The sequence below is a fragment of the Micromonospora sp. NPDC007230 genome (genome assembly GCF_042869115.1).
Lineage (GTDB): Bacteria > Actinomycetota > Actinomycetes > Mycobacteriales > Micromonosporaceae > Micromonospora.
The window spans coordinates 223,624-330,647 of sequence record NZ_JBIAFE010000005.1 but is presented as its reverse complement, the minus strand read 5'-3'; the positions used below and the strand labels follow the sequence as shown (position 1 = coordinate 330,647).

The window sequence follows — 107,024 nt, the reverse complement described above, 5'->3', positions numbered from 1 at the left end:
TGCGGACCCGGTGCGGGTGACCCGGTGTTGACGCCTTGAGCGGCTGCCGGTACCGGGTTGGACTCCCGGACCGGCACCGGCTCAAACCGCTGCGAAGACCCCGGATTGAACCGTGACGGCGCCGGTGGCGGACCGGCCGGGCCTGACCCGCCAGCGGCGGGAGTGCGTCTCAGGTGTGACGCGTCGACTCCATTCGGCAGGAGCGTGATCGGCACGAGCTGCCCCGTGCGGGACAGCTTGAACCGAGCACACGTCTGCCAACCCTCCGCACTGTCGCAGTAGTAGTTCCGCCAGTCGCGCAAGCTTGCGTTGAGCAGCGGGAAGAGGGGGCATTCCCGCACGTGTGAGCAGGCCATGTCGCTCCGATCTGGCCAGCGTCACCCGGGACGAATGGGCGGGTTGGCATGAGTTGGAGGGGTAGGTCTCGGTCAGCGAGCATACATACCGTATGGACAAACGGCGATCCGGGGGTGATCATGGCAAAACGCACCAACCCCCTGGACGTGGCCTTCCTCGGCCTCCGCCTTCGACACGTCGTCGCACCCGGAACATCCAATATCGACGGTCCTGCCGGGTGTGCGATCATGTGCCGTCCCCTCTACCACTTTCGGAGGATTCCTCATGCGACAGCGTCGGCGCGTGGCGCGCGCGGCCCTCACCGCAGCCGCCGCCACGGCCCTGCTCGGGATTGCCGCCCCGGCCTGGGCCACCGGCAACCCGCACAACCCGCCGGGCGACAACGGCACCGTGAAGATCGACGGGATGCCCTTCTCGGACAAGGTCGACAACGAGCCGCACGTCACCTGCGGGTTCGAGCTCGAGTTCTTCAACTTCGACGAGAACCAGAAGGCGAACCTCACCCTCTGGGCGCAGCCGCCGTCGAGCACGCCGAAGGACAAGATCGTCTGGTCTCGGCAGAACGTTCTGATCAGCAACGATCCGGCCTCCGGCGCGGAGAACGACCACGACGAGGTCATCCGGCTCTCCGCCAACGACCTCGACCTGTCCGGTCTCACGCAGAAGCAGCAGGGCTACCACATCAAGCTCGACGTGGAGCTGATCGGCGGCAAGTCGGCCGACGGCAAGCACAAGGTGTTCTGGCTGAAGCCATGCGCCTCCTCGGAGTCGCCGTCGCGGAACCCGTCGACCCCGGGCGGTTCGGAGAACCCCTCCGAGAATCCTTCCGGCACCCCGGGTGCCTCGGGTTCATCCGTGGCTGGCGGCACCGGTGGCGGCGGTAGCGAGGGCGGCCTGCCGATAACCGGTGTGGCTGCCACGAGCATCTCGCTCACCGGCCTTGCGCTGATCGGCGGCGGTGTCCTGCTGATGGCGCTGCGCCGTCGCCGGGACAAGATCCGCTTCACCAGCTGACTCCCCGCGCCACTCAGGAACCGGCCGTCGGACCTCGCGTCCGGCGGCCGGTTCCGTTCTCGGCCCGGCCGTTGCCGCGTGGGCGACGAAGAACGGGTGTGACGGAGAACGTGGCTATACAGCCGATGGAACATTCCACGTTGATCCTTGAACAGTCAACGAAGACTCGTAACTCAAGGGTTACCTCGTGCTACCGGAGCGACCTACTCTCCGCACCATGTCTGACATCTCCCGCCGCCGGCTTCTCGGCGCCGTCGCCGGTGGCGCCGCCCTTTCTTTTCTGCCCCCGTCACTGCTGAAGGCGATGGCCGCGCCGCTGCCACCCGGCGGTATGGATGCGATTGAACACGTCATCATCCTGATGCAGGAGAACCGTTCCTTCGACAACTACTACGGCACCCTCAAGGGTGTGCGCGGCTTCGGCGACCGTACGCCGCTGCGTCTGCCCACCGGGGCCACCGCCTTCGAGCAGCCGCGGTCCGGTGGCGGCAAGGTCCTGCCGTTCTCGGCCCGGCAGGCGGCGGTCGAGGCCGGCCGCCGCGAGAGCGACATCCAGTACCTCGGTGCGCTCCCGCACGGCTTCTCCGACGCCAACCAGGCCCGGGCGAACGGCTGGTGGAACGACTGGATCGCGGCCAAGGGCCAGAGCACCATGGCCTTCTACGACCGCCGCGACATCCCTCTCCAGTACGAACTGGCCGACCGTTTCACCATCTGCGACGCCTACTTCTGCTCGGTCTACGGCTCGACCAACCCCAACCGCAACTACCTGTGGACCGGCACGACCGGCTACGAGCCGGACGGCGTCAACCGGGCGGTCACCAACGCCGCCTACTCCTACACCCACGCGGGCTATGACTGGACGACGTACCCCGAGCGCCTGGAGGCCGCCGGCGTCTCCTGGCAGATCTACCAGGAGTGGGACAACTTCACCGACAACGCGGTGGAGTACTTCCGGCCCTGGAAGGAGATCGGCCGGAAGATCCTCGCCAAGGTCAGCGGCCAGTACTCGACCACCGAGCAGTTTTACGACGGCCTGTGGGGCAAGACCGCGGACCAGCGGAAGGCCGCACTGGCCCAGTTCCAGCAGGGTGTCGACGCGCTGACCAAGGCGGAACGCCGGCTGTTCATGCGGGGTGCCTACCGCTCCGAGCCGAACACCCTCGTCCAGCGGATCAGGACCGACATCAAGAACGGCACGCTGCCGAAGGTGAGTTGGCTGGTTCCGACGGCGGCGCTCTCCGAGCACCCCAGCTCCTCCACCCCGGTCGGCAGCGCCAACCTCATCTACGACGTTCTCGACGCCATCGCCAGCGACCCGAAGACCTGGTCGAAGACGGCCTTGTTCATCAACTTCGACGAGAACGACGGCTACTTCGACCACGTGCCGGCCCCGGTCGAGCCCCGGCCGGACTCCGGCAACAGCGACGACTGGTTCAACGGCCTCCCCGTCGGCCCCGGCCCACGGGTGCCGATGACGGTCGTCTCGCCGTGGACGGTGGGCGGTTTCGTCTGCTCGGAGGCGTTCGACCACACCTCGGTCATCCGGTTCCTGGAGAAGTGGACCGGTGTCCAGGAGCCCAACATCAGCGCCTGGCGCCGCGGCGTGTTCGGCGACCTGACCTCCGCCTTCGACTTCAACCGCGGATACGCGCAGCCCAAGTTGGAGCAGCCCGGCCCGGTGCCGTCGGCGGTCGGCCGCTGGAACCCCGTACCGCCGAAGAACCAGTCGCTCCCGGAGCAGGAGGCCGGCACCCGCCCGACGCGCCCCTCGCCGTACCGGCTGTCCCTGCGGGCCGACGTCACCGGCTCCGGCGTCCGCCTCCGGCTCGGCAACGCGGGCACCACCGCCGCAACGTTCACCGCCTACCCGGGTGACGGCACCGCCCCGCGCGGGTGGACCGTCGCCGCGGGCGGGACCGCCGACAACACCGTCGGGTACGACGCCGACGGCTACGACCTGCAGGTCACTGGCCCCGGCTGGTCCGTCTGGGAGCTGCGCGGCACCGGTGTTGGCGCCGAGGCGTACCTGATCGAGCAGGCCGTCCCCGGCCAGGTGAAGGTCCGGTGCGCCAACCCCTCCACCGCCACCCGCACGCTCCTCGTCGGCGAGTCGGTCTACCCGCGCAACCCCGGCGACCATGTCCAGAGCGTCACCCTCGCGCCCGGCGAGACCCAGACCGTGCCGATCCACCTCCCCGATCACGGCTGGTACGACGTCGTGGTCGTCGACCAGGGGGACCCGGCGTTCCTGCGCCGGATGACCGGCCGCCTGGCCGACGGCAGGCCCGGCGTCACCGACCCGGCGACCGGTACCGCCCCGGCGCTGGCCGCGGCGATCACCCTGCCGGAGCCGCTGCCCTCCCTGGACACGCCGTTCGCGCAGGGTAGCCCGGCCGATGTCGTCGTCACCGTGCGGAACCAGGCCGACGCCAAGCTCGACCGGCTCTCGGTCGCCCTGCTCGCCCCCTCCGGCTGGACGGTCGAACGGGCCGCCGCGGCGCCGACGGTGGTTGCCGCCGGGGACTCGGCCGATGTGCGCTTCACCGTCACGCCCGCCCCGAACGCCACCGCGGGCAGCCTGGTGGTCGCCGCCCACGGCGATGGCAACGGCCTGCTGAGGCTCGCCGACGCACGTGTCCGCTCCCGGGTCGCCCCGGCGATGAGCGTCTCGCTGACCGGTCCGGCGAGTTCGCCCGGCACCGACGGCACCGTGATCTCGCCGGGCAGGCCGGTCACTCTGACCGCCACCGTCACCAATGCCGGCGCCACCCCGCTTACCAACCTGGCCGCCACGCTGGCCCTCCCGACGGGCTGGACCGCCACCCCCAGGGGCGACGCGCCGACGGCCGTTCCGGCCCGCTCCTCCGCCCGGCTGGAGTGGGACGTCGTCGCGCCCGCCTCGGCGGCGCGCGTCTCCGGCAGCCTCAAGGCGACTGTCGCGGCGAACCTGAGCGGCAATGCCCAGCAGGCGACGGCGTCCCTGTCCGCCAAGACCGGGCCGGTCATGACCGGCTACCTGCTCGCGGAGGACTTCGAGTCCGTCGTCCCCGCGCTCGCCCCGGCGGCCGACCTCAGCCGGCCCGGCCTGCTCGGCTGGACCCGGACCACCCCCGAGGGCTGGATGGTCACCAACGCGCCGGCCATGCCGCAGGGCACCCGGGAGCTGCAGGGCTGGACCTTCCTGTCCAAGCAGTTCTGGTTCCCCGGCGGGCAGAACCGCCCCAACTTCAGCCGCTCTCTCGGCGTCGTCGCGGTCGCCGACCCCGACGACTGGGACGACACCGGCAGCCCGTCCGGCCGGGGCCGGTTCGACTCGACCCTGACCACCCCGGCGGTGGCCATCCCATCGGGCACCTCCACCCTCCACCTGGGCTTCGACTCCCACTACCGGCAGGAGAGCCCGCAGGAGGCCGAGGTCACCGTCCAGTTCGACACCGGCGACAAGGTCCAGCTGCTGCACTACAGCAGCGCCACCTCCGGGAACACCAACCAGGGCCAGGACCAGGAGAACCGGCTCGTCCGGCTCTCCTGTCCCGTCCCGGCCGGGGCCACGTCGGCGAAGGTCAACTTCCGGATCTTCAATGCTGGCAACAACTGGTACTGGGCGATCGACAACGTCCGCCTGGGCACCAGCCCGATCGCGGACGCCTGACCGGCCGGCGGCCTGACCGCCCCCGCGCGGGGACGCATGATCGTCCCCGCGCGGAGCCGCGGTGCAGGCCAGGAGACGGGCCCGCCGTGCCGGCCGGACCGTCTCCTGGCCTGAGCGCCGGCGGCATCTGTACGCGCCCGACGGTGTCGCCCTCGACACCGCCCCGGTCCGGCAATACCGTGCCGTAGTGGATCTCTTCTCACGCTCTTGGGCAGCGTTGCGCACGGCGGTCGCCGAACTCCCGGACGGGGACTTCGCACAGCCGTCCGGATGTACCGGCTGGCTCGTGCGGGACCTGGTCTGCCACCTGATCATCGACGCTCAGGACGTCCTGATCACCCTCGTGACCCCCGCCGAAACGGAACCGACCCGGAACGCGGTGTCCTACTGGGACGTAGCCGAAACGCCGCCGACCGGCGAGGACCCGCTCGACGCGCTGATCGTCCGGCTGGCCGCCGCCTACGAGGATCCGTGGCTGCTGAAGTTCCACCTCGACGACGTCGGCTCCGCCGCCGGACGCGCCGCCGAACTCGCCGACCCGGCGGTCCGGGTCGGCACGCGTGGCGAGGTCCTCACCGTGGACGACTACCTGTCCGCTTACGTCCTGGAGTGGACGCTGCACCACCTCGACCTGATCGCGCATCTCCCCGGCGCGGCGGACCCGCCGGCCGAGGGGCTCGCCTGGTCACGCGAGCTGCTGGAAAAGATCGCCGGGGCCTCGTTCCCCGCGTCGTTCTCCGACCGGGACGCGCTGCTCGTCGGCACCGGACGCCGCGCGCTGACCGACGCGGAAAAGGTCGAACTGGGCGAGCTGGTCGCCAAGCTCCCGTTCATCCTCGGCTGAGCCGGCCCCGGATGATTCCTCCCGCCGTAACTCGATCCAGAGCGGCCCCGGCACGGGTCGTCGCGGCGTGCCGCGGCTTGGCGGTCGAGGCGGTCTGGACGGCCAGGGCGTTGGCCGACACGACGATGGCTATGCCGAGCCACTCGTGCGGTTCCAGAACCTGGCCGAGGAGGGCGAGGCCGGCCAGCGCGGCCAGCACCGGGTGGACGCTCATGAACACGCCGAAGAAGCGGGCCGGCACGGTACGCAGCGCGACCAGGTCGGCGGCGTAGGGCACCACCGAGCTGAGGATGCCCGCACCGACGGCGTAGAAGATCGCGGTACCGGCCAGTCGTCCCTGCGCGAGCAGGATCGCCGCGACCGGCAGGTAGAGCAGCGCAGACACCAGGGTCGCCGCCGCAGGTGCCTGCAAGCCCGGCAGGCGGGCCCCGACGAGCCGGTTGAGCAGGATGTACGCCGCCCAACACGCCGCCGCGAGCAGGCCGAGCCCCACTCCGAGGTAGTCGCTGGCCGGACCCGGTAGGACCAGGACGTACACGCCGACGCAGGCGCCCGCCGCGCAGAGCAGGTCGAGCCGGGTTCGGGAACCGGCCAGGGCGACGGCGAGCGGGCCGAGGAACTCCAGGGTGACGGCCAGGCCGAGCCCGACCCGGTCGATCGCGGTGTAGAGACTGAGGTTCATCGTGGCGAAGACCAGCCCGAGCAGCAGGGTCGGCCACCGTTGCGCCCAGGTGAAGCGGCGCAGGTTCGGGCGTACGGCCGGCAGTAGCACGGCCGCCGCGACGAACTGCCGCACGGCGACGACCCCGGCGGGCCCGAGGGTGGCGAACGCGTGCGCAGCCAGGGCCGCCCCGACCTGGCTGCTCGCCGCACTTCCGGTCATCGTGGCGATCCCGCCCAGCAGCGGTCCACGGTCGGCTCCAGCCGGTTGGCAGAGCCCCTGAGCAGCAACTTCACCTGCCGTCTTCACGGTCATGAGGGCAGTGTCGACCCGCACCGACTGATACGAGAAATGCACTAGCCGCCGAAGTTATACGCTTGGCGTACGGATGTGCAGCTGCGTCAGCTCCGTACCCTCGTCGCGGTGGTCGACGTCGGCACCTTCACCGACGCGGCGGCGGTCCTGGGCGTCTCCCAGGCGGCGGTCTCACGCTCCGTCAGCGCCTTGGAGGCGACGCTCGGCGCTCGCCTGCTCCAGCGAACGACCCGGCACGTCTCGCTCACCCCCACCGGCACCCGCGTCGTCGCCGCCGCCCGCCGGGTACTCGACGAGGTCGCCCACCTGCAACGGATCGTCGAGGAGTCCCGCACCGAGCTGCGCGTCGGCTATGCCTGGGCGGCGCTGGGCAAACACACCAGACGGCTGCAGAAGACGTGGGCCGCCGCCCACCCCCAGGTGCCGCTGGTGTTCGTCCAGTCCAACACCCCGACCGCCGGGCTCAGCGAAGGCACCGCCGACGTCGCCGTGATCCGCCGGCACCTGGCCGATCCCCGTTTCGACACGGCGCTCCTCGGCGTGGAGGCCCGCTACGCCGCCGTGGCCACCGACAACCCGCTGGCCCGGCGACGATCGGTACGCACCGCCGACCTGGCCAGGTACACCGTCGCCATCGACAGCCGCACCGGCACCACCACAACCGCCCTGTTCCCGCCAGGTGCCGAACCCACGACCACCCGCACCACGCACGGCGTCGACGAGTGGCTCACCCTCATCGCCGCCGGCCAGGCGGTCGGCATCACCTCCGAGGCCACCACCAACCAGAACCCCAGACCCGGGGTGGCGTACCGCGCCGTCCGCGACGCCCAGCCGATACCGGTCTGGCTGGCGTGGTGGAAGGACGACCCACCCGCCCACCTCACCGAACTCGTCAACCTGGCCTGCGAAACCTACCGGACGGGCCAACCCCGGCAGGACCGCCCCGCGTAGCGGAGCGCGCCGCCGCCTTTGCCGAACGGCCCAATTGGTGGAACCTGCCTGGCACTGCGAGGTCTCGACCGATGATCAAATAGGTTGGCGAGACCGCTCACGCCGGGTTACCTGTACGGCGCGTACTGGACGCTGCGGGACCAACGCCGCCAGAAGGGTAGCGGTAGGCAGCCGGCAGGCGCTTCGCCTCCGATCTCGGTCTCCACTGATCCATCGGCGAGTGTGACCGAGACGGCCGAGCGGCCCGGAGCGAACACCTCCCGGACCCTGCCGGCGATCACTGAGCGGGCGATGTCCTCGAGCAGGGCGACGTCTTCAGGGCCGGCTTCCAGTTCCCATCGGCCGCCGTAGTCACCGACCCCGAGGATGAGTTCATCGGAGAAGTCCGTCCATCCGAAGGCACGAGCATCGGGGTTACGCGGTGTGACGGCCACCGATATCCTGCCCTCGATGGTGTCGACCTCCACGGTCGCCACCCCTGCCAACTCCTGTGCCAACTGCCTCGCGATTTTCAGAGTTGGTGTCCGGGGCAGCTGATTGGGGTCGGGTTCGTCATGGCCGTGCTCGTCTGTCACGCGGTCACTCTGCCAAGTCTCGGGGGTGCGGCGGACGCTGCGGTCATGTATGCCCGTCTCCTGACGGTGAGCGGTCCGCATCTGGTCCAGGTCAGCCCGGCCGTGGCGACGACCTCACCGAGCCACAGGTGGCCCGCAGCGCGGTCCTTGGGGGAGAAGTCAACGGCGGCGAGGTCGAACATCAGGTTCGCCAGCACCGATCCGGCGATCGCGCCGAGAACCTGGGCCGCGACGTAGCCGCCCAGGTCCCGGATGGTGAGTCGCTAGACTTCCATCGCGATTGGACTGGCCCAGTCCACTGTCTCCCAACACCTGAAGATCCGCACCGAGGTGCGGTTCGTGTTCATCCAGCCCGTCGGCACCGCCCGTCGCTACCGCATCAATGACACCTGCGTCGGCTGCTTCCCGTCGGCCGCCGACGTGGTGATGGGTCGCCCGGCTCCGCAGCCGGAGGGAGGCTGCTGATGGCCGACGTCACCGTCCGCCCCATGACGGCGGACGACGCCGACCGGGTCCTCGCCATCTACCAGGCCGGCCTCGACAGCGGCAACGCCAGCTTCGAGACCACCGCGCCGACCTGGGCGGCGTTCGACGCCGGCAAGCTGGCCGAACACCGGTTCGTAGCCATCGACGCAGACGGTGCCGTCGTCGGCTGGGTCGCCGTCTCGCCCACCTCGGCCCGCGCCGTCTACGCGGGCGTGGTCGAGCATTCCGTCTACATCGACCCCGCCGCCCAGGGGCGTGGCGCCGGCCGACTTCTCCTGGGTGCCCTGATCACGTCGACCGAGGCCGCCGGCATCTGGACCATCCAGTCCGGCGTCTTCCCCGAGAACGCCGCCAGCCTCGCCCTGCATCAGCGCGCCGGGTTCCGGGTCATCGGCACCCGCGAACGCGTCGGACGCCACCACGGCCACTGGCGCGACGTCATCCTCCTCGAACGCCGCAGCCCCACCATCACCTGACACTCGGCCGCCGCCGTGGACCGAGCACTCCTGCGGCACCTTCCCCCCGCACGGGGTCGGCGAGCTCGCCCACCCCGAGCCCGGCTACCACGCCGTCGGCATGAAGAGCTACGGCCGGCCGCCCACCTTCCGCATGGCCACCGGCTACGAGCAGGTCCGCTCCGCCGTCGCCGGCGACTGGACCGCCGCCGCAACGTCCAGCTCGAATTGCCCGAGACCGGAGTCTGCAACAGCAACTCCGCCGACTCCTCCGGCACCGACAGCTGCTGCGGCACCAGCCCCGAGCCGGTCGGCAAGGCCCTCGCCACCGCAAGCTCCGGCGGCCTGCTGTCCGCACCGCTGAACCTGATCAGCGTCGACCCCCTGACCAGCGGTTGCTGCGCCAGCTGATGACCACCTCCAGGATGGCGCCCGCGGACCCCACGGTCGGCGGGCACCACCGGTGGCGTACGCGAAAGGACACTGCGAGGCGAGGGGGGATGCATCCCGAATCATCCTGCCCGTCCGCGACGACGCGCGTGGTGCTCGACAGCGGCCCTCAGCGAGTCCTCTTCGTCGCCCGCTTGCGCGGTGGGGTCAACAGGTCGGCTATCGCCGCGATCGCGGACGGCACCACCCGGTAGTACGCCCAAACGCCGCGTTTCTCGCGTTCGAGCAGGCCGGCCTCGGTGAGGATCCGAAGGTGATGACTCACGGTCGGCTGGGAGAGTTCCAGCGGCGCGGTGAGGTCACTCACGGACGCCTCGCCCTCCGGGGCGGACTGGATCAGGCTGAGCAGCCGCAGTCGGGCCGGGTCGGCGAATGCCTTCAGCACTCCCGCGAGCCGCTCGGCATCGGCACGCTTGATCGGCTCGCCAGCCAGTGGCGAGATAGCAGGCATAGTTGTTTTGGCAGTTCCCACGTCTTCCATCGTTCCACGAACACCATCGATCCGCCGGTGGAACCGGGACCAGTACCCGATGGCGATCGCCGATGAGTCGCTTACTCCTTGGGTCACGACCTTGCGGACGGCCTCAGGCGCTGGTGGGCTGCCCTGCCATGGCTGCGCCCTCGCCGACGAGCGGGAACCGGGCGGTGCCGGCCGTGTGCGGCGGCGTACGCGGTTTGTCGCGGGCGATGACGAGGGCCACGATCGCTGCCATGACCGGGTCGCAGAGGTTCGCCAGAGCGTGGGGTTGTCGGTGACGGTACCGGACCCGGACAAAGCGGAACCGTGCCGGCCTGGTGCTGGTTACGCTGTCGCAGGAGGTGAGCCATCATGTTGACAGACGCACCGGTGCAGGCGGCCATTCCGGCGGGCGACATGGAACGGGCCAAGCGCTTCTATCGCGACACGCTGGGCCTGACGATTTCGCGGGAAGCCGAGGACGCCGTTCATTTCGAGTCCGGTGGAACGCAGTTCTTCATCTATCCCACCTCCAATGCCGGGCAGGCGCCCCACACGTTGGCGGCCTGGCTGGTCGCTGACCTCGACGCCGAAGTGGCGGACCTGCGAGGGCGCGGCGTGACGTTCGAGGAGTACGACATCCCTGGGCTCAAGACCGTCAACGGCGTTGCAGAGTTGCCGACGATGCGTGGCGCCTGGTTCAAGGACAGCGAAGGCAACATTCTCGCCGTGAGCCAGCCCCGCTGAGGGCAATGAGTTCTGCCTGCTGAAGGCCCGCCTCAACCCGCTCGCTGACGGCTCTGTGTCCCCGGTGCGGGCCTAGACCTGGCGGCCGTAGGTGACGGTTTCCCGGACGAGCTGCGGCGCCCTCTCGGCAAGCTGCGGATCAGGCCGTGCTCCGAGCGCGTCGTTGATGGTGGAGAACGCCAGCCGGAACGCGATCCAGGTCGTCGCCTCGAAGATCTCCTGGTCGTTGAGGCCCGCGTCGCGTAAACGCTCCACGTGGGCCTCGGTTGTGGCATTCGGATCCTGGACGACCTGGCGGGACCAACCGGCGAGTGCGGCCTCCCGCTCGGACAGGTCACCGTCCACGCCTTGCAGCACCCTTGCGGCGGTCGCCTCGTCAATGAGTTCGGCCAGCCTGGATCCCCACGCCAGTGCACAGTAAGCGTCGCCGCGGGCAGCGGCGGTGGCAGCAACCATCACGGCTACTTCCCTCGGCGACAGGGCTGAGCCGGCCAGGAGATCGGCACGCAGGGCCTGGAAGGATGCCAGCACGTCAGGACGCCAGCACCAAACCCGAGTGAGGTTGTTGACGTAGCCGTCGGAGGTGACATCGGCCTCGTAGGCGGCGGTCACCGCCGAACTCTTCGGCGGGTCAGTGAGGAACGCAGCCGGGCGGTTCATAGCGTTAGCGTGCTGCACTCAGCGACCACGCGAGGACCGATCAACGACAGCTCGGAAGTCACCTTCTTGTCCCAATGTCGCCGCAGCTGTTGAGGTGGGCTCGTAGTCGGTCATCGGTGGGCTCGACCAGGAAGCTGCCGTAAATCGTTGGCGGTCAGGTCGGTCTCCTCGTCGCCGGGACGGATTGCAGGCCGCATCCCCAGGGCGCCAGACGGCTCCACGGGGATGCGGGCGTGCCTGCGGGTCAGTCCGCGAGCGGGTAGCCGGCCCGCTGCACGGCGGCGCGGACCTCGGCGGTGTCCAGCGGGTTTTCGCTGAGGACGGTGATGGTGCCCGCGGCCACGTCGGCCTGCACATCGGTCACGCCCGTGATCTCGGAGACGCGCCCGGTCACCTTCTTGGCGCAGCCGCCGCAGGTCATGCCCGACACCTGATAGGTGCTCCGCGGGCTGACCACCCGTACGGGAACCATGGCCGGCATGGAACGCCGGTGGGTCAGCCAGATCCTGGCTCGCCCACCGGCGTCGACCACGCGACCGGTCCCCGTATGTCCGAGGTCTTCGAGGTCCTCCGGCGACCCTGCTAACCCGATCCCTTGGCAAAGACAAGACTTGTTCACGGCGGTGAGGCCGGGATACGAAGGCGTCAAGTCACCAGCCACTGTGACTCGCCTCCAACCGATCGCAAGGAGCATCGATGCGTAGAAGCCTCGCCGCGCTCGCCACGGCCGGTCTGCTAGCCACCGTCCTGACCGGCGCCCCGCCGGCCTCCGCCAACCCGACACATCTGCCAGGCGGTCCATGCCTGCAGCCCAGCCAGAATGTGAGCCTGTCCAGCGTCGCCGGTTACGACGATGTCCGTCAGGTGCTCGATCGGATCGAGCGGACCAGCCGGGGACTGGTCAGGGTCGACTCGGCGGGGACCTCCGGCGAGGGGCGGGAGTTGCTGTACGCGACGGTCGGCAGCGGTCCGATGACCTTCTGGCTGCAGGCGCGGATCCACGGCAATGAGCTGCACAGCACCGAGGCGGTGCTCCAGATCCTCGATCACCTCGCCAGTGGGTCCCCGGAGGCACGCCTGATCCGCGAGAAGCTCACCGTCGTGGTGATCCCGATGTACAACCCCGACGGCTCCGAGGCGAACATCCGGCAGAGCACGACCCCCAACCGCGTCGACCTCAACCGCGACTGGGAGAACTTCGCCCAGCCGGAGTCCGCCGCCTTCTGGCGGCTGTGGCGCCAGAAGGCCCCGCAGTTGGCGCTCGATCTGCACCACATGGGCCAGGCTCCCGTGATCAACGGCACTGACCAGCTCAACCAGTTTCAGATCGGCGCCCGATCCATCGACCCGTCACGGATGACGGCCGAGCAGTGGCTCACGAACCGCCAGATGGCCATGGTGAGCGTCGACGCACTCAGCCGCTACGGACTCGCCAACGTCGCGCACTACCCGCTGATCGACATCACCAACGCCGTGCTCAGCCGCATGCTCATGGGCGGGACGGCTCCCGCGGGGGAGCAGCCCGTGGCGCAGGCACCCACCCTGGGTGCCATCTTCTACGAGGTCCGCTCGGTCGGCCAGAAGAGCAACGGTCAGCTCGAAAACCTGTTCCGGATTCCGACCATGGCGGTTCTGCGGGCCGCCGCTGACGGATCCTTGACGTCGCACGACGTCTCCCGGTACGCCAACCTGCCGTTCGCCAGCCAGGGGTCGTGCGGCCAGGTCTGACAACGCCGATGCCGCGGTGGGCCCAGGTCCGGCAGGGCCCACCGCAGGCGCGCCGGTCCGCTCCGCACCCGTCGATCCATTTGCTGGCGGGCTGCGGTTCCTTGCGCCGACCCATACCTAGAGCTACTATGCATCATAGTCCTAGGGTGTGAGCTCGGGGAGGTCTCGTGAGGGTCACCAAGGATCTCGTCGCTGCCTCGGCGACACCGATGGTGCTGGGCATCCTCGCCGAGGGGGAGAGCTACGGCTACGCCATCCTCAAGCGGATCAACCAGCTGTCCGGTGGAGAGCTGGACTGGACCGAGGGACTGCTCTACCCCCTGCTGCACCGGCTTGAGCGCCTCGGGCACGTGGAGTCGAACTGGCAGTCGGTCGCTGGGGATCGGCGGCGCAAGTATTACCGCATCACCGACAGCGGGCTGGCTGAGCTTGCTGAGCAACGCCGCCAGTGGGACACCGTCGTGGACGCGCTCAAGCAGGTCTGGCTCGGCCCCGGCGATTTCCGGCCGTTGACAGCGATCCCGCTGGAGGGCCAGGCATGACAGCGCCAGACGGCCACGACGAACTGGAGGCGCAGTTCGCTCAGTGGCGTCAACACGTACAGCGCCGCTCCGAGCTGAAGCAGTCCGACGCCGAAGAACTCGAAGACCATCTGCGGGGTTCCGTCGACGAGCTCATCGCCGTTGGCCTACGCGCCGACGAGGCGTTCCTCGTCGCGGTCAAACGCATGGGTGGCCTGGACGAGCTGTCCCGCGAGTTCGCCCGGGAGCATTCGGAACGGCTCTGGAAGCAACTGGTGCTGACCGGCGAGACCGGCGGTCCGGCGGCGGACTCCGGGTCACGGCGCGACCTGACCGCGATGGTCATCTGCGCGGCGGGCGCGGCAGCGTCGATCAAGGTGCCGGAACTGTTCGGGATGAGGTTCGAAGAGGATGCCGCGTTCTATGGGCCCAACTTCAGCGTGCTCGCGCTGCCCTGGCTCGCGGCCTTCCTGGCCTGGCGTGGCACGCCGGGAAGGCGCTGATCGGGGTACTGCTGGCGTTGTTCGCGCTCGGCGCCGTGGCGGCCAACGCCTATCCGCTCGCCGAGGATTCCCAGTCGGTGGTCCTGACCAGCATCCATCTCCCCATCGCCCTGTGGATCGTGGTCGGTCTGGCCTATGTGGCCGACGATCTGCGCTCGTCGCGCCGGCGGATGGACTTCATCCGCTTCACCGGCGAATGGTTTGTCTATTTCGTCCTCATCGCCCTCGGTGGCGGCGTGCTGATGGCATTCATGGTCGGGACCTTCAAGGCCATCGGGATCTCCCCGGAAAACTTCATCTCGCAGTGGCTTCTTCCCTGCGGCGTCGTGGCCGCGGTGGTGGTGGCCGGGTGGCTCGTCGAGGCCAAGCAGAGTGTTGTCGAGAACATCGCCCCGGTGCTCACGCGGCTGTTCACCCCGCTCTTCACCGCCGCGCTGCTGGCCTTCCTCGTTGCCCTCGGCTGGACCACTGCCGGCATCAACGTCGAGCGGGAAGCGCTGATTCTGTTCGACCTCCTGCTGGTCGTGGTGCTGGGGTTGCTGCTCTACTCGATCTCAGCCCGCGATCCGCTCGCCCCGCCCGGCCTGTTCGACAAGCTGCAGTTCGCCCTCGTGGTCAGCGCGCTGGTCATTGATGTGCTGGTGCTGGTGGCGATCACCGGGCGCATCACCGAGTACGGCACCACACCCAACAAGGCGGCGGCGCTGGGGGAGAACGTCATCCTGCTGGCCAATCTCGTCTGGTCGGCGTGGCTGCTGCTGGGTTTCGTCCGCCGGCACACCCCGTTCGCGGCGCTCGAGCGCTGGCAGACCAGCTACCTACCGGTGTACGCCGCCTGGGCCTGGATCGTTGTCCTGGCCATTCCCCCGTTGTTCAGCTACCTCTGACACCACCCCGGCTCTCGATCACCACCGCCATCCCACGGAGTTCAGGCATCGCCCTTCGGGCACCGGTCACGGCACCGGATCACGGGTCAGTCGGGGTTCGTGGTCAGTGGCCGCGGTAGAGGGCGTCGATGTCGGCGGCGCGGTGCCGCTGCACCACCTCGCGTCTGATCTTCAAGGTGGGGGTGAGCTCACCGTTGGCCTCGGTGAAGTCGTCGGGCAGGATCCGGAAGGTCTTGATCGCCTCCGCGTGGGAGACCGACCGGTTCGCCTGGTCGATCGCGGTCTGAATCTCGCCGCGCAGGGCGGGGTCTTCGCGCAACTCCGCCACCGAGGCGCGTGGGTGACCGTGCGCGTCGCGCCACCGGGACCACGCCTGCGGGTCGATGGTGACCAGGGCGGCGACGTACGGCTTGCCGTTGCCGGTCAGCATGGACTGGCTGACCAGCGGGTGTGCGCGGACCCGGTCCTCGATCGGGTCGGGAGCGATGTTCTTTCCCTCAGCGGTCACCAAGATCTCCTTTGTGCGTCCGGTGATCCGCAGATAGCCGTCGTCGTCGAGGCTGCCGAGGTCGCCGGTGCGGAACCAGCCGTCGGCGGTGAACGTCTCGCTGGTCGCGGCCGGGTTGTTCCAGTAGCCCCGGAACACGACGTCGCTGCGGACGAGGACCTCCCCGTCGTCGGCGATGGCCAGGTCCACGCCGGGCAGCGGCCGGCCGACGGTGCCGATCCGCATCCCCGAGGGCCGGTTCACCGCCAGCGCCGGGGACGTTTCCGTCAACCCGTACCCCTCCAGGGTGGTGAGGCCGGCGCCACGAAAGAAGTGCCCGAGTCGCTCACCGAGGGGAGCCCCCCCGACGACGGCGAGACGGCACCGGCCGCCGAACGCGGCCCGCAGCTTCCGGTAGACCAGCAGGTCGAAAAGACCGCGCCGCAGCCGGAGGCCGATCCCGGGGCCGGACGGCGTGTCGAGCGCCCGGCTGTACCCCACCGACACCCGGTCCGCGACGTCGAACAGCCACCCCCGGTGCTGGTCGGCGGCCTTCTGCCGTGCCCCGTTGTACGCCTTCTCGAACACCCTCGGCACCGCCAGGACGAACGTCGGTTGATATCGGCGAAGCTGCTTCAGCACGTCGTGCGCGTTGGGGCTGGGCACCATCGTCGCCCGGGCCTGCACCATCGCCACCTGGACCAACCTGGCGAAAGCGTGCGCCAGCGGGAGGAAGAGGACTGTCGACGCCGTCTGGTTGAACAACTCCGGCAGCGCGGCGACCGCGTTGCCGACGTCGAGGTGGATGTTCCGGTGCGTCAACACGCAGCCCTTGGGCCGGCCCGTGGTCCCGCTGGTGTAGACGATCGTGGCCGGGTCCGCGCCCGACACCGCGGCCCGCCTGCGTTCGACCGCCTCGTCGTCAACGGCCCGGCCCTGCTCGGCCAGCTTGATCAGGTCGCTGGAGTCGATCTGCCACACCTGGCGCAACTCCGGCAGCCCGTCACGTACGCCGGCCAGCAGCGCGGCGTGGTCGGCCGTCTCCACCACGCACCCCACTGCGCCCGAGTCGGCGAGGATCCAGGCCAGCTGCTCTGCGCTCGACGTGTCGTACACCGGAACGGTCACCGCGCCGACCGTCCACACCGCGTAGTCGACCAGGGTCCACTCGTACCGGGTACGGCTCATCAGGCCCACCCGGCTCCCGGGCGTCACGCCGGCCGCGATGAGCCCGCGAGCCACAGCCAGCACGTCGTCGCGGAACTGCCGGCAGGTCACCACCGATGGATCACCGGACGAGCGCGGCCACGACCGGGCGTCCGGGTCAGGGCGCCGGAACTGCACCGCGTCCGGCTCCTGCCGCGCGTTGTCCCACACCACGTCGGCCAGCCCGACCGACTCCCCGCCCGTGATCCTCGGCTCCACCCTGACGTTGCGCCGCATCACGCCCCTCAGCTCTCCACCGATGCGATGTCGCTGCCCGCGCCGACCATCTGCTTCGCCTGCCCTTCCCCGGGCGGCTAACGCGCGATTGCCCGAGGCGTCCGGCGGCAAACGGCCCACGACATGATCCGCACGGCCGCCGTCAGCCGCAGGGAGGATTCGCCTCGGGCTGGGCCAGGCTGGCCGGCCCCACGCGCGCCGACCAGCCACCGGGTGAACGACACCCGATACCGGCCGGGATTATCTCCAGCATCAGTGGGAAGCCCATGACATGGCCTCTCCGGACGATCATGGCCGGGGAACACCGGGCCGTCCCGCCGAGCCTCTCGGCCGGGCCCTTTGGCCGCCGGCCGTGCGCCACTTTCTCGCCACCCGCCAGTTGGCGGCCATCGCGCTGCTCTCCGTCCAGGCCGGGCTCGCCACGGCCGCCGCGTGGCTCATCGCCACACATTTCCTCGGCCGCGAGGCGCCGGTGTTCGCACCTGTGGCCGCTCTCGCCACGATCGCCGCTGCCACCGGGCAACGCACCAGGCAGGCGGTGGAACTGCTCATCGGGGTGGGGCTGGGCATCACGGTGGCCGACGCCCTGCTCTATCTCGTCGGTAGCGGAGCGTGGCAGATCTCCGTTGTTGTCTCCAGTTCCATCGCGCTGAGCATGCTGGTCGCCGGCCGCAGCGGTGCCATGGTCAGTCAGGCCGGCGCGACCGCCACCCTGTTCGCCACACTCGCCGGGAATCAACGCAGTCTCGAGCTACCCCGCATCATCGACGCCGCTGTGGGCGCCTCGGTCGGCTTCCTCGCCGTGGCACTGCTCCTGCCCCTGGACCCGTTGCGGGCCGTCGACCGCGCCGCCAGACCGTTCTTCACCGACCTCGCCGCCGCTATCCACACCACCGCCCAGGCCCTGGCCACCGGCGACCGGAACCTTGCCATGCGGGCCCTGAACAGCCTCAACACGATCGACACCGACAGCACGCGCCTCAACGAAGCCCTGCGAGCCGCTGACGAGGCCGTGACCATCGCCCCCTGGTGGCGCCATCGGCGCCACCGCTACCAGCAGTACCGGGCGGCCTCGGACCAACTCGACGCCTTCGCCATCGACATCCGAGTGCTGGCCCGCCGGGTCGCCACCCTGCTCGAATATCACGAACCCGTTCCGCCCCCACTGCACCAGGCCGTGGACACCCTCGCCGACGCGCTGACGCACCTTCATCGCGAGTGTGCCACCGCCAGGGCATCAGGACAGACCCGCCAGGCCGTCCTCGAAGCCGCACGCCTGGCCGGACACGCCAGCAGACACCCAACCTACGCATTCGGTGAGACTGTCGTCCTCCAGATCCGCAGCGCCGCCAGCGACCTGCTCCGTGCCACCGACCTCACCCCTGAAGAGGCCAACCACCTCGTCCGTAGCGCCGCCGCCGACAACGAGCGGTAGGCGGACAGAGCGGGCCAGCTGAAGCCCCGCGTCAGCGCTGGTCGATCATGACGTCGATGCTGTAGTCCTGCGCCCGGTAGCAGTGGTCGCCGTACTCCACCGGTGCGCCGACCGCGTCGAACGCGCTGCGCGTCATGGTGAGCACGGGCTCCGCGGGCCGTAGCTGGAGGTGGCGGCGTTCCGCCGCGTCCGGCATGCGCGCGCCTATCGACTGGTGGGCGACGACGGGACGCCCGCCGCGCTCCCGTAGCACGGCGTACAGGCCCGCTGCTTCAAGATCGTCCTTGTTGATGTCGGTGTACGGCGGTGGCAGCCAGTTGCGGAGGATGGCCAGTGGCCGACCGCCGGCCAACCGCAGGCGGACGATGGCGAGGAGTTCGGTGTCGGCGGGCAGGTCGAGCATGCCGGCTATCTGCTCGTCCCGCTTCAGCTCGTGTTGCAGGAGGATGGTCTCGGGCTGGACGCCCTCGCGCTTGAGGTCGTCGTAGAGGCTGGTGAGTTCGGCGCGTCGGTGCACCTTGCGGTTCGCGACCGTGGTGCCCAGCCCTCGCCGTCGTACGAGGAAGCCGCGGTTGACCAGCTCCAGGATGGCGCGCCGCACGGTCGGGCGGGACAGGCTGAGCCGCGTCGCGAGCGCGATCTCGTTCTCGAAGGGGTCGCCGGGTCGCAGCTGGCCCGTGGCGACGGCGTTGCTGAGCTGCTCCGCGAGCTGGTGGTAGAGCGGCACGGGGGAGGAGCGGTCGATCGTCACGCCAACTTGAATTGCCACGGCCGCACTCTACACCTGCCTTGATAGTAAGACAGCACGTAACTATGTCAGAACAAACTCTTGACAGAACTTTTACCCCCAGGCAGGCTCTCGGGCAACGTTGGCGGCCCGGCCAGGGCCGCGTAGCGGGCCGGGGCATACCTCCGTGCACGGGATGGGATACGGATGCGCATCGGGCGTGGCGTGACGGCGTACGACCTGGTGGCGATGGGCCGGACCGGGGTCGACATCTATCCGCTCGACCACGGCGTGGGGCTCGAGGACGTCAAGCGGTTCGAGAAGTTCCTCGGCGGCAGCGCGACCAACGTGGCGGTGGCCGCGGCCCGGCACGGGCGGCGGACCGCCCTCGTCACCCGTACCGGCCGCGACCCCTTCGGCCGGTACATCCACCGCGCGCTACGCGGGTTCGACGTGGATGACACCTTTGTCACCGAGGTCGACGGCCCGCCGACGCCGGTCACCTTCTGCGAGATCTTTCCCCCGGATGACTTCCCGCTGTACTTCTACCGCTATCCGGTCGCCCCCGACCTGCTGATCGAACCGCACGAGATCCCACTCGACGCGATCCGCGACGCGGCCGTCTACTGGAGCACGGTCACCGGCCTGTCGCAGGAGCCGTCCCGCTCGGCGCACTTCGCCGCCTGGCGGGCTCGCGGCCGGCGGGCGCACACCATCCTCGACCTCGACTACCGGCCGATGTTCTGGTCGAGCCCCGAGGAGGCCACCGCCCAGGTGGGCGAAGCCCTGCGGCACGTCACGGTCGCGGTGGGCAACCGCGAGGAGTGCGAGATCGCGGTCGGTGAGACCGACCCGCAGCGCGCCGCCGACGCCTTGCTGGGCATGGGGGTCGAGTTGGCCATCGTCAAGCAGGGCCCCAAGGGGGTCCTCGCCGCGACCACCACCGAGCGCGTCGAGGTGTCGCCCGTTCCCGTGGCGGTCGTCAACGGCCTCGGCGCCGGCGACGCCTTCGGCGGCGCCCTCGTCCACGGGCTGCTCAGCGGCTGGGACCTGCACCGCGTCCTGCGGTTCGCCAACGCGGCGGGGGCCATCGTCGCATCCCGGCTCGAATGCTCCAGCGCCATGCCGACAACAGCCGAGGTCGAGGTGCTCCTCGGCGACCGGGAAGAGGAGGTGGCACGATGATCACGACCTCGATACGACCGCGTATCCGTGAGCTGACCGAGGTCCGGGTGCGTGAGCCGGAGCGGATCGCCGCCGGGTGGGCCGCCCGCAGGCGCCGCGACCTGGTGGGCCCCGACGGCCAACTGCTCATCGTGGCCGCGGACCACCCCGCCCGCGGCGCCCTCGGCGTACGGGACAACCGCCAGGCCATGGCGTCCCGCAGCGAGTTGCTGGAACGCCTTGCCACCGCGCTGTCCCGCCCCGGTGCCGACGGGGTGCTCGGCACCCCCGACATCCTTGACGATCTGCTGCTGCTCGGCGCGCTCGACGACAAGATCGCCATCGGCTCGATGAATCGGGGCGGCCTGCAGGGCTCGGTCTTCGAGTTCGACGACCGCTTCACCGCCTACAACGTCGCGGAGATCGCCGCCCGAGGACTCGACGGGGGCAAGATGCTCACCCGGATCTGCCTCGATGATGCGGCGACACCGGCAACCCTGGAGGCGAGCGGCCGGGCGGTCACGGAACTGGCCGGGCGTGGCCTGATGGCGATGGTGGAGCCCTTCCTGTCCGTCCGCGTCGATGGCCGGGTCCGCAACCTGCTGGACCCCGAATCGGTCATCGCCTCGATCCACATCGGCTCAGCGCTCGGGGCGAGCAGCCAGCACACCTGGCTGAAGCTGCCGGTCGTCGACGACCTGGCCCGGGTCATGGACGCCACGACCCTGCCGACTCTCCTGCTCGGCGGCGATCCGAGCGGCCGCCCCGACGAGACGTACGCCGCGTGGGGCGCGGCGCTCGACCTGCCCGCGGTACGCGGACTGGTCGTCGGGCGCGCGCTGCTCTTCCCCCCGGACGGCGACGTGGCGGCGGCGGTCGACGTCGCTGCGGGCCTCGTCCACCGGCAGCCGGCGTGAGCACGACCAGCCGCTGGGTCCACCGCTACGGCACGGCCGAAGCGGGCGACTTCCAGGTGGCGATCACGGACACCCTGGACGGGTGGGAGCACACCAGCCTCCGAGTGGCCACGCTGCCGCCGGCCGGTCAGGTCGACCTCGCCACCGGCAACAGCGAGATCATCGTCGTCCCGCTACGCGGCGGCCCGGACGTCGAGGTCGTCGACCACCACGGCGCACGGCACCAGGTCCGGCTCACCGGCCGGGAGAGTGTCTTCACCGGCCCGACCGATGTGTGCTACGTGCCCCGGGAGGCGCGTCTCACGGTGCGCAACCCGGGCCGCGCGCCGGCCGTGGTCGCGCTGGCGGGGGCGAAGGCGACGAAGCTCGCCGCACCGCTGCCGGTGGGTCACCTGGCCGCCGCCGACGTGCCCGTTGAACTCCGCGGCGCCGGCATGGCCTCGCGCGAGGTGCGCAACTTCGGCATCCCACAGGTGCTGGACGCCGACTCGATCATCGCGTGCGAGGTCGTCACACCGGCCGGCAACTGGAGCTCGTACCCGCCGCACAAGCACGACGAGGAGCGCGACGGTGTGGAGACCGAACTCGAAGAGATCTACTACTTCGAGATCCGGACCGAGGCCGGCGGCACGCCGGTCGACGGCGCTGACCCGGTCGCCTACCAACGGGTCTACGGCATGCCGCAGCGTCCGATCGATGTCCTCGCCGAGGTCCGCTCCGGTGACGTGGTCCTCGTACCGCACGGCTGGCACGGCCCGGCGATGGCCCCGCCCGGCTACGACCTCTACTACCTCAACGTGATGGCCGGCGCCGGCGCCACCCGGGCCTGGCTGATCTGTGACGACCCGGCCCACGGGTGGGTGCGCCAGTCATGGGCTGGACAGGCCGTGGACCCGAGACTGCCGATGGGAGGGCCTCGATGACCGCGAGCGCCACGACGATTCGCCTGACCGTCGGCCAGGCGATCGTACGTTTCCTCGCCAACCAGTGGAGCGAGCGCGACGGCGTGCGCCAGAAGCTGTTCGCCGGCTGCCTCGGCATCTTCGGCCACGGCAACGTCGCGGGTCTGGGTCAGGCCCTGCTGCAGAACGAACTCGCCGGCGGTGCCGAACACCTGCCGTACGTGCTGGCCCGCAACGAGCAGGCGATGGTGCACCTGGCGGCCGCCTACGCCCGCCAGAAGGACCGCCTCCAGACCTGGGCCTGCACCGCGTCGATCGGCCCCGGCTCCACCAACATGCTCACCGGCACCGCACTGGCCACCGTCAACCGCCTGCCGGTGCTGTTGCTCCCGTCGGACACCTTCGCCACCCGGGTGTCCGAGCCGGTACTCCAGGAACTGGAGGTGCCCTACGGCGGCGACCTCACCGTCAACGACGCCTTCCGTCCGCTGTCCCGCTTCTTCGACCGGATCAACCGGCCGGAGCAGTTGCCCTCGGCCCTGCTGGGTGCCATGCGGGTGCTGACCGATCCGGTGGAAACCGGGGCGGTGACGATCGCGCTGCCGCAGGACGTGCAGGCCGAGGCGTACGACTGGCCGCTGGAACTGTTCGCCGAGCGGGTCTGGCGGGTGGCCCGGCCCCCGGCGGAGGCGGCCGACATCGCCGACGCCGCCGCGATCATCCGGTCGGCCCGCCAGCCGTTCATCGTCGCCGGCGGCGGGGTGCACTACTCCGGTGCCGAGGCGGCGCTGCGCGCGTTCTGCGAGACGACCGGCATTCCGGTCGGCGAAAGCCAGGCCGGCAAGGGCTCACTGCCACACGGTCACCCACAGGCGATGGGCGCCGTCGGATCGACCGGCACCACCGCCGCCAACGCGCTCGCCCGCGACGCGGACGTCGTCATCGGGATCGGCACCCGCTACAGCGACTTCACCACCGCCTCGCGCACGGCCTTCCAGGACCCGGCCGTCCGCTTCGTCAACATCAACGTCGCCCGCTTCGACACCGGCAAGCACGCCGGTCTGTCGATCGTGGCCGACGCCCGGGAGGCGCTGACCGCGCTCGGCGCGGCCCTCGACGGGTACGCGGTGGCCCCCGAGCACCGGCAGCGGCAGGCCCGCCTGTGGCGGGACTGGGACGCACGGGTGGAGGCCACCTACCACCCCGGTCCGGAGGTCGTGGACACGCTCCCCGCCGGCGTGCTCACCCAGGGCATGGTGCTGGGCCGCGTCAACGAGCTGTCCGACCCCCGGGACGTGGTGGTGTGCGCCGCCGGCTCCATGCCCGGCGACCTGCACAAGCTGTGGCGAGTCCGGGACCGCAAGGCGTACCACGTCGAGTACGGCTACTCGTGCATGGGCTACGAGATCCCCGGCGGCATCGGGGTACGGCTGGCCGACCCCGACCGGGACGTCTTCATCCTGGTGGGCGACGGCTCGTACCTGATGATGCCGACCGAGCTGGTCACCGCGGTCCAGGAACGTGTCAAGGTCATCGTCGTCCTGGTCCAGAACCACGGCTTCCACTCCATCGGTTCGCTGTCGGAATCGCTCGGCTCGCAGCGGTTCGGCACCCGGTACCGATACCGCGACGACGCCACCGGCCGCCTCGACGGCGCAAAGCTACCGATCGACCTCGCCGCCAACGCCCGCAGCCTCGGCGCCACCGTCATCGAGGTGCGCAGCCCGGACGAGCTCGACCGGGCGATCAAGGACGCCAAAGCCATCCCCGCCGACGGCGGGCCCGTCGTCATCCACGTCGAGACCGACCCCACGGTCCACGCCCCCGACAGCGACTCCTGGTGGGACGTACCGGTCAGCCAGGTCAGCGAACTCGACAGCACCCGGCAGGCGTACCAGAGCTACGCCACGCACAAGGCCAGCCAGCGCCTCCACCTGGCGCCGACGGAGCCGACACCCGATGACCAAGCCGGCGAGCCGCGATGACTCCTGAACCTGCCCGGGGCCCGGCGGTCCGGGCCCGGCGACCCGGCCGAGAGCGGAATCGGGCAATCAGGTCGGTCGGGCGGTGCGGGCCAAGCGTAGGCCGCGATAGAGCAGGCCGACGGCGAAGACGGCCACTCCGGCGAGCACGGCGGTGACCGGCAGCGCGGCGACCAGGATCACGCAGCCGAGCGCGCCGAGCAGCTGCAGCGGGCGCGGAAAGCGGCGCTGCCCCGGGGGCTGGGTGAAGGCCGAGATGTTGGCGATGAGGTAGTAGGTGAGCACGCCGAAGGACGAGAAGCCGATGACGTCGCGTAGGTCGGTCACGAGCACGAGAACTCCGACCGCGGCGGCAAGAGCGATCTCGGCGTGGTGCGGCACCCGGAACCGGGGATGTACGGCGGCCAGCCAACCTGGCAGATCGCGTTCGCGAGCCATGGCCAAGGTCGTACGCCCAACACCGGCGATCAGAGCCAACAGTGAACCCAGCGCCGCCGCGGCGGCACCGATGCGTACGATCGGCGAGGCCCAACTCCAGCCGGCGGCCTGCACCGCGGTAGCCAGGGGTGCGGCGGATTGGGCGAGCCGGTCGGGACCGAGCACCAGCAGCAGGCTGAGCGCCACCGTGAGGTAGACGGCCATGGTGATGGCCAGGGCGAGCACGATCGCACGGGGGATCGTGCGTCGTGGGTCACGGACCTCTTCACCCATGGTGGCGATGCGTGCGTAGCCGGCGAAGGCGAAGAACAGCAACCCGCCCGACTGCAGGATTCCGTACCATCCGCCGGACGGTCCCGCCCAGCTCGACAGGTGGGACCAGGTGTCCACTCCACCGGCTACGTTCAGCGCCACCGCCAAGGCCAGTACCGCCAGGACAACCGTGACCAGGACGCGGGCCAGTCGGGCGGTGCGGGTAACGCCCCGGTAGTTGACGGCCGCCAGACCGATCACCGCGGCGAGGGCAACCGGCCGGTGCCATCCGTCGGGCGCGGCGTATTCGGCGAAGGTCAGGGCAATGGCGGCGCAGGAGGCTGTCTTGCCTACCACGAATCCCCACCCGGCGAGGAAGCCCCACCAGTCGCCCAGCCGCTCGCGCCCGTAGATGTAGGTCCCACCGGAGGTCGGGTACACCGCTGCCAACTGCGCGGAAGAGGTCCCATTGCAGTAGGCCACGACGGCCGCCAACGCCAGGCCGATCAGGAGGCCGCTGCCGGCCGCCTCCGCGGCGGGTGCGAAGGCGGCGAACACTCCGGCACCGATCATCGACCCCAGGCCGATGACCACCGCGTCAGAGGTGCCCAACCGGCGGGCCAGCGTCGTGGGGTGGCCTGGGCTGTCCGCCACCTGCAGTGCCTACCTTCCCGCGCGCCTATTAGGTCAAACTGATTTGATGTATTCTGCTGACCATGGCGTCGTCGAGTCAAGCCACCCCGGCGTTCGTACGCCTGGCGGCCCATCCGCTGCGGTGGCGACTGCTGACCGAACTCGCCGACAGCGACTACCGGGTCCGGGAACTGGCGACGCGGGTCGGTGAACCGCAGAACCTGGTCTCCTACCATCTGCGGCTGCTGCGTGACGGCGGGCTGGTCACCGCCACCCGCAGCAGCTTCGACGGCCGCGACAGCTACTACCACCTGGACCTGGATCGCTGTACGGACGCGCTGGCCGAGACCGGCGCCGCGCTGCACCCTGCTCTGCACCGGGCGCCGGCACCCCGCACGTCCCCTGCCGACCTGCAGCGCTCGCCCCGCGTCGGGGTGCTGTTCGTGTGCACCGGCAACAGCGCTCGCTCGCCGATGGCCGAGGCCCTGCTACGCCACCGCACCGGCGGCCGGGCCGAGTCGGTCAGCGCCGGCAGTCACCCCAAGTCCCGCCTTCATCCCAACGCCGTACGGGTGCTGCACGACCAGTTCGGTATCGACATCACCGGCCGGCGCCCTCGGCACTGGGACACGGTGACCGGTCGCCGGTTCGACTACGTGATCAGCCTGTGCGACAAGGCCCGCGAGGTCTGCCCGGACTTCCCGGACCATCCCCGGCGGGCGCACTGGAGCATCCCCGACCCCGCCGCGGCCGGCGACACCGACCAGGCCGGCTACCCCGCCTTTCAGCACGCCGCAGCCGAGATCGACACCCGTATCAGGCACCTGCTGTCTGCCCTTGGCACCCACCGGTCTTGAAGGAGGATCAGCCGTGACCGCACCCGACCAGTACGCCAGCGTCCGCTACGTCGTTGATGACGTCCAGGCGGCCATCGACTTCTACACCACCCATCTCGGCTTCACCCTGAACACCAGTGCCGCGCCCGCCTTCGCCGACGTGGTACGCGGCCCGCTGCGACTGCTCCTGTCCGGGCCGGCCAGCTCCGGCGCCCGCGCCACCCCCGCCGACGCCACCGCCGCCGGACGTAACCGCATCCACCTGATCGTCGACGACCTGGACACCGAGATCAACCGACTGCGTGCCGCCGGCCTGCCATTCCGCAGCGACCTGGTCACCGGCCCCGGCGGACGTCAAATCCTGCTCACCGACCCCGCCGGCAACCTCATCGAACTGTTCCAACCCGCCCACCGCCCGGACGCACCCTGACCGCCTCATCGCCGTCGCGCAGTGGCCAGTGTTCAGGCCGTGGCGGGCATCCACCCCTCGAGCAGCGTGGGGTCGGCGACGGCGGACTCGACCCGATGACGCTCCTCCATGGTCAGGCTGAGTTGCCGAAGCCTGACGCCCCACTCCGGTACCCGTTCCGGCTCCTCGAGTGCCGTCGACAGCTCGATGAGCATGGCTAGCGCCACTCCCTGCTCGACGGCCGGTGCGCCGTCGCCGTGGCGGCGCAGTCCCGAGTTCAGGGCCCGGAAGGCGGCTCGGTCATCGTTCTTGAACTCACGCAGGATCCGCACATTGTCCAGAACCCGGGCAAGCCCCTGGAGCTGCTTGGAGCCGCCGTACTCCAGTTCCGTCGGCTCGTCCCGCTGGATGAAGATGATCGAGTTTCCCGACGGGTCCATGACGGTGAACCGTGAGGCACCGGGCCGGTATCGGGTTATCCGCGGTAGTCCCTTGGCAAGCACCTTCCCGTAGGTGCGGCGCATCGCCTCGGTGAACGCCGCGTGGTACGGCGCGACGCTATCGACCATTACCAGGCATCCGCCGGTGTTCTCCAGCGACGGGTCCACGTTGTCGGCGGCGCGCCCGTAGTGCAGCTCGAACCCCCGCCACCGGAACGCCAGGTACAGGTAGGGCTTCGACTGTTCGTAGGTCACGGCGAAGCCCAGGGCACGCCAGAAGGCCAGGGTTTCCTCCGGTGCCACACAGGGCAGCATCGGCACGACGGTCTCGTTGGGCTGGACACGCTCGTCAAGCATCGTCAGCACCTCTGTTCGACGGGCAGGCGCCGCAGCAGTCTGCCAAACCCGCGACGATCGTGCACATGCAATACATCGACAACTGCCGCACGGACTAGTTAGGGCGTGTCCCGAGGACGGGTCGATCGACCGGCCGGGCCGGTGGCTCGGGGACCAGCGGGCCTGGGTAGCTTCCCTGTCATGAGTGAGGACACCTTCCGCTCGGTGGAGATCGAGCGCACCAGCGTCGGGCAGTACGTCGTGCGGAACGTCCGCGGTGGGTCGATGTCGATGGGCACGGGCCAGGATGCCAGCTTCACGCCGGTGGAACTCCTGCTGGCGGCCATCGGCGGCTGCACCGCGATCGACGTGGACCTCATCACCAGCCGCCGCGCCGAGCCGACTCAGTTCTCCGTTGCGGTCACCGGCGACAAGATCCGGGACGAGGCCGGAGGCAACCGGATGCAGAACCTCACTGTCGAGTTCACCGTGACGTTCCCGGCTGGCGCGGACGGCGACAAGGCGCGCGAGGCGCTGCCCCGGTCACTGCAGCAGTCGCACGACCGGCTCTGCACCGTCTCCCGTACCGTCGAACTCGGCACTCCCGTCTCGATCGTCGAGGCCGGCGGCCCCACCGGGGACTGAGGTCTCCGGGCTACGGCCTCCACCGGCCGGTCGAGGGCCCGTCGGCCATGTTCTCGTAGGGGAACTGGACTGACCAGGCGGCCCTCGACCGGCGCATGAGCACGTCCCACTTCCACCGCGTCGTCCGGGCGAGATCGTCAAACGCCTCGTCGCCCCGTGGACCGCGCACCTGATGACGATGCAGACGCAACTGGGAACGGAACCCATTTCACAGTTGCACACATTGCAATACGAGCATATGTTGGGCAGCGTCGCCAAGGTGGAAGGGATACGGACATGGGTGCGGGTCACGATCATGGGGGTGAGGCGATGCGGGCCGGTGCGCGGCACCGGAAACCGCTCTGGGCGGCGCTGGCCGTTCTGGCCACGTTCATGATTGTGGAGGCCGTCGCAGCCTGGCTCACCGGCTCCCTCGCGCTGCTGTCGGACGCGGCGCACATGTTCACCGATGTCCTCGGGATCGCGCTGGCCGTCGCGGCCATCACCGCAGCCGACCGGTCGTCCCACGGCATCCATCGCACGTTCGGTCTGTACCGGTTGGAGGTCCTCGCGGCCCTGGCAAACGCCGCCCTGCTGTTCGGAGTGGGCGTGTACGTGCTCATCGAGGCGGTACGCCGGATCGGCGACCCACCGCAGGTGCTGGTCGGGCCGATGTTACTCGTCGCCATCGCCGGACTGGTCGCCAACGTGGTGGCGTTCCTGCTGCTCCGGGCCGGCTCGAAGGAGAGCCTCAACGTACGCGGCGCATACCTCGAGGTACTGAGCGATCTCGTCGGCTCGGTCGGGGTGATCGTCGCCGCTGTCGTGATCGCCATGACCGGCTGGCTCTACGCGGACCTCGTCGTCGCGGTGGCGGTCGGCGTGTTCATCCTCCCGCGTACCTGGCAACTCGCCCGCGCCGCGCTGCGTGTGCTGGTGCAGGCGGCCCCGCCGCACATCGACGTGGCAGCGGTCGGGGCGAACCTGATCGACGTGCCCGGGGTGGTCGACGTGCATGACCTGCACGTGTGGACGCTGACCTCGGGCATGGATGTGGCCTCGGCGCACCTGAGCCTGCGTGCCGGCGCCGAGCTGGGGCCGGTGCTGGCGGCGGCGCGGGCCCGGCTGCACGACGGGTTCAGCATCGACCACTGCACCCTGCAGGTGGAACCGGCCACGGCGGAGAAGGTGTGCCACGGCGTTCAGTGGTGACCGGCCATGCCTCGCTCGGCGAAATGCGGACGCAGCACGTCGTCGGCCGGTGCGATCAGCGTGCGGCCCGCGTGGTCGAAGCCCTGGCGGCCCTCGTCGCCCGGTCGCCGGTCCTGCGTCCATCACGCAGATGCGGCACCTGACACGCTCCTGCGGCCGAAGATGCGGACAGGTCCGCGGTTTGGCTTGGCAGGTGCCGGACGTTAGGGTGCCTGTGTGACGGCATTTCGGATCGGTGAGGCAGCCGAACTGCTCGGGGTCAGCCCGGACACGGTCCGTCGTTGGATCGACGCCGGACGGTTGGGCGCGACCCGGGATGACCACGGCCACCGGACGATCGACGGGGTTGAACTCGCCACGTTCGTCAGCGGTCAAGCCGGTGCAGCGGACGGTCGAGCCGACGCGTCGTCGGCGCGGAATCGGCTGCGGGGCATCGTCACCGCGGTGGTGAAGGACACCGTCATGGCGCAGGTGGACATCCAGGCCGGGCCGTTCCGGCTGGTGTCGCTGATGAGTCGCGAGGCCGTCGATCAGCTGGACCTGCAGGTCGGTTCGGTTGCGGTCGCAGTGATCAAGTCGACCACGGTGGTGGTGGAGAGATCCACCCCGGCCGTGGCGAACAAGGGGAGGACCGCCACGTGACATCGCATAGCATGCGCACCCTGCTGACCGCACTGGCGGTGTCGGCGCTGGTCGCGGTGACCGGCTGCGGCGGCAACGACACGACTGGTGCACAGGCCGACACGAACGCCAGCGCGGGTGTCACCGGCACGGTGAATGTGTTCGCCGCGGCGTCCCTGACCGAGACGTTCACCAAGCTCGGCAGGGACTTCGAGGCCGCACACCCCGGCGCCACGGTGAAGTTCAACTTCGCCGGCAGTTCCGCGCTCGCGACGCAGATCAACCAGGGCGCGCCGGCGGACGTGTTCGCGTCCGCGGCGCCGACGAACATGAAGACGGTGACCGACGCCGGCAACGCCGACGGCACCCCGACCACGTTCGTGAGGAACCAACTCGTCATCGCCGTGCCAGCGGGCAACCCGAAGGGCGTCAAGGGCTTGGCCGACCTGACCAGGCCCGGGGTGAAGGTCGCCCTGTGCGCCGAGCAGGTTCCCTGCGGCGCCGCAGCGAAGAAGGCGCTCGACACCGGCGGGGTCAAGCTCACCCCGGTCACCCTGGAGCAGGACGTCAAGGCCGCGTTGTCGAAGGTGAAACTCGGCGAGGTCGACGCCGCCCTGGTGTACCGCACCGACGCCAAGGCCGCCGCGGCCGACGTCGAGGGCATCGAGTTCCCCGAGTCGGCGGGAGCGGTCAACGACTATCCGATCGTCGCGCTGAAGGAGGCCAGGAACGCGGCCGGCGCGAAGGCGTTTGTCGCCTACGTGCTGTCCGACCCGGGGAAGGCGGTGCTGACCGAGGCCGGCTTCCAGGCCCCGTGACCGACACCGACGCCGTCGTGGCGGGCCGGCCCGAGGGCACGCCGTCCCGTCGCGGCACCCGGCAGGTGCCCGCCGCACTGCTGCTGCCCGCCGTACTTGGACTGTTGTTCCTTGTGCTCCCGCTGGCTGGGCTGCTGATCCGGGCGCCGTGGGCAACGCTGCCGCAGCGGCTGGCCACACCCGGCGTGCTCACGGCCCTGCGGCTGTCCCTGCAGTGCGCCACCCTGGCGACGCTGCTGTGCCTCGCCCTCGGCGTCCCGCTCGCGTGGCTCCTCGCCCGGGTCGAGTTCCCCGGCCGGCGGTTGGTCCGTGCGCTGGTCACCGTCCCGCTGGTGCTGCCGCCGGTCGTCGGTGGGGTGGCGCTGCTGCTGGTCTTCGGCCGCCGCGGCCTACTCGGTGGCTGGCTCGACAGCACGTTCGGCATCACGCTGCCGTTCACCACGACCGGCGTTGTGCTGGCCGAGGCATTCGTGGCGATGCCGTTCCTGATCATCGCCGTGGAGGGCGCGCTGCGCGGGGCCGACCGCCGGTACGAGGAGGCCGCCGCGACGCTCGGCGCCGGCCGGTGGACGACGTTCACCCACGTGACGCTGCCGCTGGTCGCGCCTGGGGTCGCCGCCGGGGCTGTGCTCTGCTGGGCCCGCGCACTGGGTGAATTCGGTGCGACCATCACCTTCGCCGGCAACTATCCCGGCACCACGCAGACCATGCCACTGGCCGTGTACCTGGCCCTGGAGACCGACCTGGACGCCGCCATCGTGCTCAGCCTCATCCTGCTCACCGTCTCCGTGGCCATCCTCGCCGGGCTGCGCGACCGCTGGATCAGCAGCACATGACCACCGTTCCCGAACCCGTCACGGCGGCCCGGACGCGCGTCGACGGCCCGCTGCTCGACGCGCACCTGGTCGTCGACCGGGGCACGTTCCGCCTCGAGGTCGCGCTGCGCATCGCCGCCGGGGAGGTCGTGGCGCTGCTCGGCCCCAACGGCGCGGGCAAGACGACCGCCCTGCGCGCCCTCGCCGGCCTGCAACCGCTCACCGACGGCCACTTGGCGCTCGCCGGCGGCGACCTGGACCGCCCCGAGCGCCGGGTGTGGACGCCGCCCGAGGACCGACCGATCGGCGTGGTGTTCCAGGACTACCTGCTCTTCCCGCACCTGACCGCCGTGGACAACGTCGCGTTCGGACTCCGCCGACGCGGCCTGGACCGCCGGGCGGCGCGTGCCGGGGCCGAGTCGTGGTTGGCCCGGGTCGGCCTTGCCGACCACGGCCGCCGCAAACCCCGGCAGCTGTCCGGTGGGCAGGCGCAGCGGGTTGCGCTCGCCCGCGCCCTCGCCGTCGACCCGACCCTGCTGCTGCTCGACGAGCCGCTCGCCGCGCTCGACGCCCGTACCCGCCTGGACACCCGCGCCGAGCTGCACCGCCACCTCACCGCCCACCCCGGAGCGGCGCTGCTGGTCACCCACGACCCGCTCGACGCGCTCGTGCTTGCCGACCGGCTGGTCATCGTCGAGGACGGCCGGGTCGTGCAGGAGGGCGACGCCGCCGCGGTCACCGCCCGGCCCCGCACCGACTACGTCGCCCGCCTGGTCGGGCTCAACCTGTACCGCGGACGGGCCGACGGCCACACCGTCCACCTCGCCGACAGGTTCACGCTCGCCTGTGCCGACCGGCTCGACGGCGACGCCTTCGTGGTCTTCCCGCCGGCGGCCGTCGCGCTGCACCCCCAGCGGCCCGACGGCAGCGCCCGCAACACCTGGCCAGCCACGATCACCGGGATCCAGCGCCACGGCGACAACCTGCGCATCCAACTCGCCGGACCGATCACGGCCGCCGCCGATGTCACCCCGGCCGCCGCCGCCCACCTGCGGCTCACGCCGGGCCAGCAGGTGTGGGCCGCGGTCAAGGCCACCGAAACCCAGGCGTACCCAGCCTGACCTGCCCACCGCAGGACACTCGTGACCGCCGCCCCGGCAGCGGTAGGTCATGCCCCGCACCTGGGGCTCTGGCACGCCGCCCGGTCAAAGGTCCTTGACGGCGCTGCTTCCCATGCGTTAGAGCTGTAAATATTTCAACGCTTGGATGAAGTGGCGAATCCTCGCGCCGTGCGCGGAAAAGGTTCCGGTTCCGGGCGCTGCCGAGACATGCGACGAAGGGATCACGAGGTGTCACGAAGAGGGCTAGGCGTCGGCTTGGTCACTGCACTGTCCCTACTCGCGCTGTGTCCGGCCGAGGCGTCCGTCGCAGCGGGCGTGCCGGCAGGGGTGTCCGTGTATCTCACCGACCTCGGCACCAACACCTACCTGTCGCGCCAATCCAGCGTGGCGTGGCATGGCGGGCGGGCCCCGGACGGACCGACGATCACCGTCGACAGCCAGCGGCGGTATCAGGAGATCACCGGCTTCGGGGCGTCGTTCACCGACTCCTCCGCCTGGCTCGTCGGCACCCGCCTCGACAACGAGCAGCGCGACGCGGTGATGCGCGACCTGTTCAGCGGCCAGGGCATCGGCTTGAGCTTCCTGCGCCAGCCGATGGGCTCCAGTGACTTCGCGGTGAACGGGAACTACTCGTACGACGACATGCCACCCGGCCAGACCGATCCGGCACTTGCGCATTTCTCCATCGACCACGACCGGGCATACATCATCCCGCTGCTCAAGCGGGCCCGGCAGCTCAACCCGAAGCTGACTGTGATGGCGTCGCCGTGGAGCCCGCCAGGCTGGATGAAGACCAGCGACTCGATGATCGGTGGGACGCTCAAGCCGGACGCCTATCAGCCGCTGGCCGACTACTTCGCGAAGTTCCTCGAAGCGTACGGGGAGGCGGGGGTTCCGGTCCGCTACGTCACCCCGCAGAACGAGCCGCTCTACGTACCCTCGGGATATCCGGGTATGTCGCTCAGCGCGGAGCAGCAGAACAACCTGATCAAGAACTACCTCGGCCCGGCACTACGGGACCGCGATCTGGGCACAGAGATCCTTGGTTACGACCACAACTGGGATGTCGTCAGCTATCCGGAAACCATGTACGCCGACCCGGCCACGGCCGGGTTCGTCGCCGGCACAGCGTGGCACTGCTACGGCGGTGACGTGCGGGCTCAGGCCGTGTCGCACAACGACTATCCCAACAAGCCGGCATGGCACACGGAGTGTTCGGGCGGCACGTGGGAGGGCGACGAGCAGGCCGGTTTCGCCGGGGCGCTGGGCCTGATTATCAACAGCACCCGTGACTGGGCAAGGGGTGTCATCCGCTGGAACATGGCCCTGGATCAGAACAACGGACCGACCAACGGCGGTTGCCTGACCTGCCGCGGCGTGGTGACGGTCGCGCAGGACGCGGCCGGCCACTGGTCGTACGCCAAGACGGTCGACTACTGGGCCCTCGGTCACGCCAGCAAGTTCGTGCGTCCGGGCGCCCGCCGGGTCGCGTCCAACTCCTTTGGGGCCGGTGACGTGCAGGACGTCGCCTTCGTCAATCCGGACGGCTCCACGGCGCTGGTCGCGTTCAACTCCGCGAACAGCCTAAAGACCTTCCGTGTGCAGTGGGGCAACAAGTGGTTCACCTACCGCCTTGCCGGCGGGGCGGCAGCCACGTTCACCTGGACCGGCACCCAGCCTGGCCCGGTGGACCCGGCCGCGATCGGCTCGGTCGACATCCCGCTCGAGAACCCGGACGGGACGCGAGCGTTGATCAGCTACGACTCCGGGATGCTGGCTCACCAGGCTCAGGTGCGGGTCGGCAACCAGTGGCTCGGCTACACGCTTCCCGCCGGAGCGTCGCTCACCGCGTCGACGACCGCGGTGCCGTTGTCCCGGGGCGCCTGGACGGTGTCGGCGTCAGCGAGCAATGCCACCGAACCAGCTGGTAATGCGATCGACGGCGACCCGGCAACGCGGTGGAGCACCGGCCGCGGCATGCAGCTCGGCGACTGGTTCCAGGTCGACCTCGGCTCGGCGCAGACGTTCAACCAGGTCGTCCTGGACACGACTGGCAGCAGCGGCGACTCCCCCCGGGGGTACGAACTCTTCGTGTCCAACGACGGCACGAACTGGGGCCAGCCGATCGCGACCGGACCGGGCAGCCCGGTGAACAAGATCCTCATTCCACAGGTCACGGGCCGCTACATCCGGGTGGTGAACCAGGGCGATGCCGGCAACTGGTGGTCGATCCACGAGCTGAACGTGCTCGGGCCGACCGGTTCGGCGAGCGTGGCGGCAGGCTCGGACAGTGGCGTTCAGCGCAAGACGGCCGTGCTGCCCGACGGCACGCAGCTTCTCGTCGTGTACAACTCGCGCCGCTCGGTCGCCACGTTCGACGTGCCGTGGGGAGACACGACCTACGCCTACCGCCTGCCGGCCAGCGCCGCCGCGATCTTCACGACGCGCCGAGGCTGATCAGTTGGCGCTGTGCCGGCCGGCGCATCCCTGGCCGGCACAGCGAAGCGGCGCTTCGGGTGATGCAGCAGGTCTCGGAGCCGGAACCAGCCCGACCGCCGTCAACCGGTACCGGCCAGCGAGCCCCTCAACGGACTCGACGAGCACGGCAGCCAGGGGGACCACGGGTTCGGTCGGAACGCTCTCCTGCACGACATTAGCGTGGGAGAGTCGGCGCAGAGCCTCACCCGAAGGAGGAGGAGTGCCGAGCCGTTGGCGCTTGTTGGCGCTGCTCGGGGTCGCCGCCATTTTTCCGCTGGCCGAGTCCCTCGTGCTCGTGTTGATCGGGTTCCGGCAGGCGGAGGGATTGATCGGGCAGAGTTCGGCGGTCTGGCCGTACGACTCCTACCACGACATGCGCTGGCTGCTGGTCTACCACAATTCCTGGTGGGTGTTCGGGCTCGGCCTGGTGGGGGCGATCGTGCTGCGCGGGGCGCTGTCCGCGGTGCTGGTCGGCCTGTCCTGGCCGGCCGGGAGGCGCCGGCCATTACGGCGGACCCTGCTGCTGCGCAATCTCGGCGTGGCGGCGTTGACGGCCGCCATCGTCGCGCCGTTCGCCGGGCTCGCGGTGGCCGCGTCGGTGGTGTCGCTGTCCTGGGTTCTGTTCGCCTCGCTGATCCCCATGGTGATATTGGCCCCGTTCCTGCAGCGGATGTCGGTGGGTGCGGGCTGGTGGCGTGGCCTGCCGACGCTGGAGCTGTTCGGCTGGTCGTCGCTGAACTTCGTGGTCATCACCGTGGCCGGTGGCCTGGTGTGGAGCGCGGCCGAGACGTGGACGCCGGTCGTCGCCGTGGCCGTCGGGATGGTCAACGGCCTGCTGTGGAACCGGACCGTGCGGGCGGCCGTGCTGCCCTCCCACGTACGGTTGCGGCGGGTGCCGGTGGTACCGATCGTCGTGGTGCTGGTGCTGCTCGTCCCGCTGGCGGCGCAGGTGCTGACCCGGAGCCACCCGCAGACGTACACCTTCTCGCCGCCGATCTTCAATCGGCCGTTGCCCGCCAACGTTCCCTATGCGGTGATCCTGCTCGCCGGGCACAATTCCGCGTACGACGGCCGAGCCGCCGCGGATCCGAACGTGGAGAGGTTCTCGTACGAGGGGCTGGACTCGGGTGGCCGTCCGCTGCCGTACCGGTCGACCGCCACCCACCGGTCGCTGACGTCCAGCGCGCAGTTGCTCGCCGCGCAGGTCGAGGCGGTACACCGACGGTCCGGCCGGCCGATCGCCCTGATGGGGGAGAGCGAGGGGGCGATGGTGGCCCGCACCTACCTGCGGGGCCGGCCGGCGTCACCGGTGACGGCGCTGATGATGTTCAGTCCGCTGGTGCGTACCGGACGGGCGTACTATCCGCCGCCGAACGCCGGGTCGGGATACGGGGTGGCGACCGGTTGGCTGCTGCGGGGCATGTTCGCGCTCGGGAACGCGGGCACCGCAATCGACGTGTACCCGGATGAGCCGTTCATTCGTTCGCTGCTGGAAGATGCGCCGTTCTATCGTTTTCAGCTCATGTGCCCGATTCCAGGTGTCCGGGTGATCGCCTTCCTGCCGACGGTTACCGCGGCTGAGTCGACACCGGGTCTGTTCACCAAGATTCCGGTGGTCGAGGTGCCGTCCTTCCACGCGGAGTTTCTTGGCCGGCAGATGGTCGAGGAGGAGGTGTTGGACTTCCTTGCCGGCGAGAATGTCAGCCGCGTCCGTGCCGAGTACGGCCTGCTTCAGCGGCTTGGGGCGGCCTGGCAGGCACCCCTTCTGACGGTGGACGCGAATCCGGTGTGGCGTCCCAAAGCGCCGCCTGGACCATCGTTCTCGTCGGGCCGGATCTGCGGTCCGGTCCGGTGAAGAACACCCTGGCGTCCGTCACCTGCCAGCGGCGCGAGTGCGTCCGGCCGGCGCATCCGGTGGCCAGGACGGCGGTGACCATGAGCGGCCAGTCGGGCGTGGTGGTCGGTTTCCGGTCGGGGACAGTGGGTGCCGGGGGCTCCGCCCGGCCGCGGGGTCGGCCGGGCGGAGCCGGTCTGGGGACCTCGGCTCAGCCGAGGGTGGTGGTGTCGATGACGAATCGGTAGCGGACGTCGGAGCCGAGGACGCGGTCGTACGCGTCGTTGATCTTGTCCGCCGAGATGAGTTCGACGTCGGCGCCGATGTGGTGCTCGGCGCAGAAGTCGAGCATCTCCTGGGTCTCGCGGATGCCGCCGATCATCGAGCCGGCGTAGGAGCGGCGAGCGCCGATGAGGGAGAAGACGTTGAGGGTCAGCGGTTCGGCGGGGGCGCCGACGTTGACGAGGGTGCCGTCGACCGCGAGCAGGCCGAGGTAGGCGTCGACGTCGATGTGCGCGCTGACCGTGTTGATGATCAGGTCGAACCGGCCGGCGAGCTGCTGGAAGGTGTCCGGGTCGCTGGTGGCGTGGTAGTGGTCGGCACCCAGGCGGAGTCCGTCTTCCTGCTTCTTCAGCGACTGGGAAAGCACGGTCACCTCGGCGCCCAGGGCGTGGGCGATCTTGACGGCCAGGTGCCCCAGCCCGCCGAGGCCGACGACGGCGACCTTCTTGCCCGGGCCAGCGCCCCAGCGGCGCAGCGGCGAGTAGGTGGTGATGCCCGCGCACAACAGCGGCGCGGCGGCCGTGAAGTCGATTCCCTCAGGCACCGACACTACGAAGTCGGCGTCGACCACGACGTGGGTGGCGTAGCCGCCCTGGGTGATGGTGCCGTCCCGGTCGACACCACCGTAGGTCGGCACCATGCCGCCCTGGCAGTACTGCTCTTCGCCGTTGCGGCAGTTGATGCACTCCCGGCAGGCGTTCACCATGCAGCCGACCCCGACCCGATCCCCGACCTGGTGGCGGGTGACCTCGGAGCCGACCTCGGTGACGATGCCGACGATCTCGTGGCCGGGCACCAGCGGGTAGGGCTGGGGTCCCCAGTCACCGCGAACGGTGTGGATATCGGAGTGGCAGATGCCCGCGTACCTGATCTCGATGAGCACGTCGTTGGGGCCGACGTCGCGCCGCTCGATGATCGTGGGGGCCAGCGGCTCGGACGGGCTGGGTGCTGCGTAAGCGTGGACACGCATGATGTTGCTCCTGGTTCTTCGTGACGAGGTTTGGCCGCGGGGCGGCCGGTTGCCCGTGCGGGCACCTGACGCAGGGCGTCAGGGTGCCACGTCGCGCAGGATGGCTGCGTTCATCGCCATCCAGGAAACCTCGGCTGCGGCCCGCTGGGGAGTCTCTGCTGAAAGGTGTACTGGCAGGGCACCCCAGAACATCACTCCGCGACAGCGGTTTGTGCGCCGGCGTCCGCTTCCTGTGAGGCGGCCCAGGACGCGAGCAGGCGCAGCGCGTCCTCGGACGGGGAGCCGGGCTCCGCGGTGAAGATGGTGAGAGTGAGGCCGGGCTCGGCGACCATTTCCAACCCTTCGTAGGCGAGGGTCAGGTCCCCGACGATGTGATGGCGGAAATACTTGGCGCCGGTGCCGTGGTGCCGGACGTCGTGGGCTCCCCAGCGCTTCCGGAACTCGTCGCTGCAGGTGGAGAGTTCGCCCACGAGGTCATGAAGATCCTTGTCGTGCGGGTCGCGGCCGGCTTCGGTGCGCAGGATGGCGACACAGATGTCGGCGGCGACGTCCCAGTCCGGGTAGAAGCGGTGCGCTTTCTCGTCGAGGAAGGTGAACCGTGCGAGGTTGGCGGGCCGTTGCGGATCGGCGTACACGTCGACGTAGAACGCGCGGGCGAGCCGGTTCGCGGCGAGCAGGTCCATGCGGCCGTTACGGACGAACGCGGGACCTTGGGTGACGGCGTCGAGGGCCCACTGCAGGCTGGGGCGTGGCGACCACTGCCGTGCCGTCCGGCGCCGGGGCCGCATGAGCGCACTGCTGCCGTCCGCGGCTCGGGCGAGGTCGAGCAGGTGGGCCCGCTCCGCGTCGTCGAGTTGGAGCGCCCGTGCGATGGCGTTCAGCACACCAGGCGATACTCCGGCGAGCGAGCCCCGTTCGAGCTTCGAGTAGTACTCGATGCTCACCCCGGCCAGCGACGCGACTTCGCTGCGGCGTAGCCCCGGAACCCGCCGGTTGGGACCGGCGGGCAGACCGGCCTGCTCCGGGCTGATCTTGGCGCGCCGCGAGACGAGGAACTCGCGGACCTCTGAGCGGTTGTCCACGTCTCGACCGTACGTGTCACGGCTGGCCGGTGGGGTGCCCTGTCAGTACACCTTCCAGGAGAAACTCCCTGAGCGGGCGCTGCCGGGGTTTGCTGGATGGCGATGACGGCAACCACCGGCCGCGCCCAGCGGGAGTGACTGTCGTCGTCCTCGGCGGGGTCCTACGCCCGGCTCCCGGCATCATCGCGGCCTGCCCGGGTAGGACGCGGAAGCTGACAGGTCGGGTCGCGGCCGGTCCTTTGGGAGGAAGAAACCTATGCGTGGTGTCGTCATGCACGCCCCCGGCGACGTCCGGGTGGAAACACGGGAGGATCCCCGGATCCTGCTCCCGACCGACGCGATCATTCGGCTGTCCGCGACCTGTGTCTGCGGTTCGGACCTGTGGCCGTATCGGGGCGTTGAAGTGTCGAAGGGGCCGGCGCCGATGGGCCACGAGTACGTCGGCGTCGTCCAGGAGGTCGGCAGCGAGGTCAAGAACATCAAGCCGGGCCAGTTCGTGGTCGGCTCCTTCTTCGCCTCCGACAACACCTGCCCGATCTGCCAGGCCGGCTACCAGAGTTCATGCATCCACCGAGAGCCGGTGGGCGGACTCGGCGCCCAGGCCGAGTACCTGCGTGTCCCGCTGGCGGACGGCACCCTGGTCGCCACGCCCGACACTCCCTCGGCCGACCTGATTCCGGGCCTTCTCGCCGCCTCCGACGTGCTCGGCACGGGCTGGTTCGGCGCCGTCGCCGCAGAGGTGGGCCCGGGCAAGACTGTCGCAGTTGTCGGCGACGGGGCTGTCGGTCTGCTCGCCGTGCTGGCGGCCAAGCACTTCGGCGCGGAACGCATCATCGCGATGAGCCGGCACGAGCCTCGCCAGCGGCTCGCCGCACACTACGGCGCGACCCATGTGGTCACCGAGCGCGGCGATGAGGGCGTCGCGCGGATCAAGGAACTGACCGACGGGCTCGGGGCGCACTCGGTCATCGAGGCGGTCGGCACGCAGGAGTCGATGATGCAGGCCATCCGTTCCACCCGTGCCGGCGGTCACGTCGGGTATGTCGGCGTGGCCCACGACGTCCAGCTGCCCGGCGACGAGCTGTTCTTCTCCCACGTGCACCTGCACGGCGGCCCCGCCCCGGTGCGCCGGTTCCTGCCCGAGCTGATCACCCTGATCTGGAACCGGGAGATCGACCCCGGCAAGGTCTTCGACCTAACTCTCCCTCTCGAGCAGGCCGCCGAGGGGTACCAGGCCATGGACGAGCGTCGTGCCATCAAGGTCCTCCTCAACCCGTGACGACCTGCGCCGCCCCGGAGCGGGTGGCCACCGTGGCAGCGACAAGCCGCTGCAGCCAGCGCAGGGCCCACCGCACAGGAGGAGATCTTGGAGATCCTGACCAGACAGCCGTCGGCCAAGGGACCGGCCGACTGGTTCACCGGGGACGTCTGGTTCGACCAGATCGTTCCCATGACCGGCCCGTCCATCGGCCGCTGCAACGCCGTGCACTTCGCCCCCGGCGCCCGCACCGCCTGGCACCGGCACGCCAACGGGCAGTTGCTGCACGTCACCGAGGGCATCGGGCTGACCCAGTCACGCGGCGGCGAGGTCGTCGTCATTCGCCCGGGCGACACCGTCTGGTGTCCGCCTGGTGAGTGGCACTGGCACGGCGCCACCCCTGACCACTTCATGACCCACCTGGCCATCTGGGACGGCCTCACCCCCGGGCAGGACGGGCCGGAAACGCAATGGGGCGAGCACGTGACAGACGACGAGTACCGCCGGCAGCCCGCGTGACCACGAGCCGGCGGCCGCGCCGTCCCGCGGCCGTCGGCCCACCCACCGACCAACAGGAGGAGTACGGACATGCCCGGGACCACTCAGCAGAGCCCCGCTCGGAAGATGCTCGGAGACTTCGCGCCCAAGCTCGTCTCTCTCACCGACGACGTGCTCTTCGCCGACGTCTGGGAACGCGCCGACCTCGCGCCCCGCGACCGCAGCCTGATCACCATCGCGGCCCTGGTCGCGGGTGGCAACGGCGAACAGTTGCCGTTCCACCTCAACCTCGGCAAGCAGAACGGCCTCACGCAGGCCGAGATCGTCGAGGCCATCACCCACCTGGCGTTCTACACCGGGTGGCCGCAGGCCATGTCCGCCATCATGGTGGCCAGGCAGACCTTCGAGGGCTGACCGGAGTGCCCGCCGGCTCACCGTCACCCGATCAGGTGCAGCGTCATTCCGGCGTCGGCGTGCGCCAGGTTGTGGCAGTGGTTGGCCCACATTCCGGGGTTGTCGGCTGGGAACGCCACCTCCCAGACGTCGCCGGGGCGTACGTCGAACGAGTCCAGCCACAGGGGACTCCCGGCCGCCGGCTCTCCGTTGCGGGACAGCACCAGGACGTGATGGCCGTGCAGATGCCACGGGTGCACCACCAGTGACCGGTTCACGATCGTGAACTTGACGATGTCGCCGGGGCGTACGACCTGGGGCGGGATGTCCGGACCGGCCGCACCGTTGACGGTGTGGGCGTACCGCGGAAGCAGTCCGTGCAGGTCGAGGCCGCGATCGAGGACCAGGGTGAACTCCTTGTCGAACCGGGACCACGGCACCGGAGAATCAGCGCCGTAGGTGAGCGGATCCAGCACCGGCCAGGCGCCGGTCGCCGCGGACACCGGCCCGGTCGAGTAGACCGACCGTCCGTCGACGAACAGCGCCACCGGCGTGGCGGGCGCGGTGAACGCCAGGTCGTAGCGGCCTCCGGCCGGGATCAGCACGGCGGTGTCCACGAGCGGGGTCGGGCCCTGCAGGTCGGATCCGTCGATCGCGGCGACCCGGAACGGGGCTCCGGCCAGGGCGTAGCGGTGCGTCGTGCTGTCGGTGTTGATCAGCCGCAGCCGTACGGGCGTCCCCGCCTCGACCGGTTCCGTTCGCGGTGCGGGCAGCGGAAGGCCGGAAAGGGTGTGCACCGGCACGGTGACGTCGACGCCGGTCGCCGGCGCCGGGCGCACCACCAGGACCCCGTAGAGCCCCATCCGCACGCCGACGTCGGACACCGAGTGCGTGTGGTACCAGTACGTCCCGGCCTGGTCGGCGCGGAACCGGTAGACGAACTCCTGTCCGGGCAGCACCGCCGCCTGCGTCACGCCGGGCACCCCGTCCTGACTGTTCGGCACGTCGTAGCCGTGCCAGTGCAGCGTGACGCCCCGCGCGATGTCCCGGTTGTGGAGCGTCACCTCCAGGACATCGCCGACGGTGGCGGTCAACTCCGGCCCGGGGACCTGCCCGTTGAACGTCCACGCCGCGACGTCACGGCCGCTCGCGCGCACCGTGGCGGTCCCGGCCGTCAGGGTGAACCGCCGGGTCGGTTCGCCCACGGTCCGCGCATCTCCAGATCCGTGATCATGTGGTACGGCGGGAGCAGCTCCCGGTGCGGCGGCCAGCCCGGTTCCGGTCACCAGCGCCGCGACCGCCACCGCGACGGCCGCCCTGGACACCGTCTGCGACGGGCGCGCGCCGAGGACGCGCCACGTGACCGCGGTCGCCGCGACGACCCCGGCGACCGCGAGCAGGCCCGCGCCTGCCGACGCGGGATAGCCGTGCAGGACCGTCACGAGCAGGGCGCCGCTGTCGGCGTACCCGGCGAAGAGGAGCGGGACCGCGACGGACCGGATGTCGCCCGGGGCTCGCAGCAGCCGCGGCCCGGCGACGACCACCGCCGCGAGCGACAGTGGGGCGGCGATGAGGACCTTCTCCGCCGCGAACCACCAGCCGGCGCGGGCGAGCGCGGTGATCGTGATCGCGCGGGCGACCGTGGCGAGCAGCGCGACGGCGGCCAGCGCCAGTGCGAGCCGGCGGCGCCGGGCGGCCGACGCGGCGCCGCCGCCCAGCCACCCGGCGGCCGCGAGAACCGCGATCACCAGGTCGGCCGCGAGCAGTGAGCCGACGGTCATGCCGGCTCCCCTTCCCGGACGGTCAGGCGGGCGGCGGGGGCCGGCACCGGGCTGGCCAGCTTGCGCGCTGCCCGGAGGACGTTGACCACGACGTGCACCGCGACGATCCCGTTGACCGCGTGCAGCCCGGCGATGGCCAGGCCGAACGGCGTGCTGGCGCCCGCGGCGTCGGTGAAGGCGTTCGCGAGCATGGCGAGGAGCGCCTGCAGGACGACGAGGCCGAGCGGCAGGACGGCCAGTCCGACGAACCGGCCCGGCGCCTTCGCCAGCACGGCGAACAGGATGGTGAGCAGGGTGAGGACGGGGATGACCGCCATCCCGGTGACGCTGTGCAGCGCATACGCGCCGTCGCCCGCGGGTTTGGTGAACGCGCCGACGGCGGCGAAGACGAACTGCAGGGCGAACGCGACGAGCAACAGAATGCTGACGACGACCAAGGCCTTGCGCATGGGTGACCTCCTAGAGCTGAACCGGGGACAGTGCCCGGGCGACGTGGTCGGTGGCCGTGATCGCGCCGTAGGCGACCAGCCGCACGAGGTCGGCGTCGTCCGGATGGGACAGCCGCCAGAGGGCGACATCGCCCGAGCGGATCGCGCTGGGCGCGAACGCCGCCAGCAGGGCGATCCGCGCCGCGACGCGGTCCGCGCCGGGCACGTCCCGGACCAGATCGGCGGCCCACTCCGCGGGCCGGGCCGGGTGCCGGCCGTCCTCCCAGCTCACGGTGGCGGTGACGGTCCGGCGCGCCACGTCGCCCAGCAGGTCTCCGCCCCGCATGGCGGCGTTGCGCAACGACGCGTACGCGACGCCGACCGGGCTGTCCCCGGCCCACGCCGGTGGCGATGTCGGGCCGGCGCCGAGGAGCGGCAGGCTACGGCCGGGCTCTTTCGGCTCCCGGGCCGTCCTGGCGTAGAGCCGGCCCCCGGCTGACCGCACGACGCGGGAGCGCTGCAGGCCACCGGGCAGCAGGTCCGGGTCGAGCAGCGCCGACACGATCCGGTTGATGAAGTGGAAGGCGAGCAGGGTGCCGGTGACCTCAGGGCGGTACGGGCTGGTCCACTCACCGGCTCTGGGGCTGCGGCTGGCCTCGGCCCAGCCGACCAGCGCGGCCTGCCGCGGCTCCGGTGGCGTCCCGCCCCGGGCGATGACCTCGGCCAGCTCGTGCTCGCCCAGCGCGTGCAACAGCATCACGTGGGCGTCGACGCAGAATCGGCAGCGGTTGGCCCGGGACACCGCCGACGCGACGAGTTCGCGGTCGACCCGGGACGCGGCTCCGGCGAGCAGGGCCTCGCGCATCAGCGCCCAGGTCGCGGCCAGCACTTCCGGCACCGCCGAGAGCGCCTGGAAGGTCGGCGCCGGCCCGAGGAACTCGTCCCGCAGCTGCCGGTAGACGTCCGCGGTGAGACCGGTCGCAGCGCCAGCTGGAGCGGGCGTGAAGAAGCGGTATGTCATGCACTCGATGCTTGCGGCGGCGGGCCGGGAAAGCGTCGTGCCGCCGCAGGCACTTGTCCGGGCGCCGATACCGCGCCCGCAGTACGCCGCATCTACCGCGGGCGCGGGATGCTCCCTGATGGCGACCGTTCTACAGTGCGATCATGCGCCGCGATCTGCCGTACGCCCTCAGCGGCCTCGCCCTCGGCATCCTCCTGCTCGGCAACGCCGCGCTCGCGCCGGACGCCGCACCGGTGCGGGCGATCGACGTCGCCCTGGTCCTGGTCATGGCGGCGGCCCTGGCGGCGTGCCGGCGGTACCCGGTGGTGGCGTTGAGCGTGGTGACCGCCGCCATGCTGGCCCTCCACGTCCGGGTGCACCCCGGGGTGTCCGCGGCGTTCCCCGTCCTCGGCGCGGTCTACGTCGCCGCCTGGCGGGGGCACCGATCGGCCACCGCCCTGGCCAGCCTCGTCTTCCTCGGCGGCTTCCTGGCCCGCGACGTCTCGGTCGCGCCCGCCGGCCGCCCCGGCCAGCTGATCGCCGAGCGGACCGCCCTGCTGCTGGGCTGGTTCGTGGCGGCCAACGTCGCCGGGCTCGTCTCGCGGCAGCGCCGGGCGTACCTGGAGCAGGTCGAGCAGCGGGCGGTCGAGGCCGAACGCACCCGCGAGGAGATGGCGCTGCGCCGCGCCGGGGAGGAGCGCCTGCGTATCGCCCGGGACCTGCACGACTCGCTGACCCACAGCATTTCCGTGATCAAGGTGCAGGCCGGGATCGCCGTACACCTGGCCCGCAAGCACGGCGCGGAACCGTCGGCCGCGCTGCTGGCGATCCAGGAGGCCAGCGGCGCCGCGATGCGGGAACTGCGGGCGACGCTGGACGTCCTGCGTTCACCCTCCGACGGGGACGGGGTCGGGCTGGCCCGGGTGGGCGAGCTCGCCGAGCGGACCCGGGCGGCCGGCGTCCCGGTGCAGGTGTCCGTCACCGGTCAGCCCCGGGACCTGCCCGCCGAGGTCGACCAGGCCGGCTATCGCGTCGTCCAGGAGGCCCTGACCAACGTCGCCCGTCACGCCGGCCCCGCCACCGCGCAGATCCACGTCGAGTACGCACCGGCACAGCTGACCGTCTGCGTGACCGACGACGGCCAGGCGTCGCCGGCCCGGCCGGTGACACCCGGTGTGGGCCTGCGCGGCATGCGGGAACGGGTTACCGGACTGGGCGGCACGCTGCACACCGCCGCCCGCGACGGCGGCGGGTTCGGGGTGCAGGCCACGTTCCCGCTGGACGGTCCAGCATGACCGAGCGCTTGCGCGAGGTCGAAGCAGCTCAGTCCGCCACGGATCGTGGCGGCTCCGACCGCCGGGGGGAGCCGGCATGATCCGGGTGCTGCTCGCCGACGACCAGGCGCTGATGCGGGCCGGATTTCGGGCGTTGCTCGACGCCGAGGACGACCTGGCGGTGGTCGGCGAGGCCGCCGACGGCGCTTCGGCCGTCGAGCTGTCGCGACGCCTGCGGCCGGACGTCGTGCTGATGGACGTGCAGATGCCGGGACTCGACGGCATCGAAGCCACCCGGCGCATCGCCGTCGATCCCGACCTCGCCGCGGTCCGCGTCCTCATCCTCACCAACTACGGGCTCGACTCCCACGTCTTCGCCGCACTCCGCGCGGGCGCCAGCGGATTCCTCCTCAAGGACGCCGACCCCGCCGACCTGCTGCAGGCCGTCGCCGTCGTGGCGCGCGGCGACGCGCTGCTCGCCCCGGCGATCACGCGTACGCTCATCAGCGAGTTCGTCGCCGGCCCACCGCCGGCCGACCCGGCGGCCGGACGCGACGTGCTGACCGCCCGCGAACAGGAGATCGTCGAGCTCGTCGCCCGGGGGCTGACCAACGACGAGATTGCCGAGCGCATGGTGATCAGCCCGTTGACCGCCAAGACACACGTCAACCGGGCGATGACGAAGCTGCACTGCCGCGACCGTGCCCAACTGGTCGTGTGGGCGTACGAGTCGGGTCTGATCACGCCGCGTCGCCGGTGACGCCCCATCGTCGTGCCCGGCGATCGCGGCGGTGTGACATCCATCGCCCACGGGAAGGGCCGGGTGAGCCTGGGGCGTTGTCCGGCACATGCCGGAGACGGATGTGGTGGTTGTCGGGGCCGGACAGGCGGGGCTGTCCAGCGCGTACCATCTGCGCTCCGCCGGTCTTGACTTCGCCGTCGTGGACGGCAACCCGGCACCGGGCGGGGCCTGGCAGCACCGGTGGCCGACGCTGCGCATGGCGACCGTGCACGGGATCTTCGATCTGCCCGGCATGCGCTTCACGCCTCCGCCGCCGGACGAACCAGCCGCCGACGCGGTGCCGGCCTACTTCGCCGCCTTTGAGCGGGAGTTCGGCATCGACGTGCAGCGGCCAGTCGCCGTCACGGCGGTCCGGAACGCCGGCGACGGACGACTCCTCGTCGAATCGGACAACGGCACCTGGACCACCCGGGCACTGATCAACGCCACCGGAACCTGGACCCGGCCGTTCGTGCCGTACTACCCGGGACAGGAAACGTTCCGCAGGCGGCAGCTGCACACCGCCCACTACCGGGGGCCGGCGGAATTCGCCGGGAAGCGGGTGGTGGTCGTCGGGGGCGGAGCGTCGGCCGTGCAGCTCCTGGTCGAGATCGCCGACGTCGCGGCGACGACGACCTGGGTCACCCGCCGGCCGCCGGTGTTCCGGGACGGGCCGTTCACGCCGGACTACGGGCGCGAGGTGGTCGCCAAGGTGGAGGCACGGGTACGGGCCGGCCTGCCCCCGGGAAGCATCGCCAGCGCGACCGAGCTGTCGTGGACACCGCAGCTGCGCGAAGCCCGGGAACGCGGTCTCCTCCGCCGTCGGCCGATGTTCGACCGGATCGTCCCCGACGGCGTCCAGTGGCGCGACGGCGCGGCGCAGGACGTGGACGTCATCCTCTGGTGCACCGGCTTCCGGCCGGCGCTCGACCACCTGGCCCCGCTGCGGCTGCGGGGGCCCCGCGGCGGCATCGTCGTGGACGGCACCCGGGTGGTCGCCGACCCCCGGATCCACCTGGTCGGCTACGGGCCGTCCGCGAGCACGGTCGGGGCGAACCGCGCCGGGCGGGCAGCGGTCCGCGAGCTGCGCGCGCTGCTGGCGGCGCCCGCCCCGGCCTGACCGCACGGCGACGGCGGACCCATCAAGGACCGCTGTGCTGGCAGGGCTCAGAGCCGCTCGGTCACCGCCGCGCCGCCACGTTGACATCCGTCAAGCAGACGATAATGAGCGGGTGGATCCCAGCCGGCTGCACCCGCAGGCGCGGGCGGCGATGCAAGTCCAGCAGCGTGTCCCGCTCACCCGGTCGACCCTGCCGGCGGCACGGCTCAGCATGGTCCGGGCGACCCCGGCCGAGGTGGGCGACGCACCGTCGATCCGGTCCGTGGTGACCGTCGACGCCGGCGGCGTGCCCGCCCGTCTCTACCGCGACGGCGATCGCGACGCGGCGCCGGTGGTCCTCTATGCGCACGGCGGGGGCTGGGTGATGGGCAGCGTGGACACCCACGACGGGTTGTGTCGGCACGTGGCGGCGGCGTCCGGCTGGGCCGTGCTCTCCGTGGACTATCGGCTCGCCCCCGAATATCCGTACCCGGCCGCAGTGGACGACATGGCGCGCGCGCTCACCTGGCTGCGCGGGCCTGGGGCGGCTCGGCACGGCCTCGACCCGGGCCGGATAGCGGTGGCCGGTGACTCCGTGGGAGGGCACCTCGCGGCGGTGACCGCCCGGCGCGCCCGGGACGCGGGGATCGGTCTTGCGGGACAGATCCTCATCTGCCCGGTCATCGACCCCGCCGCCGACTATCCGGCCCTCGACGAGTATGGCCTGGACCGGGAGGAGATGCGGTTCTTCTGGGACGCGTTCGCCCCACCCGGGGTGGACCGTACCCAGCCGGATCTGAACCCACTGCGGGCCGACCTCACCGGCCTGCCCCCCGCCCTGGTCATCACCGCCGAACTCGACCTGTTGTCCGCCGAGGGTGAGCGGTACGCGGCCCGACTGCTGGCGGCCGGCGTTCCCGTCACCGCAACCCGATACCAGGGGCTCATCCACAACTTCCCGCGGAAACTGGCCCTGTTCGACGCCGCCCATGTCGCCCTGGCCCAGTTGGCCGCCGTGCTGACCCGTTGGTGAACGGTTGGGACCGCCGCTGCGGGCCAGCACCTTGCGGGCAAGGTCAACACCTCGCGCTGTCGATCCGGCCCGTTTCCAACACTTGCGTGCGTGCGGTGGCGTGTTCGTCAGGCCGCGTCCTGGCGGTGGCCGGCGGCTCGGCCGGTGCGGCGGGCCCGGCGGCGGGCGTCGCCGCGTTCCAGCCACCACTCGGCGACGAGCAGGTTGACCACCCAGCTCATCCAGACGCTGGCGCCGGCCGCGGCCCGGATCATCGCCTCCTGGTCGCCGCCGTAGGTCGTGTCGACGTGGGGCAGCAGTAGGACGATGAAGAGCACCACCCACGCCCGGTTGACCACGATCGACGTGGTCAGCGCGAAGCTGCGGATCATCCACCGACGGTGCTCGACGAACCGGCGTTGCCGCGCCATCCGATAGCCGGCGACCGAGGTGGCGAGCCAGAGCACCGCCAGCATGGTGTTGCCGACCTGTGAGACGAAGCCGGTGCTGCTGAAGGGTGCGACGCCCAGGATCGCGATCCCCGCCGGGAAGACCCCACCGAAGAAGTACGCCCGGCCCATCCAGCGGTGCGCGGCCGGGTAGCGGCGGCGGAACCATGGCCAGACCTGGAAGCAGCCGGCGAGCAGCGCCACGGAGCCGAACACGATGTGTGCGACCAGCAGCGGGTAGTACTGCGGGTAGTCCTCCGGGACCGGCAGCCGGGACCGGCTCGGGTCCAGCGTCAGGTACGGCGGCAGCGCGTACGCGACGAACGCGACCGCGACCAGCAGCAGCGGCACCGCCCAGCGCAGTTGCCGCCGCGTGCGGCTGCGACCGGCCGGGTGCCCGGCCGGTGCGGCGGTTACGGGCGGGGTTGACGAGGTGTCGACGGTCGTTGGCATGTTCGCTTCGCCTGCCTTCTCGCATCGGCCGGTCTTGGCCCAGGGCGTCCGGCGCCCACCCACCGAGCCCGGTCGGCCGGGACCTACGACCCGTAACCGCCGGCCGTGCCGCTCGTGATGTGGCGAACCGGATGCAACAGACTCTGCGCCGTCCCGGCCGCCGGGTCAGCGGTGCTGGCTCCCGCATCGCTGGTGGTGCTGGCACCACCCCGGGGGCAGGCCGTACGCGGAAGGGCCCCTTGTTGGCAAGGAGCCCTTCCACGTACCTCAGTCGAGCAACTCGGTCACGGTGCCGGCGGCGACCGTACGGCCGCCCTCCCGGACGGCGAAGCCGAGCCCGACATCCATCGCGACCGGCTTGCCCAGCTCCACCGACAGGTCAACGGTGTCGCCCGGCAGGACCATCGTCACGTCGCCGAGGTCCACCGATCCGACCACGTCGGTGGTGCGGAAGTAGAACTGCGGCCGGTAGTTGGCGAGGAACGGCGTGTGGCGCCCGCCCTCGGCCGTGGTCAGCGCGTAGAGCCTGGCCCGGAACCGCTGGTGCGGCGTGACGCTGCCCGGCAGCGCCACCACCTGACCTCGCTGCACCTGGTCGCGCTTGACCCCGCGCAGCAGTACGGCGGCGTTGTCCCCGGCCTCGGCGGTCGCCAACGACTTCCCGAAGGTCTCCAGCCCCGTCGCCACCGTCGACAGTGTCGGGCCGAGCCCGACCACCTCCACCGGGCCGCCGACCCGCAGGACGCCCCGCTCGACCGCGCCGGTCACCACCGTCCCCCGACCGGAGATCGTCAGGACGTTCTCGATCGGCATCAGGAACGGCTCGCCGAGCTCGCGGGGCGGCACCGGGACGTACCGGTCGACAGCGTCGAGCAGCTCCACGACGGACGACACCCAGCGCGGGTCGCCCTCGAGAGCCCGTAGCGCCGACACCCGCACGACGGGCACCTCGTCGCCGGGGAACCCGTACTCGGACACAAGCTCCCGGACCTCGAGCTCGACCAGGTCGAGCAGTTCCGGGTCCTCGACCGCGTCGGCCTTGTTCATCGCCACCACCAGGTAGGGCACACCGACCCGCCGAGCGAGCAGCACGTGCTCGCGGGTCTGCGGCATCGCCCCGTCGAGCGCGGACACGACCAGGATCGCGCCGTCAACCTGCGCCGCCCCCGTGATCATGTTCTTCACGAAGTCGGCATGGCCGGGCATGTCCACGTGGGCGTAGTGCCGGGTCGCGGTCTCGTACTCGACGTGCGCGATGTTGATGGTGATGCCGCGCGCCACCTCCTCCGGCGCCCGGTCGATGCCGTCGAAGGACACGAACCGGTTGACGGCGGGGTCGCGGTCGGCGAGAACCTTGGTGATGGCGGCCGTCAGGGTCGTCTTGCCGTGGTCGATGTGACCCATCGTGCCGATGTTGAGGTGCGGCTTCGCGCGCACGAACTGGCTCTTGGCCATGGTGAACTCCACACTGGAGACGAACTGGCGGAAGACGAACGCGGGCGGGTGCCACTCCGCGGAACCGCGCCAGAACCGCACGTCACGGCGCGCCTCGAAGGGCAGCGCCGGAGCACCGGGCCACCCTCCTCCGTGGTTCTGCCGCAGCGGGAGGAGGGTCAGCCTCGGGTATCAGCCAGCCATGCGCACACGCCGGCGGCGCCCGGCAGGTGGAAACCTGCGGGCCGCACAGAGCCGACGGTGCCGAACATGGCGATCACGCTAGTCTCGAACGTCCGGTGGAGCGACCGATATTCCCTGCCGGTCGGGCTGGGACTGCTCGACGCGTGCGACGAGCAGCCCTACCTCGAACCGGGTCACCCCGCTGCCTGACGGGGTGGATCAGTTTCCGACGCGACGCCAAGGGTCGTAGGCGTTCTGGCGTGCCGCAGCGAGAAGGGGCGGGCCATGGGCCAGCGCAATCGGGTCTGGATCGCTATCGCCTGCGTCTCGGCCGGCTTGTTGGTGGTAGGGGCGGTGGGCTGCCTTGGGGTGCTGGTACTGCTGCTGCCGGATGGCCCGAAGCACGCTCGCGAGTATCTGAGCCAGGTGCAGGTCGACCCCGCGTACCGGCAAATCGGCGAGGGCGGCCAGGGCAACTGCAACTGCAACCTGGAGTACACCTATGTCGGCCCGAGCCAGGTGGAGGCGGCTCGCGTCTTCTCAGGTCCTGCTCTCACCCTGCAGCCTAGCGAAGGATCCATCGCGGCCTGGGATCGGCTCCTCACGGGTGAGGGAGCCAGCGAGGCGAGCGGACATTGCCGGCTGGCGGTGTATCGGTACCCGCGTGATCGTGAACCGTTTGACGAATGGAATCTCAAGAAGCTGTCGACCGACGACCGTGCTCTCGTGGCGTCCGGCGATCTAGTGGTCCTCCGTCTGTACGTGTCCTGCGAGCGCGACTACGGTTGACACCAGGGCTTGCCAATACGACCTGCTGAAGCCACTCTCTGTCGGCAGCATTCAACGCGTCGTCGCCGGGCAGCGTGCGCAGCGGGGACGCATGTTCAGGCGGCACTGTTCGCGTTCCGGCTGATCGCTGTTGTTGCCGAGCAGCAGCACCGCGCGCTCGTTTGTCCGTGTCGACTGGCTGCGACAGTTCTGCGGTGACGACCACGAGGTCGAGCAGGTCGGAGTGCGCCGGGACATCCGGGTCGGCCGCCAGGCAAAGCAGGAAACGGCAAAGCTGCCGGCATCCCGGCGCGAACGCGAGCAGGGAACTACCAGCGCTCGGCGTTTCCGGACTTACGGAAACTAATTCCCCGCGCCGCCCGCATCGCCGCCAGCGCCCCCGTCCGGCGGAGGGTGCAGCGGGTAGTCGCCGGGCCCGTCGTCGGGTCGCGAGTCTCTTGGCTTCAAAAAATTGATCGCCATGAGCGCCAGGAGGATCAGCGGGACCGCGACAACGACAACACGTCCCATCGTCTCGATCACTGACATCACAGGCTGAGCGTCCCTGATCAGCTTAGCGATCCTGAGTCGGATGGGGTTTCCGGGATCGTTTCCCACCGTGGTGGGGTCGCGTGGGCGTGGAGGTGGAATCCTGCGCCCAGTGCGGCTCCTCGTGGCCGGTGGCCGGCGGTGGGTGTGCTGATCGTGTTCACGCTCTGGTGTCGGTGGGCTGCGCGAGGCAGCCTGGGCCGGTCCGTTGGTGCGTGTCCCTCCGGACGCTTGCCCGCTCGGTTGTGGGGCCGGGTGGGGGAGGGTGCCCTGCGTCGCCTGGGCGCGGGGCGTGGTTGCTTGTGCCGGGTGGGGCCGGTCTTCGACCGGTCCCACCGGCTGACATGGGAGCTCGGGGTGACGACGGCTGGGGCTTCGAGTTCGTCGACGACCGTGCGGATCACCATGGCGCCGGCGGTCTTGTGGGTGACGGTTTTGGCTTGGTGGGTGAGGCCGCGGGCGGCGATGCGCCGCCAGGCGCCGTGGTCGCGGTCGCCCTGCCAACCGCAGCTGCCGGTGTTGGGGCAGATGGCCCACTTCCACCCGGCCACGGTCGGCTGGTCGGGGGCTTTACGGTGCTGTAGCGGGGTCAAACATTGCGGGCAGTGCTTGGAGGTGTTGCGGGCGGGGACGGTGACCACGGCGATCCCGTGCTCGGCGGCGAGGTGCCGCATCCGGTCGGTGATCTTTCCGCGTACCTGCTGGGACAGGCGAGTGTTCAGGCTGTGCCCCATGCCCTTGGCTTCCATCGACCGCAGGTCTTCCAGGTAGATGACGGACGCCGCGGCGGCGATCGCTTGGTCGACGGTCCAGCGGGCGGCAGCCCACGCGAGCGCGTCGTTCAAGTTTTGGCGGCGGGCGGACACATGGCGGATCTCGCCGGCCAGCACCTCACGTTTCGCTCTCAACTGCTCGTCGGGGCGGCCGCCGAGCAGCCGCGCGTACTGGTCGGCCTTCGCATGCAGCCGCTCACTGTGGCGGCGCAGGCGGTGCTGCTTGGCCAGAACTCCGGCGGCGCGGAACTGTCCACCAGCCCCCAACGCCGTGATCCGCCCGGTGTCGTGTAGTCGTAGGGCACCGGCGCTGAGGAGGGTGTTGAGGCCCCAATCCACACCGACCGCCACGGAGTGACCGGTGGCCCGGGACTTCGGCACGACGTGCGTGTACGCCATGTCGGCACGCACCGTCCCGTCGGTGAGGCGGAGGGTGGGCAGGTGCAGCACCGCCGAGGCGGGAACCGTGGACGGCAGCCTGATCGGAGCCTCGACCCACGTCCAGTCCCGATACGTCTGCGGATCCGGTCGTAAAGGAAGCTGCAGCCGCAGCAGCGCCTTCGCCGGGTCGGTGTCGCTGCGCTCGATGGTGGCCTGCTGCCGATCACACGCGGCCAACAGCAACATCCGCCCGATTCTCGGGGTGCCTTCGAGTTCGAACACGTCCACCGGCAGCCGGCCGTTAACTTTCGCAAACGCGGCGGCCTGCCGGGTGCGGGCATTGATGATGCTGGAAGGCAGATGCTGCCCGCCCGGGATCGCCTGACGGACCTGGTCCCACTCGGCGGGGGTGCGCTTGCGCGGATCGGCCGGCCACGCCGCCAGGACCCCGGCGGTCACGTCAGCACGCCACTTCACCGAACGCAGAGCACGCCCTGCCTGCTCCTGCGCCATCCGCACGACCCGGTCATTGACCCTCACACCCCGAGGCGGGGTGGCGGTCCAGCTGAGGCGTCGCAGCGCCATCCACGCGTTCGACGGCAACCTGCGCCCACCCGCATCCACCCCGGCCGCCAGCACCCCCACATCCACGCTGTTCCAATGCGCGCCGATCAGCGCGGCCACCATGCCCGCCACCAGATCAGCACACCAACCAACCCGCTGCGCCAGCACCGCCCGAGACAGGGCCTCACCGGTCTCCTCGTCCACGGCGGTGCGTAGCAAGGCGCGGGCGCACCCGGTCCGCGTCGTCTCGCCTTCGGCCAGCCGCGGCTTCCCGGTCACCGGCTCAACGACCCATCATCGATCGAGCAGAACCAACGCTCACGGCCGGCCGCGTCACCGGAATCCGCCCCGAACCAGCCCAACCACCAAGCGTCACGAGGCGGACACCGACAGACGCGCCGTGGTCTGCGAGAATCGAAGAAGGTCCACACGACCAATCTACGATCACTGACGATTCATAATCAAATTGGTCAGCCTACGACCGCCGGGGGCGAAGTCCAGTCCGCACAGCCCCAGTACGCAAGAGGACGACGGACGGCGGGGATCGGTGTGCGGCCGGCCCACCAAAGAGATCATGCGGTGCTGTATACGCCGCGACCCGCCTGGCAGAGCGGCCGACGGAGTCTTTCGGACTCAGCGGCTCACCGCGGTCTCCCGCTCGACACGGGACAGCCCCTCGGGATTACGCATGGCGTAGAGCCCGGTGATGAGGCCGTCGTCGATGCGTGCCGCGAGGACGGTGTCGATCTTGCTGCTGAGCCGGAGGATCAACGCCGCCGGATAGCCATTGACCTGGTCGGTGCGCTCGGCGACCCGGCCGGATACGGTGGCAGGCGTGACCGAGGCGGTGCGGGTGTCGGTGTGGTGCAGCTGACCTGGTGCGGGCACAGCACCGTATGGATCGAGGACTCGGGAATCCGGCTGCTGACCGACCCGCTGCTGCGTGACCGGCTCGCCCATCTGCGCCGTCGACGCGGGCCCACCCCGCGGCTACCGTCCGCCCCGGACGCCGTACTCGTGTCGCACCTGCACGCCGACCACCTGGACTTCGCGTCGCTGCGCCGGCTGCCCGAGCACACCACGCTGGTGGTGCCGGCAGGCGCCGCACGGCTGGTCCGGCGGGCGCTCGGCGCGGCGGCCGCCGGGCGCTGCACGGAACTCGCGGTCGGTGACCGGCTCACGATCGGCGGCGTCGGCGTCGCCGCCGTCCCCGCCGCCCACCACGCCGGCCGGGGTCCGTGGTCCCGGCACCGGGCAACCGCCGTCGGTTACCTGATCGAAGGCCGCGCGCGAACCTGGTTCGCCGGGGACACCGGTCTCTTCGACGAGATGGCCGACCTCGGGCCCCTCGATCTCGCGCTGATCCCGGTCGGTGGTTGGGGACCGACGCTCGGCCCCGGCCACCTCGACCCGACGGGGGCCGCCGAGGCGGTACGGCGCGCGGCGCCGGCGTGGGCTGTACCCATCCACTTCGGCACCTTCTGGCCGGTTGGTTGCGACCGGATCCGGGCGGACCGGTTCGCTCGGCCGGGCGACGACTTCGCTCGCCAGGTGGAGACGGTCTCGCCCGCCACCCGGGTGCGCGTGCTGCGGCCGGGCGAGTCGTTTCGTGTGGACCCATCGTGACGGCCACGCTCGGCGCGCTGGGCTCGCTGATCCTGGTGGTGCTGTTCGGCTCCGTGGTCCCGGTGGTGCCGACCGGCGCGGCGGTCAGCGGCGCCGCGGCACTCGCCGCCCACCAGCATCCGGTGACCGTGGTCCTGGTCGTGATCGCCGGCGCCGTCGGCGCGTACGTCGGCGACCTCGCGACGTACGGCATGCTCGGCTGGGGCGGCGAGCGGGTCGCCCGGTGGCTACCCGGCCTGCGCGGACGGCAGCGGGTCGGCCAGGTCTCGGCCCGCGTGCGCGAGGGCCACGTCTCGACGCTGCTGGTGTCCCGGCTCATCCCCGGTGGCCGGATCCCGGTGCTGCTGGCCGCCGCCGTGGCAGGGCTGGCCTGGCGGCGTTTCGCCGTCGCCAACGCGCCGGCCAGCCTGCTGTGGGCGGTGCTCTACGCCTCGATCGGGGTTGTCGGCCGGGCGGTCTTCCCGCAGCCGTGGCAGAGCGTCGTCGCCGCGGTCCTGCTCGTCGTGCTGGTCACCCAGGCACTGAGTTGGTTCAGCCGGCGCCGCCGACTGCCGGACGATCCGTTGGCCCCCTAGGCCGCGTCGCCCGCGCTACGCGGCCGGCTCGTGGCGTCGGTCGTGGTCCCGGTCGAAGTCCGGCTCGTTGCCCGCCCCGTCCGGCGTGCCGGCGTCGTCGGCCGGCCGCAGGCCGAGCCGCCGCAGCCAGCCGAGCAACTGGCGGTGTACGTCGTCCGGGCCGACCAGCTCGCCCTCCTGCGGCCAGTCGGCGGGGTGGATGAGCAGGGCCTCGGTCTGCCAGCCGCCGAGCCCGCCGTGGCACCCCACCAACTCCTCGAAGGCCGCGACCTCCTCCAGGCCCGGCTCCACGGCGCTGATCACCACGAGGTCGCCGACGTGGTCCATCGCCTGATGGCGTAGCAGGTCGTGGCGTGCCCGGGGGCCGTACAGGGCCAGCGGATCCTCGCCGTCGACCTGCCCGTCCCGCAGCCGGTGGCAGCCCCGGCTGCCGATCGCCAGCGGTCCGGCGGCGGAGTCGACCACGACCAGCCCGATGCCGGGGTGCGCGGCCAGGCCGTCGATCAGCCCCGGGACGGCGGCGTCGATCCGCTCGCGGGTCAGCCGTCCCGGATGATGGGGCAGGTAGATCATCGCCAGGTTGCCCGATGCCACCACCACGGCCTCCGGATCGGCAGCGGTGGCCGACGCCTCCCGGTCGGCCGGCCCCAGGCTGACCTCGCCCCCGTCCGCCCGGGACCGCAGGGCCAGCCGAGCCGCTGTGCCGGTCGCCCCGCCCCGGCCACCGACCTCGGTGAGCAGCGTGTTCACCCGGCCCCACGACTCGACGGGATCGGTGGCCCCGGCGGTCGTCGCGGGTTGGGCCGGGATGGTGGGCGCCGGCCGGCCGCCGGGCGCGACCTCCCGCACCGGGTGTGCGGCAAGGCGGGCGACCAGCTCCGTCAACGACTCGCCGTGTCGTTGACGGAACGTGGCGCCCTGGCTCTGCCCGTGGTCGCTCAACACCACGATGTGGTAGTGCCGCGTCGCCTCAGCCGCCAGACGCTGCAGGATGCCGAGCGTCTGATCGAGCGCCTCGAGGACCGCCATCGCCTGCGGGCGAGCCGGCCCGGCGTGGTGGGCCACCTCGTCGTAGTCCAGGAAGTCGCAGAAGATGACCGGTGTCCCGCTGGCCATCTGCTCGGCGATCAGCGACACGTTCAGGTCGCTGAGCAGGCTCGCCATCGGGCGCAGCGCCAGGTACGAGCCCCGCCGCCGACCCCGGGGCTGGATGTCGCGCAGCCGCTGCCGCCGCGCCTCGTACAGCTCGCGAAGCACCTGCCCGGCCCCGCGCACCACGGCCCGCGCGAAACCGTACGGGCTGGCCATGAACACCGCGTATCCCCGGGTGGACCGTCCGGGCAGTCCCGCGCGGCTCACCGTGAGCAGGCTGGTCGGGGCGTCGCCGGAGAAGGCGGTGCTGATGCTGACCCCGCCGTCGCGCAGCAGACCCTGTCCGGTGGACAGGCGCTGCTCGATCTCGGCGGCGTCGCGCGGCCGGCTGGTCACCACCATGCGGCCCGTGGAGCGTGCCCCGCTGTCGCTCACTGTCGCCTTCTCGTACCAGCGATAGGCCGGCACCCGCTGAGTGTCGCCGTACAACAGGCCTGCCTGGGCTGCCGGCGTCGTGGCCGGAAGCCCGGTGTGCCAGCGGGTCATCCGGTGGCTGCCTGAGCGTAGCCACCGGCCGATCGTGGGCAGGTTGCCGGCGCGGATGGCCCACCACACCAGCGGCGCGGCCACCCCGTCGAGCTGGATGATGAGCAGGCCGTCGGCTGCCTGCTGGGCGGGCGCCTCCGCCGGGACGTCACCTCGCCGCCGTCGTTGTCGCCGGGTGGGGCGTCGCTCCCGCCTGCGCCGCACCCGGGCCATCACCCACAGCATCTCGCTGACGAACGCGTCGTCCGTTCCGGCGTCAGCGAGCCAGTTCACCACTGCGGCGAGCGCCACGGCGAGCCAGGCGGCGGCGAAGGCATCGGCGAACCCCGCCACGTCTGCCTTCGGATCCAGCCGCAGCGCGACGTACATGACGACGGCCTGCACGGACACGCCGATGGCCAGAGCGCCGAGCCCGCCGAGCGCGGTGGCCAGGGCGAACAGCAGCGGCCGTAGCACCGCGCCGATCGCGGCGATCAGCCCGACCAGCCACAGGGTCGCGACCAAGCCGCTCGCCGTCACGCCCGGCAGCAGCCACAGCGTCGTGCTGAGCACCACGAAAGAGGTGACCATGTTGCGTAGCAGCGCACGCACCCGAGCGACCGTCGGCCGGTAGTCGCGCAGCACCCCCAGCCCGACCCGCACAGGCTGGGGCGTCAGTGTCCGGTGCTCCCCGGCGGCTGGGTCCGGCTCCACTCGACTCACAATGCCACACCCCGACGGGCCAAGATCGGTCTGCCGGAGGGCCGGGCATCAATCTTGGGCCAGCGTCGCCGGCGTGGCCCGGGGTCGGCTCTGGTGCATGAGGGCGGCGACGAGCAGGGCGATGCCCGTCATCAGGACGATGTCGCCGACGCTGATGACCACGTTCAGCCACGGCACGGGCAGGGTGTCGCCGAGTGCGGCGAGCCGGGTGGCCGTGGTGCCGACCGCGTGGTGGGGATCCAGTGTGGTGTCGGTCGGGGCGGCGCCGAGGTGGTGCAGCGCGGCTGGTGCGACCGGCATGTGTCCGTTCGGCAGGATCGTGGCCGCGTTCAACGCCGCGCCGGCGAGGGCGACGGCGATGCCGGCGCGGGCTGGGCGGGACAGGCGGGGGAGGTTGATCAGTAACCCGATGCCGACGGTGGTGAACACCAGGGCGGTCAGCCACCGTTGGGCGGCGGCGGAGAGGAGCCGGGAGCCCGGCGGTACGTGGGTGAGCAGTTGTCCGAGTGCGGCGGCGTACAGCAGCCAGATGCCCCGTAGTGGCTGGTCGGCGAGGCGGCGCAGCCGGCCGCCGGTGAGGTATCCGGCGGCCAGGCCGACGAGGACGGGGCCGACAAGTAGTACGGACATCGGCTTATCCGGCCTCGTCGAGGGGTGTGCCGATGGTCGAGTGCGGGCTGGTGGATGCGACGAGCAGCAGGCCGATGGGGGGTCTCATCTCGAGCCGGGTCAGCCGCCGTGCTGATGTGGTGCGCCGACGGTGTAGAGCAGGGTGGCGAGTGCGGCCAACGCGAGGACGATCCGTAGCTTCATGGCATTCGATGCTATGGATCGGTGAACATCAACTGATTCGGTATTGTCGGCAGTGATCTGGACCTGTCCGTGCAGAAGAATCTCAGGCAATCAGGTAAAGCCGCAGCGTGGCCCAGCCCCGTGGCGCCTCCGATGCGTCGCCCGATCCAGCCGGCGTGAGGCTGGAGGGCCGATGCAAGGGGCTTGCCTGTCCGGCGTGATGTCTGGCCGTCGAGCCTTGGCGCTGCTGCCCGCCTTCATTCGTCGTCAGGATGTCGTCATGCGGGCCCGGTCAAAAGCTCTAAAGTGAGACGACGGCTCAACCGCTTCGGCCGGCGAATAGTCCTCACGGAAAGGATGAGTGGTCATGGACTCAGATTCAGACGAAGTAGAACTCAGCCCCGAGGAGCAGAAAGCGCAGTTCAGACTGCTGCAAGCCCTCGAGAGGGCGAGAACGATCTCGATGGCGCTCGACCGTGTCGAGCATCTCCTGGATCCCAATAAACCGTTTACTCCAGCCATGAACACGCCTTCGGTGCGGGCGTTGTTGGAAGAGGTGAATCCTGGCCGGACGACCGAGACGCGCCGCGAGGCCGTACGCAAACTCAAGGAGAAGCTGAATACGGCCAACAAGGAGTACGACGAGGCAATGAAAGAGGCGGACAAGTTTTCCTGAGATTGGTGCCGTCGCCGTCCCGCCCGGCTCAGGGGAAGCGGTGCAAGCGTGCGTCCTGCCAGCGCACGCGGGTCAGGTGGCGGCGCAGCACGATGCGGGCGAGGTGCTCGAGCAGCCACGGGCCGCGGGTTTCGTGGCGTTCATAGCCGAGCAGGCGCCCCCATCGCCCGGCGGTGACGACGAGAGTGGTCACCCGTTCGCGACCGTCGCTGTCACGGGTGGTTTCAATGTCGGCGACCCGTCCGATGATCCGACCTTCCAGGTCGCGAACGGGCTGTCGCAGGAGAGCACCGGCGCGCAGTGGGGCGTCGGGCTGGTCAGCTGGCATCGTCTGCTCCCGGGATGCGGTTGACGAGGTGGTCCCGGAGCCAGGTCTCCAGGGGTGGGTCGGGCAGCAGGTCGCGACTTACCGACAGGTTGACCGAGCTGGTGACCTCGGCCACCAGGGGGTAGGGGATGCGGATGGGGCGAGGATCCCGATCTGGCGCGAGTCGGCGGGCGGTGCCGGCCATCCAACGGCCGAGGACGCCGCCGATGCGGTCGCCGAGGGCCTGCTGGCCGATGAGTAGCGCCGCCACGTACGGCGCGCCGTTGCCGTCGAAGGCGAGTTCGACGTCGTCGACCTTGCCGACGGGTTCGCCGTCACGGTCGAGGATCTGCCGATCGAGCAGGTCGAAACCGATGAGCATGTCAGCCGCCTCCCATCCGGGTGACGATCATCAGAGGAATCGCGGCGACAGCCGCGGCGAGGACGATGACCAGATAGAGCACGCCGAAGCCGTTGGCGAGCCGGCCGTTGACGCGTCGGCCGAGGTAGCCGCGGTCGTTGGCGACGACCAGGATCGGCAGGTAGGTCAGCGGCAGCGCCACCGCGCTGAACACCAGGGTGTACTCGGTGAGCTGGATCGGGTCGATGGTGGTCATGAGCACCGCCACGCCGACGAGGATCGAGACCATCAGCACCGTGTGGAAGCGGGCCGCCACCCGAGGCCGGCGAAACTTGCCCCAGGCCCAGCCGAAGTACTGGGCGACCGTGTAGGCGCTGGACAGGCCGGTCTCCATGGCGGCGCCGAAGGTGGCGGCGAAGAAGCCGAGGATCGCCGCGGCCAGGCCCAGCTTGCCGAAGGCGATTGCGGCGGGCAACGCGACCTGTGACAGCGAGTCGACGCTCATCTGCAGCGGGTGGAACACCGCGGCGGCAGTCGCCATCAGTGCGAACGCCAGCAGGCCGCCGAGGGGGAATCCCACGAACACGTTGACCCGGGACGTCAGCAGGTCCTTGCTGCTCCACCGTTCCTCCACACCGCCCGAGGAGAAGAAGAACACCTCGTACGGGGTCATGGCGGAGGCGAAGAGCGCCACGGCGAAGAACCAGTAGGTGCCCCAGTCCTCATCGACGGGCGGTCCCGGGTGGGTGGCCTGCCGCCACAACTGCCCGCCGTCGGAGTGGAGGTGGAAGATCGCGATGACGAACACGACCAGAGCCAGCCCGGTGAGCCCGAACAGGTTCTCCAGCAGCGAGAACTTCGCCCGCCACAGCACGACCCACAGCACGACACCGACGACGGGCACCCACAGCAGGTAGTCGACGCTGGTGGCCAGCTGCAACGCCAGTCCGACACCGCCGATCTCCGCGCCGAGGGTCAGCACCGTGACGATCAGCGAGCCGGCGAGGTTGGCCAGCGCCGCCCGCGGGCCGAGGCGCTCGCGGACCAGGTCGAACACGGGCCGCCCGCTGACCGCCGTCACCCGGCCGCACATCTCCGCGTACGCGCAGATCCCGACAACGCCGACGGCGAGGACCCAGGCGTGGGAGAGGCCGAACCGGGCGCCGGCCTCAGCGTTGGCGACGATGTCGCCGATGTCGACGAACCCGCCGATCGCGGTCAGCACGCCCAGGGCGATCGCCAGGACCCGCTTCACGGTTTGCCCTCCTGCGGAGGGCGCGCCTGGTAGTACTCGATCAGGTCGTTCAGCTTCCGGGAGGTCTCCTCCAGGCCGTCAACCGCGCGCCCGAGCGCCACGTCGTCACGGGCGGTGGTGGCCTCGGAGAGGAGGCGGGCGGTGTCCTGCACCAGCGGGACCAGACGTTCCCGCAGGGCGGCGGAGGCGTCGTCGGGGGCGACCGCGGTGGCGAGCTTCTGCTGCGCGCCGGCCACCGTCTGCACGGCGTCGTCGTAGGCGGTGGTGGCGAAAGCGCCGGTGAGGTGGCCGCGCAGCCGCTGACGGCCAACCAGCACCCCGGTGGAAGCGGTGTCGTACGCCGACTCGGCCACCTGCAGCGCGGTCCGCGCATAGCCGGCCGCGTCCGGTGGCTGCGACATCTCATAGGCCAGGCCGGCCCAGAGCCCGAGCAGCGCCGTGGCCGCGATGATCAACCGATGGATCAGTTTCACCCGGAGCTTCCTACCCACCCGGGTACGGCCGCCAATCCTGCGCGGGCATGCCTGCCTGGTGCTGCCCCCGGGACAAGCGAGGGGGCGCCAAGGTAACCCCTTTTTGCCATATTGGGGATCAAGTGCCGCACTCCCGGCCATAGGCTGCAATTCCGGGGGGTGGGAGGGAGGAAGAGGTGCGGCCTGAGGATCTCAGCGGGGCGGGCCCGCGTGGGGAATGCGGCGGGCTGTTCCGATGACATGGACAGGATCGTCCAGACGCACCACGGCAGTCCTCGCCCTGGTGGTAGCGGCCCTGCTCGTCTCGTCGTACGCGATCGGGCGGACCCTGGGGCTGGACCAACTCGGGCACAGTCCCACCCGGGCTGCCGGTGACCCGGGCGGCGTGCAGCACGCCGACCAGCCCGGGGCCGGATCGGCTGGCCCGGCGACGCGCGACCACAGCGCGAGCCCACTCGATGCCGCGCAGGACGGCGCGACGCGGAACGCCGCCGGTGGCGGTCTCTTCGGTGCCCACGCCACCACCGGCACCGGCCGGATCGCGCTCACCTTCGACGACGGGCCCGACCCCCAATTCACCCCGCAGGTCCTTACCGTGCTGCGGCGGTTCGAGGTCCGAGCAACCTTCTGCCTGGTGGGGGAGAACGCGCAGAAGCACCCCGATCTGGTCCGGGCGATCGTGGCCGACGGGCACACCCTCTGCAACCACTCCTGGAATCACAACATCTCCCTTGGCAACCGATCGCCCAAGGACATCCGGGCCGACCTGCTGCGGACCAATGCGGCGATCCGGGCGGCGGTTCCCGGCGCGCCGATCGTGTGGTATCGCCAGCCGGGCGGCGTATGGACCTACCCGCTGGTGTCGGTGGCGCACGAGTTGGGCATGACGTCGCTGCACTGGAGCGTGGACCCGTCGGACTGGCAGGCACCCGGGGCTGACCGCATCGCCTCGCTGGTGATGAGCAGGATCCGACCGGGCGCGGTGGTGCTGCTGCATGACGGCGGCGGGAACCGGCAGGGCACGGTGAACGCCCTGGATCGCATCCTGCCGGACCTGGCCGCCCGGTTCGAGCTGACGGCGCTGCCCAACGAGGCCAAGTGACCGGACGAGAGCCGGAAAAGCCTGCCTGAACTCGAGCCGGCGCGCCTGGTCGGCAGACGGTTAGCTGGCTGACCTGCCAGCTCGGTAAATGAACGCGGAGAGGACGACGGACATCGCCGGTATCAGAGCGGCCAGGTTGTGCCAGGCGGTGTAGGCGGCGGCAGTGGCGAACGCGGCGGCGGGATACCAGGTGACGACGAGGCTCCGCGCTATCTGCCCGTCAGGGGACCGGCTGCGGTCGCGGCGTAGCAGCTCGCCGATGCCCATGCTGAGCCCGGTCCAGGTGCCCGTGATGTAGGTGGTGGTGACACCGGATAAGCGCAGCCGGGCAGCGATGGCGCTCTGCATCCCCATGGCGGTGCCGGCAAGGGCGATGAGCCCGTATCGCGGCGCACCCGTTGGGCGGCCGGTCAGCAGGTTCCACCACACCGCCGCGGCCACCAGCAGGCACACCTCGATGAGAAACGCCGCCCGGATGTGGTGCGGACCGGGCGTGTCCGGCACGGCGGCGCCGACGGCCACCGCGGCCAGCACGTACGCGCACAGCGCGGTCGCGGATCGACTGACGGCGGGCCAGTCACCGGTGGCCGCGCCGAGGCCGAGCAGGACGGTGTTGCCGGTCATGTTGGCGGGGAAGACGTGGCCGAGACCGAGGTAGCTGAGCGCGTCGGTGCCGGCCGCGGTGACGGTGAGCGCGCTGATGAGCAGTCTCTGCCGGCCCCGGCCTTCGCTCATGCCTGGTCTTGGTCGTCGGCGCGGTCGCGCAGCCGGCGCGCGGCACCGGACAGAGCCTGACCGAGCCGGTCGGGCATGATGCGGCCCGGGCTGGCCTCGAAGCTGGATTCGTCGAGGATGTCCTTGACCATCTGCAGGGCGATGCGGTTGCGGTTGGGCGTACCGGCGCGAAGCGCTGCCGCGAGTTTCTTGACCTGGTCCTTCTTGATCCGCGCCGGCATCGGTGGTTCGTGCGGGTCCACCACGCACTCGACGATGACCGGGCCGCTGGCAGCCAGCGCCCGCTTCATCTGATCAGGACAGCGGGCCGGATCCTCAATTCGGACGCCCGTGGCACCGCAGGCTTCGGCGAACTTGACGAAGTCCATCGGGGCGAAGTTCACGCCATATTCGGGGTTGCCGAGAAAGACCATCTGCTCCCACTTGATCAGGCCGAGGGTGTCGTTGCGGACCACGACGATCTTGATCGGGAGTTGGTGCTGCACCGCGGTGAGCACATCGCCGAGCTGCATGGTCAGTGATCCGTCGCCGGTGAAGACGACGACCTGGCGGTCGGGGTAGGCGGCCTGAGCCCCGATGGCGTACGGCAGGCCGGCGGCCATGGAGCAGTTCGTGCCGGAGAAGCTGAAGGCCTGGCCCCGCCGCACTTTGATCTGGCGGGCGGCCCAGGTGGTCACGGTGCCGGAGTCGCCGCAGACGATTGCGTCGGGGGCGAGTGCCTCGTTGAGCGCCCATGCGGGGACCTGCGGTTTCATCGGGATGTCCGGCGACGAACCGCGCTCGGCCATCAGTTCCCACCACTCGCGCATGCCGGCCTGCGCCTGGTGCAGGAAGTCCCGGTTGTCGTTGCGGGACAGCAGCGGTCGCAGGGCCGCGAGGGTGGCGCGGGCGTCGCCGGCCAGCGCGACGTCGACGGGGTGACGCAGACCGATGCGTTCGGGCTTGTCGTCGATCTGCACGCAGACGGCCTGCCCCGGCTTGGGGTAGTACTCGATGTAGGGCATGGTGGAGCCGACGATGAGCAGCGCGTCGCACCGCTCGAGCGCTTCCTCGGATGGCAGGGAACCGACCAGCCCGATCGGGCCGGTGGTGTAGGGGCTGTCGTCCGGCACGCAGTCCTTGCCCAGTTGGGCCTTGACGATTGGGGCGCCGAGCACCTCGGCCACCGCTTCGAGTTCCTCGCCCGCGCCGCGGGCTCCGGCTCCGGCCAGGATCGCGACCTTCGTCCGCCCGGCCAGCGCGGCGGCGGCGGCCGCCAGGTCGTCGCCCTGCGGCACGCGAATCGGGGGGCGCCAGGTGGTGGAGGTGTGGCCGGGTACGTTGCGCAGGTAGCGAGTGCCGGATCCGGCGGGGGCGGCCTGGTAGTCGATCGGGAAGGCCAGGTGCGCGGGCCCGCGTTCGGCCAGGGCGGTGCGCACGGCGTAGTCGACGACGTTGACGACGTGGGCCGGGCCCATGATCCGCTGGTTGTAGACGGTGACGTCGTTGAACAGGTAGTCGGTGTTGACGTCCTGCAGGTAGCTGGTGCCGATCAGGTCGTGGTAGGACATGCCGGTGATGGCCAGCAGCGGGGCCTGTTCGACGCGGGCGTCGAGGAGTCCGTTGAGCAGGTGTGCGGCACCCGGGCCGGAGGTGGAGAAGCAGACGCCGAGCCGGCCGGTGAACTTGGCGTAGCCGACGGCCGCCATGGCCGCGACCTCCTCATGGCGGACGTGGATGTAGCGGATCCGGTCGGTTGTCTTGCGCAGCGCGTCGACCAGCCCGTTGATGCCGTCGCCGGGCAGCCCGAAGATCGTGTCGACGCCCCAGTCGATGAGCCGCTCCACGAGCGCGTCGGCAGCCGTGCGTTCCTCAGCCATGTCGCTTCGGTCTCCTCATGATGTGGCGGTGGCGTGCCCGCCAGCGGGTGACGGCGGCGGCGCCTGCGACGGCGAGCAGCGCCGAGGCCGAGGCCGTGGCGACGCGTGCGCCTGCGCCGACCTGCCGGGCCGGGACGGGAGTGCCCTGCTCCTCCGGTCTGCCTGCTGGACCGTGGGGGCCGCTGCGGGCAGCCATGCTGATGACCTCGGCGAGGTGCAGCGCCTCCCGGTCGCTGCCGGAACGGATCTGACCGCGGCAGCTGAACCCATCCGCGACGATCACCGTGGCGGCGCTGCGGGCCCTGATCTCGGGCAGCAGGACCCGTTCCCCGGCCGCCATCGACACCTCGAACTTCTCGCCGGCTTCGTAGCCGAAGCTGCCGGCCATGCCGCAGCACCCGGGCTCAGCCATCTCCACGTTCAGGCCCATGGCCGCGAGCAGCTCTCGGTCCGGATCGAAGCCGATGACGGCGTGCTGGTGGCAGTGGGTCTGGACGAACGCGTCCCGGTGCAGCCGCGGCGGTGTCCAGTCGGGCGCGTGCCGTTGGAGGAACTCGGCGAGGCTGAACGCCTGCGCCTGGAGCCGCTGCGCGCGGTCGTCGTCCGGGAACATCGTGGTCAGCTCGTCCCGGAACACGGCCAGGCAGCTCGGCTCCAGTCCGACGAGCGGCACCCCACGCTCGATGTCGTCGGAGAGTACGTCGAGGATCCGGAGCAGATACCGCCGGGCGAGGTTCAGCATGCCGTAGTCGTAGAGGGGCCGCCCGCAGCACAGTCCCCGGCCGGGCAGCTTGACCCGGAACCCCGCCGATTCGAGGACCTCGACCGCCGCGACGCCGACGCGAGGATCGAAGAAGTTCGTGAACGTGTCAGGCCACAGGAGCACCGCCGGCCCGTCGGGGTGCCGCGGGCGATGTTCGGCGAACCAGGAGGCGAAGGTCCGCGCCGCGAACGCCGGTGCTGCCCGGTCGCGGGCGATCCCCCCGACGGCCTTGACCGCGGTGCCGAGCACCGGGGATTGCGTGGCGAGATTGGCCAGCCGCGGCACGCGCGAGGCCAGCCTCGCCCACACGTTGATCAGTCCGAGGGCGTACGCCTGGCGTGGTCGCAGCCTGCCGGCGTAGTGATGGTGCAGGAACTCGGCCTTGTAGGTGGCGATGTCGACCCTGACCGGGCAGTCGCCCTTGCACCCCTTGCACGCCAGGCACAGGTCGAGCGCCTCCTTGACCTCGGGACTGCGCCATCCGCTGGTGACACTGCCCGAGGAGTCGGCCATCTCCTGCAGCAGCCGCGCCCGTCCGCGCGTGGTGTGCTTCTCCTCCCGGGTCACCATGAAGCTGGGGCACATGACGCCACCCTCGGTGTGGCGGCAGACCCCGACGCCGAAGCAGCGGCCGACGGCCTCGGCGAAACTGCCGCCGTCCTCCGGATACCGGAACGCCGTCTCCAGTTGGCGCGGCCGGAAGCTCGTGCCCTCCCGCAGGTGTGAATCGAGTGGGTACGGGTCGATGAGCTTGTGCGGGTTCATCCGTTCCTGGGGATCCCACACCCGCTTGAACTCGGCGAACGCCTCCATCAGCCGGGGTGGGAACATCTTCGGCCACAGCTCGGCGCGGCCGTGCCCGTCCCCGTGCTCCCCGGACAGCGAGCCACCGAACGACACCACCAGGTCGGCGGCCTCCTCCATGAACCGGCGGAACTCGCGTACGCCGTCGGCGCTGCGTAGGTCGAAGTCCAGCCGGCAGTGGATGCAGCCCTGCCCCCAGTGGCCGAACAACACACCGTCGTAGCCGTGCCGGTCGAGCAGACCGGTGTACGCCCGCAGGTAGTCGCCCAGGCGTTCGGGCGGCACGGCGGCGTCCTCCCAGTTCGGCCATCCGGCGTGGCCGCCGAGCCCAATCGGCATGCGGGTGGTCCCTGCCGAGTGCTTGCGGATCTCCCATACCGCTGTCTGCTGCCGCGGGTCCTCGTAGCACCGATGCTCGGGCGCGTTGGGGCGCCGGCGCAGCGCGGCCATCAACTGCTCGGCTCGCTCGTTGGCCTCCGCCTGGGTGTCGCCTCCGAACTCGACCAGCACCCAGGCCACGCCGGCGGGCAGCAGCCGCGGATCGCCGTACGCCATGTGCTTCGCCTGAAGGTTCTGCACCACGTGTCGGCTGGTGAACTCGACCCCGATCGGCCCGAATTCCATCAGCCACACGGCGTCGTCTCCCGAACTGGGAATGTCGGGATAGCCGAGTACGACCAGTGTCCGTGCCGGTGGCGAGGGGACCAGACGGCAGTCCGCCTCCAGCGTCAGCGCGAGCGTCGACTCGGAGCCGACCAAGGAGCGGGCGACGTGGAAGCCGTTCTCCGGCAGCAGCTGATCGAGGTTGTATCCGGACACCCGGCGGGGGATGTCCGGCATCCCGGACCGGATCACGTCGGCGTAGGTGTCCCGGATGTGCCGCAGGCCGGCGTAGATGGCACCCCGGCGCCCGCCCAGCCCGATGATCTGCTCGATCTCGTCCTCGCCGGTGGCGCCGACCCGCATCCGAACCCCGTCATAGGTGATGATGTCGAGCTCGTGGACGTTGTCCACGGTCTTGCCGCCCATCACCGAATGCGTGCCGCAGGAGTTGTTGCCGATCATCCCGCCCAGCGTGGCGTGGTCCAGCGTCGCCGGGTCCGGGGCGAACGTGAGGCGATGCTGTCGCGCCGCCCTGTTCAGGTGGGTGCAGATCAGGCCCGGTTGTAGCCGCGCGCGGCGCCGCTGCGGGTCCAGGTGCACGAGCCGGTTCATGTACTTCGAGAAGTCGAAGCAGACGGCGGCGTTCACCGCCTGCCCGGCCAGAGCCGTACCGCATCCACGACCGAACACCGGCGCGCCGTACCGCCGGCAGACCGCCAGCGCCGCCTCGACGTCTTCGGCATGCCGGGGCAGCACGACCCCGATCGGCAACTGGCGGTAGATCGAGGCGTCGAAGCCGTACATGGCCCGGTCACCCGACCCGAAACGGACCTCGCCGCGCACGACGCGACGCAACTCGCGCCCGAGCTCCGCCGCATAGCCAGGCGGCGGCCCCGAACGCGCCTGATCTTCCTTACTGATCATCGATCTACCTCGGTCAGGGTCGGCAGGTGGCGCGCGGGTCCGCGACGTGTCAGGTGGCCTGTCCCGCCCCACGCCGGGGGCCCCGGCACACCGAACTGCCAGCGAGCGGTCACTTCCGGTGTATCCCGTCCCGCCGGGCGGCCGTAAGTGCGCGCCGCCGGTAGGTGACGGCAGCACTCACCGGTCCAGGCGAGGCACCGGCCGGTGCCCGGCGCCGGCTGGGCGGGGACGCCCGTCCCGGAAGTTCAGCCGTGGCAGCGCGGTATCTCGTATCCGGCCGGTCCGGGAGGGATGAGCGAAAGCCGGAGCGGCGGCGCCTGCCAGGCGACCGCCGCGCCCCGCAGTATCCGGTACAGCTCCGCGCCCGTCGTCCGCGGTGTCTCACCCTGGAGAAACGCGACGAGTCCCCGCTGCACCCGGCTGCGGTCGAACGCGTCCCCGTGCAAGGCGACCACCAGGACGAACGGCACGCCCAACGGGTTGCCCGGCCGATCGGCGAGGGCATCGCTGAGCGTCACGAAGGCCACCATGCGTACCCCCGGGACCGGACAGAACATCTGATCGCGGTAGCGCTGTGGGTTGCCCAGGAGCGAGTGGATGAGCGGTTCGTCGGTGCTGATCGGCAGGCCGCTGGACCACCTGGCGACCGTCAGGATCGCCCGTAGCTGCGCGCCTGCGGCCAGTCCCCAACCGCGTCCGTCGCCGGACGGTGGGAAGGCGGCTGCGGATGGGTTGGGCACTGGGCTGAGCAGGATGACCGCAACCACGGCCGGGTGCGGACGCGTTGCCAGGTAGGTGCGGACGACGAGGGCTCCCTCACTCTCCGCGAGCAGGGCCACCGGCTGACCGGTGCGGTCGTGCACCTCGGCGACCTGTGCGTCGAGCAGTTTCGCGCTGCTCTCCAGCGACTGCTGGGTTTGCTGCGCCCGATACGGCAGCGGCCGCCCGCCGGAGTCCAGGCCGGCGTAGGAGAACACTTCGAACGGGATGCTGTCGGCGATCTGCTGGCCGCCGCCGACCGGCGCGCCGTCGCCGACGGAGTCGTAGCCACCCACGAAGATGAGTGCCTGAGGCGGCCTGCCGCCGGGGCCGATAGCCAGTGGGGGCGGCGGTTGCCCGGCGACCTGGGCAGCGGTCCTGGCCAGGAACCCGGCCGGGGCGATGCCGAGCAGGAGCCCGACGGCGACCAACGGGGCGACCGGGACCCGGACCAGCACGACGCGTGCCGTCAGCACCGCCGCGAGCAGGCGCCGCCAGAGCCAGCCGTTCACGACGCCGGCGAGGGCGGCCAGCACGATGGGCAACGGGCCCGGCGCGGCGGACATGAGCACCGAGGCAATGGTCAGGATCAGGAACGACACCACGGCCCAGAGCACGGCGGCCGGCGGCGGTAGCCCCCGCCACCAGTCGGGCACCAGGCCGGCCCGCTGCCCGACGAGGACGAGCACGAAAACCACGCCCACATCGGCAATGAAGAGCCAGGACAGCGAGGTCGCGGCGAGTGCCACCGAGAGCGCGGCCCAGGGCAGCATGACAACGGCCAGGACGGCGATGCCCGCGATGCCGGTGAGCAATGCCCGGCCCACCGCCGGGCGCGGTCCCGCCTGCGGCGGCCAGGCGACCAGCACGATGGCAGCGGTCCACACACCGCGCCCGACCACCGTGGCGATCAGTTCGCCCGTGAACTGCGGCCACGAGTCGTGATATACGGAGATCCAGCGCAGGTCGTGAAAGGTCGCGAAGGGCACCGGCGCGCTCGCCTGCGGAGCCAGCCCCACGGCGGACCGGAGGCCGAAGCGGCTCGACAGCACCGCCTCCAGGATCGGCGGAAGCGTGGTCAGGGTAAGGAGCGCCAGGATGCGTACGGACGCCGATCGCAGCACGACCACCGCGCCGACCTCCTGCTCGCCAGGCGTGCCGCCACCCAGAACCGGGCTGCTCAGGTGAGGATGGACAGCATATTATCGGCCTTCTCCCTCCGATCTCTGACATTTTGGGGTGTACCGAACTCCAGGGCTCAGCGGATGGCGGGGCGGGGGAGGGGGTCGTGGCGTCGATGCTGCCGTCGTCAACCCGGCTGAACCGTCGCGCGTACCCCCGTGCCGGCCAGCACGAGGCACACGAGGCGGACAGGCGGGCGCTGGAGTTGACCGCCAACCCGGCCGAGCAGTCCTTGTTGCGGCAGCGGATCAGTTGGGCTTGACCGCGTGGACGCGTTCGACGGTGCCGGCCTTCAGCCTTTCTGTCTCGACGATCTCGAAGCCCGCGGCCCGCACGAGGGGTAGCTGGCGGCGGGTGAAGTGCTCGCCGGCCGCGCGAATGGTGACCCGTTCAAGGAGCCACTGGGCGGCGTAGACCGGTGGCCAGGTGCTGCCGATATGGTCGAGCAGGAGCAGCCTGCCGCCAGGTACGAGGACGCGCTTCATCTCGCCGATAGCCTTCACCGGGTGCGGGATGGCGCACAGCGACAGGGCGCAGACGACCGTGTCGAACGACGCGTCGTCGAACGGCAGGCGCTCGGCGTCGCCCTCTTGCAGGTCGACCGAACGGCCGAGGTGGGCGGCGCGCTGCCGGGCGATGCCCAGCATCGCCGGACTCAGTTCGATCCCGGTGAGCGTCGCGTCGGCGGGATAGTGCGGCAGGTTCCGGCCGGTGCCGATGGCGACCTCCAGCACCCGGCCGCGGACGCGGGCGCCCAGCCACTCCCGGCCGCCGCCGAACTGGATCCGCTCGAGGAGAACGATCTGTCTGTCGTAGCTGGGAGCGGCCCTGTCCCAGACTCGCCGCTGCTTCGCGGCCGGGGTCTCACCGGTCTTCCCCTTGGCGGTACTGCTCATGGCGGTGGTCCTTCCACGTTGGCGGGGTGGAGAAGGGCGCGATCCACATCGGCGGAGACGGCAGCGCCGATCACTCCCGTGACCGCCTGGCGGACCCGGGCGGCGGCTCTGGCGGGGTCGGGCTGCCCGGCGTCGAGCCAGGCGATGATCGCCTCGATCGCCACCACCGGGCCGAGCTGGGCGGCCCAGCGCGCCAGCGCCTCGTCGGGTACGGCCGCCGAGATCTGCAGGTACGCGGCGGCGGTGATGCCAGCACAGAACTTCTCGATGCGCTCTTTGAACTCCGGTTCGCGCAGGGCGTGCTGAAACAGCAGCCGGAACCCGGCCGGGGACTCGACCGCTGCCCGAAGGAGGCCGTCGGTGCTGGCGTCGGTGAACCCACCGACGGGCTCTTCGACGTGGGCGTCCAGCCGGGCGCACATCCGGTCGAGAACTGCCTGGTACAGGTCGGTCTTGGAGTCGAAATGCCGGTAGAGGATCACCCTCGTGATCCCGGCCTCGGTGGCGATCTCGTCCAGGCCCGTCGCCGCGAAACCGGACCGGGCGAACGCTTCGGTCGCCGCGGCGAGGATCTGTTCCCGCCGCTGTGCCCGGGGCAGACGGCGTCCCGGCTCCGGTTTCTCGTCGGCCACGATCACCCTTCCCGGCTTGTTGACTTCCAAGTATACAAATGCTCACTGCCTTTCAGGTACCCAACCGGTGGCTTCGGTGGGCGGCCCGGCCTGAGCTTGCGTGCGCCTAACCCCGGATTCAGGTAGGGCCGCCAGAAGTTGCCATCTCCCGCTTCGGCCCGGCACGGTTCGGACGGCCCTGGACGAGAAATGAACCTGTACGGCGCGAGCCGCGACTGAACAGGCGAAGGAGGGCAGATGGCCGATGAGTTGTTGCTGGTTCGCTGCCAGTTGGGCGAACGTGAAGCCTTCGCCGAACTGGTTCGGGCCTGGCATCCGGCGATCGAGCGGTACGTCGGGCGGATGCTGACCGGGCCCGACGACGATGTGGTGCAGGAGGTGTGGCTGGCGGTCTTCAAGGGGCTGCCGCGACTGCGGCAGCCGGATCGGTTCGCCCCCTGGCTCTTCACCATCGCTCGCCGGGCGGTGATGAACCGACTGCGCGATGGCTACGCACACCCGGAGCCCGAGGCGATCGACGACGTGCCGGGAGTCGACGAGGCGGAGCGGTGGTCGATCGGGAACTGCTCGGTGGCGCGTTGGCGGCGCTTCCGGCCAGGGAACGGGAGGTGCTGCTGCTGTTCTATCTCGAGGACCTGCCGCTGGAGATGTGCGCACAGATCTGCGCCGTGCCGGTCGGCACCATCAAGTCGCGGCTCAACCGGGCGAGGAAGTTGTTGCGCCGCGAGTTGGCGCGGAAGGGGTACGAAGCATGACGCCGGAAGAGTTGCTCAAGCGGCTCGACGCACCGTTGTCGCTGCGTAAGAAGGTCGGGTATATGGCACTAGCGCTCGCCGGGCTCGCCGGCAGCAGCCTGATCGGGCTGCTGTGGGCAACCGAGCCCGGGCTGCCACCACGGACGATGGTGGCGTTCGCGGTACTGATGGCGATCGGACTGTGCTGGGCGGCTTTCGGCGGCTGGGCCGTGACCCGCAGGACGCCGATGTTCGCCCAGGATCGCGTCGTCGCCGGCTGGCTCGGACTGGGCGCCTGGCTGCTGTTCACCGTCGGTGCGCTGGTCATCACCACCCTGCGGCACAAGCTCGCGCCGTCGTTGATCGTCGTGGTGCTGGCGTTGGGCGTTCTGACCATTGCCAACCTGCGCACCGCCCGCCGTAGGAGGGCGGCCCTGCTACGCCGCAAGGAAGAGTTGAGCCAGCCTCGGGGTCGTTGAGCGCGCGGAGCCACTCGGCTGGCGGTAGCAGTCACGCCAGTTCGGCGATCACTGCGCGGACCATTCGGCGGCCGTGCTCGGCCATTCGCGGGAAGGTGTGCCGGTAGTAGTCGAGGCCGGTCAGCGACGGTGCGAGGGCCCAACCGCAGGCGCGGCGCCAGGTAGCGTCGTCGTACCCGATCGCCTCCCGGTAGGCTTCCCGGGCCGCGCCGGTGAAGGTCCATAGCGCCGGAGCCACGTCCGGCGCCGGATCGCCGAGACCGAGTGCGCCGAAGTCGATGACCGCGGCCAGTCGGCCGCAGTCGGTGATCAGATTGCCCGGTTGCAGATCACCGTGGATCCATACGGGGTCCCGGTCCCAGTCAGGCGCAGCCAGACAGATGTCCCAGGCCGCCTCGGCCGCAGTCACGTCGAAGCCGTCGTCATGCTCGGCGAGCCGGGGCAGCACTCGGCGGACGTTTTCATCGACGTGGAGCAGGGCGGACCCGCGGGTACCCGGTGGCTTGAGCGGGCCTCCGGCCGGCTCCACGCTATGCAGGGCGCGAACGAAGGCCGCCACATCGCGGGCGAGGAGCACGTCGTCGCAGCCAAGCCTGGGAGGCGTTTCCCCCACGACCCACGGCACCACGGTCCACCGCCATGGATACCCCGCGCCCGGCTCGCCCACGTGCAGCGGAACTGGAATTCGCACCGGCAGGTGGGACGCCAGCAAGGGCAGCCACCGCGCATCCGAATCGGCCTGGTCGACCGCCCCGGCAATCTTGGGCATCCGGGCGACGAGTTCGTCGCCGATCCGAAAGAGTACGTGGTCAGTGCCCTCCAACGCGTCCGGTAGCGGCGCCACGGGAAGGTCGACCCACTGCGGACACTGGGCCGCGACCAGGCGGCGCACCTGATCGACGGTGGCTCGAATCTCGTCATCATGGATGGGCACGGCTGGCACGCTAGTGCGGCCGGACGGTGTGGTGCCAACCGATTAGGCCGCCACGGTTCACCGCTGGTAGGCCAGGTTGACGGCTAGCGTGGCCACCGCGGTGGAGAAGAACACGGCCCATCCCACGAGCTGACGGGAACCCACTCGCAGGTGCGCGATCAGAGCGCCGAGGAAATACAGCACGAGGCCAGCGGCCGCGAGTGTCCCCAGCAGTGGCACGGCGAACCCGACCAGCAGCCCCGAGGAGCCCGCCGCCAGCAACATGCCCAACACCGGTACCCACGACCGGGGCACGCGCTTCATGTCCGCCTGGGCCTTCGGATAGTCGTGGCCGCTCAGGTAGGTGACGGCGGCGATGCCGTTGAAGACCGAGGCGATGACGGTGACCGTGACGTAAGCGGTGAACATGAGCCCTCCTGGTTGCCGGCTTCAAGGACGAGCTGGCAGCGCCGGATGTGACGTGCCGGGCGGTGACCTGAAGCACAAGCGCAAGCACGGGCCGGGCCCGGCCTGCTCCAGTGGTCCTGGAGCGGGCCGGGCCCGATCGGAGGGAGTCAGCGCAACCGCGGGTCGTTCCCGGCCCGGGTGTCCACGGTCAGGGACAACGCGCGGGCGATGTCGCCCCAGGAGACGTAGGAGAAGTTCGTGGCATCGCGGTCGTCGTCCACGTCGGGCCCGGTTTCGGGCTCGTCGTGCGTGACGAACAGGCCCTGCCGGTAGTTGCCGACGGGGCGGTTCGTCACGGCGAGCCCGTCGGAACCGTTGATGTCGTCGGCGCCGCCGACGCCCTTGACTCGGAAGCTCCCCACTGCACCGTTCACGCCCTGGCGCTCGTAGACCGCGAACGTGTCGTCGCCCTGGCTCGACACGAGCACGTACCCGGTGGAGCCGGGCCCGTAGTAGATGTCGACGCCCTCGGCGTCGGCCGTGAGCAGGTTGCCGCCGTAGCCCTTGTCGTTCGGGTCGATCGGCCGGCATTCCTCGGTCTCGCTGTCGTAGGCGTCGTGGATCCCGAAGTCCTTGACGCGGTCGATGAGCTTCGGCTGGTTGCCCGAGCCGAGCGGCAGCTGCAGCCGCCACAGTCCGACGTCCTCCTGCGCGGCGTAGAGCACGCCCGACGCCTGGTCCACCGCGACGCCCTCGAGCTGCGGGGGCACACCTGGCTCCTCGCAGGGAACCCAGGTCGTCCCATCAGGCAGCGGGAAGGCACTCGGCATGGTGAGCCGCTGGATGCCCGTGTAGCCGAGCTTGCCGCCGATCTCGACGATGCGCGCGGTCGCGATGGTGGTCGCCCCCTCCTGGGTGACGACGGCGTACGTCTCGCCGGGCCGCGGCTGCCAGATGGCGAGGCCGTACGCGGTGTGCTCCTCGTCGACGGCCTGACGGTCGGGGTTGAAGAGGAAGCTCTGGTCGGCGGCGGTGACCTCGGTCAGCGGGGAACGCGCCGCCGCGCCGGCCGGGTCGACGACGAAGAAGCGGAGCTGGTCGTTGTAGCGGTCCGAGACGACGGCGACGTCGACCAGACGACCCGCCAGGCGAGTGCCGTAGGCGATGTCCACGTTGTTGTAGCGGCCGGTGGCGGTGTCGACGCGTGGTGCTTCGGTGGCGGGCAGCGACTGGAGCTCGCGCGAGCCCATGTCGTAGACGCGGAGGCCACCCTCCTTGGCGGTCACGATCACCAGCGACTTTCGGGGGTCGGCCGGGTGGACCCAGATGGCCGGGTCGTCACCGGAGGCGTTCCCGCCGGCGTCGTCGTCGTACAGGATCGGGGTTTCGTTGTCCGTGGTGACCACTGCGGGTTGGGCGGTGGCGGCGCGGGCGCCCCCGTGCGGAGGAGCGACCAGCGCGGCGACGACTGCGCCCACCGTCAGTGCGGCGTTCAATGTGTACGTCACGGCAGCAACCCTGCGGGACGGAGATTGACGCCGGTCTGACCGCCGGTTGCCGTAGCGGAAACTCGAGGGTTGCCGTCGCCACCGAGCATCGACTTTCATTCATTCATCTAAAAGTTGAGCTCTTTAGATCTAAAGATTAGAGTATCGCCATCGATCTTTTGTGTTGCGCGCTCGTACTGGCCGGTCCAGGGGAGGAAAGTCGCACGGATCCTTCCCGGCCGGGCCCCGCCGCCACCCACCAGGAGGAACCATGACCGCACCGAACCGCTGGCGCCGGCGCCGCCGAGCCGCGCTCGCGGCCGCTGGTGCCGCTCTGGCGACCCTGCTCGCCGCAGTCCCCGTCACCTCGGCCACGGCCGCACCCGTCACCGCCGATGTCCCGCCGCAGGAGCCGGGCGTCACCCTGCGCTCGTACGACATGGGCACCCCGCTGTCGGCGCTGTGCACCCTCAAGCCCGCACAGACGCCGAACGTCGACAAGCTCATGCCGCAGATCAACTGGACCACCACGGGCGAGTTCGGCCTGTCCGACCGCTTCATCAGCCACGTCATCGCCAACCTCACCGTGCCCACCGACGGCGACTACGCCTTCCGGCTCACCAGCGACGACGGGTCGCGCCTGACGATCGACGACCAGCTTGTCGTCGACCACGACGGCCTGCACGGCGAGACCGCCAAGGAAGGGTCGGTCAGCTTGACCGCCGGCCTGCACCCGTTGTTCGTCGAGTTCTTCGAGAACGGCGGCGGCCAGGTGCTGCGGCTCGAGTGGCGCCCCCCTGGCGCGAGCGGCTTCGAACTCGTGCCGGCCTCCGCACTGAGCACCGAGGCCGGCGTCGTACGCGTCACCGCCCCCGGGTGGAAGTACTGCGAGGGCGCGACCGACTCCGCCGGCGACGGCCTGCCCCTCGACCGGGTGCACCCCGGCTACACCCTCACCGACCTGCGTCCCGAGGGCTTCCAGCCGCAGGTCACCGGCATGGCCTTCATGCCCGGCGGCGACCTGGTGATCTCGACCTGGGGCGGCACCGACAACGTGACCGGCGACGTCTACGTGGTCGAGGGCGTCACCGGAAAAACCGGCCCCGAGCAGGTGACCTACCGCAAGTTCGCGGCCGGACTGCGCGAGCCCCAGGGGGTGGCGGTGGTCGACGGCACCGTCTACGTCAGCCAGAAGCACGAGCTGACAGCCCTTCGTGACACGGACAGCGACGGGTTCGCGGATGACTACCGGACGGTTGCGACCTGGCCGTGGGGCCGCAATTTCCACGAGTTCGCGTTCGGCCTGCTCTACCGGGACGGGTACTTCCATCTCAACCTGTCGGTCGCCATCAACCTGGGCGGCGCCACCACCGTGCCCCAGCCCGCGCCGAACCGCGGCACCTCGATCAAGGTGAACGCCGCGACCGGCGAGATCACGTACGTCGCCGGCGGGCTGCGCACCCCGAACGGGATCGGGTGGGGCCCGAAGGGCGAGGTCTTCGTCACCGACAACCAGGGTGGCTGGCTGCCCGCGTCCAAGCTGGTCAAAATCCAGGACGGCGCCTTCTACAACCACTACACGACGCCCGCCGGGCCGTACGACGACAAGCCGGTGACGCGCCCCATCGTCTGGCTCCCGCAGAACGAGATCGGTAACTCACCGTCCACCCCCGTGCTGCTGAAGCGGGGCCCGTACGCGGGGCAACTGGTCGTCGGCGACGTGACCTACGGCGGCCTGCAGCGGGTGTTCCTCGAGGAGATCGAGGGGCAGTACCAGGGCGCGGTGTTCCGGCACACGCAGGGCCTGGAATCCGGCATCAACGAGGTGACCCTCGGCCCCGACGGAGCGCTCTACGTGGGTGGCCTGGGCGCCGGCGGTAACTGGGGCCAGGAGGGCAAGCTCACCTACGGCCTGCAGAAGCTCACGCCCAACGGCACCTCGACCTTCGAGGTCAAGGAGATGCGCGCCTCGCACGTCGGGTTCGAGCTGGAGTACACCAAGCCACTGTCCGCCGAGACCGCCGCGGATCTCGCCGACGCGTACCAGGTGACGCAGTGGCGCTACGGTGCGACGAGCCAGTACGGCGGGCCCAAGCTCGAGCTGGAGACGCTCAAGGTGACCAAGGCCGAGCTGTCGGCCGACCGCCGCACGGTCAAGCTGCACATCCCCGGTCGGAAGGAGAACCGCGTGGTGCACGTGCGCTCCCCGCGTCCGTTCTCCTCCGCCGACGGCGAGGAGCTGTGGAACACCGAGGCCTGGTACACGCTCAACGAGATCCCGGGCCGCGTGGTGCAGCCGCAGACGTTCTTCGAGGCCGAGGAAGGCCGTACGGTCGCGGTCGGCATGGCCACCGACCACGCCGCCTACTCCGGCGCAGGCTTCGCCGCCGGCTTCGCTCAGAACGGCTCGTCGACCAGCATCTCGGTCGATGTCCGGGCGAGCGGGACGTACGACCTGGCGATGCGCTACAGCAACGGCCCGAACCCCTACTCGGGTGAGAAACAGCTGAGCCTGTACGTCAACGGCAAACGGGTGGAGCAGAGGGTCTTCCCCTCGACGGTGACCTGGGAGGAGTGGGGAACGGTCACCACCACCGTGCCCCTGAACAAGGGCCGCAATGTGGTCGAGTACCGCAAGGAGGCCGCGGACTCCGGGCACGTGAACCTCGACGTGCTCGCCGTCCGGCGGCACGGCGAACGCATCACGCTGTTCGACGGTGGCGACCTCACCGAGTGGCAGCACACCGACGGGCGGGAACCCCAATGGCCGGTCGCCGGCGGCGCCATGACCGTCCGGAACGGAGACCTCCGCACGGTGGAGGCCTTCGGTGACTTCCGCCTGCACGTCGAGTTCAACCTGCCGCTGTACCCGCCGGACGTGACCGGTCAGGCGCGCGCCAACAGCGGCGTGTTCCTGCAGGACCGCTACGAGATCCAGGTGCTGGACTCGTTCGGCATCGACCCGCCGCGGACCAACGATGCCGCGGCCATCTACAACCAGAAGGCCCCCGACGTCAACGCGGCGCTGCCGCCCCAGACCTGGCAGACGTACGACATCGTCTACCGGCAGGCCCGCTACGACGCGGCCGGCAAGAAGGTCGAGAATGCCCGCGTCACCGTGGTGTGGAACGGCGTCACGGTGCACAACGACGTCGAGATCCTCGGTCCGACCGGCAGCAGCCGGCCCGAGGGTCCGGCGGCCGGCGCCATCCGGCTGCAGGACCATGGCAACCCGGTCCAGTACCGGAACGTCTGGATCGAGCCGCTTGACCGGTAGGTCCGCCAGCGGTCAGCACGCGGGCGGCCGGGTTCACCGACCCGGCCGCCCGCGTGGCCCGGCTGGTCAGTGGAAGTCGACGTCGTACAGGCGTGCCTTGTAGAATTCCGCCCCATACGACAGGGAGCGGGTGAACGACCTGGCGCCCGCGGAGTCGAAGAACTGCACGGTCGGGCTGACCCAGTTCCGGTTGTCCCCGTGGTACGTCGCCCCGGTGGCCTGTACCCAGAACCGCTCGCCCGAGCTGTGTTGCGAGTACGACTTCACCGAGTTGTCCGGATAGTTTGGGTCACGGCGTACGTGGTCTTGTCGATGGTCATCACCTTGCTGCCGTCCGTGGCCAGCATCAGGTTGCCGTTGGCGTAGCTGGCGTCCAGGCTGTGCCCCAGATGGGCGCCGATCGAGATCGACCGGGACAGCGACAGCCGTGTGCTGCGGTAGGTGCCGGACACGGTGTAGATCCGGGCGTAGTCCTGGCCGATCGCCCACAGCTTGCCGGAGACGTCGTCCCACCAGACGCCATGGGCGCCGGGGAAGGAGATCGTCTGGACCAGCGCCAGCGTGCTCGGGTCGCTCACCGCGGTGGGACCGTAGAGATAGAGGTATCCGCCGGAGGACGCCACCACGATCGCCCCGATGTTCGGGATGCGCTCGATCGCGTGCGGGTTGTTGCCCGGCGTGGCATACCAGAGGAGGTCGTTGAGCTCCTGCGCCGTCTCGGTGGTCTTGTTCACGATGCCGACCTTGCCGCCGGACGCCGTGACCAGGGCGACCACGCCGAACGCCGACGTGTTGCGGAACTTGACGTCGGAGAGGTTCGACCAGCCGTTCGCGGTGCCCGGGCTGAAGCTCCACTTCAGCGTCGACGTGCTCCAGGCCGAGCTGGACGGATAGATCTGGATCTGGTTGTGATACTGCTCGCAGACGGCCACGTCGTAGGTGGCGTACGCCTGCGCGGGCGCCTCGCCGAGCAGCGCGGCGGCCGGAGCGGCGGCCGCCGCTGCGGCTGCGGCCTTGAAGATCGCTCTTCTACGCAAAACATCCTCCCCATGGTCCTGAATGGACCAGCCAGGTGGATGTTAACCCCCATCGATTGGTGGTGTCGGCGGTCACCCGTCAGCCCACGGCCCCGGCGGCGGGCTTGCGCCAGACCGACACGTGGCTCTCGCTGTCGGAGGTGAAGGGCGCCCCGTCCCAGCCCGCCACCCGCTGCTCCAGCGTCAAGCCGGCCAGCCGTGCCATGAGGTCGCACTCGGCGGGCCAGATGTAGCGGAAGTTGCTGTAGCCGTAGCGCATGGTCCCATCGTCCAGCCGGCGGTAGTGGTGAGACGTTCCCCGCTGCGTGACCATGTCGTAGGTGTCGAAGCCGGCGTGCCGGTCGGTCACCTCGAACGGCACCGCCGACTGCCCCGGGGGGAACCGCCGGATGCCCGGCACCCACAGTTCGACGACGAAGCGACCACCCGGCGCAAGGTGCCGGGCAGCGTTGCGGAAGCACTGCACCTGCTCGTCCTGCGTGCACAGGTTGCCGATGCTGTTCCACGCCACGTACACGAGTGAGAACTGGCCGGGGACCGTCGCCGTGGCCATGTCGCCGATGACGACCGGCACCTGCTCCGCGGGCACCTTGCGCCGCAGCCGGTTGACCATCGGCTCCGACAGTTCGATCCCGGTCACGGAGATGCCGCGGGCGGCGAGCGGGATGGCCACCCGACCCGTGCCGATCGCGAACTCCAGCGCGGGGCCGGAACCCGCCAGTCGGGCGAGGAAGTCCACGGCGGGGTCGAGCACCTCAGGTGCAAACATCTCGGCCGAGAGATCGTCGTACCGCTCCGCGGTGTCCTCGTCCCACAGGTCGCTGCTCGTCACGGGCCGAGCCTGCTCGCCTCCCTGCGCACACGCCACCTATTTACGCGCAAGGGCGGCGTGCGCCCGTCACCCGAGCGCCGGCAGGATGACCCGCTCCAGCAGCGCCACCGGAGTCCGCCACTGGTCAGGGTCGTCGTAGTTGCCGGCGGTGATGGCCACGGCGAGATCCAGGTCGGGCAGGACGATCAGGCGTTGGCCGCCGTTGCCCATCCCGGCCACCAGCCGGTGGCCCGCCATGGTCTCGACGTACCACTGGTAGCCGTACTGGCCGCCCCAGTCGGTCGGCAGGCGGGGCTGCAGCATCGTGTGGATCCACCCGGCGGGGACGATCTGATGACCGGCCCATGCTCCCTCGGCGAGCACCAGTTCGCCGATTCTGGCCAGGTCGCGCGGCGCGAGCCGCAGCCCGGACGCGGCCGAGGCCACCCCGTCCGCGCCGGTCATCCACTCGAAGCTGTGGATGCCGAGTGGCGCGAACAGCGCCTCTCGCCCGTACTGCGGCAGCGGCTGTCCGGTCCCGGCGGTGATCAGCCGGCCAAGCAGCGCCGCGGCGCCGCCGCAGTAGGACCAGCGGGCGCCGGGTGGCTCGAGGATCGGCCGCTCCAGCACGTACCGGTACCGGTCCGGCGCCAGTTCCATCGCGATTTCGGCGTTGGCCGGGTTGTCGTACGGGAGGTCTTCGCGCCATTCCAGGCCGAGGGACATGGTCAGCGCGTGCTCGACGGTGAGCCGGGCCCGTTCGGGGTCGGCCGCCAGATCGGTGTACTCCGGGAACTGGCGCAGCAGCGGCTCTGCGGGGTGGGGGACGCTGCCCTGGCCGAGCGCGATGCCGTACAGCAGCGCGGTCACGCTCTTGGTGACCGACCGGACGTCGTGCAGGGTCCCGGGTCCGAACTCGACGACACCCAGCGATGTGCCCCAGCTGAAGTCCTCGCCTGCGCCGTAGTACGCCAGCAGGGTCTCGCCACCACGGACCGCCACGACCGCGTGGAGGCCCTCAACCTTCCCGGCCCGGCGCGTTTCGTGCAGGCGCTCGCGCAACCCGATCGTCATGGACCCTCCTCGGCGGGGTGACACTGTCCATACGGGATACCACGGCGCTCATCATCGCTCGGTCAACCGCCAGTACCGTTACCCGCCGCAGAGGCCGCGCCCGTATATTCACCGGGGTGAACCTGCCCTTCCCCGACACCACCCACCAGATTCCCCCATACGGCACGCGCCCCAGCGTCCGTCCGGCCTGGCTGCTGATCGGGCCGACACTCGCCGCGTCGCTGGGTGCCTTCCTGCTCGCCGTCACCGTCGGGCCGGAAAAGGCCGCGATCCAACGGGAGATGCATCTGCCGGCCTCGGTGATCCCCTGGGTCTTCGTCGCCTACCTGCTGGCGGCGCTACTGGCGACTCCGGTCGGCGCTCTGCTCGGCCGGCGGTGGCCGACCGCGGTCGCGCTGCCCGCGATCGTGCTGCTGGTTCCCGGATCGCTGCTGACCGCGCTGGCCCCGGGGAGCGGAACGCTGCTGCTCGGCCGCGCGGTGACCGGGGTCGGGGCCGGTCTGGCCTGGGGCGTCACGGCCGTCCTGATCACGCAGATGGGGGCACGGCGCGGGTTGATGGTGCCACTCGTCGCCGGTGCGGTGGTGCTGGCCCTGGGTCTCGGACCCGTGGCCGGGGCGTTTCTGGGGCGGTCGCTCGGTTGGCGGTGGCCTTTCCTGGCGGCCGTGCCGTTCGAGGTGGTGGCGTTGCTGGTCACCGCGGTGAGCGGGATCATCGTGCTGATGCGGCGCGCGTCCCAGCCGGCTCAGCCGCCGGCCGCACCGTTGGCCTGACGAAACGGGCGGCGCAGGGCAGCCGAGCCACACCCGGCGAGCCCTGCTGCCTCCGCGAGGTCGGACCGCGTGTCGAACGGCGAAGGCCCCGTCGCGGCGGCGGACGATTCGCGCCGCGCGACCTAGGATCGGGCCATGCCCTTGACCCCGGACGACGTCGACCGGTTCGAGGCCGCCAGGCCGCGCATGGAGGCCATCGCCTACCGCCTCCTCGGCTCCGCCATGGAGGCCGAGGACGCTGTGCAGGAGACATTCCTACGCTGGCAGGCCGCCGACGTCGACCGCATCGAGGTCCCCGAGGCCTGGCTGACGAAGGTCCTCACCAACCTGTGCCTCAACCAGATCACCTCCGCCCGGGCGCGCCGCGAGACCTATGTGGGTCAATGGCTTCCCGAGCCGCTGCTCGCCGGGGACCCGATGCTCGGCCCGGCCGACACCGCCGAGCAGCGCGAATCGGTCTCGTACGCGGTCCTCACCCTCATGGAGCGCCTCGCTCCCAACGAGCGGGCGGTGTACGTGCTCCGGGAGGCCTTCGACTACCCGCACCGGGAGATCGCCGAGATCCTCGACATCACCGAGACCGCCAGCCAGCAGATCTTCCACCGCGCCAAGAAGCACGTCGCGGACGGCAAGGCCCGCACCGAGATCGACGGGGCCGCCGCTCGGCGGATCGTCGAGGAGTTCCTGACGGCCGCCACCAGCGGCCAGACCGAGCCGCTCGTGCGCCTGCTCACCGAGGACGCCATCTCGATCGGCGACGGCGGCGGGAAGGTCCCGGCCCGCGCCAAGGCGTTCGAGGGCGCCGCCGCAGTCGCGAAGTTCCTGCGCGGGCTGTTCAAACCCGGCGAGGCCAAGCGCGCCATCGTCGGCGGCGCGCCCGAGGTCTACGCCTGGACCGCCAACGGCGACCCCGCCGTCGTGGCCGTCCTGGACGGCCGGGTCGTCGGCGTCATGTGCCTGGAGGTCACCGCCGACGGCATCGCCGCGTTCCGCAACCAGGTCAACCCCGACAAGCTGGAACGCGCGACCGCGCACTGGGCGGCCACCGAACACGGGGAACCCCTGTTCAACGCCTTCTGACCGCCAAGTGAGGTGCTTCACATCGCCTTGCTGTCAGGAAACGGCGGGCCGCCCGGTTCAAGGGGCAAGCCCGCGCAAGACAGGAGCAGGGAAATGCCGCACCGCATCATCGTCCTCGGAGCCGGCTACACCGGAGCCATCGCCGCCGGCCGCCTCGCCAAGCGGCTCCGCCGCGAGGACGTCGCCATCACCCTCGTCAACGCCGAGCCGGACTTCGTCGAACGCGTCCGCATGCACCAGCTGGCGGCCGGCCAGGACCTCAAGCCCCGGCCATTCAGCGAGATGTTCGCAGGCACCGGCGTCGAACTGAGGCTCGCCAAGGTCACCAGCGTCGACGTCGACCGCAGGACCGTCGCCGTCACTGACCCGAACGGTGCCGGAGAACTCGCCTACGACACGCTCGTCTACGCCCTCGGCAGCGGCTGGAACACCCAAGGCGTCCCCGGGACCGCCGAGCACGCCTATGAGATCGCCAGCCGCCCCGGAGCACTCCGGCTGCGCGCGCGCCTGGCCCGCCTCGACGCCGGGCAGACCGTGGTCGTCGTCGGCGGCGGCCTCACCGGCCTGGAGGCCGCGACCGAGATCGCCGAGGCCCGCCCGGACCTCGACGTCGCCCTCGCCGCCGACGGCGGCCTCGGCGACTGGCTCTCGCCCAAGGGCCGCGAGCACCTCCGGAAGGTCTTCGGCAAGCTCGGGATCACCGGGTACGAGCACGCCGCCGTCACCGGCGTCGACGCCGACCGCGTCGACATCGCCGACGGCAGGGCCATCCCGGCCACGGTCACCGTGTGGACCACCGGCTTCGCGGTCCACCCGATCGCGAAGGCGACCGCCCTGAAGGTCACCGGTACCGGCCAGATCGTGGTCGACGGGACCATGCGTTCGGTTTCGCACCCGGACGTGTACGCCGTCGGGGACGCGGCCTGTGCGATGGGACCGGGCAACAAGCCGTTGCGGATGTCGTGCGCTTCGGGTACCCCAGCCGCATGGCAGGCCGCCGACGCGATCGCCGCGCGCCTGACCGGCGGGAAGCTCCCCAACGTGCCGATCCGCTACTTCAACCAGTGCATCTCACTGGGCCGCAACGATGGCTTGATCCAGTACGTCACCGCCGACGACCGCGCTGTCCAGGCGGTCCTGACCGGACGGCTCGCCGCCGTCTACAAGGAGCTGGTCTGCAAGGGTGCCGCCTGGGGCGTCGCCAACCCGATGCTCGGGCTGCCGACCCGGCGCCGCCGGATCACCGCGGAGCGGGCCGCGGCGGGCCCGGCCGCCAGTGTGCTGGCGTAGCGCACGAAGCGAAGCGGACGCCCTCGTCGCGGGGGCGCCCGCTTCGCTGTCGGTGGTCGTCACTCGCGCGAAACGCAATTGCAACAGGGTCTCGACAACATGCCACCATGCACCTGACCATCGAGCGTGCCGACTTCGCTGACCCGCACCTGGGTGCGTTTCTTCGGGCGCATCTTGACGACCTCGCGCCCACAGCCCCGGTGGAGAGCCGGCACGCACTGGACCTCCGTGGGCTGCAGGCACCAGACGTCCGCCTCTGGGTGGCGTCCGTTGGCGACGAGATTGTCGGGACTGGCGCTCTCGCGGCACTGGAGCCGGGTCATGAGGAACTCAAGAGCATGCGGACGGATCCGACGCGACGAGGCCAGGGAATCGCGACTCGGCTCCTCGAGCATCTGCTGCGGGATGCCCGTGGGCGCCACATTCGCCGGATCTCCCTCGAGACCGGCAGCATGGATTTCTTCGCCCCGGCGAGAGCGCTGTATGCCAAGGCAGGGTTCGTCCTCTGCCCCCCATTCGGTTCTTACTCGGAGGATCCCAACAGCGTCTTCATGACGAAGGCCCTGTAGGGCGGACCGTACCGAACCAGGTACCGCTGCTTGGACATCCGCCGATCGGTCTGAGGTCAACGGGTCCGTGCGGTCTGTCTGCCGTCGCCCGCAGGCCGGCATGGGCAGAAACTGACACCGCGCCCAGTAGGGGAGGAAGCTCCGTGAACGGCCGACCGAACATCGTGACCCGAAGCGAGCTGGCATGATCCGGGCATGCGGAAGACCGTCGTCCTGGTCGGACTCGTGGTTTCGCTGGCCGCCTGCGGGTCGCCCGGCGAGGGTGCCCGGGGCGAGCGCTATCGGATGGGCTCCCGCGCGATGGAGCCGACGATCACCGCGGGTTCGATGGTCATGGCCGAGGTGGTGAAGCCGGGCGACTACCAGCCGCGTACGGGCGACGTCGTGGTGTTCGATCCACCGGAATCCTGGGATCACCGCGAAGGGGAGCCGCCATGGATCTTTCGAGTGGTGGCGGTGCCGGGCGACACCATCGCCTGCTGCGACGCTGAGGGCCGGATCGTCCGTAACGGCGACGGGCAGGACGAGCCCTACGTCCAGGATGCGGCCTTTCCGGGTGCCGTTGTTCAGACGGAGTTCCAGCCCATCACCGTGCCGGCGGGCGAGGTCTACCTTCTCGGCGACTACCGCGAGGCGGCCAACGACTCCTCGCAGAATGGACCGGTGCCGGTGGAAAACGTGATCGGCGTCGTCAAGTTCTGAGTCAACATCATTCACGAGCGGGACGGGCGGGCACATGCGGGGAAGGGCGGTGAGACTGCCATGAGCTCTGCCCGATCACCGTCAGAGCGCCTGTACTTCACTGAGTACGGATCGGGGTCGCCGCTCCTGCTCGTGCACGGCTTGATGGTCACCGGCCAGATGTTCGAGCCGGTGATAGAGCATTTCGCCGCCCGTCATCGCGTGATCGTTCCCGACCTGCGCGGCCACGGACGGAGTCGGGGACTTCCGCCGCCGTACGCGGCCACGCAGCTGGCAGCCGACCTGTCGCAGGTGCTCGACCAGCTGGGCATCGAGTCCACCGCCGTGCTCGGCTACTCGCAGGGCGGTGCGATCGCTCAGCAGTTGGTCCTCGACTTTCCCGACCGGTGCGACCGCCTCGTCCTCGCCTGCACCTTCGCGTTCAACATGGCGACCTTGCGGGAACAGGTCGAGGGTCGTCTGCTGCCGCTGGTGCTCCAGCTCCTTGGCATGCGGCTGTCGGCGAGGTTGATCGTTTCACCGGCGGCGCCGCAGCTCGGCAGGGAACGTGCCGACTGGCTCGCGGGGCTCATCGCGGACCAGGACCGCAGGTTGATGGTGTCCGCCTGGAAGGAGACGATGGCGTTCGACAGCAGGCGGCGGCTGGGGGAGATCGCTTGTCCGACGCTCGTGATCGCCGCCTCGGATGATCAAGCGGTGCCGATCCACCACGCGAGGATGCTCCACGCGGGCATCGCCGGTGCGGAGCTGGTGGTCATCGGCGCTGCTGGCCACGCACTCATCTGGACGCACACCGAAGAGTTCGAGCGGGTGACCGACAGCTTCCTCGGGGCCTGACCGGCCGGGGTGCCGGGCACCGGTCGCGGCGGTAGCCGGCACGGCGGTCACCGGCTTGAGCGCCCCGCCAGCAACTCGTCGACCTCCACTGCGGTGGGGGCGGTCGCGGGCCCGTGCCGCGTGACGGCCAGCGCCGCGGCGGCGTTGGCACGACGTACGGCCTGGACCGGGTCGAGACCGCTCACGAGGGCGGCGACGAAGGCGCCCACGTGGGCGTCCCCGGCGCCGTTGGTGTCCACCACGGTCACCGGGAAGGCCGGCACGCGCACGGACCGGTCGTCGGTGGCGAGGACGGCACCCTGCGGCCCGGTACGGACCACCACGCCGGCACGCCCGGTGCGCGCCGCCAGCGACGCGGCGGCCGCCTCCGGGTCGGCGTGCTCGGTGAGGATCCGCGCCTCCCGTTCGTTGCAACTCCACCAGTCGGCACGTTCCGAGATGGATGTCAGGACGGACCCGGGTATCTCGGCGACCAGCGGACCGGGGTCGACGACGACGGTGACCTCCGGGGCGACCGTCGGCAGCCAGGCCGCCAGCGCCGGACCGTTGGACGGGTAGGCCAGGCTGTAACCGGAGACGTACACCACGTCGCCGGGGCTCAGGTCGATCGGGGCCAGGTCCGCCGGCCCGAGCCGCGCCTCCGCGCCGACGCTGGTGGCGAACGTGCGCTCGCCTGCCGGGTCGATCAGCGCGACGCTGAACCCGGTGTCGAGCTCCGGTAGCGCCGGCTGCACGAGCTCGACACCGGCCTGGGCCAACTGCTCGCGGGCCAGGTCGCCGAACGGCCCGGTGCCGTGCATCCCGGCGTACGCCACGGGCAGTCCCTGGCGGGCGGCGCTCGCCATGACGTTGAGCCCGCCCCCGGCGGTGATCCGGCTGCCGGAGGCGAGCACGTCCCCGCCGACCTCCGGCAGCCGCGGCAGGTACATCACCACGTCGATGACGACGTTGCCGGTGTGCACCAGCCGGGCCGGCCGCGCGGTCACCGCCGGGCCTCCGCGACGGTCCGGTCGCCGGCCGGCGCGTTCCCCTCCGGCGGGGTGGATCCGGTCCGCCCCGCCTCGCCGCCGCGCCGGCCGCCTGGCACGGCGAGCAGCAGGTACAGGGCACCGGCGACGACGAAGGCCGCGACCCAGCCGAGGCCGTTCGTGCCCAGCCAGGAGTCCGCGAGCGGGCCGCTGAACCAGACGTCGTCCGCCGAGGTCGAGGCCGTGGTGAAGAGCAGACCGAAGACGGTGCCGGCCAGCCACGGCAGCAGGGCCGCCCAGCGGACCCCGCCCCGGTACCAGTAGGCGCTGGTGCGGGTGGTGTCCATCAGCCCGCGCGGGTCGTACTCCCGCCGGCGGAGCATGTCGGCCAGGAACACCGCGACCCACGCGGTGATCGGCACGGCGAGCAGCGAGATGAAGGTGATGAACGGTCCGTAGAAGTTGCCGGCGATCAGCATGAAGTAGATCCCACCGGCCAGCGTGAGCACGATGTCCAGGCCCACGGCCACCACCCGGCGGGTCCGGATGCCGAGGGTGATCATGGTCAGGCCGGCGGAGTAGACCGAGAGGTTGTTGGAGAGCAGCAGACCGCCGAACGCGGCGAGCAGGTACGGCACCGCCATCCAGGACGGGAGCAGCACCTGGATCGCCGAGACGGGGTCGCTGGCGGAGGCCAGGTGGCCGTCGCCGGCCGAGAGCAGGCCACCCAACCCGATGAGCAGGAACAGCGGGATTCCGGCGCCGGCCGAGGCAGCCGCGACGATCCGCCCGCCCGAAACGTTCCGGTGCTGGTAGCGGGCCATGTCGGCACCGGCGTTCGCCCAGCCGATGCCGGTGCCGGCGGCGATCACGCCGATCCCGGCGATGACGACGCTCAGCGGGGCGGCCGGGGCGTCAAGCACGGCCTGCCAGTTCACCCGCGTGATCAGGAACGCGGCGACCACGACGTTCAGCGCGCCGAAGACGTACGTCGCCCACTGCTGGATCCAGACCAGCGTGGCGTGCCCGAGGCCCGAGACGACCAGGGTGAGCGCCACGAAGGCGAGCAGGCAGATCACCGTCAGCACGGGGTTCGCCGTGAGCCCGAACGCGATGTTCAGCAACGCCAGCAGCGCGTACGCGGCGGTGGTCGTGTTGACCGTCTCCCAGCCGACCCGGGACAGCCATGAGATCACCGTCGGCCCGTGGTTGCCGCGGGGCCCGAAGACCGCGCGGGACAGTGTCATGCTGGGCGCGCCGCCCCACTTACCGGCCACGCTGATCAGGCCGACGAGGGCGAAGGAGCCGAAGGATCCGATCGCGGCCACCAGCAGCGCCTGCCAGATGTTCATGCCGCGCAGCGCGACCAGGGTGGCACCGAGCGGCAGCCCCAGGATGGAGATGTTGGCCGCGAACCAGACCCAGAAGAGCTGGCCCGGCCGGCCCGTGCGCTCGGTCGGGGGGACCGGTTCGATGCCTCTGGTCTCGATGGCGCCGACCCGGTTGGTGTCGGCCGGAATCGTGCCGGCCGGTTCCGTCGTGGACATCGTCATCCTGCCTTTCCCTGCGCACCGGCGTCAGCTGAGCTGACGGAGGGCGAGCAGGCGGGTCGCCATGTCTGCCAAGGGGAGGTGGTTGGTTTTCTCGATCGTTTCCAGCGCGGTGTCCGGGAAGGACGCGACACCGTGGCCGGCGCCGGCGATGGCGCCGACCACGGCGGCGATCGTGTCGGTGTCGCCGCCGAGACCCGCGGCCAGCAGGCAGGCCTGCCACGGGTCGTCGGGGTGCACGGCGAGCACCGCGAAGGCCGCCGGGACGGACTCCTGGGTCGCCACACTCGTCCCGACCAGGCGGTAGATCAGGTCGGCCGCCGCCTCCGGCGTCCGTCCCGCGACCAGGTCGGCGGCCCAGGCGATCCGGGCCGAGATGTCCGCCGCCGCCACCCAGTGGCCCCGCCCCGCGGCGAGCTGCGCGGCCCGTACGGCGGTCGCGGTCGCGGTCGCGGTGTCCGCGCCGTCCAGGCCGGCGCTGACCGCGGCGGCGACGGCGGCGGCGCCGGCCAGGGCGACGCCGGTGTTGTGGGTGACCCAGCTCGCCTCGACGACCCGGTCGACGAGCCGGTCCAGGTCGGTTGCGGGTACGGCGACGCCTACCGGGGCGATCCGCATCGCCGCCCCGTTGGTCGTCCCGAACCGGCCGGCCTCCTCGAGCGGGCGGCCGGCGGCCACGGCGGCAACCGCGGCCCGGGTCGACGGGCCGAGCAGGTCCAGCGAGCCGCGTCGGCGCATGTCGTCCTCCCACGCGAGCAGCTCCCGGGCGAGACGATGCCCGTCGATGCGGCCCCGGCCGTCGAGAAGAAGCCGCCCGAGCAGCAGTGCCTGCTCGGTGTCGTCTGTCACCGTCCCGGCGGGCATGCCGGGCGCGATCGGCTGGTCCGCCGGCCCCGGCTCGAAACCGGTCAACCGGCCGTAGCGGGCGACGATCTGCTCTCGCGGCATGGACTGGGTCGGCATGCCGAGCGCGTCACCGACGGCGAGCCCGGTCAGGGCGGCGACGGCCCGCGATTCGCGCGTCGCGGACCGAGCCGGCGTCGACGTACTCATTCCGACGCCTCCCCGAAGCGCAGGTGCAGCCGGAACCGTGCCGGGTCCAGCAGGCTCTCCACGTGCTCGACGAATTCACCGCGCGCGTCCCGGCTCAGCCGCCGGGTGCGCAGGAAGAGCTTGCCGGCGGCGCAGTCGAGCAGTTGGGCGTCGGGCGGTGCGACCTCGGCCAGTTCCACCCACTCCTCGCCCTGCGTCGGAACGAGGCCGGCCGCGCGCAGCGCCGTGTACAGGGACCCGGTGAGGCCGCGTTCGGGCAGCTCGCGCAATGGGCCGACGGTCGGGATCCGGCTCCGCTCGATCGAGATGGCGGAGCCTCCGTCGAGCGACCGGAGCCGGTCGACGGCGACGCATTCGGCGGACGGCAGATCGAACCGCTCCGCCAGTTCGGGCTCGTGGACCAGCTCGAGACGCAGGACGCGTACGGTTGTCGGGACGCCCTGCTCCGCCAGGGCGCGGGACCAGCCCAGCCGGTCGTCGATCGTCCGGCCGTCGAAGGTCACGAACGATCCCTTGCCGGAGCGGGTCTCGATCAGCCCGCGCCGGCTGAGTTCGGTGAGGGCTTGACGGACGGTGTTCCGGCTCACATCGAACCGGGTCGCGAGCGCGTGCTCGCCGGGCAGTTGGGTGCCGCGGGCGAGCCGGCCACCTCGGATCTCCCGGGCGAGCTGCTCGACGACCCGTTCGTGCTTGAGCTTGAGCACCTGTCCAAACATGTTCAGAAGGCTAGCTCTGACCTGGGCCTTCGGCAACAACCCGCACTCAGGCGCGGAGGGTGCCCAGCGCGGTGGTCAGCCGTCGAGGCGGGTGCCGATGGCCTGCAGTGCTTGGTCCCGGGCGGCGATGACGTGTGCGTAGGCGGTCTGGCCCGCGTGCTCGGGGTCGTCGCCGGTGACCGCCTCGAGGATCGCGCGGTGTTCGGTCAGTGCCGCCTCGCGGCGCTGTTGGGTGCTGTTGGTCAGGTGGCGGTAGCGGACCATGTGGTCGGAGACCTGATCGTGGAGCCGGCTGGCCCAACTGTTGTTCGCGATTCTGGCGATGGCGTCGTGCAGGCTCTTGCCGGTGGTCATCGCCTCGTCGGCGAAGTTGACCAGGGCGGCGTTCCGTTCGACGATGCCGGTCAGCTGCCGGACGTCGTCGTCGGTGACCTTCCGGCACGCCTCGCGCGCCATCAGCGCTTCGAGCGCGGCCCGCACGTCGTAGAGTTCGGCGATCTCGCGGGGGTCCAGGGCCGGCACGACGACTCCGCCGGTGGGCTGCTGGGTGAGGAGGTTCTCCGCGATCAGGCGACGGATCGCCTCTCGTAGCGGGGTGCGGCTCACCTCCAGTGACTCCGCAAGGGCTGGCTCGTACAACCGTTGCCCTGGCTCGAACTCAAGGTGCAGGATGCGCCGTTTGAGCTCTACGTAGGCGAAATATCCCCCGGAGGCGCGGGGCTCTGAGCGAGTCAAGGCGTAACCTCTCTGCAACGAACACTTGTATACAAGTATGCAAGGCGGTAGCGTCCCCGATCACTCCGCCGCTGCGGCGGACCGTCCGGCGCGACCGGACGGCCGTGAACAGGAAGGTCGGGATTCATGGTGGCGTTATCGATGAGGTGCGTGGGCTGGACCGCCAAGGTGGCCGCCGGGCTGGCAGCCGCATTGGCGGTAGGCGCGTGCGGGGCCGGCTCGGAGGGCTCGGATCGAGGATCCGCGGAGTCCGACATCCTGCGGCAATGGGTGACGATCGACGCGCCGTCGGGGCCCGGAAGCGGGTACGACCAGACGGCGCGGGCGCTCGAGAAGTCACTCAAGGACGCCGGTCTGGCCCGCCGCGTCGAGGTCAGGAACACCCAGGGCGCAGGGGGCACCGTCGCGCTGTCGCAGTTCGTCCAGAAGTCCGGCACCAGCGACCTGATGATCGGCGGGCTCTCGCTGGTCGGCGCAACGATCACGAACTCTTCTCCGAACAAACTCGGCGATCTGACGCCCGTCGCGCGGCTGATCGGCGAGTACGAGGTTATCGTGGTGCCGGCCGGGTCCCCGTACCAGACCCTCGCCGAGTTCCTCGCCGCGCTCAAGGCCCAGCCTGGCCACAACCCGATCGCGATCGGCAACCAGGGCGGCATCGACCACATCTGGGGCGGCACCCTCGTCAAGGCCGCCGGTGTCACACCGACCAGCGTCAACTTCGTGACGTTCTCCGGCGGTGGCGAAGCCCTCGTCGCGCTGCTCGGCAAGAAGGTCGCGGCCGGCATCGCCGGCTACGGCGAGTTCGCCGACCAGATCGCGGCCGGCAAGCTGCGGGTCCTGGCGGTCTCGTCCGACGCCCCGATCGCGGTCGCTCCCGCGGCGCCGACCGTCGCCAGCGCCGGCTACCCCGATGCGGTCCTCGTCAACTGGCGTGGCGTGTTCGCACCTCCGGGCGTCAGCGACCCCGATCGGAAGGCACTGTCCGGCGTCTTCCGGACGCTCACCGACAGCGCTGGCTGGGCCGACCTGCTGAAGACCAAGGGATGGTCGAACGAGTTCCTCGACAGCGACGCCTTCAGGACCGAACTCGCGGCGCAGCAGACCCAGACCGAGCAGATGCTGAAGGAACTGGGCCTCGCATGATCGGCTCCGTCAAGGACAAGGGGGAGCTCGGCTTCGCCGGGTGCCTCCTGGCCCTGGGACTCTTCGTCCTGGTCGACACCGCGACCATCGCCGTTCCGCGGGCGGCCAGCAACGTCGGTCCCCGCTTCGTTCCGTACGCCGTGGGTGCCCTGCTGACGGCGTCGGCGGCCTTCGTCGTCATCGACCTCCTGCGCGGCAACGCCGGGACGCCGGAGGAGAGCGAGTTCGTCGACCCGTCCCTGCCGATGAACCGGCGTCGGGTTGCCCTGCTGATCGCTTCGGTCGTGGTGTTCGCCGTGCTGCTGGAGCCGGCCGGGTACGTGATCGCGTCCAGCGTCACCTTCTTCGGCGTCGCCACGACGCTGGGCGCACGCCGCTACGGACGGGTCGCCGTCGGCGCGGTCCTGCTCTCGGCGGTCATCCACGTCGTGTTCACCGGACCGCTCGGCATCTACCTTCCGGGCCTGCTTGAGGGGGTGCGCTGATGGACGGGATCGACGGTCTGATCACCGGCTTCGCCGTCGCCCTCACCCTGCAGAACCTGCTGTACGCGCTCGTCGGCACGGTGGCCGGCACGCTCGTCGGTGTCCTGCCGGGCATCGGTCCGGCGTTGACCATCGCGCTGCTGCTGCCGCTGACCTACTCCCTGCCCGCGGAGGCGGCCTTCATTCTCTTCGCCGGCATCTACTACGGGGCGATGTACGGCGGTTCCACCACGTCGATCCTGCTCAACACGCCAGGCGAGTCAGGATCGATGATCACGGCCATCGAGGGCAGCAAGATGGCCCGCGCCGGCCGGGCGGCGGCGGCGTTGGCCACCGCGGCGATCGGGTCGTTCGTCGCCGGGACGATCGCGACCGTCGCGCTGGCGTTCGCGGCGCCGTACGTGGTCGACGTCGCCCTCGCCCTCGGGCCCGCCGACTACCTCGCGCTGACGGTGGTGGCGTTCATGACCGTCGCGGCGCTGCTCGGCAGCTCGGCGGCCCGCGGTTTCACCAGCGTCGCCATCGGCCTGGCCGTCGGACTGATCGGGCTCGACGCGCAGAGCGGCGCGGCGCGTTTCACCTTCGGCGTTCCTCGCCTGCTCGACGGCATCGACACCGTCACCATCATCGTCGCGCTCTTCGCGATGGGGGAGGTCATCTACCTGGCCGCCAAGCTGCGCCCCAGCCAGCCGAAGATCCTGGAACTGCGCGGACGCGCGGTGCTGACCCGCGAGGACTGGCGGCGGTCGTGGCCGGCCTGGCTGCGGGGCACCGCCATCGGCTGGCCGCTCGGCGCGGTCCCGGTCGGCGGATCGGAGATCCCCACCTTCCTCTCCTACGCCGTCGAGAAGAAGCTCAGCAGACACCGTGCGGAGTTCGGCAAGGGCGGCATCGAAGGCGTCGCCGGACCGGAGGCCACCAACAACGCCAACGCCGCAGGCGCCCTGATGCCGCTGCTGACGCTCGGCCTGCCGACGTCGGCCACGGCCGCGGTCATCCTGGTCGCCTTCCAGCAGTACGGGCTGCAGCCCGGCCCGCTGCTGCTGGAGAAGGAGCCCGATCTCGTGTGGGGGCTCATCGCGGCGCTGCTCATGGGTAACGCCATGCTCCTGCTGTTGAACCTGCCGCTGGTCGGGCTGTGGGCCAAGGTGCTGCGGATTCCGACGCCCTACCTCTACGCGGGCATCGTCACCTTCGCGCTGCTCGGCGCGTACAGCATCAACGGCGCGGTCTTCGACGTGTACGTGCTGCTGGTGTTCGGCGTACTCGGCTACTTCCTCCGGCAGTACGGCTTCCCCATCGCGCCGCTGATCATCGGCGTCATCCTCGGGCCGGTCGCCGAAACGCAACTCCGCCGCGCGCTGGCCATCTCCGACGGCGATCCGCTGGCGCTCGTGTCGTCGCCGTTCTCGATCGCCGCGTACACCGTGGTGGTCCTGGTCGCACTGGTGCCCCGTCTCATGAACCGCTGGCAGCGGCGCACGGCCCAGCAGTTCGGTGCCCTGGCTGCGGACGAGGAGTCGGTCACCGCGGGGGAGCGGCGATGACCAGCGTGGCGGGAGACAACCCGACGTCGCACGGCGCGGCGGCCGCCAACCGGGCGAGCCACCGGTGCCCGGCCGAGCAGCTACGCCGGTTCGGCGCTGAGGTGCTGGTCAGCAGCGGAGTGCCCGCAGCTGACGCGCGCCTGCTGGCGGACACCCTGGTCACCGCCGAGCTGTGGGGCCACTCGTCGCACGGCATGCTGCGGCTGCCCTGGTACGTGGCGCGAATCCGCAACGGCGCCATGCGCGCCGTCACGAGCCCGACGGTCGTCACCGACACCGGGCCCCTGCTGGTCCTCGACGGCCACGACGGCATCGGACAGGTGCTCACCGACCACGCCGTACGCCTGGGCGTCGACCGCGCCCGCCGGCACGGGATCAGCGGCGTGGCCGTCCGCAACTCCAACCATTTCGGCACCGCCGCCTACTTCACCCGGCGTGCGGCCGAGGAGGGCTGCGCGGCGCTGCTGTTCACCAACGCCAGCCCGGCGATGGCACCGTGGGGCGGCCGGCACAAGACCATCGGCACCAACCCGTGGTCGATCGCCGCCCCGGCCGGCCGGCACGGCGTCGCGGTCATGGACCTGGCCAACACCGCCGTGGCGAGAGGCAAGATCTACCTTGCCGCGGAACGTGGCACCCCGATCCCCGACGGTTGGGCGGCCGACACCGACGGGGTGGCGACGGCGGACCCGCATCGCGCGATCGACGGCCTCATCCTGCCGATGGCCGGCGCGAAGGGGTACGTCATCGCGTTCATGATCGACGTGCTGGCGGGCGTACTCACCGGCAGCACCTTCGGCAGCCAGGTGGCCGGACCGTACGACCCCGACCGGCGCAGCGGGTGCGGTCACCTGCTGCTCACCATCGACATCGCCGCCCTCGGCGATCCGGCCGAGTTCGAGCGCCGCATGGAGCAGCTCATCGACGAGACCAAGGGCGTGGCGAAAGCTTCCGGCGTCGAGGAGATCTTCTTCCCCGGCGAACTGGAGGACCGCGCCGAGGCCCGCCGGCTGGCGACCGGCATCCCCGTCGCCGACAACACCTGGGCCAGCCTCGTCCGTCTCGCCGAGGAGACCGGCGTGACGCTTCCTCTCCGTACCGAACCGAAAGTGAGCCCTTCATGATCACCCTGACCGTCGACCTCAGGGTCCGTCCCGGACATCTGGCACCGTTCCTCGCCGCCATCGAGGAGAACGCCCGGCGATCCTTCACCGACGAGCCCGGCTGCCGCTACTTCGACGTGTCCCAGGACCTGACGGACGACCACCACTTCACCTTCTTCGAGGTGTACGCCGACGAGGCGGCGGTCGAGGCGCACCGCGCCGCGCCCCACTTCGCCGACTGGCGTGCCGCGGCGGACCAGCACGTCGTGCCGGGCAGCCAGGTCAACCTGCTCGCCACCCGCCTCTTCCACCACGCGTAGGGGTCAGGAATGGAGATTCTGGTTCTCCCCGGCGACGGCATCGGACCCGAGATCACCCGAGCCGCGCTCGACGTGTTGGCTGCCGCCGACCGGAGATTCGGCCTCGGCCTGGCCGTCGAGGAGCGCGAGATCGGCCTGTCGAGCCTGCGAACGGTGGGCACGACGCTCCCGGACGAGGTCATGCGCCGCATCCCGGAGGCGGACGGCGTGCTCCTCGGCCCGGTGTCCCACTACGACTACCCGCCCCGCGCCGACGGCGGCATCAACCCGTCCGCTGAGCTGCGCACGGTCTTCGAACTCCACTCCAACGTCCGGCCGTGCCGCTCCCGGCCCGACCTGACGATCCTGCGGGAGCCGATGGACCTCGTGATCGTCCGCGAGAACACCGAGGGCTTCTACTCCGATCGCAACATGTTCGCCGGTGCCGGCGAGTTCATGCCCGACCCGGACTCCGCCTTCGCCATCAGGAAGGTCACGGCCCGGGCGTCGGAACGAGTCGCGCGGACCGCCTTCGCCCTCGCCCGCGAACGCCGCCGGAAGGTCACCGCGGTGCACAAGGCGAACGTGCTCAAGCTCTCCGACGGGTTGTTCCTGCGCGAGGTGCGCGAGGTGGCCCGCGAGTTCCCGGACGTCGAACTCGAGGAACTGATCGTGGACGCGGCCGCCGCCCTGCTCATCCGCCGGCCCTCGTCCTTCGACGTGCTCGTCACCACGAACATGTTCGGCGACATCCTGTCCGACGAGGCGTCCGAGCTGTCCGGCAGCCTCGGCCTCGGCGGCGCGATCAACGTCGGCGACGACATCTGCGTGGCGCAGGCCCAGCACGGCTCCGCCCCCGACATCGCCGGGACCAACACGGCCAACCCGGTGTCGCTCATCCTGTCGGCCGCCCTGCTGCTTGACTGGTTCGGCCGCCGGCACGACCGCTCTGACGCGATCGCCGCCGCAGCCACGATCCAGCGTGCCGTCGACGATGTCCTGGACGACCCGGCCAGACGCACCCGCGACGTCGGCGGCACCCGCGGCACCGACGAATTCGCGGCCGCCGTCGTCGCCGTCATCTCAGCACCGTCCCCCGTCACCGACCTGCCCAGCGCTCACTGAAGGGCCGCCATGACCATCCTGCCTCCCCAGCCGAACCTGCTCATCACCCCGGAGGCCGTCGAGCCGTTCGACCGGGGCAACGGCGTCGTCACCATCCCGTACGTCGGGAAGTGGAACTGTGCGATCAACCGGGTCACCACTGGGCAGACGCAGTTCCAGGTCGGTACCGGGCTGCCGTTGCACAGCCACAACGTGGAGGAGACGGTGCTGATCCTCGAGGGCCTGGCGACCGCGCAGATCGGTGATGACCACTTCGACCTGATCGCCGGTCAGGCGACGTGGGTGCCGGCGGGGGTGCCGCACCGGTTCTTCAACCGGGGCGACGGGATCATGCGGATCTACTGGGTCTACGGCGGCCGTGACGTCACCCGCACCATCACCGCGACGGGGGAGACGTTCGAGCATCTGTCGGAGCACGACAAGGGCGGCCAGAGCAACCCGTGACGAGAGCAGCGACCATGCGCATCACCACCACGAACCCGGCCACCGGCCAGCCCCTGACCACCTACGACCCGCACGACGACACCCAGCTCGAGCGACTGTTGGACCGGGCCCACACCGCGACCTCGGCGTGGGGCTCGACGCCACTGGACCGGCGCCTCGCGGTGGTGTCAGCGCTCGCCGCCGCGCTACGGGCCGGAGAGGATCAGTTCGCGCGGCTGATCACCGACGAGATGGGAAAGGTGCGCGCCGAAGCGGCCGCCGAGCTCGAGAAGTCGGCCGTGACCGGTGAGTTCTACGCGTCGCAGGCCTCGACGATCCTCGCGGACGAGCCAGTGGGGATCGACGGCGTCGACGCCTGGGTCGCGTACGAGCCGATGGGCCTGGTGCTCGCGGTGATGCCGTGGAACTTTCCGTTCTGGCAGGCGATGCGCTTCGCCATCCCCGCGGTCGCCGCCGGGAACGGGGTCTTCCTCAAGCACTCGCCGAACGTCACCGGCTGCGCCCTGGCCATCGAGCAGGTGTTCCTGGCCGCGGGGCTGCCCGAGGGCGTCTTCACGACGATCGTGGTGGAGGAGCCCCGCGTACCCGACGTCACCCGGCGGCTCATCGCCGACGACCGCATCGCCGGCGTGACGTTGACCGGCAGCAACCGCGCCGGCGCGGCTGTGGGAGCCGCCGCCGGTCACGCGGTGAAGAAGTCCGTGCTCGAACTGGGCGGCTCGGACGCCTTCGTGGTGCTCGCCGACGCCGACGTCGACGCGGCTGCCGCCGCCGCGGTCAAGGCCCGGTTCACCAACGCCGGCCAGAGTTGCGTGTGCGCCAAGCGCTTCATCGTCGAGGCGCCGATCGCGGAGCGGTTCATCGCCGCCTTCGTCGCCGGCACCCGGGCCCTGACCGTCGGCGATCCCACCGATCCACGCACGAACATCGGCCCGATGGCTCGCGGCGACCTCCGCGACACCATCCGGCGACAGGTCGAGGAGTCGCTCGCCGCCGGCGCCACCCTGCTCACCGGAGGACGGGCCCTGCCCGGCAGCGGGTACTTCTTCGAGCCCACCATTCTCGGGAACACCGCGCCCGGCATTCCCGCCTTCGACGAGGAGACCTTCGGCCCGGTCGCCGCCGTCGCGGTCGCCGCCGACGAGGCCGACGCCGTCCGGCTGGCCAACGCCTCGCAGTACGGGCTCGGTCTGAGCGTGTGGACCGCCGACCCGGAACACGGCGTCGCCTTCGCCCGACAGATCACCACCGGGGCCGCCTTCATCAACGCCGTCGTCGCCTCCGACGCACGCCTGCCCTTCGGCGGGACCAGGCGCAGCGGATACGGCCGGGAACTGGCCGCCGCCGGCCTGCGCGAGTTCGTCAACACCCGCACCTACTGGGCGGCGCGATGACCGGGCGATCGTGCCGCGCATCATGACCTCGTGGTTGCCGCGGCGGGACGCGTACGTGTTGATGGCGAACGGTGCCGGCCAAGCGAACGGGCTGGGGAGGCGCCGGCACCCGGACAGACGACGGCGCCGCCGGCGGTGGCCGGCGGCGCCGCGTCGGCTGAACGACGGGTTGCCGCGGCTACGCGGCCGGGTCGCGCGGGCAGTTCTGGTACACGGCGAGGAGCCACTGTCCGTCGCGCTTGACGAGAATCCAGGACGCGCGAATTGCTGCCGCCGTGGAGAGTTCGGTCTCCCCGGTCGCCAACACGCCGCCCTCGGTGAGCAGCGCCACCGCGCCGGCACCGAGCGGCTTGATGTCGATGGGTCGCCCGGTGACCGTGGTGCCGTTGTAGTGGCCGGCGTAGCCGGCGGCCATGAACCTGCGGATCTCGTCGCGGCCCTTCTGGTACACCCCGGGCAGGATCATCGTGCCATCCTCGGTGAACAGCTCGGCGAAGGCGTCGGCGTCGTGGGCGGCCCAGGCCGCGACCATGCGCTGCGGTACGGCGGCGATGGCGGCCTGCTCGGCATCAAGCGTGCCGGTGGTGCTGGCGGGCGAGGTACTCGTGGTCATGGGTCTGCTCGCTTTCCGGTCGACGGATCAGACGTACTGGCTGTTGGGCTCTAGGCCGCAGAGCACCCGGCCGTACAGCTCGGTGTTGGTGTTGGGGTGCATCAGGGCGTGCTGGTTGGCCGCGCAGAGGTCGCGGTGGATCCGCTGGATCGGCATGTCGTTGAAGATGGACGAGCCGCCGCTGGCGGTCATGAAGATGTCCACGGCCTCCCTGGTCAGGCGGCCGACCGCGCCCAGGTCGGCGCGGCACTGCACGCGCTCCAGCAGGGTCCACGGCGATCCATCGACGCACTTGGTGTCAACCAGCGTGGCCAGCCGGTGGGCGTGAAACTCCGCCTCGTCGATCTTCATGGTCGCCTCGGCGACCTGCAGGTGGGTGAGCGGAGCCTCCGCCTGCTTGGCGTAGGTGGTGTAGGTGATTTTCCGGTTCGGCATACGCTCGAAGAACGCCTCCCGGGCGCCCTTCGCCAGCCCGATCAGGGTGCCGACCGAGGACGCCGACGCGACCGGTAGCAGCGGGGCCCGGTACATCGCGGCGTCGGCGTTGAGCTTGGAGGCGGGCTGCCCCTCCAGGATCGCCGGCAGCGGCAAGACCCGCGACTGTGGCACGAACAGGTCCTGGGCCACCGTGCTGACGCTGCCGGTGCCCTGCAAGCCCGAGGTGTACCAGTCGTCGATGACCTTCAGGTCCGTCATGGGCACCAGCGCGACGATCGGCATCGGCTCAGTGTCGGGGCGGACCAGCACCGCCACGATCTCCTGCCAGTGGGCGTGGTGCGCGCCGCTGATGAAGCCCCATTTGCCGTTGACCACGATGCCGCCGTCGGTCGGGGTGGCCATCGCCGACGGGCTCAAGGTCCCGCACACCCGCACGTCCGGTGTGCTGAACACCTCGTCCTGCACCTCGTCGGGGAACAGGCCCGACATCCAGGTCGGAATCGTGTACACCGACTCGACCCAGGACACCGAGCCGTCGCCGCGGCCGAGCTCCGCGCCGACGTCGACCAACGTCCGGGTGTCGGACTCGTATCCGCCGTAGCGGGTGGGGACCCGCATCTTGAAGATTCCCGCGTCGGCCAGTGCTTCGATCGTCTCGTCGTGCGGCCGCCGGTTCTCCTCCGCCCAGGCCGCGTGCTTTTGCAGCAATGGCACCAGTTGGCGGGCGCGCTCGACGAGTTGCTCACGAGACGGGACAGGACTTTCCACCATCACTCCTCCTGAAAATGACACCGAGCCTCCGGGGGGAGACCCAACGCGAAACGGGACCGCCGCTGCCCGCGGCGGGTGTCCTCTGCGCCGACCGGTCACGCGGGTCTGGCCGGAGCTGCGGTGACCGGTACCCCGTTGGAAACGGCGATGCCGGGCAGCAGGTCGATCACCGAGTCATCGGTGAACGTGTTGGCGTTGGAGGGCAACTGCCGGCGGCCGATCAGCCGCGTGCCGGGCGCGGAGCGGGTGCGCAAGCCGGCGATATCGGCCCCCGTCTGGGCCCGCGCGAGCCGGTGCGGCCGGTCGAGATCCTCGTCGAGGCGGCCCCGGTTCGCACCCTTCGGGCAGGCGTAACCGCGGAAGAACGGATCGTCCGGGTCAGCCGGAGCGGAGGTGATCCGGTCGGCGTGGTCCAGCGTAAGGCGCAGGTCACAGACGGCGTCGCACAGTGGGCAGGTCCGGTATGCGGTTCGCATCCGCCCTCCAGATGAGTCGATAACCTCATCATGAGCGGGCCGGGAGCGACACGTGTTCTCCGCACGTGCGGACATGCGACGGCTCGCCGAACTTGCGGACGTGCGACGGATTCCGGCGGCCCGGCCGCCAGGCGGATCGCACCCGCCACCGCACCGCCCCGGCATCACCCGTCAGCTCTCGAACGCCTCCGGTCCTGCCCTTTGTCCGGCGGGCGTTCTCAGCGGGCGCCGCTGGACTCCGTCCGGCCGTCGGCGGCCTCGCGGACCAGGTCGACGCAGGCGTCCGGGCTCATTGCCCGGCCGCGCTCGAAGTTCACCGCGAATTCCTCGGCCCCGATAGTCGCCATCACGATGGACGCAATGCGGTCCACGTCGGCCTGTTCGGACGGCGGCAGCGGAGCCTGCGCCGTGTGCCGCAGCCACGCGGCGGCGCCGAGCAGTCGGGCGGCGCAGGCGTGGTTGCCGGCGAGGGCCTGTGCGCCCGCCAGCCCCTCGAGGGTCAGCACGACACCGCGCGGGTCGCCCTCCAGTTGCCGCGCCACGTGCAGGCCCTCCAGGTGCAGGTGCTGCGCCGCCACGGGGTCGCCGCGCTGCTCGGCGATGAAACCGAGCTCCGGCAGGATCAGCGCCAGCGGGAGCGTGTCACCCCGCCGAAAGTCCTCGCGGGGCAGCCAGTCCAGCACCGTACGCAGGTGCTCCTCGGCGGCGTCGAACCGGCCCTCGCGCCGCGCGGCGATGCCTAGGCCCATCTCGGCGAAGATCTCGCCCGGCTTGTAGCCGTGCTCGACGGCCAATCGGCGGGCCTGCTGGTGCAGCTGCCGGGCCTGCGCGAAGTCGCCCCGGAGCATGGCGATCCGGCCGAGCCAGGACAGCCGGCTCGACGCCTCCGGCCACAGGCCGAGCTGTTCGGCGGTGTGCAGCCCCTCCTGGTGCATCCGCGCGGCCCGGTCGTGGTCCCCCCGCACCTCGGCGAGGGTCGCCAGCGAGTCGGTGGCCTGCAACTGGCCCCAACGGTCACCGAGGTCGGTGAAGATGCGTGCGCTCAGTTCGCCGTGTCGCTGCAGCGCGGCCAGGTCGCCGCGGACCATGCCGTACTTGGCGAGGGTGCTCAACGCCGCCGCCTCGCCCCACCGGTCGCCGCACCGCCGGAAGTCCTCCAGGGCCCGGTGTACCAGGTCGGTGCTCGTGGTCAGGTCACCGAAGTCGGACTGGACGAACCCGAGGAACCACTGGGCTCGCGCGTAGCCGACCGGATCGTCCAAGCCCTTGTATAGCTCGAGCGCCTTGAGTCCGGCCTCGATCGCGTCAGACTTCTCCCCGGCCACCACCGCCAGACCGGCCCGCCACACCGCCGCGCGGGCCCGCGCGGCAGTCATCATCGGGCCCGGCGTCTCCAGCGCCAGGGTCAGCCGGTGCAACCCCTCCCGCAACCGGCCGCGCAGGAACCAGTACCAGGTCAGCGCGTTGGACAGGCGTAGCACCTCGTCGGCGAGGCCGTCGCGTACCGCGCTCTCGTGGACCGCCTGCAGGTTGGTGCTCTCCTCGTCGAGGCGCGTCAGCCAGAGCTGCTGCTCCGCGCCCCGTAGCTGCTCCTCGGCCTGCTCGGCCAGGGCGAGGTAGTACGCCCGGTAGCGGTGCCGTGCCTGCTCGGCGTCGTCCTCCTCGCCCAGCCGGGCGAGGCAGTAGTCCGCGATGGACTCCATGAGACGGTAGCGGAGACCACCGGCGGTCACGGTGGTGAAGACGAGGGAGCGGTCCACCAGGCGAGCCACCAGATCGGGGACGTCCACGTCGGCCACTTCACCGCCGCCGCAGACCGCTTCGGCCGCGGCCAAGGAGCACCCGTCAAGGTGCAGGGAGAGCCGGCGCAGGACGGCGCGTTCCGGCTCCGACAGCAGCTCCCAGCTCCAGTCGATCATGCCGCGCAGCGTCTGCTGCCGAGCCGGTGCCCCACGGTGACCGCTGGCCAGTAGCCGGAAGCGGTCGTCGAGCCGGGCGACCATGGCGTGCACGCCCAGCGCCCGGACCTTCGTGGCGGCCAGTTCCAGGGCGAGCGGGATGCCGTCGAGCCGGCGGCACAGCACCGCGACTGCCGACGCATTGTCGTGGTCGAGCCGGAAGCCGGGGGCTGCGGCCGTGGCCCGGGCCACGAACAGCCGGACGGCCCCGTACCGCAGGAGCGCGTCGGGCTGCGGGTCCCCGGCCGGCGGGGGCAGCGCGAGCGGTGGTACCGACCAGAGGGTCTCGCCCGCCAGGCCCAGTGACGCCCGGCTGGTGGCGAGGATCCGCAGACCCGGTACGGCCGGCAGCAGCTTCTGCGCCACCCCGGCGACGGCGTCGACGAGATGTTCGCAGTTGTCCAGGACCAGCAGCACCCGTTTGCCGTCGAGCGCCTCCCGCAGCTGCTCCATCGGTGGTAGCGGCGACGTCTCCCGGATGCCCAGCACCGACATGACCGCCGAGGCGACGGAGCTGACGCCGTCCGTCGGGCCGGCCCGGCCGAGCGGAGCCAGCTCGACCATCCACACCCCGTCGGGGTGCCGGGCCAACTGGTCACCAGCGGTGCGAATCGCCAGTCGGGTCTTGCCCACGCCGCCCGGTCCGACGAGCGTGAGCAGACGCTCGCTGTTCAGCAACGCCGTCACCTCGGCCACCGCGTCGTCGCGGCCGACCAGCTCGGTGATCGGAGTGACCAGGTTGGTCGGGCGGCGTACCGGTGCCAGGGCCGTGCCCGCCCGTGGCATGACCAATGCCGGATCCTGCCGCAGCATCAACCGGTGCAGCTCGACCAGGTCCGGGCTCGGTTCGACCCCCAGTTCGTCGGCCAGGCGGGCGTGCAGCTCCCGGTAGCTGGCGAGCGCCTCGCTCTGGCGGCCGGACCGGTACAGCGCCCGCATGTGCAGGCTCCGGAGCCCTTCCCGGTACGGGTGCCGAATCACCAGGTCGCCGAGCTCGGCGACCAGCGGTTCGCCGTCGTCCAGCTCCAGCCGCGCCGCCGCGTGCTCCTCGACGGCGATCAGTCGCTCCTCCTCCAGCCGGGCGGCCACCGACCGGGCGAACGACCAGTCGGTGAAGTCGGCCAGTGCCGGCCCGCGCCAGAGCTGGAGAGCGTCGGCCAGCCACCCGGCCCGGGACCGTGGATCCGGTGCCGAGCGAGCGCGGCGGGTCAGCATCGCGAACTCACCGGCATCGGTGCCGCCGGGGGCCATCCGCAGCAGGTAGCCGGTGGGTTGCGAGACCAGCATCGCCCGCGCCCCGGGCTCGGCCCGCTCCAGTACCCGCCGCAGGCGGGAGACCTTCAGCTGCAGGGCACCGACCGGATCGCGGGGACTGTTGTCGCCCCACAGGTCGGCGACCAGACGGTCGGTCGTCAGCAATTGCCCCTCGTGCGCCAGGAGGTCGGCCAGCAGGGCCCGGACCTTCA

Annotated in this window: 103 protein-coding genes and 4 pseudogenes (1 of these 107 running past the window's edge); 59 read left to right on the top strand and 48 right to left on the bottom strand. The window is 70.7% G+C overall.

Annotated features, from left to right (window positions below):
• Positions 1–621: 621 nt before the first annotated feature.
• The 3 genes from ACFYML_RS10380 (at position 622) to ACFYML_RS10370 (ending at position 5,870) form a co-directional block, all read left to right on the top strand.
• Entirely contained in the window at positions 622–1,371 is a 750-nt protein-coding gene (locus ACFYML_RS10380; protein WP_387420309.1) for an LPXTG cell wall anchor domain-containing protein, read from the top strand.
• Positions 1,372–1,588: 217 nt separating this feature from the next.
• On the top strand, positions 1,589–5,026 hold the full coding sequence (locus ACFYML_RS10375) for a phosphocholine-specific phospholipase C (RefSeq protein ID WP_387420308.1): 3,438 nt from the start codon (positions 1,589–1,591) through the stop codon (positions 5,024–5,026).
• A 187-nt stretch (positions 5,027–5,213) separates the two neighbouring features.
• A complete protein-coding gene (locus tag ACFYML_RS10370) occupies positions 5,214–5,870 on the top strand; it encodes a maleylpyruvate isomerase N-terminal domain-containing protein (protein WP_387420307.1) in 657 nt (218 codons plus the stop codon).
• On the opposite strand, the gene ACFYML_RS10365 is transcribed toward ACFYML_RS10370, so the two are convergent.
• Positions 5,857–6,753, bottom strand: coding sequence for a DMT family transporter (locus ACFYML_RS10365; protein ID WP_387420306.1), 897 nt, complete (start codon positions 6,751–6,753; stop codon positions 5,857–5,859). The two genes, ACFYML_RS10370 and ACFYML_RS10365, sit on opposite strands and share 14 nt — an antisense overlap.
• 168 nt (positions 6,754–6,921) lie before the next feature.
• Between ACFYML_RS10365 and ACFYML_RS10360 the strand changes: the two genes are divergently transcribed.
• The gene (locus ACFYML_RS10360; RefSeq protein WP_387420305.1) at positions 6,922–7,797 is read left to right on the top strand and encodes a LysR family transcriptional regulator; all 876 of its coding nucleotides are present in this window, start codon (positions 6,922–6,924) and stop codon (positions 7,795–7,797) included.
• A gap of 107 nt (positions 7,798–7,904) precedes the next feature.
• On the opposite strand, the gene ACFYML_RS10355 is transcribed toward ACFYML_RS10360, so the two are convergent.
• Both ACFYML_RS10355 and ACFYML_RS10350 read right to left on the bottom strand, forming a co-directional pair.
• Positions 7,905–8,372 (bottom strand): hypothetical protein, encoded by a 468-nt coding sequence (locus ACFYML_RS10355; protein WP_387420304.1) that lies wholly within the window; start codon positions 8,370–8,372, stop codon positions 7,905–7,907.
• Between the two features lie 92 nt (positions 8,373–8,464).
• A pseudogene (locus ACFYML_RS10350) lies at positions 8,465–8,632 on the bottom strand (phosphatase); the annotation flags it as partial.
• A gap of 16 nt (positions 8,633–8,648) precedes the next feature.
• Between ACFYML_RS10350 and ACFYML_RS10345 the strand changes: the two are divergent.
• The 3 genes and pseudogenes from ACFYML_RS10345 to ACFYML_RS10335 form a co-directional block, all read left to right on the top strand.
• Positions 8,649–8,837: pseudogene (locus ACFYML_RS10345) on the top strand (ArsR/SmtB family transcription factor); the annotation flags it as partial.
• The gene (locus ACFYML_RS10340; protein ID WP_387420303.1) at positions 8,837–9,334 is read left to right on the top strand and encodes a GNAT family N-acetyltransferase; all 498 of its coding nucleotides are present in this window, start codon (positions 8,837–8,839) and stop codon (positions 9,332–9,334) included. The pseudogene ACFYML_RS10345 and the gene ACFYML_RS10340, both read left to right, overlap by 1 nt.
• A 25-nt stretch (positions 9,335–9,359) precedes the next feature.
• Positions 9,360–9,724 (top strand): annotated as a pseudogene (locus ACFYML_RS10335) (flavoprotein); the annotation flags it as partial.
• A 148-nt stretch (positions 9,725–9,872) separates the two neighbouring features.
• On the opposite strand, the gene ACFYML_RS10330 reads toward ACFYML_RS10335, so the two are convergent.
• Both ACFYML_RS10330 and ACFYML_RS10325 read right to left on the bottom strand, forming a co-directional pair.
• A complete protein-coding gene (locus ACFYML_RS10330) occupies positions 9,873–10,244 on the bottom strand; it encodes an ArsR/SmtB family transcription factor (RefSeq protein WP_387280004.1) in 372 nt (123 codons plus the stop codon).
• Positions 10,245–10,347: 103 nt separating this feature from the next.
• Positions 10,348–10,476, bottom strand: coding sequence for a hypothetical protein (locus ACFYML_RS10325; protein WP_387420302.1), 129 nt, complete (start codon positions 10,474–10,476; stop codon positions 10,348–10,350).
• A gap of 116 nt (positions 10,477–10,592) precedes the next feature.
• Between ACFYML_RS10325 and ACFYML_RS10320 the strand changes: the two genes are divergently transcribed.
• Positions 10,593–10,967: a VOC family protein gene (locus ACFYML_RS10320; protein ID WP_387420301.1), complete on the top strand. Its 375-nt coding sequence runs from the start codon at positions 10,593–10,595 to the stop codon at positions 10,965–10,967.
• Positions 10,968–11,039: 72 nt separating this feature from the next.
• Here ACFYML_RS10320 and ACFYML_RS10315 read toward each other — a convergent pair whose 3' ends face one another.
• Positions 11,040–11,627 carry a carboxymuconolactone decarboxylase family protein gene (locus tag ACFYML_RS10315; protein WP_387420300.1) on the bottom strand — a complete coding sequence of 196 codons (588 nt, stop codon included), beginning with the start codon at positions 11,625–11,627 and terminating at the stop codon, positions 11,040–11,042.
• A gap of 244 nt (positions 11,628–11,871) precedes the next feature.
• On the bottom strand, positions 11,872–12,099 hold the full coding sequence (locus ACFYML_RS10310) for a heavy-metal-associated domain-containing protein (RefSeq protein WP_387420299.1): 228 nt from the start codon (positions 12,097–12,099) through the stop codon (positions 11,872–11,874).
• A 224-nt stretch (positions 12,100–12,323) separates the two neighbouring features.
• Here ACFYML_RS10310 and ACFYML_RS10305 point away from each other — a divergent pair, with 224 nt between their 5' ends.
• The 4 genes from ACFYML_RS10305 (at position 12,324) to ACFYML_RS10290 (ending at position 15,266) form a co-directional block, all read left to right on the top strand.
• Positions 12,324–13,355: a M14 family zinc carboxypeptidase gene (locus ACFYML_RS10305; RefSeq protein ID WP_387420298.1), complete on the top strand. Its 1,032-nt coding sequence runs from the start codon at positions 12,324–12,326 to the stop codon at positions 13,353–13,355.
• A gap of 167 nt (positions 13,356–13,522) precedes the next feature.
• Positions 13,523–13,897, top strand: coding sequence for a PadR family transcriptional regulator (locus ACFYML_RS10300; RefSeq protein ID WP_387420297.1), 375 nt, complete (start codon positions 13,523–13,525; stop codon positions 13,895–13,897).
• Positions 13,894–14,379 carry a permease prefix domain 1-containing protein gene (locus ACFYML_RS10295; RefSeq protein WP_387420296.1) on the top strand — a complete coding sequence of 162 codons (486 nt, stop codon included), beginning with the start codon at positions 13,894–13,896 and terminating at the stop codon, positions 14,377–14,379. Before ACFYML_RS10300 ends, ACFYML_RS10295 begins: the two co-directional genes overlap by 4 nt.
• Positions 14,380–14,396: 17 nt before the next feature.
• Positions 14,397–15,266 carry a hypothetical protein gene (locus tag ACFYML_RS10290; protein WP_387420295.1) on the top strand — a complete coding sequence of 290 codons (870 nt, stop codon included), beginning with the start codon at positions 14,397–14,399 and terminating at the stop codon, positions 15,264–15,266.
• Positions 15,267–15,369: 103 nt separating this feature from the next.
• Here the strand turns inward: ACFYML_RS10290 and ACFYML_RS10285 are convergent, their stop codons facing one another.
• Complete coding sequence (locus ACFYML_RS10285; protein WP_387420294.1) at positions 15,370–17,196, bottom strand: AMP-dependent synthetase/ligase; 1,827 nt, start codon at positions 17,194–17,196, stop codon at positions 15,370–15,372.
• Between the two features lie 352 nt (positions 17,197–17,548).
• Between ACFYML_RS10285 and ACFYML_RS10280 the strand changes: the two genes are divergently transcribed.
• Positions 17,549–18,631, top strand: coding sequence for an aromatic acid exporter family protein (locus tag ACFYML_RS10280; protein ID WP_387420293.1), 1,083 nt, complete (start codon positions 17,549–17,551; stop codon positions 18,629–18,631).
• Between the two features lie 31 nt (positions 18,632–18,662).
• On the opposite strand, the gene ACFYML_RS10275 is transcribed toward ACFYML_RS10280, so the two are convergent.
• Positions 18,663–19,400 carry a GntR family transcriptional regulator gene (locus tag ACFYML_RS10275; protein ID WP_387420292.1) on the bottom strand — a complete coding sequence of 246 codons (738 nt, stop codon included), beginning with the start codon at positions 19,398–19,400 and terminating at the stop codon, positions 18,663–18,665.
• 165 nt (positions 19,401–19,565) lie between these two features.
• Here ACFYML_RS10275 and iolC point away from each other — a divergent pair, with 165 nt between their 5' ends.
• Genes iolC through iolD form a run of 4 tightly spaced genes read left to right on the top strand, consistent with a single transcriptional unit; the run spans position 19,566 to position 24,326 of the window.
• Positions 19,566–20,543 carry a 5-dehydro-2-deoxygluconokinase gene (iolC, locus tag ACFYML_RS10270; protein WP_387420291.1) on the top strand — a complete coding sequence of 326 codons (978 nt, stop codon included), beginning with the start codon at positions 19,566–19,568 and terminating at the stop codon, positions 20,541–20,543.
• Entirely contained in the window at positions 20,540–21,439 is a 900-nt protein-coding gene (locus tag ACFYML_RS10265; RefSeq protein WP_387420290.1) for an aldolase, read from the top strand. Before iolC ends, ACFYML_RS10265 begins: the two co-directional genes overlap by 4 nt.
• Positions 21,436–22,362 (top strand): 5-deoxy-glucuronate isomerase, encoded by a 927-nt coding sequence (gene iolB / locus ACFYML_RS10260; protein WP_387420289.1) that lies wholly within the window; start codon positions 21,436–21,438, stop codon positions 22,360–22,362. The genes ACFYML_RS10265 and iolB overlap by 4 nt, the downstream gene beginning before the upstream one ends.
• Positions 22,359–24,326 (top strand): 3D-(3,5/4)-trihydroxycyclohexane-1,2-dione acylhydrolase (decyclizing), encoded by a 1,968-nt coding sequence (iolD, locus tag ACFYML_RS10255; protein ID WP_387420288.1) that lies wholly within the window; start codon positions 22,359–22,361, stop codon positions 24,324–24,326. The genes iolB and iolD overlap by 4 nt, the downstream gene beginning before the upstream one ends.
• Positions 24,327–24,392: 66 nt before the next feature.
• Here iolD and ACFYML_RS10250 read toward each other — a convergent pair whose 3' ends face one another.
• On the bottom strand, positions 24,393–25,667 hold the full coding sequence (locus tag ACFYML_RS10250) for an APC family permease (RefSeq protein WP_387420287.1): 1,275 nt from the start codon (positions 25,665–25,667) through the stop codon (positions 24,393–24,395).
• A 62-nt stretch (positions 25,668–25,729) separates the two neighbouring features.
• On the opposite strand from ACFYML_RS10250, the gene ACFYML_RS10245 reads away from it, so the two are divergent.
• Positions 25,730–26,503: an ArsR family transcriptional regulator gene (locus ACFYML_RS10245; protein ID WP_387420286.1), complete on the top strand. Its 774-nt coding sequence runs from the start codon at positions 25,730–25,732 to the stop codon at positions 26,501–26,503.
• Between the two features lie 13 nt (positions 26,504–26,516).
• Entirely contained in the window at positions 26,517–26,912 is a 396-nt protein-coding gene (locus ACFYML_RS10240) for a VOC family protein (RefSeq protein WP_387420285.1), read from the top strand.
• A 32-nt stretch (positions 26,913–26,944) separates the two neighbouring features.
• Here ACFYML_RS10240 and ACFYML_RS10235 read toward each other — a convergent pair whose 3' ends face one another.
• Entirely contained in the window at positions 26,945–27,688 is a 744-nt protein-coding gene (locus ACFYML_RS10235) for a glyoxalase (RefSeq protein WP_387420284.1), read from the bottom strand.
• A 180-nt stretch (positions 27,689–27,868) separates the two neighbouring features.
• Here ACFYML_RS10235 and ACFYML_RS10230 point away from each other — a divergent pair, with 180 nt between their 5' ends.
• The 8 genes from ACFYML_RS10230 to ACFYML_RS10195 all read left to right on the top strand — a co-directional run bounded on the left by ACFYML_RS10230 (position 27,869) and on the right by ACFYML_RS10195 (position 37,211).
• Positions 27,869–28,312 (top strand): OsmC family protein, encoded by a 444-nt coding sequence (locus ACFYML_RS10230; RefSeq protein ID WP_387420283.1) that lies wholly within the window; start codon positions 27,869–27,871, stop codon positions 28,310–28,312.
• Positions 28,313–28,588: 276 nt separating this feature from the next.
• A complete protein-coding gene (locus ACFYML_RS10225) occupies positions 28,589–29,503 on the top strand; it encodes a cation diffusion facilitator family transporter (protein WP_387420282.1) in 915 nt (304 codons plus the stop codon).
• A gap of 216 nt (positions 29,504–29,719) precedes the next feature.
• Positions 29,720–30,145, top strand: a complete 426-nt coding sequence (locus ACFYML_RS10220; protein ID WP_387420281.1) for a molybdopterin-binding protein — start codon at positions 29,720–29,722, stop codon at positions 30,143–30,145.
• An 11-nt stretch (positions 30,146–30,156) separates the two neighbouring features.
• On the top strand, positions 30,157–30,942 hold the full coding sequence (gene modA, locus ACFYML_RS10215; RefSeq protein ID WP_387420318.1) for a molybdate ABC transporter substrate-binding protein: 786 nt from the start codon (positions 30,157–30,159) through the stop codon (positions 30,940–30,942).
• A 17-nt stretch (positions 30,943–30,959) separates the two neighbouring features.
• Positions 30,960–31,778 carry an ABC transporter permease gene (locus ACFYML_RS10210; protein WP_387420317.1) on the top strand — a complete coding sequence of 273 codons (819 nt, stop codon included), beginning with the start codon at positions 30,960–30,962 and terminating at the stop codon, positions 31,776–31,778.
• Positions 31,775–32,878: an ABC transporter ATP-binding protein gene (locus ACFYML_RS10205; protein WP_387420280.1), complete on the top strand. Its 1,104-nt coding sequence runs from the start codon at positions 31,775–31,777 to the stop codon at positions 32,876–32,878. The genes ACFYML_RS10210 and ACFYML_RS10205 overlap by 4 nt, the downstream gene beginning before the upstream one ends.
• Before the next feature lie 333 nt (positions 32,879–33,211).
• A complete protein-coding gene (locus ACFYML_RS10200; RefSeq protein ID WP_387420279.1) occupies positions 33,212–35,335 on the top strand; it encodes a discoidin domain-containing protein in 2,124 nt (707 codons plus the stop codon).
• A 241-nt stretch (positions 35,336–35,576) separates the two neighbouring features.
• Positions 35,577–37,211: a hypothetical protein gene (locus tag ACFYML_RS10195; protein ID WP_387420278.1), complete on the top strand. Its 1,635-nt coding sequence runs from the start codon at positions 35,577–35,579 to the stop codon at positions 37,209–37,211.
• A 190-nt stretch (positions 37,212–37,401) separates the two neighbouring features.
• Here the strand turns inward: ACFYML_RS10195 and ACFYML_RS10190 are convergent, their stop codons facing one another.
• Together ACFYML_RS10190 and ACFYML_RS10185 are read right to left on the bottom strand one after the other, a co-directional pair.
• Positions 37,402–38,445 carry an NAD(P)-dependent alcohol dehydrogenase gene (locus ACFYML_RS10190; protein WP_387420316.1) on the bottom strand — a complete coding sequence of 348 codons (1,044 nt, stop codon included), beginning with the start codon at positions 38,443–38,445 and terminating at the stop codon, positions 37,402–37,404.
• 188 nt (positions 38,446–38,633) lie between these two features.
• Positions 38,634–39,524, bottom strand: a complete 891-nt coding sequence (locus ACFYML_RS10185; RefSeq protein ID WP_387420277.1) for a helix-turn-helix transcriptional regulator — start codon at positions 39,522–39,524, stop codon at positions 38,634–38,636.
• A gap of 256 nt (positions 39,525–39,780) precedes the next feature.
• Here ACFYML_RS10185 and ACFYML_RS10180 point away from each other — a divergent pair, with 256 nt between their 5' ends.
• The 3 genes from ACFYML_RS10180 to ACFYML_RS10170 all read left to right on the top strand — a co-directional run bounded on the left by ACFYML_RS10180 (position 39,781) and on the right by ACFYML_RS10170 (position 41,694).
• Positions 39,781–40,803, top strand: a complete 1,023-nt coding sequence (locus tag ACFYML_RS10180; RefSeq protein ID WP_387420276.1) for a zinc-dependent alcohol dehydrogenase family protein — start codon at positions 39,781–39,783, stop codon at positions 40,801–40,803.
• Between the two features lie 87 nt (positions 40,804–40,890).
• Positions 40,891–41,301, top strand: a complete 411-nt coding sequence (locus ACFYML_RS10175; protein WP_387420275.1) for a cupin domain-containing protein — start codon at positions 40,891–40,893, stop codon at positions 41,299–41,301.
• A gap of 69 nt (positions 41,302–41,370) precedes the next feature.
• Complete coding sequence (locus tag ACFYML_RS10170; RefSeq protein WP_387420273.1) at positions 41,371–41,694, top strand: carboxymuconolactone decarboxylase family protein; 324 nt, start codon at positions 41,371–41,373, stop codon at positions 41,692–41,694.
• Between the two features lie 23 nt (positions 41,695–41,717).
• Here ACFYML_RS10170 and ACFYML_RS10165 read toward each other — a convergent pair whose 3' ends face one another.
• From ACFYML_RS10165 to ACFYML_RS10155, 3 genes are read right to left on the bottom strand one after another with little or no spacing between them, the layout of a single operon-like run.
• Positions 41,718–43,454: a multicopper oxidase family protein gene (locus tag ACFYML_RS10165; protein ID WP_387420272.1), complete on the bottom strand. Its 1,737-nt coding sequence runs from the start codon at positions 43,452–43,454 to the stop codon at positions 41,718–41,720.
• Positions 43,451–43,903, bottom strand: a complete 453-nt coding sequence (locus tag ACFYML_RS10160; protein WP_387420271.1) for a DUF6220 domain-containing protein — start codon at positions 43,901–43,903, stop codon at positions 43,451–43,453. The genes ACFYML_RS10165 and ACFYML_RS10160 overlap by 4 nt, the downstream gene beginning before the upstream one ends.
• Positions 43,904–43,913: 10 nt before the next feature.
• Positions 43,914–44,903 (bottom strand): carboxymuconolactone decarboxylase family protein, encoded by a 990-nt coding sequence (locus tag ACFYML_RS10155; RefSeq protein ID WP_387420270.1) that lies wholly within the window; start codon positions 44,901–44,903, stop codon positions 43,914–43,916.
• Positions 44,904–45,046: 143 nt separating this feature from the next.
• Here ACFYML_RS10155 and ACFYML_RS10150 point away from each other — a divergent pair, with 143 nt between their 5' ends.
• The 4 genes from ACFYML_RS10150 to ACFYML_RS10135 all read left to right on the top strand — a co-directional run bounded on the left by ACFYML_RS10150 (position 45,047) and on the right by ACFYML_RS10135 (position 49,069).
• The gene (locus tag ACFYML_RS10150; RefSeq protein WP_387420269.1) at positions 45,047–46,177 is read left to right on the top strand and encodes a sensor histidine kinase; all 1,131 of its coding nucleotides are present in this window, start codon (positions 45,047–45,049) and stop codon (positions 46,175–46,177) included.
• A gap of 76 nt (positions 46,178–46,253) precedes the next feature.
• Positions 46,254–46,916: a response regulator gene (locus tag ACFYML_RS10145; RefSeq protein ID WP_387420268.1), complete on the top strand. Its 663-nt coding sequence runs from the start codon at positions 46,254–46,256 to the stop codon at positions 46,914–46,916.
• An 88-nt stretch (positions 46,917–47,004) separates the two neighbouring features.
• Positions 47,005–48,057 carry an FAD-dependent oxidoreductase gene (locus ACFYML_RS10140; RefSeq protein WP_387420267.1) on the top strand — a complete coding sequence of 351 codons (1,053 nt, stop codon included), beginning with the start codon at positions 47,005–47,007 and terminating at the stop codon, positions 48,055–48,057.
• Positions 48,058–48,169: 112 nt separating this feature from the next.
• Positions 48,170–49,069: an alpha/beta hydrolase gene (locus ACFYML_RS10135; RefSeq protein ID WP_387420266.1), complete on the top strand. Its 900-nt coding sequence runs from the start codon at positions 48,170–48,172 to the stop codon at positions 49,067–49,069.
• A 107-nt stretch (positions 49,070–49,176) separates the two neighbouring features.
• On the opposite strand, the gene ACFYML_RS10130 is transcribed toward ACFYML_RS10135, so the two are convergent.
• Together ACFYML_RS10130 and tuf are read right to left on the bottom strand one after the other, a co-directional pair.
• Positions 49,177–49,950 (bottom strand): DUF2306 domain-containing protein, encoded by a 774-nt coding sequence (locus tag ACFYML_RS10130; RefSeq protein WP_387420265.1) that lies wholly within the window; start codon positions 49,948–49,950, stop codon positions 49,177–49,179.
• A 267-nt stretch (positions 49,951–50,217) separates the two neighbouring features.
• Positions 50,218–51,405 carry an elongation factor Tu gene (tuf, locus tag ACFYML_RS10125; protein WP_387420315.1) on the bottom strand — a complete coding sequence of 396 codons (1,188 nt, stop codon included), beginning with the start codon at positions 51,403–51,405 and terminating at the stop codon, positions 50,218–50,220.
• A 249-nt stretch (positions 51,406–51,654) separates the two neighbouring features.
• Between tuf and ACFYML_RS10120 the strand changes: the two genes are divergently transcribed.
• Together ACFYML_RS10120 and ACFYML_RS10115 are read left to right on the top strand one after the other, a co-directional pair.
• Positions 51,655–51,777, top strand: coding sequence for a hypothetical protein (locus ACFYML_RS10120; protein WP_387420263.1), 123 nt, complete (start codon positions 51,655–51,657; stop codon positions 51,775–51,777).
• Between the two features lie 75 nt (positions 51,778–51,852).
• Complete coding sequence (locus tag ACFYML_RS10115) at positions 51,853–52,356, top strand: hypothetical protein (protein ID WP_387420262.1); 504 nt, start codon at positions 51,853–51,855, stop codon at positions 52,354–52,356.
• A gap of 548 nt (positions 52,357–52,904) precedes the next feature.
• Here ACFYML_RS10115 and ACFYML_RS10110 read toward each other — a convergent pair.
• On the bottom strand, positions 52,905–54,881 hold the full coding sequence (locus ACFYML_RS10110) for a zinc ribbon domain-containing protein (RefSeq protein WP_387420261.1): 1,977 nt from the start codon (positions 54,879–54,881) through the stop codon (positions 52,905–52,907).
• A 354-nt stretch (positions 54,882–55,235) separates the two neighbouring features.
• Positions 55,236–55,490, bottom strand: coding sequence for a hypothetical protein (locus tag ACFYML_RS10105; protein WP_387420260.1), 255 nt, complete (start codon positions 55,488–55,490; stop codon positions 55,236–55,238).
• Here ACFYML_RS10105 and ACFYML_RS10100 point away from each other — a divergent pair.
• Together ACFYML_RS10100 and ACFYML_RS10095 are read left to right on the top strand one after the other, a co-directional pair.
• Positions 55,464–56,228 (top strand): MBL fold metallo-hydrolase, encoded by a 765-nt coding sequence (locus ACFYML_RS10100; RefSeq protein ID WP_387420259.1) that lies wholly within the window; start codon positions 55,464–55,466, stop codon positions 56,226–56,228. The two genes, ACFYML_RS10105 and ACFYML_RS10100, sit on opposite strands and share 27 nt — an antisense overlap.
• Positions 56,225–56,803: a DedA family protein gene (locus ACFYML_RS10095; protein WP_387420258.1), complete on the top strand. Its 579-nt coding sequence runs from the start codon at positions 56,225–56,227 to the stop codon at positions 56,801–56,803. Before ACFYML_RS10100 ends, ACFYML_RS10095 begins: the two co-directional genes overlap by 4 nt.
• Before the next feature lie 15 nt (positions 56,804–56,818).
• On the opposite strand, the gene ACFYML_RS10090 is transcribed toward ACFYML_RS10095, so the two are convergent.
• A complete protein-coding gene (locus ACFYML_RS10090) occupies positions 56,819–59,134 on the bottom strand; it encodes an alkaline phosphatase family protein (RefSeq protein ID WP_387420257.1) in 2,316 nt (771 codons plus the stop codon).
• 57 nt (positions 59,135–59,191) lie between these two features.
• Positions 59,192–59,773 carry a DUF5317 family protein gene (locus ACFYML_RS10085; protein WP_387420256.1) on the bottom strand — a complete coding sequence of 194 codons (582 nt, stop codon included), beginning with the start codon at positions 59,771–59,773 and terminating at the stop codon, positions 59,192–59,194.
• 529 nt (positions 59,774–60,302) lie between these two features.
• Between ACFYML_RS10085 and ACFYML_RS10080 the strand changes: the two genes are divergently transcribed.
• Positions 60,303–60,611 (top strand): hypothetical protein, encoded by a 309-nt coding sequence (locus ACFYML_RS10080; RefSeq protein WP_387420254.1) that lies wholly within the window; start codon positions 60,303–60,305, stop codon positions 60,609–60,611.
• A 28-nt stretch (positions 60,612–60,639) separates the two neighbouring features.
• On the opposite strand, the gene ACFYML_RS10075 is transcribed toward ACFYML_RS10080, so the two are convergent.
• The 4 genes from ACFYML_RS10075 to ACFYML_RS10060 are packed head-to-tail and all read right to left on the bottom strand — an operon-like array spanning position 60,640 to position 63,007.
• Complete coding sequence (locus ACFYML_RS10075) at positions 60,640–60,939, bottom strand: hypothetical protein (protein WP_387420253.1); 300 nt, start codon at positions 60,937–60,939, stop codon at positions 60,640–60,642.
• On the bottom strand, positions 60,929–61,300 hold the full coding sequence (locus ACFYML_RS10070) for a hypothetical protein (RefSeq protein WP_387279918.1): 372 nt from the start codon (positions 61,298–61,300) through the stop codon (positions 60,929–60,931). Before ACFYML_RS10070 ends, ACFYML_RS10075 begins: the two co-directional genes overlap by 11 nt.
• A 1-nt stretch (position 61,301) precedes the next feature.
• A complete protein-coding gene (locus tag ACFYML_RS10065; protein WP_387420252.1) occupies positions 61,302–62,534 on the bottom strand; it encodes an NRAMP family divalent metal transporter in 1,233 nt (410 codons plus the stop codon).
• The gene (locus tag ACFYML_RS10060) at positions 62,531–63,007 is read right to left on the bottom strand and encodes a hypothetical protein (RefSeq protein WP_387420251.1); all 477 of its coding nucleotides are present in this window, start codon (positions 63,005–63,007) and stop codon (positions 62,531–62,533) included. Before ACFYML_RS10060 ends, ACFYML_RS10065 begins: the two co-directional genes overlap by 4 nt.
• Before the next feature lie 235 nt (positions 63,008–63,242).
• Here ACFYML_RS10060 and ACFYML_RS10055 point away from each other — a divergent pair, with 235 nt between their 5' ends.
• A complete protein-coding gene (locus tag ACFYML_RS10055; protein ID WP_387420250.1) occupies positions 63,243–64,109 on the top strand; it encodes a polysaccharide deacetylase family protein in 867 nt (288 codons plus the stop codon).
• Positions 64,110–64,169: 60 nt separating this feature from the next.
• On the opposite strand, the gene ACFYML_RS10050 is transcribed toward ACFYML_RS10055, so the two are convergent.
• The 4 genes from ACFYML_RS10050 to ACFYML_RS10035 all read right to left on the bottom strand — a co-directional run bounded on the left by ACFYML_RS10050 (position 64,170) and on the right by ACFYML_RS10035 (position 71,686).
• Positions 64,170–64,844, bottom strand: a complete 675-nt coding sequence (locus ACFYML_RS10050) for a YoaK family protein (protein WP_387420249.1) — start codon at positions 64,842–64,844, stop codon at positions 64,170–64,172.
• Positions 64,841–66,703: a thiamine pyrophosphate-dependent enzyme gene (locus ACFYML_RS10045; protein WP_387420248.1), complete on the bottom strand. Its 1,863-nt coding sequence runs from the start codon at positions 66,701–66,703 to the stop codon at positions 64,841–64,843. Before ACFYML_RS10045 ends, ACFYML_RS10050 begins: the two co-directional genes overlap by 4 nt.
• Entirely contained in the window at positions 66,696–69,797 is a 3,102-nt protein-coding gene (locus ACFYML_RS10040) for an FAD-binding and (Fe-S)-binding domain-containing protein (protein ID WP_387420247.1), read from the bottom strand. Before ACFYML_RS10040 ends, ACFYML_RS10045 begins: the two co-directional genes overlap by 8 nt.
• Positions 69,798–70,042: 245 nt before the next feature.
• Positions 70,043–71,686 carry a hypothetical protein gene (locus tag ACFYML_RS10035; protein WP_387420246.1) on the bottom strand — a complete coding sequence of 548 codons (1,644 nt, stop codon included), beginning with the start codon at positions 71,684–71,686 and terminating at the stop codon, positions 70,043–70,045.
• Between the two features lie 158 nt (positions 71,687–71,844).
• Here ACFYML_RS10035 and ACFYML_RS10030 point away from each other — a divergent pair, with 158 nt between their 5' ends.
• On the top strand, positions 71,845–72,000 hold the full coding sequence (locus ACFYML_RS10030) for a hypothetical protein (RefSeq protein WP_387420245.1): 156 nt from the start codon (positions 71,845–71,847) through the stop codon (positions 71,998–72,000).
• Here ACFYML_RS10030 and ACFYML_RS10025 read toward each other — a convergent pair.
• Both ACFYML_RS10025 and ACFYML_RS10020 read right to left on the bottom strand, forming a co-directional pair.
• Positions 71,987–72,634 carry a class I SAM-dependent methyltransferase gene (locus ACFYML_RS10025; RefSeq protein WP_387420244.1) on the bottom strand — a complete coding sequence of 216 codons (648 nt, stop codon included), beginning with the start codon at positions 72,632–72,634 and terminating at the stop codon, positions 71,987–71,989. The genes ACFYML_RS10030 and ACFYML_RS10025 overlap by 14 nt on opposite strands.
• Complete coding sequence (locus ACFYML_RS10020; protein WP_387420243.1) at positions 72,631–73,266, bottom strand: TetR/AcrR family transcriptional regulator; 636 nt, start codon at positions 73,264–73,266, stop codon at positions 72,631–72,633. Before ACFYML_RS10020 ends, ACFYML_RS10025 begins: the two co-directional genes overlap by 4 nt.
• Before the next feature lie 237 nt (positions 73,267–73,503).
• Between ACFYML_RS10020 and ACFYML_RS10015 the strand changes: the two are divergent.
• The 3 genes and pseudogenes from ACFYML_RS10015 to ACFYML_RS10005 form a co-directional block, all read left to right on the top strand.
• Positions 73,504–73,692, top strand: a pseudogene (locus ACFYML_RS10015) (RNA polymerase subunit sigma-24); the annotation flags it as partial.
• 122 nt (positions 73,693–73,814) lie between these two features.
• The gene (locus ACFYML_RS10010) at positions 73,815–74,021 is read left to right on the top strand and encodes an RNA polymerase sigma factor (RefSeq protein ID WP_387420242.1); all 207 of its coding nucleotides are present in this window, start codon (positions 73,815–73,817) and stop codon (positions 74,019–74,021) included.
• The gene (locus ACFYML_RS10005) at positions 74,018–74,479 is read left to right on the top strand and encodes a hypothetical protein (RefSeq protein ID WP_387420241.1); all 462 of its coding nucleotides are present in this window, start codon (positions 74,018–74,020) and stop codon (positions 74,477–74,479) included. The genes ACFYML_RS10010 and ACFYML_RS10005 overlap by 4 nt, the downstream gene beginning before the upstream one ends.
• Positions 74,480–74,510: 31 nt before the next feature.
• On the opposite strand, the gene ACFYML_RS10000 is transcribed toward ACFYML_RS10005, so the two are convergent.
• The 3 genes from ACFYML_RS10000 to ACFYML_RS09990 form a co-directional block, all read right to left on the bottom strand.
• Complete coding sequence (locus ACFYML_RS10000) at positions 74,511–75,371, bottom strand: aminoglycoside phosphotransferase family protein (RefSeq protein WP_387420240.1); 861 nt, start codon at positions 75,369–75,371, stop codon at positions 74,511–74,513.
• A 99-nt stretch (positions 75,372–75,470) separates the two neighbouring features.
• Complete coding sequence (locus tag ACFYML_RS09995) at positions 75,471–75,821, bottom strand: DoxX family protein (RefSeq protein WP_387420239.1); 351 nt, start codon at positions 75,819–75,821, stop codon at positions 75,471–75,473.
• Between the two features lie 146 nt (positions 75,822–75,967).
• Positions 75,968–77,308: a phytase gene (locus ACFYML_RS09990; RefSeq protein ID WP_387420238.1), complete on the bottom strand. Its 1,341-nt coding sequence runs from the start codon at positions 77,306–77,308 to the stop codon at positions 75,968–75,970.
• Between the two features lie 250 nt (positions 77,309–77,558).
• On the opposite strand from ACFYML_RS09990, the gene ACFYML_RS09985 reads away from it, so the two are divergent.
• Positions 77,559–80,564, top strand: coding sequence for a family 16 glycoside hydrolase (locus ACFYML_RS09985; protein WP_387420237.1), 3,006 nt, complete (start codon positions 77,559–77,561; stop codon positions 80,562–80,564).
• 66 nt (positions 80,565–80,630) lie between these two features.
• Here ACFYML_RS09985 and ACFYML_RS09980 read toward each other — a convergent pair whose 3' ends face one another.
• From ACFYML_RS09980 to ACFYML_RS09965, 4 genes are all read right to left on the bottom strand, one after another.
• The gene (locus tag ACFYML_RS09980; RefSeq protein ID WP_387420236.1) at positions 80,631–80,831 is read right to left on the bottom strand and encodes a hypothetical protein; all 201 of its coding nucleotides are present in this window, start codon (positions 80,829–80,831) and stop codon (positions 80,631–80,633) included.
• Positions 80,828–81,601 carry a hypothetical protein gene (locus ACFYML_RS09975; RefSeq protein ID WP_387420235.1) on the bottom strand — a complete coding sequence of 258 codons (774 nt, stop codon included), beginning with the start codon at positions 81,599–81,601 and terminating at the stop codon, positions 80,828–80,830. Before ACFYML_RS09975 ends, ACFYML_RS09980 begins: the two co-directional genes overlap by 4 nt.
• A gap of 79 nt (positions 81,602–81,680) precedes the next feature.
• A complete protein-coding gene (locus tag ACFYML_RS09970) occupies positions 81,681–82,433 on the bottom strand; it encodes a class I SAM-dependent DNA methyltransferase (protein WP_387420234.1) in 753 nt (250 codons plus the stop codon).
• Positions 82,434–82,499: 66 nt separating this feature from the next.
• The gene (locus ACFYML_RS09965; RefSeq protein ID WP_387420233.1) at positions 82,500–83,486 is read right to left on the bottom strand and encodes a serine hydrolase domain-containing protein; all 987 of its coding nucleotides are present in this window, start codon (positions 83,484–83,486) and stop codon (positions 82,500–82,502) included.
• Between the two features lie 116 nt (positions 83,487–83,602).
• Here ACFYML_RS09965 and ACFYML_RS09960 point away from each other — a divergent pair, with 116 nt between their 5' ends.
• The 6 genes from ACFYML_RS09960 (at position 83,603) to ACFYML_RS09935 (ending at position 88,737) form a co-directional block, all read left to right on the top strand.
• Positions 83,603–84,259: an MFS transporter gene (locus tag ACFYML_RS09960; RefSeq protein WP_387420232.1), complete on the top strand. Its 657-nt coding sequence runs from the start codon at positions 83,603–83,605 to the stop codon at positions 84,257–84,259.
• A 135-nt stretch (positions 84,260–84,394) separates the two neighbouring features.
• Positions 84,395–85,339 carry an RNA polymerase sigma factor SigJ gene (sigJ, locus tag ACFYML_RS09955; RefSeq protein ID WP_387420231.1) on the top strand — a complete coding sequence of 315 codons (945 nt, stop codon included), beginning with the start codon at positions 84,395–84,397 and terminating at the stop codon, positions 85,337–85,339.
• Positions 85,340–85,432: 93 nt separating this feature from the next.
• Complete coding sequence (locus ACFYML_RS09950; protein ID WP_387420230.1) at positions 85,433–86,629, top strand: NAD(P)/FAD-dependent oxidoreductase; 1,197 nt, start codon at positions 85,433–85,435, stop codon at positions 86,627–86,629.
• A 107-nt stretch (positions 86,630–86,736) separates the two neighbouring features.
• Positions 86,737–87,198 (top strand): GNAT family N-acetyltransferase, encoded by a 462-nt coding sequence (locus ACFYML_RS09945; RefSeq protein ID WP_387420229.1) that lies wholly within the window; start codon positions 86,737–86,739, stop codon positions 87,196–87,198.
• A 195-nt stretch (positions 87,199–87,393) separates the two neighbouring features.
• On the top strand, positions 87,394–87,900 hold the full coding sequence (gene lepB, locus ACFYML_RS09940; RefSeq protein WP_387420228.1) for a signal peptidase I: 507 nt from the start codon (positions 87,394–87,396) through the stop codon (positions 87,898–87,900).
• Between the two features lie 60 nt (positions 87,901–87,960).
• On the top strand, positions 87,961–88,737 hold the full coding sequence (locus ACFYML_RS09935; protein ID WP_387420227.1) for an alpha/beta fold hydrolase: 777 nt from the start codon (positions 87,961–87,963) through the stop codon (positions 88,735–88,737).
• Positions 88,738–88,784: 47 nt separating this feature from the next.
• Here ACFYML_RS09935 and ACFYML_RS09930 read toward each other — a convergent pair whose 3' ends face one another.
• The 5 genes from ACFYML_RS09930 to ACFYML_RS09910 form a co-directional block, all read right to left on the bottom strand.
• A complete protein-coding gene (locus tag ACFYML_RS09930; protein WP_387420226.1) occupies positions 88,785–89,723 on the bottom strand; it encodes a PfkB family carbohydrate kinase in 939 nt (312 codons plus the stop codon).
• The gene (locus ACFYML_RS09925; protein WP_387420225.1) at positions 89,720–91,252 is read right to left on the bottom strand and encodes a purine-cytosine permease family protein; all 1,533 of its coding nucleotides are present in this window, start codon (positions 91,250–91,252) and stop codon (positions 89,720–89,722) included. Before ACFYML_RS09925 ends, ACFYML_RS09930 begins: the two co-directional genes overlap by 4 nt.
• Before the next feature lie 30 nt (positions 91,253–91,282).
• Entirely contained in the window at positions 91,283–92,308 is a 1,026-nt protein-coding gene (locus ACFYML_RS09920; RefSeq protein WP_387420224.1) for an ADP-ribosylglycohydrolase family protein, read from the bottom strand.
• A complete protein-coding gene (locus ACFYML_RS09915; RefSeq protein WP_387420223.1) occupies positions 92,305–93,024 on the bottom strand; it encodes a GntR family transcriptional regulator in 720 nt (239 codons plus the stop codon). Before ACFYML_RS09915 ends, ACFYML_RS09920 begins: the two co-directional genes overlap by 4 nt.
• A 75-nt stretch (positions 93,025–93,099) precedes the next feature.
• Positions 93,100–93,759: a GntR family transcriptional regulator gene (locus ACFYML_RS09910; RefSeq protein ID WP_387420222.1), complete on the bottom strand. Its 660-nt coding sequence runs from the start codon at positions 93,757–93,759 to the stop codon at positions 93,100–93,102.
• Positions 93,760–93,909: 150 nt separating this feature from the next.
• On the opposite strand from ACFYML_RS09910, the gene ACFYML_RS09905 reads away from it, so the two are divergent.
• The 8 genes from ACFYML_RS09905 to ACFYML_RS09870 are packed head-to-tail and all read left to right on the top strand — an operon-like array spanning position 93,910 to position 101,302.
• Positions 93,910–94,905, top strand: a complete 996-nt coding sequence (locus tag ACFYML_RS09905) for a Bug family tripartite tricarboxylate transporter substrate binding protein (protein WP_387420221.1) — start codon at positions 93,910–93,912, stop codon at positions 94,903–94,905.
• On the top strand, positions 94,902–95,390 hold the full coding sequence (locus ACFYML_RS09900) for a tripartite tricarboxylate transporter TctB family protein (RefSeq protein WP_387420220.1): 489 nt from the start codon (positions 94,902–94,904) through the stop codon (positions 95,388–95,390). The genes ACFYML_RS09905 and ACFYML_RS09900 overlap by 4 nt, the downstream gene beginning before the upstream one ends.
• Positions 95,390–96,937 (top strand): tripartite tricarboxylate transporter permease, encoded by a 1,548-nt coding sequence (locus ACFYML_RS09895; RefSeq protein WP_387420219.1) that lies wholly within the window; start codon positions 95,390–95,392, stop codon positions 96,935–96,937. The genes ACFYML_RS09900 and ACFYML_RS09895 overlap by 1 nt, the downstream gene beginning before the upstream one ends.
• Positions 96,934–98,061 (top strand): Ldh family oxidoreductase, encoded by a 1,128-nt coding sequence (locus ACFYML_RS09890; RefSeq protein WP_387420218.1) that lies wholly within the window; start codon positions 96,934–96,936, stop codon positions 98,059–98,061. Before ACFYML_RS09895 ends, ACFYML_RS09890 begins: the two co-directional genes overlap by 4 nt.
• Positions 98,058–98,360: a putative quinol monooxygenase gene (locus tag ACFYML_RS09885; protein ID WP_387420217.1), complete on the top strand. Its 303-nt coding sequence runs from the start codon at positions 98,058–98,060 to the stop codon at positions 98,358–98,360. Before ACFYML_RS09890 ends, ACFYML_RS09885 begins: the two co-directional genes overlap by 4 nt.
• A gap of 9 nt (positions 98,361–98,369) precedes the next feature.
• Complete coding sequence (locus ACFYML_RS09880) at positions 98,370–99,464, top strand: isocitrate/isopropylmalate dehydrogenase family protein (protein ID WP_387420216.1); 1,095 nt, start codon at positions 98,370–98,372, stop codon at positions 99,462–99,464.
• A 9-nt stretch (positions 99,465–99,473) separates the two neighbouring features.
• Positions 99,474–99,908, top strand: coding sequence for a cupin domain-containing protein (locus ACFYML_RS09875; protein ID WP_387420215.1), 435 nt, complete (start codon positions 99,474–99,476; stop codon positions 99,906–99,908).
• 14 nt (positions 99,909–99,922) lie between these two features.
• On the top strand, positions 99,923–101,302 hold the full coding sequence (locus tag ACFYML_RS09870) for an aldehyde dehydrogenase family protein (RefSeq protein WP_387420214.1): 1,380 nt from the start codon (positions 99,923–99,925) through the stop codon (positions 101,300–101,302).
• Positions 101,303–101,480: 178 nt separating this feature from the next.
• Here ACFYML_RS09870 and ACFYML_RS09865 read toward each other — a convergent pair whose 3' ends face one another.
• The 4 genes from ACFYML_RS09865 to ACFYML_RS09850 form a co-directional block, all read right to left on the bottom strand.
• Positions 101,481–101,915: an SgcJ/EcaC family oxidoreductase gene (locus ACFYML_RS09865; protein ID WP_387420213.1), complete on the bottom strand. Its 435-nt coding sequence runs from the start codon at positions 101,913–101,915 to the stop codon at positions 101,481–101,483.
• A gap of 27 nt (positions 101,916–101,942) precedes the next feature.
• Positions 101,943–103,124: an acyl-CoA dehydrogenase family protein gene (locus ACFYML_RS09860; protein WP_387420212.1), complete on the bottom strand. Its 1,182-nt coding sequence runs from the start codon at positions 103,122–103,124 to the stop codon at positions 101,943–101,945.
• Between the two features lie 95 nt (positions 103,125–103,219).
• Positions 103,220–103,600: a hypothetical protein gene (locus ACFYML_RS09855; RefSeq protein ID WP_387420211.1), complete on the bottom strand. Its 381-nt coding sequence runs from the start codon at positions 103,598–103,600 to the stop codon at positions 103,220–103,222.
• A 218-nt stretch (positions 103,601–103,818) separates the two neighbouring features.
• Positions 103,819–107,024 carry the 3' portion of a BTAD domain-containing putative transcriptional regulator gene (locus ACFYML_RS09850; protein WP_387420210.1) on the bottom strand. 70 nt of this gene lie beyond the right edge of the window, so the window shows 3,206 of its 3,276 coding nt (coding positions 71–3,276); the start codon falls outside the window, past its right edge; its stop codon occupies positions 103,819–103,821.

Bases quoted from the DNA above. Each gene is read 5' to 3' on its own strand.
- ACFYML_RS10380 (WP_387420309.1), top strand. From the start codon at position 622: ATGCGACAGCGTCGGCGCGTGGCGCGCGCGGCCCTCACCGCAGCCGCC.
- ACFYML_RS10375 (WP_387420308.1), top strand. From the start codon at position 1,589: ATGTCTGACATCTCCCGCCGCCGGCTTCTCGGCGCCGTCGCCGGTGGC.
- ACFYML_RS10365 (WP_387420306.1), bottom strand. From the start codon at position 6,753: ATGACCGGAAGTGCGGCGAGCAGCCAGGTCGGGGCGGCCCTGGCTGCG.
- ACFYML_RS10340 (WP_387420303.1), top strand. From the start codon at position 8,837: ATGGCCGACGTCACCGTCCGCCCCATGACGGCGGACGACGCCGACCGG.
- ACFYML_RS10330 (WP_387280004.1), bottom strand. From the start codon at position 10,244: ATGGAAGACGTGGGAACTGCCAAAACAACTATGCCTGCTATCTCGCCA.
- ACFYML_RS10325 (WP_387420302.1), bottom strand. From the start codon at position 10,476: ATGGCAGCGATCGTGGCCCTCGTCATCGCCCGCGACAAACCGCGTACG.
- ACFYML_RS10320 (WP_387420301.1), top strand. From the start codon at position 10,593: ATGTTGACAGACGCACCGGTGCAGGCGGCCATTCCGGCGGGCGACATG.
- ACFYML_RS10315 (WP_387420300.1), bottom strand. From the start codon at position 11,627: ATGAACCGCCCGGCTGCGTTCCTCACTGACCCGCCGAAGAGTTCGGCG.
- ACFYML_RS10310 (WP_387420299.1), bottom strand. From the start codon at position 12,099: ATGGTTCCCGTACGGGTGGTCAGCCCGCGGAGCACCTATCAGGTGTCG.
- ACFYML_RS10305 (WP_387420298.1), top strand. From the start codon at position 12,324: ATGCGTAGAAGCCTCGCCGCGCTCGCCACGGCCGGTCTGCTAGCCACC.
- ACFYML_RS10295 (WP_387420296.1), top strand. From the start codon at position 13,894: ATGACAGCGCCAGACGGCCACGACGAACTGGAGGCGCAGTTCGCTCAG.
- ACFYML_RS10285 (WP_387420294.1), bottom strand. From the start codon at position 17,196: ATGCGGCGCAACGTCAGGGTGGAGCCGAGGATCACGGGCGGGGAGTCG.
- iolC (WP_387420291.1), top strand. From the start codon at position 19,566: ATGCGCATCGGGCGTGGCGTGACGGCGTACGACCTGGTGGCGATGGGC.
- ACFYML_RS10265 (WP_387420290.1), top strand. From the start codon at position 20,540: ATGATCACGACCTCGATACGACCGCGTATCCGTGAGCTGACCGAGGTC.
- iolD (WP_387420288.1), top strand. From the start codon at position 22,359: ATGACCGCGAGCGCCACGACGATTCGCCTGACCGTCGGCCAGGCGATC.
- ACFYML_RS10245 (WP_387420286.1), top strand. From the start codon at position 25,730: ATGGCGTCGTCGAGTCAAGCCACCCCGGCGTTCGTACGCCTGGCGGCC.
- ACFYML_RS10235 (WP_387420284.1), bottom strand. From the start codon at position 27,688: ATGCTTGACGAGCGTGTCCAGCCCAACGAGACCGTCGTGCCGATGCTG.
- ACFYML_RS10230 (WP_387420283.1), top strand. From the start codon at position 27,869: ATGAGTGAGGACACCTTCCGCTCGGTGGAGATCGAGCGCACCAGCGTC.
- ACFYML_RS10225 (WP_387420282.1), top strand. From the start codon at position 28,589: ATGGGTGCGGGTCACGATCATGGGGGTGAGGCGATGCGGGCCGGTGCG.
- modA (WP_387420318.1), top strand. From the start codon at position 30,157: ATGCGCACCCTGCTGACCGCACTGGCGGTGTCGGCGCTGGTCGCGGTG.
- ACFYML_RS10205 (WP_387420280.1), top strand. From the start codon at position 31,775: ATGACCACCGTTCCCGAACCCGTCACGGCGGCCCGGACGCGCGTCGAC.
- ACFYML_RS10180 (WP_387420276.1), top strand. From the start codon at position 39,781: ATGCGTGGTGTCGTCATGCACGCCCCCGGCGACGTCCGGGTGGAAACA.
- ACFYML_RS10170 (WP_387420273.1), top strand. From the start codon at position 41,371: ATGCCCGGGACCACTCAGCAGAGCCCCGCTCGGAAGATGCTCGGAGAC.
- ACFYML_RS10165 (WP_387420272.1), bottom strand. From the start codon at position 43,454: ATGACCGTCGGCTCACTGCTCGCGGCCGACCTGGTGATCGCGGTTCTC.
- ACFYML_RS10160 (WP_387420271.1), bottom strand. From the start codon at position 43,903: ATGCGCAAGGCCTTGGTCGTCGTCAGCATTCTGTTGCTCGTCGCGTTC.
- ACFYML_RS10155 (WP_387420270.1), bottom strand. From the start codon at position 44,903: ATGACATACCGCTTCTTCACGCCCGCTCCAGCTGGCGCTGCGACCGGT.
- ACFYML_RS10150 (WP_387420269.1), top strand. From the start codon at position 45,047: ATGCGCCGCGATCTGCCGTACGCCCTCAGCGGCCTCGCCCTCGGCATC.
- ACFYML_RS10145 (WP_387420268.1), top strand. From the start codon at position 46,254: ATGATCCGGGTGCTGCTCGCCGACGACCAGGCGCTGATGCGGGCCGGA.
- ACFYML_RS10140 (WP_387420267.1), top strand. From the start codon at position 47,005: ATGCCGGAGACGGATGTGGTGGTTGTCGGGGCCGGACAGGCGGGGCTG.
- ACFYML_RS10130 (WP_387420265.1), bottom strand. From the start codon at position 49,950: ATGCCAACGACCGTCGACACCTCGTCAACCCCGCCCGTAACCGCCGCA.
- tuf (WP_387420315.1), bottom strand. From the start codon at position 51,405: ATGGCCAAGAGCCAGTTCGTGCGCGCGAAGCCGCACCTCAACATCGGC.
- ACFYML_RS10120 (WP_387420263.1), top strand. From the start codon at position 51,655: ATGGCGATCACGCTAGTCTCGAACGTCCGGTGGAGCGACCGATATTCC.
- ACFYML_RS10115 (WP_387420262.1), top strand. From the start codon at position 51,853: ATGGGCCAGCGCAATCGGGTCTGGATCGCTATCGCCTGCGTCTCGGCC.
- ACFYML_RS10085 (WP_387420256.1), bottom strand. From the start codon at position 59,773: ATGTCCGTACTACTTGTCGGCCCCGTCCTCGTCGGCCTGGCCGCCGGA.
- ACFYML_RS10080 (WP_387420254.1), top strand. From the start codon at position 60,303: ATGGACTCAGATTCAGACGAAGTAGAACTCAGCCCCGAGGAGCAGAAA.
- ACFYML_RS10075 (WP_387420253.1), bottom strand. From the start codon at position 60,939: ATGCCAGCTGACCAGCCCGACGCCCCACTGCGCGCCGGTGCTCTCCTG.
- ACFYML_RS10070 (WP_387279918.1), bottom strand. From the start codon at position 61,300: ATGCTCATCGGTTTCGACCTGCTCGATCGGCAGATCCTCGACCGTGAC.
- ACFYML_RS10055 (WP_387420250.1), top strand. From the start codon at position 63,243: ATGACATGGACAGGATCGTCCAGACGCACCACGGCAGTCCTCGCCCTG.
- ACFYML_RS10050 (WP_387420249.1), bottom strand. From the start codon at position 64,844: ATGAGCGAAGGCCGGGGCCGGCAGAGACTGCTCATCAGCGCGCTCACC.
- ACFYML_RS10045 (WP_387420248.1), bottom strand. From the start codon at position 66,703: ATGGCTGAGGAACGCACGGCTGCCGACGCGCTCGTGGAGCGGCTCATC.
- ACFYML_RS10040 (WP_387420247.1), bottom strand. From the start codon at position 69,797: ATGATCAGTAAGGAAGATCAGGCGCGTTCGGGGCCGCCGCCTGGCTAT.
- ACFYML_RS10025 (WP_387420244.1), bottom strand. From the start codon at position 72,634: ATGAGCAGTACCGCCAAGGGGAAGACCGGTGAGACCCCGGCCGCGAAG.
- ACFYML_RS10005 (WP_387420241.1), top strand. From the start codon at position 74,018: ATGACGCCGGAAGAGTTGCTCAAGCGGCTCGACGCACCGTTGTCGCTG.
- ACFYML_RS09995 (WP_387420239.1), bottom strand. From the start codon at position 75,821: ATGTTCACCGCTTACGTCACGGTCACCGTCATCGCCTCGGTCTTCAAC.
- ACFYML_RS09985 (WP_387420237.1), top strand. From the start codon at position 77,559: ATGACCGCACCGAACCGCTGGCGCCGGCGCCGCCGAGCCGCGCTCGCG.
- ACFYML_RS09965 (WP_387420233.1), bottom strand. From the start codon at position 83,486: ATGACGATCGGGTTGCGCGAGCGCCTGCACGAAACGCGCCGGGCCGGG.
- sigJ (WP_387420231.1), top strand. From the start codon at position 84,395: ATGCCCTTGACCCCGGACGACGTCGACCGGTTCGAGGCCGCCAGGCCG.
- ACFYML_RS09950 (WP_387420230.1), top strand. From the start codon at position 85,433: ATGCCGCACCGCATCATCGTCCTCGGAGCCGGCTACACCGGAGCCATC.
- ACFYML_RS09945 (WP_387420229.1), top strand. From the start codon at position 86,737: ATGCACCTGACCATCGAGCGTGCCGACTTCGCTGACCCGCACCTGGGT.
- lepB (WP_387420228.1), top strand. From the start codon at position 87,394: ATGCGGAAGACCGTCGTCCTGGTCGGACTCGTGGTTTCGCTGGCCGCC.
- ACFYML_RS09935 (WP_387420227.1), top strand. From the start codon at position 87,961: ATGAGCTCTGCCCGATCACCGTCAGAGCGCCTGTACTTCACTGAGTAC.
- ACFYML_RS09925 (WP_387420225.1), bottom strand. From the start codon at position 91,252: ATGTCCACGACGGAACCGGCCGGCACGATTCCGGCCGACACCAACCGG.
- ACFYML_RS09920 (WP_387420224.1), bottom strand. From the start codon at position 92,308: ATGAGTACGTCGACGCCGGCTCGGTCCGCGACGCGCGAATCGCGGGCC.
- ACFYML_RS09915 (WP_387420223.1), bottom strand. From the start codon at position 93,024: ATGTTTGGACAGGTGCTCAAGCTCAAGCACGAACGGGTCGTCGAGCAG.
- ACFYML_RS09900 (WP_387420220.1), top strand. From the start codon at position 94,902: ATGATCGGCTCCGTCAAGGACAAGGGGGAGCTCGGCTTCGCCGGGTGC.
- ACFYML_RS09895 (WP_387420219.1), top strand. From the start codon at position 95,390: ATGGACGGGATCGACGGTCTGATCACCGGCTTCGCCGTCGCCCTCACC.
- ACFYML_RS09890 (WP_387420218.1), top strand. From the start codon at position 96,934: ATGACCAGCGTGGCGGGAGACAACCCGACGTCGCACGGCGCGGCGGCC.
- ACFYML_RS09885 (WP_387420217.1), top strand. From the start codon at position 98,058: ATGATCACCCTGACCGTCGACCTCAGGGTCCGTCCCGGACATCTGGCA.
- ACFYML_RS09880 (WP_387420216.1), top strand. From the start codon at position 98,370: ATGGAGATTCTGGTTCTCCCCGGCGACGGCATCGGACCCGAGATCACC.
- ACFYML_RS09875 (WP_387420215.1), top strand. From the start codon at position 99,474: ATGACCATCCTGCCTCCCCAGCCGAACCTGCTCATCACCCCGGAGGCC.
- ACFYML_RS09870 (WP_387420214.1), top strand. From the start codon at position 99,923: ATGCGCATCACCACCACGAACCCGGCCACCGGCCAGCCCCTGACCACC.
- ACFYML_RS09865 (WP_387420213.1), bottom strand. From the start codon at position 101,915: ATGACCACGAGTACCTCGCCCGCCAGCACCACCGGCACGCTTGATGCC.
- ACFYML_RS09860 (WP_387420212.1), bottom strand. From the start codon at position 103,124: ATGGTGGAAAGTCCTGTCCCGTCTCGTGAGCAACTCGTCGAGCGCGCC.
- ACFYML_RS09855 (WP_387420211.1), bottom strand. From the start codon at position 103,600: ATGCGAACCGCATACCGGACCTGCCCACTGTGCGACGCCGTCTGTGAC.